The organism is Brachybacterium halotolerans, assembly GCF_016623465.1.
GTDB lineage: Bacteria > Actinomycetota > Actinomycetes > Actinomycetales > Dermabacteraceae > Brachybacterium > Brachybacterium halotolerans.
The window spans coordinates 1-91,649 of record NZ_JAEDAJ010000011.1; the positions used below are offsets into that span (position 1 = coordinate 1).

The window sequence follows — 91,649 nt, forward strand, 5'->3', positions numbered from 1 at the left end:
CCCCCCCCCGGGGGGGGGCGGCGCCCGCTTCCGTGCGCGCGGAGCGCGTCAGGACGTCAGGCGGTCTGCTCGCCGGACTGCTCCGACTGCTCCGACGGGGACGACGTGTCGGACGCGTCCGACGGGGACGACGGGTCCGACTCGTCGCTCTCCGCCCCGGTGCCGTCCGCACCGCTCGCAGCGGCCGGGACATCGCCAGCGAGGATCCGGTAGATCGAGCGCTTGGAATCGGTGAGGACCTCGGCGACCTGGCTCATGTGCTGGGACTCGCCCGAACGGGTGGCCTCGCGGACGGCGCCCGTGAGGTCCCGCAGCGAGCTGCGCAGATCTAGCGCACCCTGCGCGAAGGAGTCGTCCTCGCCCGCGAAGGGGTCCGACCAGGACGCCTGGTTCTCCTCAACATGGGTCTTGCCGGAGTCGGTGAGGGTGGCGAGCTTGCGCCCGCCCTCCTTCGACATCTCGACGAAGCCCTCGTCCTCGAGCTGGGAGAGCGTCGGGTAGATCGCGCCCGGGCTGACGGACCACGTCCCGCCCGTGCGCTCGTCGATGGTCTGCATGAGCTGGTAGCCGTGCATCGGCTCCTCGCTCAGCAGCAGCAGGACGGCCGTGCGCACGTCACCGCGGGGCCGACGTCCGCGTCCACGGCCACGACCGCGTCCGCCGCGCGGCCCGAAGCCGCGGCCCGAGCCGTCGGCATCCTCGAAGCCGGGGCCCCCGGGACCGCGTCCGCCGAACCCGGGGGCACCCGGTCCGCCGAAGCCGCGTCCGCCGGGACCGGCCGGACCGCCGAAGCCGCGTCCACCGCGTCCTCCGAAGCCGTGTCCGCCGAATCCGGGACCGCGGCCCTCGAACTCGGAGCCGTCGAAGCCGCGCGCGTCGAACTCGCGGCCGTCGGCGCCCGGATGGGCGTGACCTCGACCGTGCTGGTCGAAGCCGTGGTGCTCAGCGTGTCCGGGACGCTCCGGACGCTCGGGGTGCTCCGGGGGTCCGGGATGGCCCGGGTGATCGCCCGGGCCGCGGCCCGCCCGGGGACCGCCGCGCTGCTCGCGAGGGCCGAAGCCCATGCCGTCGGGGTACATGGCCCCTCCTTCCTCGGCGCGCCGGCGCTGGCCGCCGCGTCGCATGAGTGCCCGGCGCAGAGCGCGCGGGTCGAGTTCCTGATGCTCGTCGTGATGATCGTGATGGCGTCGCATGAGTGATCTCCTTACGGTCGTTCATGTCGTGACAGCATCACGATATATCGCTAACACGAGCGAGCGCAAGAGTGAGCTGCGCGACGCCGCGAACCGGTCCGCATCGCGCGAGCGCGTGATGCGCCCGGCTGCCCGCTCGGGTCATCCCGTGAGAAGTACGAAACCGTTGCCATCAGCGCTGATGGCAACGGTTTCGTACTTCTCACGAGACTGTGCCCGCTGCTCGGTGCTGGGAACCCGCCGGCTCCCTGGTCCCAGCAGTGTGGAGGACCGGCGCTGTGGATAACTTCCGGTGCGCGGCGCGCCCGCGGGCATCCTGTTCGCCATGCCCCCGCGCCGGTCATCCCTGCCGCAGAGCCTCGCCACCGCGTTCACGGTGGCCGAAGCCCGCGCTCTCGGCATCGGCGCGCAGCGACTCAGGGCCCCGGACGTGCGTCGGCTATCCCGCGGCGTCTACGCGCGCACGGGTGAGGACGTCACGGTCTCCGATCTCGCCCGTGCATTCTGCAGCGACGCGCCCGACGCCGTCATCTGCGGTCCGACCGCGGCGGAACTGCTCGGGATGCCCCTTCCGTTCCGCCACCTTGCTCGCGAGACGGGGCTGCTCGACCTCGCCGCGAGGACGCGACGCCGCCACGCACCCTACGTGCGATGGCACCAGCTCGGAGCGCTCGGTGCGCACGAGGTGATGGAGACGGGAGGCGTCCGACTGACGTCGCGGGTCCGCACGTTGGGAGACCTCTCGACCCTCCTCGATCGCGACGAGCTGACATCCGTCGCCGACCACCTCCTCCGCCATCCCAGGTTCCGCTTCGAAGGGCGCCGGCGCCCCTACGCGAGCCTCGACGAGCTTCAGGGATCCGTTGCGAGCCGTCCGGGGCGGCGCGGCAACGAAGCGCTGCGGGCGGCGTTGGACCAGGCGCGCGTGGGCAGCGACTCTCCGGCCGAGACCATGCTGCGCCTGCATCTGGAGCGCGCGGGCCTTCCGGAGCCGCAGCTCAACATCGCGATCGTCGAGGGCACGGTGGACCTGGGCGAGCCGGACCTCTCCTGGCCGGAGTTCCGTGTCTGCGCCGAGCACGAGGGGCCGTCGCACCTGACCCGTGAACAGCAGGAGCGTGACATCGCCCGGACCGAGGCCCGGCTCCGTCACGGCTGGATCGAAGTGCGCACTGTCGCCGCGGACCTCCGCCGTGCTGGCAACCGGGCGGTCAGCAGAGTGTCCGATGCCCTGCTCCGACACGGCTGGAGAGGCTGACGTCACCCGGCGGCTCGCTGCTGCGCACCTTCGATTCCATCCGCGCTGCATGCAGGTAGCGGGGCCTCCTGAGTGTCCCGGCGTACCGAGAAGACTCGTGAGAAGTACGAAACGGTTGCCCAGATCGATCTTGGCAACCGTTTCGTACTTCTCACGGGCCCTTGGGGCGTTTTGGGCCGAGGGGCCGGGGGGGGGTGCCACCGCCCCTTCACTACTCTTTATACTTTCTAACGGTGTCCCTCTTTCGATCTTGGCAACCGTTTCGTACTTCTCACGGCCGATGGGGCCGATTAGGCCGAAGGAGCGGGCGGAGGGTCACACCTCGTCGCCGGCGGTGATGGCCTCGGCCTCCTGCTCGCTGGTCAGGTGGTGCTGCTGACCGACGTGGGAGAGGTGGCGTCGGCCGATGACGAGCATCAGCATGCTCAGCGCCACGGTGATCGCGCCCAGGATGTACGGGGCGGCGGCGCCGACGGCCTCGGAGAGCGGGCCGGCGACGGCCGGGGCGATCGCGCCGCCCAGGAAGCGCACGCCCGAGTAGGCGGAGCTGGCCACGCCGCGCGGCAGGTCCGTGGCCTCCATGACGGTCTCGGTGAGTGCCGTGTTCATGACGCCCAGCAGCAGGCCGCCCACGATGATCAGCACGATGATGCCGATCATGGAGCCGTGCGCGAGGGCGAGGCCCAGCATGAGCACGGCCAGCAGGCCCTCGATGGTCAGCAGCGTGGGGATGAGGCCCAGCTTGCGGGTGAGGATCGGGGCGACGAACACCGAGGTGATCGCGAGGCATACGCCCCAGCCGAAGAAGACGCCGCCGATCTGCATGGCGCCGAACTCCTTGCCCTGGGCCGCGGCGGCGGCCTCGAGCGGGAACGGGGAGTAGGCGAGCATCACGAAGAACGTGAAGTTGTAGAAGATCGCGACGAGCGCGAGGGTGCGCAGGGCCGGGTTGCCCAGCGCCCGCAGGGAGGCGAGGGGCGAGACGTGGACCGGCTTGGCCTCCTTCTTCAGCAGGGCGGTGATGGCGATGAAGCCGATGGCCATGAGCGCCGCGGTGCCGAAGAACGGGGCGCGCCAGGAGACGCTGCCCAGGAGGCCGCCCAGCAGCGGGCCGAGCGCCATGCCGATGCCCAGCGCGGTCTCGTACAGGATGATCGCGCCGCCCGACGGGCCGGCGGTCGCGCCCACGATCGCCGCGAGCGCGGTGGAGATGAACAGGGCGTTGCCCAGTCCCCAGCCGGCGCGCAGGCCGATGATCTCGCTGACCGAGCCGGACGCGCCGGCGAGCGCCGCGAAGACGACCACGAGCGCGAGGCCGATCAGCAGGGTGGTGCGCACGCCGACCTTCGAGCTGAACCAGCTCGTGAAGAACATGGCGATCGCGGTGATGAACAGGTAGCTGGTGAACAGCAGCATCGCCTGCGTGGGGGAGGCGTCGAGCTGGGAGCTGATCGCGGGGAGGATCGGGTCCACCAGACCGATGCCCATGAAGGACACCGTCGCGGCGAAGGCGATCGCCCACACGGCCTTGGGCTGGTGGAAGGCGTCGCGCAGGGTCGGTGCGGCGTTCGATGCGGGGGTGGGCGCGGAGCCCGCGGTGTGCGGGTCCGTGGCGGAAGGGGCTGTCATGCGATCGGTGACCTTCTCATGATCGATGGGGCGGGTTCGGGGGAGCGGGGCGCGGGCGGCTCCGCCGGGTCGGGTGCGGGAGACGCCGCCGGGTCGGGGCGCGGCGCCGCCGACGGGTCAGGTGCCGGGAGGTGCGGAGTCTGCCGCGGGAGGCGAGGGGTCGGCCGCGGGAGGTGCGGAGTCGTGGGTCTCCACGATCCGCGCCAGGATCTCGGCGGCCTGCGCGAGGGTGCGCCGGTCGTCGTCCCCGAGCTCGTCGAGGATGGGGCCGACGCCGTGATTCATGCGGCCGCGCCAGTCGGCGAGCTTCTCGCGGCCGGCGGGGGTGATGTCGACGAGGACCGAGCGCGAGTCGGCGGGATCGGGGGTCCGGAAGACCAGGCCCTCCTCCTCGAGCCGCTTCGCCACGGTGGTCGCCGTGGGGCGGGTGACCCTCTCGCGCTCGGCGATCTCGCTGAGCCGCAGCGGTCCCCGCTGCTCGATCGTGCTCACCACCCGCCAGGAGACGGAGGAGACGCCGACGTCCGCGCGGCGCGCGGCGAGCCGCACGAAGCGGCTGCAGGCGAGCGTCAGGTCCTGGGGGAAATCATCGGTGGGCACGTTGCCCCAATGTAGTTAGGAATGCGAACTATCGCAACATGCTGTGGCGCACGGGACGATCGGTCGCGCCCGGTGGACGATCGGCCGCGCCCCGTGGATGGCCGGCCGTGCTCCGTGGACGATCGGTCGCGCTCCGCAGGGTGGCTGGGCGGGCGCCCGGCTCAGTCGCCCGTCGACCGGGTCTCCGCGTCCGCGTCGCGCGCCGAGGCGGTGCCGTGGTTCCAGTCGGGACGCCAGCTGCCCGGCCCCGTGTAGGGGTGGTCGCCGACCTCGGCCTGCATCTGCGCGAGCTGCGCGGCGAGATCCGCCCGGATCCCCGCGTAGGCGGGATCGCCGGCCACGTTGCGGAGCTCCCGGGGATCGGTGCGCAGGTCATAGAGCTCGTACTCGCGCTCGAAGATGCGATCCGAGGCGCCCGGTGCACCGAGGCCCGCGCCGTAGTAGTCGATGTACGCGAAGTCCTCGGTGCGGATCCCGTAGTGCGCCGGGGCATGGTGGGCGGGGTCGTCGTGCTCCCAGTAGCGGTAGTAGACGGCGCGCGGCCAGTCCTCGATCTCCTCGCCGCGCAGCAGCGGGCGGAAGCTGCGCCCCTGCTGGCCGGGCATCGCCTGCTCGGGATCGACCCCGGCGACATCGAGGAGGGTCGCGGCGATGTCGACGTTGCGCAGCATCGAGGTCACGCGCGAGCCCGCCGGGACCTCGGCGGGCCAGCGCACGAGCATGGGCATCTGCAGGGACTCGTCGTACATCAGGCGCTTGTCGAACAGGCCGTGGTCGCCCAGGAAGAAGCCCTGGTCCGAGGTGTAGACGACCAGGGTGTCCTCGGCGATGCCGAGCTGATCGAGGTGGTCGAGCACCCGGCCCACGCTGTCGTCGACCGCCTGGACGGTCTGCAGGTAGTCGCGCAGGTAGCGCTGGTAGTTCCAGCGGGCGCGGTCCTCGCGCCGGTCGTCGGCGCGCAGCTCGGCGGGCATGTCCTCCTTGACGTCGGTGCGGGTGAGGTCGTCGGCGATCGACATGCGCGCTCCCTGCACCGCCTGCGAGCGGGTCGAGAGGTCCTCGAGGAGCGTGTCGGGCTCGGGGATGCTGCCCACGGGGTGGAGCTCGGCATGCCGGGGGTGCGGGATCCACGGCCGGTGCGGTGCCTTGTGATGGAGCATCAGGCAGAAGGGGGCCAACGGGCGCTGTGCGCGCTCCTCGTCGATCCAGTCGAGGGCCATGTCCGTGAGCAGATCGGTCACGTAGCCCTCGTGCTGCTCCTCGCCGTCGGGCGTGAGCAGCCGCGGGTCCCAGTACTCGCCCTGGCCGGGGAGGATCCGCCAGGCGTCGAAGCCGCGCGGCAGGGCCGACGGCGAGTCGCCCAGGTGCCACTTGCCGAACAGCGCTGTCGCGTAGCCGGCGCTCTGCAGCGCCTCCGAGACCGTGGGCACGCGATGGTCGAACTCGGTGTAGAGCGTCGCGGCGCCGTTGATGTGGCTGTAGGTACCGGTGAGGATCGACGCGCGCGACGGCGTGCAGATCGAGTTCGTGCAGTACATGGCGTCCAGTCGCGCGCCCTCCCTCGCGAGACGGTCCATGTGCGGGGTGGAGTTCACGCGGCTGCCGTAGGCGGAGATCGCGTGCGCCGCGTGGTCGTCGGACATGACGAAGACGATGTTCGGGCGGGGTCGGGGAGACGGGGCGCCGTGTGCTGCGGGCGACGCATGGCTGGGGCTGGACATGGGGCTCCTCGTGGGTCGTCGATCGGCGACCGGAGTGCCTGCAGCCGCCGTGCTGCCATGCGGGCACGCTATCGCGATCCGCGGTGCGGCACAGCGGTCGATGCACCGCCCGACCCGCGATACATCCGAGGACCTATGGGCGAGCGTCCGAGACCCATGGGAGAGCTGAGTCGAGGCGAGCCGCTGACATGCGGACGCGTCGATGCGAAAACGCGGATGGACGCAGGGCATCTCGGACAGCTCTTGACTCATCCCATGTTTTCCTCAAGAGTGGTGCCGTTGCGAAGACATCCGATGTCTTGAGGCGCAGGCGTCGACGGCTCGGTGTCCGCAACGATCGAGAAGGTCGACGACGACCTTCGGGACCAGAGGTGGGACATGCCGATGATGGACAGGGCCGCACTCCTCTCACGCCGAGCGCTGCTCGCGGGCGCAGGCGTGGGGCTGCTCGGCGCCTCCGGTGCGCTGACGGCCTGCGGCGGGCCCACCGGGGACCCCAGCACGCGGCTGTACACCTGGATCTCGAGCGCGAGCGACCGCGAGCAGTGGGAGGCGTTCATCGGGGCCGCGAAGCAGGAGGATCCCGGATTCGCCCTCACCCTCGAGGGTCCCAGCTTCGAGGACTTCTGGACCAAGGCGAAGACGCGGATGACGGCGAAGGACGCGCCTGCGCTGCTGACCACGCAGGCGGCCAGGACGCAGGAGATCGGCCCCCTGCTCGCTCCGCTCGATGGTCTCGCGCAGGACGCGGGCGTCGACCTGGGCGCCTTCAACGAGGCGATGATGACCGCCATGACGGTCGACGGCACGATCCGCGCCGTCCCGTACGACGCCGAGCCGATGGTCCTCTACTTCAACCGCTCCCTGTTCGAGGCCGCGGGTCTCGAGCTGCCCGGTCTCGACTACACGACGGACCACTTCCTCGATGATGCGAAGGCGCTGACCTCCGGCGACGTCCACGGCCTCGCGATCTCCGCGGGCCTCGTGCACCTGGGCATGGCGATCGGCTTCGCCGACGGCGGAGCCCCCGTCGCCGACGGCGGTCTCACGCTCACCGACCCCGCGATCGTCGAGGGCATGCAGTTCGGATTCGACCTCGTCACCGAGCACGGCGTCGCGACGGCCCCGTCGGCCGTGGACTCCGAACCGGCCGCTCAGCAGGAGCTCATGGGCGGCACCGCCGCGATGTACGTCGACGGGCCGTGGATGTACCAGGTGTACGCCGACGCCCTCGGCGACGACCTCGGCGTCGGCGTCATCCCCTCGCGCAGCGGCGATGCACGCGGGCTGATCCAGGGGTCGGGCTTCGGGATCGCAGCCGAGGCAGACGACCCCGCCGCGGCGTTCCGGACGCTCGCGGCCATCACGACCCCGAACGTCATCGGCAGTGTGGCCCACGCGCGCGGCACGTTCCCTTCGCTCGCGCAGGAGCGGGACCGCTGGGCGGAGGGGAAGCCCGAGGACAGCGTCCGCGCCGTGACCGCGCTCGCGGACTCGGGGCAGCCGCTGGTCACCACGTCGAACTGGAACGAGATCGTCTCGGTCTTCGCCCAGTACGCGACCGACGGCTTCCGGGGGCGCCGGACGGCGCAGCAGATCCTCGGCGAGATCCAGGAGGCGACCGCACGATGACCGCAGCTCTCGACCACGCGCCCGCGTCGGCCCCCGCCGCGCCCGCGCGCCGCCCGCAGCGCACGGGCCGAGGCCGCCCGGCGCGCTGGCCCGCCGTCCTCTACCTCGGCCCAGGCATGCTCGGGTTCGCCGTCTTCATCGTCGTGCCCCTCGCGGCCTCGCTGGTCATCAGTGTGTTCGACTGGCCGCTGCTGGGGTCGCCCCGCTTCGTCGGGCTGGAGAACTACCGGTACATGCTCGCCGGGGACCCGGCGTTCTGGCGCAGCCTGCTGAACACCCTGATCTTCGCGGTGCTCTACACGGCCGTGAACCTCGCCGTCGCCCTGGGGCTCAGCTACTGGCTGATGAACCTCGGCGGACGCTGGGCGGCGTTCTTCCGGGTCCTGTTCTTCATCCCCGTGGTGACGCCGATGATCGGCAACGCGCTGGTCTTCCGTCTCCTGCTCGACGACGACGGCGTGGTCAACGCCCTGCTCGCACATCTCGGGATCACCGGTCCGCAGTGGCTGAACACCGCGGGATGGGCGATGATCTCGCTGGTGATGATGTCCCTGTGGCAGGGGATGGGCTACAACATCATCGTCCTCGGGGCGGGGATCTCCGGCATCAGCCCCACCGTCCTCGAAGCCTCTCGGATCGACGGCGCCGGTCCCGTGAACCGCTTCGTCCGAGTGGTCTTCCCGATGCTCTCGCCCACGATCTTCTTCTGCACGATCATGACCGTGATCGGCGCGTTCAAGGTCTTCGCCCAGCCCTACGCCCTCACCGAGGGCGGGCCGGGCAACGCGACCAACACGCTCGTGCTCCACCTCTACCGTAACGGCTTCTCGTTCGATCGCCTCGGCTACGCCTCCGCGCTCGCCTGGGCGCTCTTCGTGATCGTCATGCTCATCACCGCCGTCCAGTTCAGCCAGCAGAAGAGGTGGGTCTCCTATGACAGCTGACGTGACAGCCCGGCGCGCCGCCCCGGCCCCGCGCCGCAGGGGCATCCGCCCGGGCCGCCTGATCTCCCGCATCCTGATCTGCGTGGTGGGACTGGCCTTCGCCTTCCCATTCCTCTGGATGCTCGCGACGTCGCTGAAGCCGACCGACGAGGTCTTCGCGACCGGCACCAGCCCGCTGGGCTCCCGCTTGGAGTGGTCGAACTACCTGACCGCGTGGACGGCCATCCCCTTCGCGCGGATCCTCGTCAACAGCTTCCTCATCGCCCTCGTGGGGGCTGCGATCACGGTGACGGTCTCCGTGCTCAGCGCCTATGCGTTCACGCGCTTCGCCTTCCGTGGACGCGCGACCCTGTTCGGCGCGTTCCTGGCGACGATGGTGCTGCCGCAGGAGGTGCTGATCATCCCGCTGTACCTGATGATGCAGGAGCTGGGCCTGGTGAACTCCTACCCCGCGCTGATCCTCCCCTTCGCCTTCGGGGCCTTCGGCACCTTCCTGATCCGCCAGTTCCTGCTCAGCCTCCCCGCCGACTACGAGGAGGCCGCGACGATCGACGGGGCAGGACGGCTGCGCACCCTGGTCAGCATCATCGTCCCGCTGCTGCGCGCCCCGATCTCCGTGGTCTTCGTCTTCGCGTTCATCGAGTACTGGGCGAGCTTCCTGTGGCCGCTGATCATCGTCAACGACTCCTGGATGGCGACGGTGCCCATCGGCCTGCAGATGTTCTCCGGTGAGCGCGGCACCGACTGGGGGCCGCTGATGGCGGCCGTCACCCTGGTCGTCCTGCCCAGCCTGCTGATCGTCGTGCTGCTCCAGAAGCAGCTGCAGCAGGGGGTGAGCATGGGCGGCTTCGGAGGCCGCTGACTCTTCGCCGATCTTCCCGACCGACCCCGCACCACCTGCATCCGAGGAGACGATGAACCCATGGCCGCCGACACCGACAGCAGCATGAGCACAGCCCCCGAGACCTCCGCCGGCGACACCCCTTCGCGCGGGGACTCCGCCCCCGCGCACTCCGCCCCCGGGGCGTCCGGCTCCGACAACGCCCCCACCACGACCGCGGACGACACCCAGCGCTGGGCCGACCTCCCCACCCGCCACCCCGACTGGTACCGCGACGCCCCGCTGGGCATCTTCATCCACTGGGGCGCGTACGCCGTCCCTGCCTGGGCGGAGCCGATCGGCGAGCTCGGCACCTTCGACAACGACCACGAGTGGTTCTCCCACAACCCCTACGCCGAGTGGTACTTCAACACGATCCGGCTCGACGGCTCGCCCGCTCAGCAGCACCAGCAGCAGGTGTTCGGCGGGGCGCCCTACGACGACTTCCTGGACGCCTGGGACGCCTCGGCGTTCGACGCCCGCGCCTGGGCGGACCTGTTCCGCCGGGCGGGCGCCGACTACGTCGTGCCCACCACCAAGCACCACGACGGCATCACCCTGTGGGATGCCCCCGGCACAGGGGACCGCAACACGGTCGCCCGCGGACCCCGCCGCGACATCGTCGGCGAGCTCGCCGAGGCCACCACGGGCGCCGGCCTGCGCTTCGGCGTCTACTACTCCGGCGGCCTGGACTGGCACGTGCGGCCGACGGACCCCATCGGCCTCGAGGGCGCCGCCGAGCGCATGCCCCATCCCCGGGACGACGAGTACGGCACGTACTGCTCCGCCCACGTGCGCGACCTCATCGACCGCTACGCGCCCGACGTCTTCTGGAACGACATCGGCTGGCCCGAGGAGAACCACCACTTCGGCCCCGGCGGGCTCGGCGAGCTGCTCGAGCACTTCTACGCGCAGCGACCGGAGGGCCTGATCAACGACCGTTTCTCCGGCGCCCACCACGATTTCGTGACCACCGAGTATCAGGCCGGGGAGATCCCCGAGGGCGAGGCCTGGGAGAACTGCCGCGGCATCGGTCTGTCGTTCGGCTACAACCAGGTCGAGGGCACCGAGCAGTACCTCACCGTCGCCCAGGCGGTCCGCCACGTCGTCGACGCCGTCTCCAAGGGCGGGCGCGTGCTCCTCAACGTCGGCCCGAAGGCCGACGGCACCCTGCCCGAGCCCCAGGTCGCCGTCCTCGAGGGCCTCGGCGAGTTCATGGCCGAGCACAAGGCGCACCTGGCCGGCTCCACGGGCCTCGGCGAGCTCGAGATCCCCGGGACGACCTGGGCGCGCGCCGTGGAGAAGGACGGCACCGTGCATGTCTTCCTCAGCGGGCCCGCCGGGGAGATCGATGTCCCCGCGAGCGCGCTGCCCGCGGCCGACTGGACCGAGGGCGGCGTGCGCGTGCGCCTCGCGGGCGAGGACGCACCGCCCGTCGCGATCAGCGCGCCCTCCGCCTGACCCCGCCCTACCCACCGACCCGCCGACCGAACCGAGGACAACCACCGGTGAGCACCTTCGTCCCCTTCGACGTCCGCGACGTCCGCTTCCCCACGAGCCGCGACCTCGACGGCTCGGACGCGATGAACCCCGATCCCGACTACTCGGCCGCGTACCTCACGATCTGCACGGACACCGAGGATCCCGCCGATGCCGGGACGAGCCTCGTGTTCACCATCGGCCGTGGCAACGACGTGCAGAGCGCGGCGATCAGGGCCCTCGAGCCGCACGTGATCGGGAGGGACGTCGAGGAGGTGCTCGCCGACCTCGGCGGGATGCAGAAGGAGCTCGACGGCGACTCGCAGCTGCGGTGGCTCGGCCCGGAGACGGGCGTGATGGCGATGGCGATCGGCGCCGTGGTCAACGCGCTGTGGGACCTGCGCGCGCGCCGCGAGGGACGGCCGCTGTGGCTGACCCTCGCGATGCTCGACCCCGAGGAGATCCTCGACCTCGTCGACTTCCGGTATCTCACCGACGCCCTCACCCGCGAGGAGGCCCGGGAAATCCTGCAGCACGGGGCCGAGGGCCGCGAGGAGCGCATCGCCGCGGTGCGCGCGCACGGCGTCCCCGCCTACACGACGACCCCGGGCTGGCTCGGCTACAGCGACGAGAAGCTGCGCCGCCTGCTGCGGGAGGCGCGGGACGACGGCTTCGAGATGGTCAAGCTCAAGGTCGGGGCCGACGTCGATGACGACGTGCGCCGCCTCGCCCTCGCGCGCGCCGAGATGGGGGAGGGCTTCCCGATCGCGGTGGACGCGAACCAGCGCTGGGACGTCGCCGAGGCGATCGAGTGGCTGAACCGGCTCGCGCCTCACGACCCCTACTGGATCGAGGAGCCGACGTTCCCCGGGGACGTCCTCGCCCACGCCGCGATCCGCCGGGGCGTGGGCCCGCTCCAGGTCGCGACCGGCGAGCAGGGCGCGAACCGGATCGTGTTCAAGCAGCTGCTGCAGGCTGGCGCGATCGACGTACTCCAGCTCGACGCGACCCGCGTCGCGGGGATCGGTGAGAACGTCGCGAACCTGCTGCTCGCCGCGAAGTTCGGCGTGCCGGTCTGCCCCCATGCGGGCGGCGTGGGCCTGTGCGAGATGGTGCAGCACCTCGCGTTCTTCGATGCCGTCGCGATCGGGGGCGAGGACCCCCGGCGCCGCATCGAGTTCGTCGACCACCTGCACGAGCACTTCGAGGTGCCGGTGCGCGTCGAGCGCGGCGCCTACCGCGCGCCCGAGGAGCCCGGCGGCGGAGCGCGCATGCTCGAGGCTTCGGTCCGGGACCACGAGTTCCCCGGCGGCGTCGTGTGGTCGGGAGAGCCCGCATGAGCGCGGCCGGCCTGCGCCTCCCGCTGCCGCGTCTCGGCTTCGGCGCCGCCCAGCTCGGCAACCTCTACCGGGTCACCACCGACGAGGAGGCCGACGGCGCGGTCGCCGCCGCCTGGGAGCAGGGGATCCGGTACTTCGACACCGCCCCGCACTACGGGATCGGCACCAGCGAGCGCCGCCTCGGCGAGCGGCTCCGGGGCCTCCCGCGCGAGGAGTACCTGGTCTCCACGAAGGTGGGCCGCCTGCTCGACCCCGGCCCCGGCACGGGCGATGACCACGCGAACGCCTTCTGGGTCCCGGACGACCACGTGCGCCGCTGGGACTTCTCCGAGGCCGGCGTGCGCGCCTCCCACCAGGCGTCGCTCGAGCGCCTGGGCCTGGATCGCGTGGACATCCTGTACGCCCACGACCCGGAGGAGGGACCGACGGAGCAGGCCTTCGCGGAGGGCCTGCCGGCGCTGGCCCGCATGCGCGAGGAGGGCCTCGTGGACGCGGTCGGCGTCGGCTCGAAGGACGCCGCCGTGTGCACACGGGCCGTGCGCACCGGACTGGTCGACCTCGTCATGCTCTCGGGCCGGTTCACGCTCCTCGAGCAGGACGCCGCGCGCGAGCTGCTCGAGGCGTGCCGGGAGCACGACGTGCAGGTGGTCGCCGTGAGCGTCTTCAACTCCGGCCTGCTCTCCCAGCCCGTCGTCCCCGACGACGCCACCTACGAGTACGCCGCCGCACCGGCCGAGATCCTCGCGCATGCCCGCGCCCTCGCCGCGCTCGCCGAGGACCACGGCATCACCCTGCCCGATCTGGCCGTCCAGTACCCGCTGCGCCACCCGGCGATCGCCTCGGTGGTGCTGGGCATGCGGACCGCGGGGCAGGTGGTCTCGAACGTCGAGCGGATGCGGCAGCACGTGCCGGAGGCGGCGTGGGAGGCGGTCGCCGCGCTCGAGGCGGAATGGACGGAGCAGACCGCCGGGGCGCGTGATGCGTGATTCCGTCGTTCCTGCGGTCACCGATGACGTGGGCGCCCGCATGGCGGTCACCGATGCTCACCTGCACCTCTGGGACCTGCAGCGGAGCTCCTACGCCTGGCTCGCGGGGGCGCCCGAGGCGCTGCGCCGCACGGGCGAGTGGTCGATGGTGCGCGACGGGCTGGCAGCGCTCGGCGTCACCCGCGTGATCCTGGTCCAGGCCGACGACGCCCCCGAGGACACCGCCCACCTCCAGCGCACCGCCCGCGCGATCGAGGCGGAGGGCACGGGGATCTCGGCAGCGACCCCGCGCTTCACGGCCGACGTCGTCGGCTGGCTGCCGCTCGAGGACCCCGACGCGGCCGCAGACGCGCTCGCCGACCCCGCCGTCGCCGACCACCTGGTCGGCGTGCGGCACCTCGTCCACGACGAGCCGGATCGGGGATTCCTCGAGCGCCCCGCCGTCGGCCGCTCGCTCGAGCTCCTGGCCGCCGCCGGCCTCCCGCTCGACGTGCCCGACGCCTTCCCCCGTCACATGGAGCAGGTGGTCCGCCTCGCCGCGGCGCACCCCGAGCTCACCCTGGTGCTCGACCACCTCGGCAAGCCGCCGCTCGGCGACGGCGAGCAGATGGCGTTCTGGAGGGCGGCGCTCGAGCGGATCGCCGCCGCACCGCGCACCGTCGCGAAGCTCTCCGGCCTTGCGACCAGCGGGAACGGCGCATACGCCCCGGCCGTGGCCTCGGCGCTCGAGCTGTTCGGGCCCTCGCGGCTGATGGTCGGCTCCGACTGGCCGATCGCCCCGTCGGCCTTCACCCTCGACGGCTTCTGCCCGCTGCTCGCCCACGTGCGCGAGCAGCTCGCCGGAGACGACGAGGCGCTTCGTGAGGTGCTGCAGGGGACCGCGGAGCGGGTCTACACGCGGGCCGGGGCGACCGGGTAGCCGGTCACGCCCCCGTCGCCGGGTCCGTCCCCTCGGCCGCCGCGTCCTCGGGCATCCCCTGCCGGATCAGCCAGGACTCGACGCCCGCGACGTGGGAGGTCGCGTAGGCGCGGGCGAGGTCGGCCCGACCTGCGCGCAGCGCCTCGAGGATCCGCGAGTGCTCGGCGAGCGTCCGCTCGACGGCCTCGGAGTCCGTGAGCCCGCGCCACACGCGCGCCCGCGAGGTCGAGCTCGCGAGCGAATCGAGCAGCGTGCTCAGGTACGCGTTCGGGCAGCGGTGGTTGATGAGCCGGTGGAAGGCGATGTCGGAGGCCACCAGCGCCTCGATGCCCGAGTCCGCGTTCAGCTGGGCGAGCATCTCGTCGAGCCGGGCGAAGTCCTCGTCGGTCAGGTGCGGGGCGGCCTGCTCGACCGCGATGGGCTCCATGAGCCGCCGCAGCTCGAGGATCTCGAGGTGCGAGGAGTCCTGGTGCAGGTCCAGCACGAAGGAGAGGGACTCCAGCAGCTGCTCGGGCTCGAGCGCGGTGACGTACGTGCCGTCGCCCTGGCGGACGTCCAGCACGCGGATCACCGAGAGCGCCTTCACGGCCTCGCGCAGGGAGTTGCGGGAGACGCCGATCGTCTCGGCGAGCTCCTTCTCGGTGGGCAGGCGGTCGCCGGGCATGAGCTGCCCGTCGACCACCATCTGCTTGATGGCGGAGATCGCCTTGTCGCTGACTGCCGATGCCATGTCAGTCCACCGGCCGGGTGCGCAGTCCGCTCATGCCCCCGTCGACCGCGAGCGAGGTGCCCGTGGTCGAGGAGTTCAGCGGGCTCGCGAGGAAGACCACGGACTCGGCGACCTCCTGCGGGGTGACCATGCGGCCCGTCGGCTGACGGGCGTCGAGCGCCGCCCTCTCGGCCACGGGATCGGGGAAGTTCTGGACCATGCGATCCACGAACTCGGTCGCGACGGTCCCCGGGTTCACGCAGTTCACGCGGATGCCCTCGCGCACGTGGTCGGTGGCCATCGCGAACGTCATCGCCTGCACGGCGCCCTTGGTCGCGGAGTAGAGCACCCGCTCCTGGAGGCCCGCGGTCGCGGCGATCGAGGACATGTTGACGATCGCTGCGTGCGCGGAGCGGCGCAGATGGGGGAGCGCGGCAGCGGTCACGCGAGCCATCGCGGTGACGTTCACGCTGAGCACGCGCGCCCACTGCTCGTCGTCGTTCGCGGTCACGTCGCCCACGGCGCTCACGCCCGCGTTGTTCACGACCACGTCGATCCCGCCCAGGGACTCGGCGGCGGCGTCGACCGCGGTGCCCGTCGCCGCTCTGTCGCCCAGGTCGACCACGTGGACGGTCGCGCCCTCGGGCGCACCCGTCGGCGAGAGATCGAGGACGGCGACGCGCGCGCCGAGCCCCAGGAAGCGGGCCGACGTCGCCCGGCCGATTCCCGAGCAGCCACCGGTGACCAGGACCTTCAGGCCCTCATAGGGGTTCGCGGGGGTCATCGGCCGGTCTCCTTCTCGGTGGTGGTGGACGCTGCGTCGGACGCCGTGGCAGGCGCGGTGGGGGCGGGCGTGTCGCGGAAGGTCTGGCGCTGGCTGCCCAGGCCCTCGATGGCGAGCTCGACGACATCGCCGTCGCGCAGGTACGGCTGGCCGGGCAGTCCCATCGCGACGCCCGCGGGCGTCCCGGTGTTCACGAGGTCGCCGGGGTACAGGGTCATGAAGCGCGAGAGGTAGGCGAGGACCTCCCCGACGCCGAAGATCTGGTCGGCCGTGGTGCCGTCCTGGCGGACTTCGCCGTTCACGGAGAGGGTGAGGGAGAGGTCCTGGACGTCGGGGATCTCGTCGGCCGTGACGAGGTACGGGCCCATCGGGTTGAAGGTCTCGCAGTTCTTGCCCTTGTCCCAGGTGCCGCCGCGCTCGATCTGGAACTCGCGCTCGGAGACGTCGTTGCTGATCGTGTACCCGGCGACGGCGGCGAGCGCCTCCTCGGGCGAGGCCGCACTGCGCAGCGTGCGGCCGATGACGACGCCCAGCTCGACCTCCCAGTCGGTCTTCACGGAGTCGCGCGGGATCAGCACGTCGTCATGGGGGCCGACGACGGTGTCCGGCGCCTTCATGAACAGGATCGGCTCGGCGGGGATCTCGGCGTCCGTCTCCGCCGCATGGTCGCGGTAGTTCAGTCCGATGCACAGGATCTTGCCGGGCACGAGCGGAGCGCCGAAGCGTGCGTGACCGGCCGGGGCGGCGGAGGTGCCGGCCGTGCCGACGGTGTCGCTCGTGCCGGTCGCGCCGGCCAGGTCCGCGGCCCGGGACGACGCGTCGTCCTGGGTCGGCAGCGCGGCGGGCTCCAGCGCGGGCAGGGCGCCGTCCGCGATCGCGCGGCGGGTGCGCTCGATGCCGCCGTCCTCGAGGAATCCTCGCGTGATCGCGGTGGCTTCGCCCGTGAGAGGTGTCAGGTCATAGGACGTGCCGTCGTGCAGGACGGCCGGGCGCTCGGCGCCGGCAGGACCATGGGCAGAGAACTTCACGGCGGACTCCCCTTCGCGTGGGCGGTGATGTCCTCGCAGGCTACCCCAGACATCGGATGTTTGGAGCGGGAGGAGTCAGGGCGAGACGACCGTGGTGCGGTGCGTCCCGGACGCGTCCGCATCGTCTCCCAGACGGGGTCTCCCGGGCGGGTGTGCACTACGCGTAGCAGGAGGTGGGGGGGCGGGGGGGTGGGGCGCGGGGCCCCCCCCCCCCCCCCCCCCGGGGGCCGCGGGGCGGTCCCTCCCCCGCGCGGGGGGGGGGGCGCCCCCCCCCCCCCGGGCGCCCCCCCCCCCCCCCCCCCCCCGGGGGGGCCCCGGGGGCGGCCGGAGACCCCGAGGGCGTGAGGCGCGCGAGGTCCGGGTTCTGGGAGCAGACCCCGGGGTTGCGACGTCCCGCGCGAGCTCAGGCGCCGGGCGCTTCCTTCAAGACCCGGGCCTGGTCCTGGGCCTTGAGCGCGAGCTCGACGGAGGTGAAGACGTGCTCCTGGGTCATGGCGTTCTCGGTGCGGTGCAGGACGTCGAGGATGAGGTCGCCGAAGAAGGGGTAGCCGACCTGTCCGGTGGCCTCGATGCGGTGCTCGCCCTCGCCGTCGACCAGGAGGACCTGGCCGGGGCCGTTGTCGGTGGTGACGTCGACGTACTTGCGCAGCTCGATGTAGCCCTCGGTGCCGAGGATGAAGGTGCGGCCGTCGCCCCAGGTGCGCAGCCCGTCGGGGGTGAACCAGTCCACGCGCACGTAGCCGGAGGCGCCGGAGGACAGGGCGACGTGGGCGTCGCCGAAGTCGTCGAGCTCCAGGTGATCGGCGTGGTCGAAGTTGCCGATGGAGGAGGAGAGGATCTCGGCGTTCTCGGAGCCCGTGAAGGTGAGCATCTGCTCGAAGTTGTGGGAGCCGATGTCGGTGAGGATGCCGCCGTAGCGGGCGCGCTCGTAGAACCAGTCGGGGCGGGAGTCGGGGTCGCCGAGGCGGTGGGGACCCATGCCCAGGACCTGGATGACCCGGCCGATGGCACCGCGGTCGATGAGCTGTCCGGCCAGGACGGCGGCCTCGACGTGGATGCGCTCGGAGAAGTAGCAGGCGTACTTCCTGCCGCTGCGCTCGACGGCGGCGCGGGCGCGCTCGAGCTGGTCGAAGGTGGTCAGCGGGGTCTTGTCGGTGAAGTAGTCCTTGCCCGCGTCCATGACGCGGATGCCGAGATCGGCGCGGTCGGCGGGGACCGCGGCGGCGGCGACGAGGAGCACCTCGGGGTCCTCGAGGATCTGCTCCTCGGACTCGGCGAGCTGGACGCCCTCGAAGTGCTCGGCGAAGGCGGCGGCGCGTTCGGGCTGGGTGTCGTAGACCCATTTCAGGGTGCCGCCGGCGCCGATCAGGCCCTCGCACATGCCGGTGATGTGGCCGTGGTCCAGGTGCATCGCGGCGAACGTGAACTCGCCGGAGGAGACGACGGGCTGGGGCATGGGAGCGGGCGCGTAGTTCGCGCCTTCGGAGACGGCCATGATGCGTGGGTTCCTTTCGAGGAAGCGGACGGCTGTGGGTGTGTCAGGTGAGGACGACGGGCGAGGCGACCAGGGCGGGCAGCGAGGGTCCGCTGGTGCGCAGCGGCCGGTCAGGCCTGTGCGGCGTCGGGGAGGCCGACGGGCATGTACCCGTCCTGGGTGGCGACCGACCCGGTCTTCTCGTGGAAGTGCGGGGCGCGCTCCACGAGGGTGCCCGAGCGGTAGTACGGGTCCTCCGGGCTGATGGGCAGGTCGACGACGCGCCGCTCGATCGCGGACTCGTAGATCGCGGTCACGAGCTCGACGGCGTTGCGTCCGTCCTGCCCGGTCACGAGCGGCTCGCGGCCCTCGCGCACGGCGGCCACGACGTCGGCCAGCTGCGCGGGATGCCCGGTCCGGGGCAGCGGTGAGAGCGAGGCCGCGAACTCCTCGAGCTCGGCGACTGTCTCAGCATCGCCGCCCTGCTCGGGGAAGCCGTTGGGGCGGGCGACCTCGGCCGCGGGCTCCCAGGGCTGGGAGACGCGGGCGCGCGCACCCTGCAGCGAGATCTCCTGCTTCTGGCCGTGGTGGACCACGGAGCTGGTGAGCTCGGCGAGGCTCCGCTCGTACTGCAGGATCGCGATCGACAGATCCTCGACCTCGGCGTTGTCGTGCTGGGCGTTGGTCATCATCGCGCTCACGGCGAGCGGACGACCCAGCAGCCAGAGGGCGATGTCGATGTGGTGGATGGCGTGGTTCAGCGTCGGACCGCCGCCCTCGGAGGCCCACGTGCCGCGCCACCACAGGTCGTAGTAGGAGTGCCCGCGCCACCACTCAGAGGCGATCCGTGCGTGCGAGAGCGGGCCGATCTTCCCGGAGTCCAGCACCGCCTTCAGCCGTGCCATCTCGTCGCGGAAGCGGTTCTGCGCGATTGTGGAGAGGATCTTCCCACTCGCGTGCTGTGCGGCGAGCATCGCGTCGCACTCCTCGAGGGAGGTGGCCATGGGCTTCTCGACCACGGCGTGCACGCCGGCCTCGAGCACCTGGATCGCCAGCGGCGCATGGGCCGACGGGGGAGTGGTGACGGAGACCAGGCCCAGGTCCTCGGCCTCGAGCATCGCCGCGACGTCGTCGTAGACGCGGGCGTCCTCGAGCCCGAAGGCCTCGCGCTTGGCCGTCGGCCCCGCGAGGTCCAGATCCGCCAGGGCGACGATGCGCAGGTCGGGGAACTCCTCAGCGAGCTCGAGGTAGGCGTTGATGTGGGCGTCGGAGATGGCGCCGGTGCCGATGATGCCGACGGAGAACATGTCGGGGATGTGCCTTCCGGAGGTGGACGGACGTGCCTGCCAGTGTCCCGCGTCACGCCGTGCGACGCGGGAGGATGCCACGGGTTGCCTCGCGCGGGGCGGGCCCCTCAGCCCCTCACGTCGGTGAGCGGGACGGCCTGCGGGCGCTCGCAGCTGCTCGCGACCTCGACGCGGGAGCCGCTGCGCGAGGAGGCGAGCACGGCGTTCATGACCTCCAGGGCGTGCTGGCCGAGGACGCCGCTCGCCCGCAGGTCCGCGCCGCGCAGCGCCATGTCCTGCAGACCGATCCCGCGGGACGCGCCCACGTAGCCGGCGCTCACGGGCAGGGTCTCCCATCCCTCGCCGCCCAGGCGGTGCAGCTCGACGTCGCCGTCGAAGCGGTTGGGGTCGGGCACCGCGAGGCTTCCCGCGCTGCCGTGGATCTCGATCGGGTGGATCGAGGTGGCGACCGCGTCGAAGCTCATCACGAGCGTGGACAGGACTCCCGAGGAGTGCACGAGGATCCCGCTGACGTGCGTGTCCGTGGAGACCGGGATGACCTCTCCCGCGCGCGGGCCGGAGCCGATGGTGCGCTCGGCGCGGGTGCGGGAGGCCGCGCCGATCACCGCGTCGACCGGGCCCAGCAGCGTGACCAGCGCGTGGACGTAGTACGGACCCATGTCCAGCAGCGGCCCGCCGCCGGGCACGTAGTAGAAGTCCGGATCGGGGTGCCAGCGCTCGTGGCCGGGGGTGAGCATGGTGGCGGTCGCCGCGATCGGGGCGCCGATGAGGCCCTCGTCGATCGCCGCGCGCGCCGTCTGCGTGCCCGTGCCCAGCACGGTGTCGGGTGCGGAGCCGACGAGCACGCCGGCCGCGCGGGCCGCCTCGAGCACGGCGGCGCCGTCGGCCGTCTCGACGGCGAAGGGCTTCTCGGCGTACACGTTCTTCCCTGCGGCGATCGCCCGCTGGTCCACCTCGGCGTGGGACGCGGGGATCGTGAGGTTCAGGACCGTGTCCACGTCCGGGTCGGCGATGAGCTCGTCGACCGAGAGTGCGCGCACGCCCTCGTGCGCGGAGGCGACGGCCTCGGCCCGGGACGCGTCCAGGTCCGCGACCGCGACGAGCTCCACGTCCGGCAGGGAGGGGAAGGAGGCGAGGTACTGCGCGGAGATGTTCCCGCAGCCGATCATGCCGATCCGCAGGGGGCGGGGCGCGGCGCTCATCGGGCCTCCTCCGTGCGGTGCGCACGGCCAGCGGACGGGGCGGCGTACGGGTCCTCGGATCCGCGCGCGGCCCACAGAAGTCCGCGCTCGACGATCGTGCGCACACTGGGATCCTCGAGCACGTCGACGTGGTGGCCGGGGGTCGCGACGAAGATCCGGCCCTTCCCCCACTGGCGGGTCCAGATCGCGGGCGAGGTGATCGGGCGGTTCCACGGGTCCCACTCCCGCACCTTCTGGGTGGTGGTCGCGAGCACGTCGATGTAGTCGTCGGAGAGCACCCAGTACTGCTCGGTGACCAGGTCGAAGTCGTCCACGCCGCGGGTGATGGGGTGCTCGGCGGCCGCCGGGAGCATGTTCACGGTGTAGGGGACGTAGTTGTCGTCCTGCTCGCCGCGGCGCTCGTCGGGATGCTTGCCCGGGTGGCAGCCGAACTGGCCGCCGATGAGGGTGAGGTAGTCCGATTCGCTGCGGTAACTGTCGGCGATGCCGCCGTGCCATCCCGCGAGGCCCGTCCCGGCCTCGACCGCGGCCCGGAGCCCCTCGAACTGGGGGCGCTCGATCGTGGACATGGTCATGCACTGCACGATGAGGTCGACCCCGGCCATGTACTCGGCGTCCGCGTAGATCGCGGGACTCTCCTCGATGCGCACCTCGAAGCCGTGCTCGCGCAGGTGGGGGATGAACAGGTCGGTCGCCTCGACGGGCTGGTGCCCGTCCCAGCCGCCGCGGACGACGAGGGCGGTTCGGGTGGTGGTCATCGGGCGGTCTCCTCGGTGGTGGACGCGGCGGGCGCAGTGGACGGGGTGGATGCGGCGGACGGGGTGGGGCCGACGGCGGTCCAGCGGGAGCCGTCGGCGTGGCTGGCCTCGACGGCGGCCAGCACGCGCTGCACGCGCAGGGCCTCGTCGAAGGATGGTGAGGGGTCGGCACCCCCGCCGATCGCGCGCACCAGGTCGGCGACCTCGTGGGTGAAGGTGTGCTCGTAGCCCAGACCGTGCCCGGTGGGCCACCAGGCGGCGGCGTAGGGGTGCTCGGGCTCGGTGGTGAGCACGCGGGTGAAGCCCTGGCGTCCCGCCGGAGCGGTGGCGTCGTAGATCTCCAGCTCGTTCATGCGCTCGAAGTCGAAGGCGATCGCGCCTCGCGAGCCGTGGAGCTCGATGCGCATCGCGTTCTTGCGCCCCTGCGCCATGCGGGTGGCCTCGAAGGAGCCGAGCACGCCGCTCGCGAGGCGCACGGAGAACAGGGCGGTGTCGTCGACGGTGACCCGCCGACGCTCGCCGGCGGCGTCGCCCTTCCCGCCCAGGCCCTGCATCGCGCCCGCCGCGGGGCGGGTGGGGACCACGGTGGCGAGCGTCCCGGAGACTGCCTCGATCTCCGTGCCGGCGACCCATTGGACGAGGTCGACGACGTGGGCGCCGATGTCCCCGAGGGCGCCGGAGCCGGCCTTCTCCTTCTCCAGCCGCCAGGTCATGGGGGCGTCGGCGTCGGCCAGCCAGTCCTGCAGGTACTGGGCGCGGACCTGCCGGATCTCGCCCACGAAGCCCTCGGCGACGAGCTGTCGGGCATACGCCAGGGCAGGGGTGCGGCGGTAGGAGAACCCGCACAGCGAGCGGACTCCGCGGACGGAGGCGGCGCGGGCGGCGTCCGCCATCTCCTCGGCCTCCGCCACGGAGTTCGCGAGCGGCTTCTCGCACAGCACGTGCTTGCCGGCTGCGAGCGCGGCGAGCGCGATCTCCCGGTGGGTGTCGCCGGGGGTGCAGATGTCCACGAGGTCGATCTCGGGGTCCTCGACGAGATCCTGCCAGCGGGTCGTGGTGGCGGCGAAGCCGAAGCGCTCCGCGGACTCGGCGAGGGTTTCGGGGCGGCGGCCGGCGAGGGTGCGCAGCTCCGGGGTGAGCGGCAGGTCGAAGAACCGGTGCGCGGTGCGCCAGGCGTGGGAGTGGGCGGCGCCCATGAAGCCGTGGCCGATGAGGCCGACGCGCAGCGGGCGGGAGGACGGGGTGGTCACAGCGGGGGTCACGGCTCCTCGGTGAGCGGACGATGGCGGCGGGACGGGTCGGGGACGGGCAGGACGTCGACCGCTGGCGGGCCCCTCGAACCTATCCGGGCCGCCGCCGGTGGACAACCGGCATGGCCGCGCAGGTCAACGCGCAGAAGGACGGGGAGGGCCGCCGCTGCAACCCTCCCCGTCCGACGGGGTCGGGTGGGGTCAGAGGATGCCGCCGAGGAGGCCGCCGACGACGCCGAGGATCGACTCGAGAAGGCCGGTGACGAGGTCCATGGTGTGTCCTTTCGCGGGGACGGAGGGATTCCGTCGCGGACCCACAGCCTCGCGGGGAGCGGGGTCGAAGCTACCGCTCGGTCACCGGCCGTGACCCCTTCGTGACCGGACCGTCCGGCGCCCGGGCGGTGGTTGACCGCGCCGATCGGCTCCCGCGCGGCGCCTTCCGGCCGGGGACGGCTCACTTGCCGGCCCCGGCGGTCATGCCTCCCACGAGGTACCGGCGGCCCAGGGCGTACAGGACGATGATCGGGATCGAGGAGAGGACCACGGCGGCCATCACCACGGGCACGTTGGTCGCGTACTCGCCCTGGAAGGACCACAGCGCGAGCGGCAGCGTGCGCTTGTCGGGGCTCTGGGTGAGGATCAGCGGGAACAGGAACCCGTTCCACGACATCAGCGCCTGGTACACGCCCACGGTGACCAGCGCGGGGCGGGTCATCGGGAAGGCGAGGCGCCACATCTTCTGCCACTCGCTGCAGCCGTCGATGTCCATCGCCTCGAACAGCTCCCCGGGGACGTCGCGCATCGAGTTGGAGATGATCAGGATGCTCAGCGGCAGGCCGAACGCGATTCCTGGGAGCATCAGCGCGCCCAGCGAGTCGTACATGTGCAGGCGGATGATCAGCAGGTAGATGGGCACGATGGTCGCCTGCACGGGGATCGCGAGGCCCAGCAGGAACACGCTGCGCAGGGGGCGGGAGAAGCGGCCGGTGGCGCGGACGATCGAGTACGAGGCCATGAAGGCCATGAGCACGAGCGGGATCACCGTGCCGAGTGCGACGAGCACGCTGTTGGCCAGGTACATCCCGAAGTCGGCCTCGAGCACGGCGGTGAAGTTCTCGAACGCGAGCGCGGCCGAGGGCAGCACGGGGTTCGAGCCGAAGTACGTCGAGATCGACTTCAGGCTCGTGATCCCCACGAAGTAGATGGGCAGCAGCACGAGCAGCAGCCAGAGCCAGCCGAAGGCCCCTCCGATCCAGTTCCTGCGCATGGCTCAGGCTCCTTCCGTCTGGCTGGCCGAGGCGTCCTTGCCGCCCAGGCGCTGCACGCCGAGCGCGAGGCCCAGGCCCAGGACCACGAGGATCACGGCCAGCGCGCTCGCGACCCCCATCTCGTTGCCGCGGAATCCGGTGAGGTACATGTCCAGCGGGAGGATCCGCGTGGACGATCCGGGCCCGCCCTGGGTGAGCACGAAGATGATGTCGAAGTAGGTCAGGGCGCCGACCACCATCAGGGTCGAGCTCGTGATCAGCGTGTACTTGAGCTGCGGCAGGGTGATCGAGAAGAACTGGCGCACGCGGCCGGCGCCGTCGATCTGCGCCGCCTCGTACATCGTCTGCGGGATCTGCCGCACCGCGCCCTGGTAGATGAGCGTGTGGAAGGGGATGAACTGCCAGGCGATGATCACCAGCAGCACGATCCACACGAGGGTCGCATCGCCCAGCCAGTTCTGCTTGAGGAAGGGCATGTTGAGCCCGCTCGCGAGCCCGAAGTTCGGGTCCAGCAGGGACTTGAAGGTGATCGCGATGGCCGCTGAGGACAGCAGCAGCGGCAGGAAGTAGAGCACCGCGAGCACGTTGCGGTAGCGCTGGCGGCCGGCGAGGAACGTGCCCAGCAGGATGCTCAGCGGCGTCTGCAGCACCCAGGTCGCCATGATCATGAGCACCACCAGCGCGAGGCCGTGCCAGGTCGTGGAGCGGGTGAGCACCTCGCCCCAGCTGGTGAGCCCGGTGAACGTGATGGCGCCGATGCCGTTCCACGAGGTGAAGGACAGCACGAGCACGCCCACCAGCGGCAGCAGCGCGAAGATCGCGAAGAACCCCAGTGCGGGCAGGGCGAACAGCACGTGGGAGAGCTGCAGGCGCTCGCGCCCGGGTGCGCCGCGGGACGAGCGCTCGGCGCCCCGCGCGGGGCGGGGCTCCGCCGCGTCCCGGACGCGCTCGTCGGCATCGGCGCGCTCGCCGCTGTGGACGCTCTCGGCACGCTCGAGGCGCTCGCCGCTCTCCACGCGGTCGAGATGCTCGCCGCGGTCGAGGCGGGCCGACGGGCTGGTCATGCTCAGGCCCCCTTGCCGCTGTTCATGTTCTCGGCGAACTGCTCGGGCTCGAGCTTGCCCAGGAACAACTGCTCGGTGTTCACCAGCAGCGTCTCGGCGTCGGTGGGCTGCAGCGCCTGGTCCCAGGACTGGGTGAAGGCAGGGGCGTCCTGGAGGGACTGGTAGACCCACTGGAGGTAGTCGGCGTCATCGCTCGCCTTCAGCGCGTCCTCCTGACCGGTGACGACGGGGGCGGACCCGGAGTCCACGAAGGCCGCGGCCACGTCGTCGGTCATCATGCCCTCGAGGAAGAAGTCCTGGGCGACGGTCTTCTCGGCGTCGGAGGCGGCGGAGGAGAGCGACACGTAGTTGCAGGGGTTGCCCACGAGGTCGCCGAGCTCGCCCTTGCCGCCCTCGATGGTGGGGAAGGGGCCGTAGCCCAGGTGCCCGCCGGAGACGAAGTCGCCGCCGCTGGCCTTCATGCCGCCGAAGGTCCAGCCGCCGTGCAGCATGAGGGCGGCCTTGTCGGACCACAGCAGGGCCTGGTCCGTGTTGGAGTCGGCGGCCATGGACTCGAAGCCGTCGGCGAAGGCCTTGACCTTGAGCAGCTCCTTGACCTTGTCGCCCATCGCGACGACCGCGTCGTCGAGCCAGGCGTCCTTCTCCCCGGCGGCGATCCTCTCGAACACCTTCGGCCCGCCGATGCGGTCCAGCAGGTACTCGAGCCACATCATCGAGGTCCACCGCGACTGCCCGGCGAGGGAGATCGGGGCGACGCCGCCGGAGTGCGCCTTCTCGATGACGTCCAGGAGGTCGTCCCAGGTGGTGGGGGCCTTCGCGCCGATCTTCTCGAGGACGGTCTTGTTGTGGAACATGATGATCGGCTGGGTCGCGCCGATCGGGAGCGCATAGATCTTGTCGTCGACGGTCGCGGCGCCCCACACGGAGTCGATGAAGCGGTCCTTGAAGTCGGCGTTCTCCTCGAGCCACGAGGTGAGGTCGTCGACTTGCTTCTCCTCGGCGTAGGTGCGCAGGCCACCGCCGCCCCAGCCGTAGATGATCGTGGGCGCCTCGCCCGCGCCGATGGCGGTGCGGATCTTCTGCTTGTAGGCGTCGTTCTGGAAGAACGTGAGGTCGATGGTGCCCTTGTCGAGCTTGTTGAAGACGTCGACCGAGTCCTTGTAGATGCCTTCGTTCGGCTGTCCCGAAAGCTGCCAGAAAGTTGCGGAGTCACCGCCGCCCGAGGAGCCGGATCCCCCGGGGCCCGAGGTGCCGCAGGCGGCGAGGGCGAGGGCGGAGGCGCCGGCGGCGGCGCCGAGCGCGGTGCGGCGCGAGATGAGGGGTGTGTGCATGACCTGCTCCTGCTGTCGACGGTGACGAGAAGTGCGGTGGGAAGCGGGGCGCCGCGGGACCGATGGCCACCGTCGCGCGATAAGTGAGGCTAATTTACAAAGACCTGGCGCATCGGTCAAGGGTGGAATCCGGGTGTCCTGACCGATACCCCTGGCGGATGAAGACGCAGGTGATGGCTATGCCATCCTGCTGGGTGCGGGGTGAGCGGCGCACGTCGCCAGGGGGCGGCATCGCCCTGTGCTGTGCGCGGCGAGGGCTGTTGGCGGTCCGCTGCGGTGTGCTGCGGGGCGGGCGCTCCGGAGCGGGCTGGGGGCGTTGGGGCGTCCCCCGGACGATCGCCGCGGCGACGCCGCCGATCGTGGAGTGCGGTGCGTGGACGCGGGCTCGAAGCGGGTACGGTGTGCCCATCGCTGCGGGGTTGAAAGATTTCGAAAACATCGCCACGCGGCGCTCCGTCGACAGGGCTGAGGAGGGGATCGCGGGATGCGCGGTGTGCACGGGACGGAACCCGACGACGGCGAGCAGCGGGGCCGCGTCGTCCGCGAGGACCCAGCGGGCCGCGGCAGGACGGGCGCCCAGCGGAAGGTGACGCTCGCGGAGGTCGCGCGCGGCGCCGAGGTCTCGCTCGCCACGGCCTCGAAGGTCATGAACGCGCGCGCCGACGTGAGCACGGAGACCCGTGACCGCGTGGCGCGCATCGCCCACGAGCTGGGCTACACGCCGCGGATCCGCGCGGCCGGTCCCGGCCCGGTCGCGCTCATCCGCTTCCCGCGCCTGGACAGCCCCTACGTCATCGACATCCTCGCCGGAGCCGAGCACGCCGCCCGGCGCGCCGGGGCGCAGCTCCTCGTCGAGACCGGCGGGGGCGACATCGGCACGCACGAGCCGCTGACCCGAGAGCGGATGGAGGACGCCGCGCGCCGGGGGACCGCGGGGATCATCGCCGTCACCACTCCCGTCGGCCCCGAGCATGCGCGCTGGAGTCGCGAGCTCGACCTTCCGCTGATCGTCATCGACCCCATCTCGGTGCCGGACGCGGCCGTCGGCGCACCGGTGCCTGACCTGGTGACGATCGCGGCGACGAACTGGGAGGGAGCGGTCTCGGCCGTCCGGCACCTCGCCGCACTCGGGCACCGCCGGATCGCCACCCTGGCCGGCCCGGAGGAGTCGATCCCCGGCAGGCAGCGCCTGCAGGGATACCGCAGCGGGCTCGAGCAGCAGGGCATCGCCTTCGACCCCGCGCTCGTGCGGCACGGCCGCTTCGATGACGAGGACGGAGAGATCGGCGCCGCGCAGCTGCTGGACCTCGAGGACCCGCCCACGGCGATCTTCGCCGCCTCCGACGGCCTCGGCGTCGGCGTGCTGCGCGAGGCGCGCCGACGCGGTCTCGACGTGCCCGGCGACCTCAGCGTGCTCGGGTTCGACGACACCATCGTGTGCCGCTGGACCTGGCCGCGGCTCACCACGATCCGCCAGCCTCTGTTCGCCATGGGACAGGTCGCCGTCGAGCGCCTGCTCGCGCTCGCCGGGGATCCCGAGCTGTTCGCCCATCCCTTCCAGCTCGAGACGCGCCTCGTGGAGCGGGAGTCGACGGGGCCGGCGCCGACGCGCGCCGGCTGACCAGCAGGGGTGTCGGATCAGCAGGGATGTCGGATCAGCCGGGGCGTCGGATCAGGCCGCGCGGGCGATCCACTGGCCGGGAGCGGCGAAGACGGGTTCGAGCGCCCACCGTGCGGCACCGCGCAGAGCGAGATCGGCCGGGGCGTCCGAGCGCTCGATCGTGATGGGACCGGCCTCGGTCGCGAGCGCGTGCTCGGCGACGGTCTCGCTGATCACGGGCCCGATCTCCTCGCCGATCGGCGCGAGATGGCCGGAGAGGACCACGGTCGAGAGGTCCAGGACGTTCAGCGCGTTGGCGACGGCGGTGCCGATGGCGCGGCCGATCGTGCCGATCACCTCGCTCCGGCCGTCGGTCCGGCCGGTCCCGCTCGCGTGGGCGAGCGCGTCGACCAGCTCCTCCAGCGAGGACTCCGGACCGAGCCCGGCCCGCTCGCGCAGAGCATGCGCGGACACGTACGCCTCGAGGCAGCCGCGTCGCCCGCAGCGGCAGAGCGCCCCGCCCGGCTCGACGACCATGTGCCCGAACTCGCCGGCCCACCCGTGCTCGCCCTCCAGCACGCGCCCGCCCAGCACGACCGCCCCGCCCACGCCGGTGTGTCCGCGCAGGTAGACGAAGGACTGGCCGGGCCGCTGATCGAGCTCGGTGAGCACGGAGAGCCGGTTGTCGTTCTGCGCGAGCACGGTGAGGCCGGCGAGCTCGGGGCGCTCCCGCAGCCGGGCCACGAACGGGACGTCACTCCAGCCGAGCCCGGGCGCGGAGAGCACGGACCCGTCGGCCGGATCGATCCGACCAGGCAGGGCCGCGCACACCCCGACCACGGGCAGCGGGGCCGGGGCATCGGCGCTCGCCGTCCCGCGCACCGCGGAGACGAGCCTCCCGCAGGCTTCGATGACCCGGGAGGGAGGGGCGGCCACGGCATCCAGCGTCTCGTCGGCCGCGGCGAGCACCTCTCCGGTGAGGTCGGTGGCCAGGCAGGAGACGCCGACGGCGGTGACCTCGAGGCCGATCGCGAGCAGGGTGCCGCTCGCGGGGCGCAGCGGGACCATCGGCCGTCCGGTGCCGTGGATCAGAGGGGCGTCCTCGGCCACGAGCCCCGCGCCGATGAGCTCCTCGACGAGCTTGGAGACCGTGGGCTTGGTGAGCCCCGTGCGGGCGGCGAGACCGGCGCGCGAGAGCGGCTCGGGCGCTGAGGAGAGGGTGCGCAGGCAGAGGGAGAGGTTGTGCTCCCGCAGATGGGTGGACTGCACGGGGATGCTCCTCTCGTCGCGCGCCGCGCTGTGCTGTGCCGCGCTGCTCAGCGTCGCTCGTCTCCGCGGTGCTCTGCGTCGCTCGTCGCTGGGTGGCTGCCGTGGATCGTCGTCGGCCCGCTGAGCGTATCCGCTGGACGGGCAGGACCTCGTCCCGTCCGCCCACTTGTGCCCGTGGGCAACGGCCCGTAGATTAGTTGTTGCATCTTACTAAACAGAGGAGATCAACGATGACCGCTCCCACCCCCACCCGCGAGGACCGCTTCTCCTTCGGCCTGTGGACCACCGGCTGGACCGCGAAGGACCAGTTCGGCGACCCGACGCGTCCGCCGCTCGAGCTCACCGCGCACATCCGCCGCCTCGCCGAGATCGGCGCCTGGGGCTTCACCTTCCACGACAACGACGTGGTGCCCTTCGGCGCGAGTGCCGAGGAGCGCTCGCGGATCATCGCGCAGCTGAAGAAGGTCACGGAGGAGACGGGCCTGGTGATCGAGATGATCACGACCGACACCTTCGCCCACCCGGTCTTCAAGGACGGCGCCTTCACCAGCAACGACCGCTCGGTGCGCCGGTATGGCCTGCGCAAGGTCCTCACCAACGTCGATCTCGCCGCGGAGCTGGGCGCGAAGACCTTCGTCATGTGGGGCGGTCGCGAGGGCGCCGAGTACGACGGCTCGAAGGACCTGCTCGCCGCGCATCAGCGCTACGCCGAGGGCATCGACACCGTCGCCGGGTACATCAAGGACAAGGGGTACGACCTGCGCGTCGCCCTCGAGCCCAAGCCCAACGAGCCGCGCGGCAACATCTTCCTGCCCACCGTGGGCCACGCCCTCGCCTTCATCGAGCAGCTCGAGCACCGCGACATCATCGGCATCAACCCCGAGACCGGCCACGAGCAGATGGCGACGCTGAACTACACCCACGGCCTCGCCCAGGCGCTGTGGGCGGGCAAGCTCTTCCACATCGACCTCAACGGCCAGCACGGCCCGATGTACGACCAGGACCTCGTGTTCGGCCACGGCGACCTGATCAGCGCGTTCTTCACCGTGGACCTCCTCGAGAACGGGTTCCCCTCCAAGCCCGGAGCCTTCGACGGCGCCCGCCACTTCGATTACAAGCCCTCGCGCACCGAGCACGAGAAGGGCCAGTACGACGCGGCGGCCGCGAACATGGAGATGTATCTGATGCTCAAGGAGCGCGCGCTCGCCTTCCGCGCCGATCCGGAGGTCCAGGAGGCCCTGGCCTACTCGGGCATCGAGGACCTCGGCAGGCCCACCCTGGGCGCGGGAGAGTCCCTCGCGGACCTCCTCGCCGACCGCAGCGCCTTCGAGGACTTCGACGTCGACGCCGCGGGGGCGCGGAACTTCGGCTTCGTGCGCCTCCAGCAGCTGGCCATGCGGCACCTGCTGGGCTTCGCGGGGTGAGTGGGGCGGCTCGCGGTTCATGGGGTGTCACCGGACTTCTGCGGCCGGGCGAGCTCGGCTGACCCGGGCGGCCGCGGGGGGGGGGGGGGGGGGGGGGGGGGGGGCGGGGGGGGGGGGCGCCCCCCCCCCCCCCGGGGGGGGGCCGGGTGGAGGGGGGCGGCACGGGGTTCGTGGGGTGTCACCGGCCTAGGGCGGCCGGGCGAGCTCGGCTGACCCGGGCGGCCGATGTCGCTGGGTGAGGTCTCGACGCGTAGATGGGGTCGAGACCTCACCCAGCGACATCGAAGGGCGAACCCGAGGCGGTGCGGTCCCCCCGGCACCTGCTACGGCAGCACGACGTGCGCCTGCACCGGCAGGTGGTCGCTCGGGGACACCCCGCCGGGCCGGCGGGCGTCGATCGTCGCGTCGATCACGCGCACGCCCTCGCTGAGCAGGATCCAGTCGATGCGGAAGTCGGACTCCTCGACCTCGCCGAAGAACGGGAAGGTCGACAGCTGCGGGCTCAGGCGCTGCTCGGCCGCGACCCACGAGTCCTGCAGCCCGCCCCGCTCGACGAGGATCTCGTAGGCGGGGGAGTCGCCGGCGACGGAGTTGAAGTCACCCGTGGTGATCGTCGGCAGACCCCACAGCGCGAACTGGCGCAGACGGTCGGCGATCAGCTGCGCGCCCTTGGCCTTCGCCTGCGTGATGACGTGGTCCAGGTGCGTGTTGAGGTGCACGAGCTCGCGCCCGCTCTCGCGATCGCGCAGACGCGCCCAGGTGGCACCGCGCGGACCCGTGTTCCCCCAGGTCGTCGAGCCGATCACGCGCGGAGTGTCCGAGAGCCAGAACTGGTCCCAGGCCACCAGCTCGAAGCGCTCGGTGCTGAAGAGGATCGGGTTGATGAGGCCCTGGCTGCCGCCCTTGACACCCATCGTGCCGACGGCCCGGTACGCCGGACCGAGCCCTTCCTCGATCGGACCGAAGGTGTGCGTCTGCATCTCCTGCAGGCCCAGCAGGTCCGGCGTCACCGCGGTCATGAGGTCGCGGATCGCGGGGGCGCGGTGCGCCCAGTGGGCGGGCTCGTCGGGCGTGGTGGAGTCCGTCTGGAAGAGCGCGTTGAAGCTCATGACGTGCACGGGGCGGGAGGCGTCGTGCTGCGCGGCGGGGTCTTCGTGTCGCTCGGCGGGGGTGTCCCGATGGGGAGTCATCTGCGGGATCCTTCCTGGTGGCATAGAAGGCCTGGGTTCCGCGCCGACCCGGCGGCGGCTCAGTCCCCCTGGGGGAGTCGCGCGAGGATCGCCTCGGCCAACACCTCGACGACCTCGGGTGCGCGGTGCAGGTTGAAGGTCGGCTCGAACAGCTCGGCCTCGAGCAGCACGAGCCCGTGGTGCGCGGAGTCCACGGTATCGATCCGCGCGTACAGCGGCATCTGCTGGTCCGTCGCCCGGACCACCGCGGAGAGCACCCGCTCGGCGAAGGCGCGCTCCTCCTCCGTGGTCTCGACGACCACGGGGTTCTCCTCGTAGACGCCGCCGATGAGGCCGCCGCCGCGGGCGAGCAGGGCGCCCTTGGCGATCGCGTGGGTGAAGCGGCCGTCGATGAGGTAGAGCGCCTTTTCCGCGCCAGCCGAGAGCTCGGGCACCTCGGGCTGCAGCATGACAGTGCCCTCCTCGGCGAGGATCTCCAGGCCCAGCGCCTGCGCGGAGGGATCCCCGGCGCTGAACAGGCCGGTCAGGCGGGATCCGGCGCCGACGGCCGGCTTGAGGACGACATGCTCGGTGCCGCGCGCCACGAGCGCCGTGGCGAGCTCCGCCCCGTCCTCGAGATAGTCGGTGGGGACGACGGCGACGCCCTCCCGCTCGAGGTCGGCAAGGTAGCGCTTGTCCATGTTCCAGCGCACCAGGGCGGGGTCGTTCAGCACGCGCGAGGCCGTGCCCGCGCGCTCCAGCCAGGCGTCGAACGCGCGGGGCTGGGTCGCGTAGTCCCACGGGCTGCGCAGCACGAGCAGGTCCCATGCTCCCCAGTCCAGGTCCTCGTGCCAGTCGAGGCGTGCGGAGCGATGCCCGCGCGCCTCGAGCGCCGCCACCAGGGGCGCGGAATCGTTGTCGTAGTCGAGATCGCTGTAGAAGCTCGGGCTGGTGCCGATGATGCCGATGGAAGCCACGTGACCAGCGTAGGGGCGGCGCCGGGACCGTGCGGGCCCGTCCGCGACGGCGCGGGGCGGGTCGGGGCGCGCCGGACCGCCACACCTCGCCCCGTCGGTCAACGAAAGCGCGGTCCACCGCCCCGCCGGACCGTGAGAAGTACGAAACGGTTGCCAAGACCGCTCTTGGCAACCGTTTCGTACTTCTCGCCGCGCACGGGCTGGGCGTGGGGCGCCATGAGGGGGGGAGGGCGGCTATCGGTCGGTGCTCGTGGGGTGCGGCGCGCTCCGTGACCTCACGATCGCTCCCTCAGCGGCATCCACACGCACATCGGCCCGATCTCCCGGTTCGCCCACGCGTAGTAGGGGATCGCTCGCCAGGTGTGCGGGGTCGGATCGGAGGTCGCCCCCGACCAGGCGCGATACGGCCACGCGTCCGTCACCGCGGGCACGTTGTCCTCGCCGCTCACGGTGGGCGGCGGGGGATAGGCCCAGCCCGTCACGTCGAGCGCGACCACCCCGTCGAGGGCGTCGATCGGCTGCTCGCGCACGGGCGCGGAGGGGTCGACGAGCGCGTCGTCGACGGTGCGCTCGCCCTCCTGGTCCGCCTGCTCGAGCGCGTAGACGAGCGGGCCGCGCTCCAGGGCGACCGCGCCTCGCGAGGCGTCCACCCGGTGCGGCGCGGCGACGAAGCGGGCGCTCATCGGCAGCTCCAGCACCAGCTCCTCACCGGTGGCGAAGACGCGCCGCACGGTATGGGCACCGGGGGAGAGCGGCGTCGAGGCGTCCCGGTCATCGGCCCCCGACGGGTCCTCGAGCCGCGCCCCGTCGGCCCATGCCGGCACGCGCAGCGTCAGCTCGACCTCGCTGCTCGGCGCCGCGAGGACACGGATCCGCACCGTGCCGTCGTGCGGGTAGTCGGTCGCGACCTCGATCGCGAAGTCCTCACCGTCCACCTGTGTGCCGTACCGGCCGCTCGCATACAGGTGCAGCTGCAGCCCGGACTCGTCGGACGTCGCGACGTACTGGTCGAGGCTCGCCAGGGTGCGCATGACGTTCGGCGGGCAGCAGGCGCAGTCGAACCAGCCGCGCCGCCCGTGCGCGATCGAGCGGCCCTCGTCGGCGATCGCGCCCTCGCGCAGCTGCAGCGAGTTCACGTAGAAGAACTCGGTTCCCGCGAGGGAGACGCCGGGCAGGACGGCGTTGTGCAGCAGGCGGTCGATCGCATCGGCGAAGGACTCGTCGCCCGTGGCGAGCAGCAGCCGCCAGGCCCATTGGACCGCCGCGATGCCCGCGCAGGTCTCCGCGTACCCGCGGTCGGTGCCCAGCTCGAAGGGGTCGCCGAAGGCCTCCCAGTCCCAGCGCGATCCCATCCCGCCGGTCACGTAGGTCTTGGTGGCGAGCGTTGTCGCGAACAGGCGCTGCTCGTGGGCGAGGAGCTCGGCGTCGTCGTCCTCGATCGCGAGGTCCGTCGCCCCGGCGGCGAGATAGAGCGCGCGCACCGCGTGCCCCTCGACCGTCGTCGCCTCCCGCACCGGCACACGGTCCGAGAAGTAGCCCGGGCCCGGATCCTTCGAGGTCGTGGCGTGCCCGCGACGCTCGAGGAAGGTGCGCGCGAGGTCCAGGGCGTCGGCTCGGCCGGTCTCGCGATGCAGCTCGACCAGGGCCATCTCGATCTCGGGATGACCCGGGACGCCGACGTTCCCGCCGGGGCCGAACACCCGGATGAGGTGGTCCAGGATCCGCAGCGCCACCTGCAGCAGCGCGTCATCGCCGGCGCTCCGGGACTGGGCGACGGCGGCCTGCATGAGGTGGCCGTAGCAGTACAGCTCGTGGTTCCAGGCGAGGTTCGTATACCGCTCCTCGCGGGAGTGGCGCAGCTGGTGGACGCTGTTCAGGTACCCGTCCTCCTGCTGCGCCGCGGCGACGGTCGCGGTGACGTCCTCCATGAGGCGCCGCAGCTCGGCGTCGTCCTCGCGCCCCAGCTCGAAGGCCACGGCCTCGAGCCACTTAAAGACGTCCGAGTCCTGGAAGATCATGCCGCGGGCCTCGCCCTCGGCGGTCCCGGCGGCGATCCGGAAGTTCTGCAGCGTGCCGGAGGCCTCGAGCTGCTCGTGCCCCGCGCGCAGGGCGTCGCGCCGGTTGCGCTCCTGACGCAGGCCCCAGAACCCGCCATCGATGCGGGCGGCGCCCGGGGCGAGGGGGTGCAGACGGACGCGGGCCGACGGGGTGGGGCGCACGGGAGCGGCGAGGGCGGGACCAGCGGATGTGGGCGGCTGCGGCATGCGTGCTCTCCTTCGAGCGGGGCGGGAAAACGGTTGCCGTCCGTCACGGTACGAGGAACGTGCGCTCTCGTCACGGTGCGGTCGCAGAGCGGAGAGTGGGGCTGCGGCGCACCGAGGACTGTCGGCCGACGCCCACCCGGTGCCGCCCGCAGCACCCTCATCCTCGACACCCCGCCCAGCCCATGGTCTACGATGCGGGAAAGCGGTTACCCGCATCGCGCTCGCGATGCCTCGACGGTCGCCGCCCCGACGCACCCGACCCGGCACCGCCGCCGGACACCAGGAGACCTCCATGACAGAGCGACGCATCGGCATCATCGTCAACGGCGCGAGCGGACGCATGGGCTACCGCCAGCACCTCGTGCGCTCCCTGCTGGCGATCCGCGAGCAGGGCGGCGTCGAGCTCGCCGACGGCACCCGACTCGTGCCCGACCTCCTCCTCGTCGGCCGCAACGAGGAGAAGCTGCGCGCGATCGCCGAGCGCCACGGCCTGACCGAGTGGACCACCGACCTCGACGCCGCGCTCGCCGATGACCGCTTCGAGATCTACTTCGACGCCCTGGTCACGAACCTGCGGGTCGCGAACATCCGCACGGCGATCGCCGCCGGCAAGGCGATCTATACGGAGAAGCCCACGGCCGAATCCCTCGACGACGCCCTGGCTCTCGCCCGGGAGGCGAAGGCCGCGGGTGTGGTCAGCGGCGTCGTCCACGACAAGCTCTACCTGCCCGGCCTGCTCAAGCTGCGCCGCCTCATCGAGGCGGGCTTCTTCGGACGCATCCTCTCGGTGCGCGGCGAGTTCGGCTACTGGGTGTTCGAGGGCGACGGGCAGAGCCCGCAGCGTCCCTCCTGGAACTACCGCGCCGAGGACGGCGGCGGCATCGTCGCGGACATGTTCCCCCACTGGAACTACGTCATCGAGAACCTCTTCGGCCGCATCGAGGACGTGTATGCGCAGGTCGCGACGCACATCCCGGAGCGCTGGGACGAGAAGGGCGAGCGCTACGAGGCCACGGCCGACGACTCCGCCTACGGCGTCTTCCGCCTCGAGGGCGGGACGATCGTGCAGATGAACTCGAGCTGGGACGTGCGCGTGGACCGCGACGAGCTCGTGCAGTTCCAGGTCGACGGGACGCTCGGCAGCGCCGTCGTCGGCCTCTGGGGAGCGAAGATCCAGCCGCGCGCGGCGACCCCGCGCCCCACCTGGAACCCCGACGTGCCCGACGCGCACGACTACCGCGCCGACTGGCACGAGATCCCCGACAACGCCGGGCCCGACGGCTTCGACAACGGCTTCAAGGCGCAGTGGGAGGACTTCCTCGCCCACTGGGCCGAGGGTCGCGACTACCCCTACGACCTGCTCGCCGGCGCCCGCGGCGTGCGCCTGGCGGAGGCGGGCCTCGAGAGCTCCGCGCAGGGCCGGCGCATCGCCCTCGAGCCGCTCACGGAGGCGTGAGGACCATGGTGGAGAAGAACCCGGAGCAGACCGCGCAGCGCCTCGCCCTGCTCGGCGAGGACGGCCGGCTCATGACGGTGCCGCTGCCCCCGTCGGCTGCTTTCACCCGTCCCGCCTCCCCGCTGCGCTCGCGCGTGGTCTACGCGGCCTCGCACGTGGTCCCGCTCGCTCACGCCGACAACACCCCGGGTGCCCCTGCGGTGATCGACTGGGAGGCGACCCTCGGCTTCCGCCGCACGATCTGGTCCTGGGGCCTCGGCGTCGCCGACGCCATGGACACCGCGCAGCGGAACATGGGGCTGGACCCCGCGGCGACCCGGGAGCTCATCACCCGCAGCGCCGAAGCCGCCCGCGAGGCGCTCTCCGACCCCGCGATCGCCCCGCTGTTCGGTCGGGACGCCCAGGTCGGCGACCTCGTCGTCGCCGGGGTCTCGACCGACCACCGGGAGGAGGCGGAGCTCTCGCTCGACGAGATCGTGGACGCCTACCGCGAGCAGCTCGCGGCGACCGAGGAGTCCGGTGCCGGTGCCGTGCTGATGGCGAGCCGTCACCTGGCCCGCGCCGCGCGCTCGGCCGCCGATTTCGAGGAGGTCTACGCCCGCGTCCTCGAGCACGCCCGTCGTCCCGTGGTGCTGCACTGGCTCGGCACCGCTTTCGATCCGCAGCTCGAGGGGTACTTCGGATCGTCCGACACCGCCGAGGCCGCCGACACCCTGCTGCGCATCATCGCCGCCGACCCCACGCGGATCCGCGGCGTGAAGATGAGCCTGCTCGACGACGCCGCGGAGGTCGCCGTGCGCGACCGCCTGCCCGCGGGCGTCCTCATGCTCACCGGCGACGACTTCCACTTCTCCCACCTCATCGTGGGTGACCAGGACGAGGCCGGCTCGGAGGAGCGGAGCACCGCGGCCGACGGGGGCTTTTCCCACGCGCTGCTCGGCGCCTTCGCCGCGACCGCCCCGGCCGCGTCGGCCGCGATCCAGGCGCTGGACGCGGGCGATGGCGCCCGTGCCCGCGCGATCCTCGACGACGCCGAGCGTCTTGCCCGGCAGGTGTTCGCCGCCCCCACCTACCACTACAAGGCGGGCGTCGCGTTCCTGTCCTGGCTCAACGGGCACCAGCGCGCCTTCCAGATGGTCGGCGGACTGCACAGCGCGCGCAGCCTCCCGCACCTCTCGCGCATCGTCGAGCTCGCCGCGGCCACCGGGAACCTCGAGGACCCGGCCCTGGGCGCAGAGCGCTGGCACGCGATGCTCCGCCTGCACGGCTTCGACCCCCAGGAGGTCCTCGCATGAGCGTCCCTCGCCCCGCGCCCGCAGCGCGCCCCGCACCCGTCCCGCGTCTCTCCCTGAACCGCTGGAGCGTGCGCACCACCCCCATCGACGAGGTGCTCGCGGCATGCGTCGACGGCGGCGTCGGAGGGATCGGCCTGTGGCGCCAGGACGTCGAGACCACGGGGCTGACCGAGCTGCGGCGTCGGGTCGACGACGCCGGACTGCAGGTCACGAGCCTGTGCCGCGGCGGATTCTTCACGGCCGCCGACCCTGCCGACCGTCGCGCGGCGCTCGCGGACAACCGCCGCGCGATCGACGAGGCGGTGGGGCTCGGCACCGACGTGCTCGTGCTGGTCGTCGGCGGCCTGAGCCATGAGGACAAGGACCTCGCGGCCGCCCGGGAGCGGGTCGCGGAGAACATCGCACAGCTCGCCCCGCACGCCGAGCAGGCCGGGGTGCGCCTCGCGATCGAGCCCATGCACCCGATCTTCGCGGCCGACCGCGGCGTCGTCTCCACCACCGCCCAGGCCCTCGACATCGCAGAGCGTGTGGGCAGCGACGCCGTCGGCGCCATCGTGGACACCTACCACGTGTGGTGGGACCCGGACCTGGCCGCATCGATCGCCCGCGCGGGCGCGAGCGGACGCCTGCTGGGCTACCAGGTGTGCGACTGGATCCTGCCGCTGGCCGCCGAGACCCTGAACTCCCGCGGGTACATGGGCGACGGCTTCATCGACTTCCCCGCGATCACCCGCATGATCGCGGAGACCGGCTACAGCGGGCCGATCGAGGTCGAGATCTTCCACGAGGACGTCTGGGTGACGCCCGTCGCCGATGCCGTGCGCACCATCCGCGAGCGCTTCGAGCAGCTGGTCCTGCCCAGCGCCTGACGGGGGTGCGTGAGGCGACTGCCCGACGCGGGTGACCGGCCCGGGCCGGCTGATGCGAGTGCCTGACGCGGGAGTCCGACCCGGCTGACCGGCCGGGGTCAGGCACCGCCGACGGGGGTGCGCCCGCGTCCGGTGGTCAGCCTGCCGGGGCACACGTGCTGCAGCGCCTCGCCGATGTCGCCGAGCGTGGCGGAGTACTGGGCGGGCTTGACCTTCAGCTCCTTGTCGCGCCCGGAGACGCGGATCCGCACGCCGCCGCCGCGCACGTTGACCTCCTCGATGCTCTCGGCCGGGATCCAGATCGACCCCTTCTCCGCGCGCAGGGCCTGCAGGCCCTTCTGCTCGAGGCGGCGGGTGAGGCGCTCGGCCTGGCGGTCCTCGCGGCTGCCGCCCGCGAGCATCGCGAAGCCGTTGATGCGGCTGCGCACGATGAGCAGGCCCTGGGGGAGGACCCACAGGTCGCGCGGCATCATGCCCGTGCCGGAGCCGTTGGTGAGAGCGGCCAGCAGGGTGTCCTCGGGGATCGCCTCCGCGTCGGCCGGTGTCGGCGCCTCGTACGGGGTGTCGAGGTCGGCGCCGCGGCGCTCGAGCTCGGCGAGGACGCGGCGCGTGGCCTCGGGTCCGCCGTCGCCGATGAGCTGGGGGACGTCGACGACCCCGCTCCGGTCCGTGAAGGTCGCCTCGGATCGGAAGTCGACCTGCATGTGCAGGGCGCCGGCGGCGAGCATCCGGTCGCGGAGGATCGTGGAGCACACCATCTGCTGGATCTGCTCGGGTCGGATGGTCTCGGGGTCGAACGTGCGCTGCTGGGGCACGGCGAGCATGCGTGCGCCGACGGGCACCTGGATCTGCGTCTCGAGGATCGCCCGTGGAGTCGGGGCGGGGACGACGCCCGCCGCGACCAGGTCATGGGCGAGCTCGGACGCGGCCCGGTGATCGCTGGCCGCCTGCGTGTGCTGGAACATCCGGTCCCAGGACCAGAGCTCCCGACCGGGGTCGGAGAGCACGGTCCGCTCGATCGGGTCGATGTCCCGGGGCAGCAGGCTGAGGGCGGGTGCGTCCCCATGCTGCGCCGGGGGCGACGGGTGCGTGCGTGCGCGCTGGATCCGCTCGCGCAGCAGCGGGTGGCTGTCCTGCCAGCTCGGCTTCTGCTCGGCGATGACCTGGCGCGCGATGGGCTCGATCGTCGAGCGCTCCTCGACGAGCATCTGCTGCAGTCCCTCGACCAGCGGTGCGCGAGCCCCGGTGACGGCGAAGGACGGGCTGACGAAGTTCTTCCAGTAAGAGCCCCAGGCGAGTTCGGTCTCGACGAGGCGCTCGAAGGCGGAGGCCATGGCGTCGGACCCGGCCAGCCGCAGCGAGAAGCCGTCGGCCGCCCGCTCCATCTCCCTCGAGCTCAGCCGCGCCGCCCAGATGTACAGGCGCGCGTAACCGCGGAACAGCAGCCCCCACAGGCCCGAGGAGTTGCGCGCGATGGTGATCAGGGCATCCTGGGCACGCAGCAGGAAGGAACCCAGCGCATACCGGCCGCCCGCGTAGTGCCCCAGCTCGTGCGCGAGGATCGAGCGGAGCTGGCCCACGCTCATCGCACCCAGGACGGGCAGCCCGATCACCATGATCCGCTCGCCGCCGATCCGGGTCACCGCAGCGTTGGCCTCGGGGAGCACGTGGATCCTGTCGACGGTGGGGGTGCCGACGGCGGCGGCGAGCTCGTCGACCTGCGCCCACAGGGCAGGGGCCTGCGCGCGATCCAGGGAAGGGCCCTCGATGCTCGGCTTCGGGCGGGTCACCAGCTCCTTGATCGCATACCCGATGCCCCCGAGGAGGCCGAGCAGGACGATCACGGCGAAGATGATCGCGCGGCCGGAATGGAGCTCGACGATCGTGAGGACGAGAAGTGCCACCACGCTCACCACCAGCGCGATCACGAGGACCGGATAGAGGATCAGCATGAGCAGCGCGGGGAGTGCGCGGAGATAGGACATGGGTGCGGGGCCTCCTGAGGTGCGGAGTCAGGGTAGGCCCGCAGGGGCGGGCGCGGGACGCCTTTCCGGATTCCGTGCGTCGTGCACGCCCGCGCGGAGGCCATCCGCCGCGACCTAGCGCGACGTGGTCGCCGTGCTCTCCCGCAGCGCGATCTCCCCGGGCGCCGTCCAGGCGGCCTGCTCCGCCTCCGGGGCCTCGCCGGCCTCCCCGAGCACCCAGCCCACGGCGGTGTCGGCGATCTGCTCGAGGGGGAGGGCCAGGGTGCTCAGGGTGGGGCTCGCGTCGAGGCCGGCGGGGACCCCGCCGAACCCGGCGACGGCCACGTCCTGCGGGACCCGCAGTCCCTGGCGGCGCAGCTCGCCGATGGCCCCGAGCGCCATGACGTCGGCCGGGGCGAACACGCACAGCGGAGCCGCTGAGTCCCTGGCCGGACCCTTCTGCAGGTGCTCGGCGACGCGCCGGGCGAGCTCGTGCCCGCCCTGGCGGTCGAGGGTCGCCTCGACGCTCAGCTCCGCTTCGAGGCCCGCCTCCGCGAGGCCTGCGAGGAAGCCGCCGGTCCGGTGCGCGGCCGCGGGCACGGGGCCGTGCGCGCCGACGACGGCGAAGCGACGATGTCCCTCCACGACCAGCGCGGTCGCGAGCGCCCGGGCGCCGTCGGCGTCCCCGACGTCGATCGTCCGGCCCACGCCCGGTGACTGGCCGATCCCGACCACCAGTCCGCCGTTGCGGGCGAATCCCTCGAGCATCGCCGTCAGGGTCTCGTCGGAGCTGGCGCCGTACGAGGAGGAGCCGACGATCACCAGGGCGTCCACGCGCTGGGCGATCAGCGCCCGGATCGCGCGCGACTCGGTCTCCGCGTCGCGGTCGGTCTGGGTGAGCAGCACCTGCGTGCCCGAGGCGAAGACCCGCATCTGGATCTGCCGGGCGATCTCCCCGAAGTACGGGTCGGAGATGTCGTGGACGACGAGGCCGATGAGCCCGGAGCGGGAGCGGGCGAGCGCCTGGGCCTGCGCGTTCGTCACGTACCCGAGCTTCGCCGCCGAACGCTGCACGCGCTCGGCGACGTCCTTGCCGGGCACCCTGTCCGAGCCGGAGCGGCCCGGCGAGGCGGTGGCGAGCGAGACGCCGGCGTCTCGCGCGACGTCGGTGAGCCGGACGGCGGGCATGCGGTCTCCTGCGGGTCGGGTGCGGGGCCGCCGCGGGACGGCGGCCCAAGACGGGGGCGCCGCCGCACGGATGGTTGCTGGGAAGGATACGTGCGCGAGCTGCCGCGCAGGTCCTGAGCCCGCCGGGTCCCCGCGGCCCGTCGGTTCACCGACGCGTCGGGCAGCTCACCGGCCTGCCCGCGCGCTCACGCCCCCAGCAGCCCGTCCACGTACTCGTTCCGGAACACCCGCCGCGGGTCCAGTCGATCCCGCAGTGCCTGGAAGTCCGCGAGCCGCGGGTACTGGGCGCGCACGGCGTCCGCGTCGAGCGTGAACACCTTCCCCCAGTGGGGGCGCGGCGAGAACGGTGCGAGGGCGGCCTCGACCTCGGGCAGCACCGCACGGACCTCGTCGGGCCTGCTCTGCCAGGTGAAGTGGATGCATGCGCTCGCGCGCCCGTGGGCGGGGCTCAGCCAGAGGCCGTCGGCCGCGGTGGAGCGGATCTCCGAGACGATCAGCAGCGGGCGGATCCGCTCGACCGTCTCGCTCACGGCGGCGACGGCCTCGCCCACGTGCTCGCGCGGCACGAAGTACTCGGACTGGATCTCCGCGCCGCTGCTGGGCGTGAACTCCATCCGGAAGTGGGGGAGGACCTCGAACGCCGGGCCGGGCTCCCCGCTCTGGTCGGTGCAGAACGTGGGCGGCATGTCCGGGGCCGGGTGGACGGGCCCCGGGGCTCGCCGCGCGCCGTGCCAGGCATCCGGCATCGGGTCCGGGGTGCCGTCTGCCTCCTGCTTCACCCACACCTGCGCGGCCGTCCCGTCCCAGTGGTGGAACATGCTCACGCTGTACGCGCTCGCGAGCACGGCGCCCAGGCCCTCGTCGCTCATCTGCTCGGGCGGCAGGTCCAGGTAGACGGCCTGGCGCATCCGGAAGGCGGGCACCAGGTCGAGCTCGAGGCGGGTGACGATCCCCAGGGCGCCCAGGGCGAGCACCATCCCGTCGAACACCTCCGCGTCGGCCTCGCGGGAGAAGCCGACGAGGTCGCCGTCCGCGGTGACCAGCTCGATCGCCCGCACCGAGGAGGCGAGGGAGCGCTGGCGGTCACCGGAGCCGTGGGTGCCGGTCGCGCTCGCACCGCCCACCGAGATGTGCGGCAGGGAGCCCATGCTGGGCAGCGCGAGGCCCTGCTCCCAGAGGGCGAGCACGAGCTCCCCGTAGCGGACCCCTGCGCCGACGCGCACGGTGCGGTGCTCCGTGTCGATGTCGATGCCGCCGGGCATCGCCTCGAGCGTCACCAGATCCGCGTCGGACGCCGCGACCTGCGAGAACGAGTGCCGGGTGCCGAGCGCCCGCGTCCGGTCGGAGCGGCCGACGAGGGCGCGCAGCGCGTCGAGGGACGTCGGCCGGTGCAGCGGGCCCGGCCCGTAGTCGACCGTCCCCGACCAGCTGAGGCCCGGGCGGGAGCCATTCGCCGCTTCACCGGTGGATCCACGCATCCGGGAGCTCGCCCCCATGCCTCAGAACCCCTGCGCGAGGCGGTGGAAGACCTGGTTCACGCGCAGCTCCTGCGCGAAGGAGCGCACGGTGGTCGACTCGTCGATGACGGCGAGCTCGAGCCCGGAGATCTCCGCGAGGTCCTCCCAGATCTCGAGGTCGGTCGCCGTGGTCATCACCGTGTGGTGGGCGGCGCCGGCGGTCAGCCAGCACTCGGCCGACGTCGCGAGGCTCGGCGCGGGCTCCCACACCGCGCAGGCCACGGGCAGGTTCGGCAGGGGCTCGTCGGGCTCGACGATCTGCACCGTGTTGGCGACCAGGCGGAAGCGCTCGCGCATGTCGCTCATGGCGATCACGAGGCCGGGGCCGGGGTCGGCCGTGAAGGTCAGGCGCACCGGGTCCTCGCGGTCGCCGATGCCCAGCGGGTGGATCTCGAGGCGGGGCCGTGCGGTGGTCAGCGACGGGGAGACCTCGAGCATGTGGGCGCCGAGGATCTTCTGCTCGCCGGGCGTGAGCTCGTAGGCGTAGTCCTCCATGAGCGAGGCGCCGCCGGGGAGGCCGAAGCCCATGACGTTCGCGACGCGCACCAGGATCGCGGTCTTCCAGTCGCCCTCGGCGCCGAAGCCGAAGCCATCGGCCATGAGGCGCTGCACGGGCAGGCCGGGCAGCTGACGCAGCCCGCCGAGGTCCTCGAAGTTGGTGGTGAAGGCGCCGAAGCCGCCCTCCTCGAGGAAGGAGCGCAGTCCCAGCTCGAGCCGCGCGCCGTAGCGCAGGGACTCGCGGCGCCCGCCGCCCTGCTGCAGCTCGGGGACGACGTCGTACTCGGCGTCGTAGACCGCGACGAGCTCGTCGATCGCGGACTCCTCGATGCCGTCGACGACCTCGACGAGGTCGTTCACGCCCCACGTGTTCACCGAGACGCCCAGGCGCAGCTCGGCCTCGGTCTTGTCGCCCTCGGTGACGGCGACGTCGCGCATGTTGTCGCCGAAGCGGGCGAGGCGCAGCGAGTGCAGCTCCGCCCAGCCCGTCGCCGCGCGCGCCCAGCGGCCGATGCGCTGCTGGACGTCCGCATGCGAGGCGTGGCCGACGACGGTCTTGCGCTCGACGCCGAGCCGCGAGGCGATGTACCCGAACTCGCGGTCGCCGTGGGCGGCCTGGTTGAGGTTCATGAAGTCCATGTCGATGCTCGACCAGGGCAGCTTCTCGTTCGCCTGCGTGTGCAGATGCAGCAGCGGGGTCTGCAGGGCGTCGAGACCCAGGATCCACATCTTCGCGGGGGAGAAGGTGTGCATCCAGGCGATGACGCCCACGCACGCCGGGTCGGAGTTCGCTGCGAGAGCGGTCTCGCGGATCGCGTCGCGGCTGGTGAGCACGGGCTTCCAGACGATCTTCACGGGCACGTCGCTCGCGGCGTCGAGGGTCTCGGCGATGACGCGGGACTGCTCGGCGACCTGGTCGAGGGTCTCCGGGCCGTACAGGCCCTGGCTGCCGGTGAGGAACCAGATCTCGCGTGCTGCGAAGGGGTTGTCCACGGGGTCTCCTGTCAGCGGGATGTGCTCGAGCGCCCCGGCGTCACGGCGGCGTTCTCCGGAGAGTCAAGTGTGAACGTTGACATCGTGGGAGTCAATCACTCCTCGAGCAGCGGTACGGCCGGGTCCCGGCGCCGGGACGCGGCGCCGCCGGGTATCGGGCATGGGGGCGGGGATGAGCACACAGCACGGGAGGCCGACCCTTCCGGGTCGGCCCCCCTGCGTCTGCGCCGTCAGGGCGGCACCCTGACTCCTCGCCGAGGGCCGGGGTCGGTGGCGAGGAGGCTCAGCAGACGGTCACTCCGAGGTGGTGGGCGCAGAGCCCGAGCCCGTGCCTCCGCCGGGAGCGCCCTTCTCGGTCCTACCGCGCCCTGAGAAGGCGCCGCGCGTGCGGCTGAGCCGGTAGTCGATGCGATCGTCGACGTAGCTCTCGAATCTCTCGTTCTCCGGGAGCGTCGAGGTGAACTCGGAGGAGATGTGCTGGGTGACGCGCTCCAGGCGCTGCATCTGCTCGTGCTGGCGCAGCACCGCGTGGTCCAGGCCCAGGGCCTTGACGAGTGCGACGCACATCAGCAGCAGGATGATGCAGAACGGCAGTGCTGTGACCAGGGAGCCCGCCTGCAGCGACTCGAGGCCGCCGGAGAGCAGCAGGGCGATCGCCAGGAAGCCCTCGAGGACCGCCCAGACCACGCGGGACCAGATCGGCGGATTCGGGTGGCCGCCCGAGGCGAGCATGTCGACCACGAGCGATCCGGAGTCCGAGGAGGTGATGAAGAAGATCGCCACCAGGATGATGCCCAGCACGGACAGCAGGCCCGTGGCGGGGAAGCCGTCGAAGATGCGGAACATCGACTCCTCCGCGGTGATGTCGCCGAGGTCGCCGGCGCCGAACCACTGGCGGAAGAGGCCGTTGCCGCCCCAGACGGCGAACCAGATCATGCCCACCAGCGAGGGCACGAGCAGGACGCCGGCGATGAACTGGCGCACGGTGCGGCCGCGGGAGATGCGGGCGATGAACACGCCCACGAACGGCGACCAGGCGATCCACCAGCCCCAGTAGAACAGGGTGTTGCCGGCGAACCAGGTCTGCGCCTTCTCCGAGCGCTGGTAGGCGCCCACGTCGAGCGTCATGTTGAAGAAGTTCGCCAGGTAGATGCCGAGCGACTCCACGAAGTTCTGGAAGATGAAGACGGTGGGCCCGAACAGCAGCGCTGCGATCATCAGCAGGCCCGCCAGCGAGAGGTTCGCGTTCGAGAGCCACTTGATGCCCACGCCGACGCCGCTGACCACCGAGAGGGTGGCCAGGAACGTGATGCACACGATGAGCACGATCATGAACCAGTTCGTCGCCTGGCCGACCAGGCCGATGGCGATCAGGCCGGCGGTGATCTGCTGGACGCCCAGGCCCAGCGAGGTGGCGATGCCGAACACGGTGCCGACGATGGCGAGGACGTCGATGACGTCGCCGATCCATCCCTTGACGCGCTCGCCGAAGATCGGCTCGAGCGCCCAGCGGATGGAGACCGGGCGGCCCCGGCGGTGGATCGCGTAGGCGATCGCCAGCCCGATCACGGCGTAGGCCGCCCACGGGTGCAGGCCCCAGTGGATGAAGGTCTGGGCCATAGCGAGCCCCGAGAGTTCCGCCCCGTCGCCGGTCCAGCCGGGCTTGACGTTATTCGTCGTGAAGCCGAGCGGCTCAGCGACGCCGTAGAACACCAGGCCGATTCCCATGCCGGCCGCGAAGAGCATCGCGAACCAGGAGATCAGCCCGAACTCGGGACGGTCGTCGTCACGGCCCAGTCGGATCGCGCCGTACGGGGACAGTGCGAGAACGATCGCGAAGACCACGAAGACGCCGATCGAGACCATGTAGAACCAGCCGAGGTTCGCCACGACCCAGCCCTGTGCGCCCTGGAAGACGGTGCTCGAGGCACCGGGGAAGAACACGGTGAACAGCGCGGCGCCGAGGATGATCACGAGCGCGGGGATGAAGACCGCCGGGGCGACGGTCCCCCGTCCGATGCGCGCGCCCTGGCGGCGCAGCTTCTGGGTGATCTCGTCGTCGTTGTCCTCGTCGGCGATCTGCAGGGACCGGGGGAGGTGGACGGTGGTGGGGAGCTCCTCGGGCCACGCGACCGGGGTCGAGGAGTGGGGCGGGCTCGCACCCTGGGGGGTCTCCCCCTCGGGCGGAGCGGTGCTGCCTGGGGAACTCATGCGCGGATCCTTCCTTTAGGGGACGAGACTGCCGGCCGCGCGGGAGCGGAGTCGGTGTGGGCCGAGCCCCGAGGAGGAGGCGGGTCGCGGCAGGGAGGGCGTGCCCGCATCACCGGGCGCCCTCGCGCCGCGCCTGTCGCCGCGCACCGGCGAGGGGTGGTTCAACGGGCATCCATCCTCGATGGTTTCACAGTCGAGCGGACGCGTCACGGCTCATGCGGGGTGAGACATATGACGTCAGCCTGTGGCGACGTCCGCGCCTCGAGGCGCCCAGCGCGGAGTCGGGCGCGAGCTCCGGGGCGAACGGGGATCACGCGCGAGGGTCGTCTCCCTGCCCGTAGACGTTCTGATAGCGCTCGAACAGGGAGTCGACCAGGTTCTCCGGGATCTCCAGCTCCTGTCCCAGCTGGCGGGAGACGTGCACGGTGCGCGCGACCTCCTCGCACATGACTGCGGCCTTCACCGCGTCGCGGGCGTCGCGCCCGATGGTGAAGGGGCCGTGGTTCCGCATCAGCACGGCGCGGGAGCGCGATCCTCGAAGGGTCTCGACGATGCCGCGGCCTATCGAGTCATCGCCGATCACCGCGAGCGGGCCGACGGGGATCGGGCCCCCGAACTCGTCGGCCATCATCGTGAGCACGCAGGGGATCTCCTCGCCGCGCGCCGCCCAGGCGGTCGCGTAGGTCGAGTGGGTGTGCACGACCCCGCCCACGTGATCCATGTGGCGGTACACGTAGGCGTGCGCGGCGGTGTCGGAGGAGGGGGAGAGCGCCTCGTGGGTGCCGTCGGCGATCTTCTCCCCGTCGAGCGTGCACACGACCATGTTCTCGGGCGAGAGGTCGTCGTACGAGACGCCGGAGGGCTTGATGACGAACAGCTCTGGGGTCTCGGCGGGATCGGCCGACGGCGTGCTCGCGGGCGATGCGTCGGCCGATGGGCGAGGCACGCGCTCGGACACGTTCCCGGCGGTCCAGACGACGAGGCCGTTGCGCGGGAGTTCGGCGTGCAGTGCGGCGACGCGCTCGCGGGTCCGCGCGACGGCCTCCTGGACGGCCTCGGGGAGCTCGGTGAGGGCGAGGGTCATGGGACTCCTTCGAAGGTATCGCCGCCGCATCATGGCAACGTTCACATTACGGTTCTGACGGCAGCGCGTGCAAGGCCGTCGCCGGAATGCGTGCTCGCCGACTCACTGGTTCTGGGCGGGCCTGCGGACCGTTCCGTTCGCTGAAAGGTCCGCAGACCGGCCGGAAAGGGGAGAGTCGGGGCCGTGGGGCGGCTCGGCGCCAGGCCGCATACGGCGCCCCGTCGGCCTCAGTCGATCGACTCCCCGGCGAGGCGCTCCACGGGCAGCGCCGCGCGGTAGCCGCGCAGCCAGTCGGTGTAGCCCTGCGCGCCCTCGTCGGTCGGCTCGAGTGTCGTGACCTCCTGGGAGGCGAAGACCTCGTCGGCCAGGAAGCGCCGGAGCGCCTCGGTGGTCGCCCCGTCCGATGCGGTCTTCCCCTCCGCGAGCTGCGCCGTGTGCGCGGCGAGCAGCGCCATGCCCCAGGCGCCGCCCTCGCCGGCCGACGCGCCGAGGGCGACCGGTGTGCGCAGGGCGTCGGCGAGGACCTGCTGGGCCACGCCCTTCGTGCGGAAGATGCCGCCGTGGGCGTACATGACGTCGAGCCCCACCTTCTCCTCCTCGAGGAGCACCTCCATGCCCACGGCCAGCGCGCCGAAGGCGCCGTGCAGCTGGGCGCGCATGAGGTTCTCGAGCGTGAAGCTCGCCTGCTGGGTGCGCAAAAGCAGCGGCCGGCCGGAGTCGACGCCCGTCTGGTGCTCTCCCGAGAGGTAGTTGAAGGACAGCACGCCGCCCGCGTCCGCATCGCCCGCGGCGCCCGCTTCGAAGAGGCGTGCGTACAGGTCCTCGGTGTCCACGTCCTGCCCGAGGAGCTGCGCGAACTGCGCGAAGACGCCGAGCCACTGGTCGAGATCGCCCGTGCAGTTGTTCGTGTGGATCATCGCGACCGGATCACCCGAGGGCGTCGTGACCATGTCGATCTCCTCGCGGGGCGTCGCGAGCGGACGCTCGAGCACGACCATCGCGAACGCGCTGGTCCCGGCGCTCACGTTGCCCGTGCGCGGGGCGATCGCCTGCGTCGCGACCATCCCCGTGCCGGCGTCCCCCTCGGGCGGGGCGGTGAGGACGCCCGCCTCGAGGGCGCCCGACGGATCGAGCAGCCGCGCACCCTCCTCGGTGAGCGTCCCGGCGTCCTGCCCGGCCACGAGCACCTCCGGGAGCAGGTCGGCGAGGTCCCAGGGGACGTCGCCGACGGCGTCGAGCGCGGCGAAGCGCTCGAGGAGCTCCCGGTCGTAGTCCGGCGCGCCGCTCGCGGAGGAGATCGGGAACATCCCGCTGGCATCGCCCACGCCCAGCACGGAGCGCCCGGTGAGGCGGCGGTGGACGAGGCCGGAGAGCGTGGTGATCGCGGCGATCCTCCCCACGTGCTCCTCGCCGCCGAGCACGGCGTGCAGGAGATGGGAGACGGACCAGCGCAGCGGGATGTTCTGGCCGAAGGTCTCCGAGAGCAGGGACGCGGCGTCGGACGTATAGGTGTTGCGCCAGGTGCGGAACGGGGCGAGCAGCTCGCCGTCCGCGTCCAGGGCGATGTAGCCGTGCATCATCGCGGAGACGCCCAGGGACGCCAGGCGGGTGAGCGGCGAGTCGAAGCGCGTGCGCACGGCGTCGGCGAGGTCCGCGAAGCACGCGGCGAGACCCTCCCAGACCTCGTCCATCGGGTAGGTCCAGCTGTCGTCGGCGAGCGTGTTCTCCCAGGCGAAGGAGCCGGTCGCGAGCACGGCCCCCGCGTCGTCGACGAGGGCCGCCTTGATCCGGGTCGAGCCCAGCTCGATCCCCAGGTGCGCGCGCCCCCGGGAGATGAGGTCGGCGGCATCGGGGCGGGGAGCGGTCACATCGTCGTGGGTCATGGCCCTATTCGATCAGGCCCACCCGGGGTCGGCAACGTGCACATCGGACGCGACGGGAGGATCCGGCCTCCCCGGGGACGGCGGCACGGCCGCTCAGAGCGCCAGCAGGGCGCCCGCCGCGAGCCCCGCCGCGAGCACCACGCCCGCGATCCCGGCCGAGGCCCGCCAGGTCAGCGCCCGCCCCACCATGACCAGCGAGGGGAGGCTGACGGCGCTCAGGCAGATCAGCGCGACGCCCTCGGCCCACGGGTCGGCGCCGAGCGCCGCAAGGGCGAGGAGCACCGGGATCTCGCCGGCCGTCGGGATCACCATGAGCACGGCGATCAGGGCGAAGACCAGCACCGCCGCGACGGACCAGTCGATCGCCTCCAGCCGCCATCCGCCCAGGTGCAGCAGCACGCCGACCACGAACACGATCCCGAGGTACTCGGGGACGAGCCGCACCGCGAGGCGTCCCAGCTCGCGCAGGAACCGCAGGGGAGCGGAGGCGGAGGAGTGCGACGCGATCCCTCCTGCCGAGGCCGTCCCGGGCTCCGCCGTCCGAGGGACGACGGGAGTCGCGGCGACCGCGACCCGCTCACCGCCGACGCCTGCGGGGCCCGAGGGCGAACCGATCTGCGCCCCGCGCCCCGCGAGCCTCCCGGCGACGACCACCGCGACGGCCACGAGCGCGATGCCGACGACCACGCGCGTCGCAGCCCACTGCCACGGACCGATGATCGCGAGGAACACGATGACAGCGGGGTTCAGCACCGGGTTGGACAGCCAGAACGCCGTCGCCGCGCGGACCGGGACCCCCGCGCGCCGCAGGCCGACGACCACCGGGGCGGTGCAGCACGTGCACATCATCGCCGGAAGGCCCGCGAGGGCGGCGCGGGTGGCGCCCCGGTCGTCGGTCCATCCCGAGGCCGCGGCGGCGCCGGATCGCGCGTGCCCGCCGGAGATCAGCCGCGCGAGCCTCTCGGGACCAAGGAAGGCCTGGACCGCCGCGGAGATGACGAGCGCGACCAGCAGCGCCTTCCAGATCGCCAGCGTGTAGGTGACCAGGAAGTCCCAGCCGCCGCGCCACCACGTCGGCGCGTCGACCGCCGCGTCCGAGAGCACCGACCCGTCCCAGGTGCCGCTCTCTGCGAGCCCGATCGTCTTCAGCGTGTACGGGTACCACTTCGCCCACAGCAGCCCGAGCGCCGCGATCGCGAGCACCAGCAGGACCGGGCCGACGTAGCGACCGGCGGAACCGCGCGCGGGCGACGGCTCGCTGGGCGCGCCGGGAGAGGGCGGGGCAGGGGAGGCGGGATGCGTGGTCACGGGCACGAAGCCTAGTGCTGCACGGCGCTCACGTGGGTTCTCGTGCGAGCCGTTCGCGCGGCCGGGACCGTCGTGCCACGGGGCAAGGATCGGACGACGAGCCCCTCCGCGTCAGAGGGGCCGGAGGCTCGATTCCCGGACGACGAGCTCCGGCGCGAGCGCGGTGGGGGGTCCGTCGGGCCCGTCCGCTCCGTCCGTCCCGTCGACTCCGTCCGGACCGCCTGGCACGTCCGCTGCGCCTGCCCCGTCCTCGAGCCGCGAGAGCAGCCGGTGCATCGCTGCCCGGCCGAGCTGCGCGAAGGGCTGGGCGACGGAGGTGAGCGAGGGCGTGGTGTAGGTGGCGCCCTCGATGTCGTCGAAGCCGACCAGGGCGACGTCTCGGGGCACCTCGATGCCGCGCTCGCGCAGGGCGCGCAGGATCCCGATCGCCATCAGGTCGTTCGCGGCGAAGATGGCGTCCGGGAGCGCTCGCGCGGCAAGTTTGGTGCCGATCCGGTATCCCGAGCGCGCCGACCAGTCGCCGGGGTCGGTGCACTCGCCGTCGGCCCCGATCCGAATGAGCGTCTCCTCGGTGCCGCGGCGCCGGGCGCGCGCGTCGAACCAGTCGACGGGGCCCGGGACGTGCACGATCCGGCGCATGCCCTGGCCGGCCAGGTGCGTGATGACCGCGCGGGCGCCGCTCGCCTGGTCCACGCCGACGACCTCCACGCCCGTCGCATCCAAAGGTCCCGAGGACACTGAGAGCACGGGCGTGGTGCGGGCCGCGGCCTCGGCCACGGGCGTCATGCCGTCGTGCCCGGCGACCACGATGATCCCGTCGACCCCGGAGCCGACGAGGTCCGAGGCGACCTGCGCGTGCGGCTCGCCAGGGGCGACGGTCGCGAGAAGGGTCGAGTAGCCGGCCTCGCGCGCGGCCCGCTCGATCGCCGCGGTGGTCTCCGCGGGGCCGAACAGCGAGGAGCCGTCCGACAGCACGCCGACCAGGGCCGAGCGGGTGGTCTTCAGCGCCCGGGCCGCGCGGTTGCGCGCGTACCCGAGCTCCACGATCGCCTCGAGCACGCGGTCGCGGGTCTCCGGGCGCACGATCGACGGCTCGTTGAGCACCCGGGAGACCGTCTGGTACGAGACCCCGGCGCGCGCCGCGACATCGAGCATCGAGGGTCGGCGCGAGGTCGTCGGCATGGGAGCTCCGTGGATGTCGGCGGGAAAGAGGTGCGCGGGGCGTGCGTGGGCGGAGTGCGTGGGGCCTTTCGAAGGATACGGCGGCACGACCTCCGGCATCCCCGTCGCCCACGCCGATGTGAACGTTGCGATTCCGTGACCTCGTGGGCCGCGCAAATGGTTGCGCCCGCAGCGGATGTGAACGTTATCATCCATGGTGCTCCACGCCACAGCGCATGGATCCGATGCCGCCGGCACCGCTGCCGGCCCATCCGCCCGCCGCCCCATCCCAGGCACCCGCGCAGCATGCGCGAGTCCCGGACGCAGGCACCGTTTCGAAGAGGAGACACCATGACCAGCAGCCATCCCGTGCCCAGCAGGCGCACGTTCCTCGCCGGCGCCGGCTCGCTCGGCGCGATCGCCGCCCTCGCGGCATGCTCCGGCGGCGGCGCCGGATCCTCGGGCCCCGACACCGAGGCCGACCCCAAGGACCAGACCATCGGCGTGGCCATGCCCACCCAGACCTACGAGCGCTGGGTCCAGGACGGCGCGAACATCAAGAAGTCCCTCGAGAAGGAGGGCTACAAGGTCACCCTCCAGTACGCCGACGACGACATCCCCACCCAGTCCCAGCAGATCGACCAGATGGTCACCCAGGGCGTCGCCGCCCTGATCATCGCCTCGATCGACGGCTCGGCCCTGACCAGCCAGCTCGACGCCGCGAAGGCCGCCGGGATCCCCGTGATCTCCTACGACCGCCTCCTCACCAACAGCGAGAACGTCGACTTCTACGTCACCTTCGACAACTACAAGGTGGGCGTCACCCAGGCGAACTCCCTGCTCTTCGGTCTCGGTCTGCTCGACGAGAAGTTCAAGAAGGCCTCCGACGCCCCGAAGGGTCCGCTGAACATCGAGCTGTTCGCCGGCTCGCTCGACGACAACAACGCCCACCTGTTCTGGAAGGGCGCGATCGACACCCTGCAGCCGTACATGGACGACGGCGTGCTCGAGGTGCCCTCGAAGCAGACCGACATCGACCAGTGCGCCATCCAGCGCTGGGAGCAGGAGACCGCGCAGAAGCGCATGGAGAACCTGCTGACCACCCACTACAAGGGCGACAAGAAGCTCGACGGCGTCCTCGCCCCGGCCGACCCGCTCTCGCGCGGCATCATCAACGCCCTGCAGAACGACGGCCGCGGCGACACCATCAAGGACGGCCTGCCGATCATCACCGGCCAGGACGCCGAGATCGCCTCGATCAAGCTCATCGCCGACGGCGTGCAGTTCTCGACGATCTTCAAGGACACCCGCAAGCTCGCCGACCAGGCCGTGGTCGCCGCGAAGGCGTACCTCGAGGGCAAGGAGCCGGAGGCGAACGACACCAAGACCTACGACAACGGCTCGAAGGTCGTCCCCTCCTACCTGCTGCCCGTCGAGATGGTGCTCGAGTCCAACTACGAGAAGATCCTCGTCGACTCCGGCTACTACACGGAGGAGCAGGTCGAGAAGGGCCAGGCCTGAGCGTGCTCGGGACGAATCGGCGTGGGGGGGGGGGGGCGCCGAGCCGCCCCCCCCCCCCCCCCCCCCCCCCCCCCCCCCGCCCCCGCCCCCGCCCGTGCCCGCGCGGTCGACCCGGTCACCGCGCGCGCCCGCGGCGCAAGCACCTGCGCCCCAGCCCGAAGGAGGGCCCGATGAACGACAGCATCCTCGAGATGCGCTCCATCACCAAGCGCTTCCCCGGCGTCACCGCCCTGCAGGACGTCTCCCTGAGCGTCCGCGAGGGCGAGATCCACGGGATCTGCGGCGAGAACGGGGCAGGGAAGTCCACGCTCATGAAGGTGCTCTCGGGCGTCGAGCCCGCCGGCACCTACGACGGCGAGATCCACTTCCGCGGCCGCCCCATGAGCTTCCACTCGATCAGCGACTCCGAGGCCGAGGGGATCGTGATCATCCACCAGGAGCTCGCCCTGGTGCCGCACCTGACCATCGCCGAGAACATCTTCCTGGGCAACGAGCGCTCCCGCGGGGGCGTCATCAGCTGGGGCGAGACGAACGCGGAGGCGCTCAGGCTGCTGCGCCGCGTGGGCCTCGACGAGAACCCGGTGACGCCGGTCGGACAGCTCGGCGTCGGCAAGCAGCAGCTCGTCGAGATCGCCAAGGCGCTCTCGAAGAACGTGAGCCTGCTGATCCTCGACGAGCCCACCGCCGCGCTCAACGACGACGACTCCGAGCACCTGCTCGGCCTCATCCGCGGTCTGCGCGACGAGCAGGGCGTCACCTCGATCATCATCTCCCACAAGCTCGGGGAGATCGCCGAGATCGCCGACACCACCACCGTCATCCGCGACGGCTCGACCATCGAGACCATCGACATGCACGGCGGGGCAGCGGCGGGCCGCGCCCTCATCCCGCGCATCATCAAGGGGATGGTCGGGCGGGACATGGACAGCATGTTCCCCGAGCGCAGCGTCGAGATCGGCGAGGAGGTGCTGCGCATCGAGGACTGGCACGTCACCCACCCGACCCAGCCCGACCGCACCCTCGTCGACGGCGTCTCGCTCACCGCACGCGCCGGAGAGGTCGTCGGCATCGCCGGCCTCATGGGCGCCGGCCGCACCGAGCTCGCGATGAGCGTGTTCGGCCGCTCCTACGGGCGCGAGATCAGCGGGAAGGTGTTCATGCACGGGCGTCCCGCGAACGTGCGCGGTGTGGCCGACGCGATCGGCAGCGGCATCGCGTACGTCAGCGAGGACCGCAAGCGCTACGGGCTGAACCTCATCCAGGACGTGCGGCGCAACATCAGCGCCGCGGCGCTGGGCAAGGTCTCCCGCACGGGCTGGATCGACGGCAACCAGGAGATCTCCGTCGCCGAGCGCTACCGGAAGTCGCTGAACATCAAGACGCCGACGGTGCTCTCGCGCGTCGGCCAGCTCTCCGGCGGCAACCAGCAGAAGGTCGCGCTCAGCAAGTGGCTGTTCACCGAGCCCGACGTGCTGATCCTCGACGAGCCCACCCGCGGCGTCGACGTCGGCGCGAAGTACGAGATCTACACGCTGATCAACGAGCTCGCCGAGCAGGGGAAGGCGATCGTCGTGATCTCCTCCGAGCTGCCCGAGGTGATGGGGCTCGCCGATCGCATCTACACACTGTCCGCCGGCCGCATCACCGGAGAGGTGAGCGCCGCGGACGCCACGCAGGAGCACCTGATGGAGCTCATGACCATGGAGAGGGAGTGAGGGACCACCGATGGCCGGAACCTCCGATATCAAGGACCTGCTCACCAGGAACGTCCGCCAGAGCGGCATCTACATCGCGTTCGTGTTCATCGTGCTGCTGTTCACGGTGCTCACCCGCGGCGCGCTGCTGAGCCCGGGCAACCTCACGAACCTGATCCTGCAGTACTCCTACATCCTGATCCTCGCGATCGGGATGGTGCTCATCATCGTCGCCGGGCACATCGACCTCTCGGTCGGCTCGGTCGTCGCGTTCACCGGCTCGGTCGCCGCCGTGGTCGTCATCCAGCACGGACTCCCGTGGTGGCTGGGGATCCTCGCGGCCCTGGGCATCGGCATCCTGGTGGGGCTGTGGCAGGGATTCTGGGTCGCGATCGTTGGGATCCCGGCGTTCATCGTGACCCTCGCGGGCATGCTCATCTTCCGCGGCATGACCATGCAGACCCTGGGCAACGTGTCCCTCTCGCCGTTCCCCGAGGCGTACCAGAAGATCGCCGGCGGCTTCCTCAACGGCCTCTTCGGCGGTCCCGGGTACGACGTGTTCACGCTGGTCGTCGCGGCCGCCGTGGTGATCGTGTTCGCGCTCCAGCAGTGGCGGGCGCGCCTCGCGAAGCTGCGCTACGACCAGAGCGTCGAGGCGCTGTGGATCTTCGCGGTCAAGGTCGCGGTCGTCGCCGTCATCGTGATGGCCTTCGCCTGGCAGATCGCCAACGCCCGAGGCCTCCCCGTGGTGCTGATCCTGCTCGCCGCGCTGATCCTCATCTACTCGTTCGTCAGCCAGCAGACCGTCTTCGGCCGGCACGTCTACGCCATGGGCGGGAACCTGCAGGCCGCACGCCTCTCCGGTGTGAAGACGCGCCTGGTGAACATGATGCTGTTCGTGAACATGGGCCTGCTCTCCGCGATCGCCGGCATCGTCTACTCGGCCCGCTCGAACTCGGCGCAGCCGGGGGCGGGCAACATGTTCGAGCTCGACGCGATCGCGGCCGCGTTCATCGGCGGCGCCGCCGTCAGCGGCGGCGTGGGCAAGGTGCAGGGCGCGATCATCGGCGGCCTGATCATGGCGGTCATGTCCAACGGCATGCAGATCATGGGCATCGGCCAGTCCACCCAGTCGATCGTGCGCGGCGTGGTGCTGATCCTCGCGGTCGCCTTCGACGTCTACAACAAGAAGCGCGCCGGCGCCGAGGGGTGAGGCCGCCGGGGCGGCGGCCCGGCGGTCCGGCCGGGTGACCCGGTGCTCCAGTGGCCGGCACCCATCGCTGCCGCCGTCGGCCGCCCGTGGAGCGTGAGAAGTACGAAACCGTTGCCAAGAGTGCTCATGGCAACGGTTTCGTACTTCTCACGCCCATGCGGCCGCATGGTCGGCCTGCGCCGGGGGTCCTTTGGGTGATCGGGCCGGATCCGTGCTCGTCGAGGAGCTCCTGGGCGGGACGGCACATCACACCTCCTCGATGCCCTCAGCCGAGCACGTCGGAGCGACCCGCAGGGCAAAGATATGAGGATGGCGAACCACCGAAGCGCTGTGGTGGTTTGCCATCCTCATATGTTCGTGCCCGTGTGCCCGTGTGCCCACCGAGGAGCCTCAGCCCGCCGATCCGGATCCGCCCGCTACCCCTTCAGCCCGGTCCCCGCGACGCCCTCGACGATCTGGCGCTGGAAGACGAGGTAGAGCAGGACCAGGGGGAGGGCGGCGAGGATCGCGCCGGCCTGGATGTCGGCGAAGCGCTGACCGAAGCTGCCCTGCACCGTCGCGAGTCCGACGGGGATCGTCATCAGGTTCGGGTTGGTGAGGACGAACAGCGGCAGCAGCAGGTTGTTCCACACGCCCACGAAGGTGAGGATCGCGACCGCGGCGATCACGGGGCGCGAGAGCGGCATGATCACCGACCAGTAGATCTTCCAGAGTCCGGCGCCGTCGATGCGCGCGGCCTCCTCGAGCTCGCGGGGGATGCCGTCGAAGAACTGCTTGAAGATGAACACCGAGATCACCGCGGGGACCTGCGGGAAGATCACGGCCCAGTAGGTGTTCAGCAGGTTCGCGGCGCCCAGCATCTCGAAGATCGGCACGATGAGCACCTGGCTGGGGATCATGATGCCCAGCAGGATCATCAGCATCACGGTGGTGCGGCCGCGGAAGTGCATCCGGGAGAGCGCGAAGGCGGCCATCGAGGCGAACACGACGGTGAGGACGGTCGTGAGGATGCCGGTGATCGCGCTGGCCAGGTACCAGTTCCAGATGTCGCCCGCGCCGAAGAGCGTCGAGTACGAGTGCAGCGTCGGGTACCAGTGGGAGAGGATCTCGTTCGCGCCGAGCGCCGCGACGCCGTTCTCGGACAGCGAGGTCTTCAGCGCGAACAGGCTCGGGATCAGCCAGATCACCGCGAACACGACCAGCACGATCCAGGTGACGATCGTGAAGGTGCGCCCGCTGATGCCGGCGCCCGAGGACCGGGCCGGGGGAGCGGCGGCGGAGATCGCGCCGCCCACGCCGGATCGGCCTGCGCGCCCGGCGCCCGGGGTGGTCGCGGTGGTCGTGGTCATGGCTCAGGCCTCCTGGTCGCGACGTGCGGCCACGCGCTCGACGATCTCGCGGATCACGGCGATGGCGACGATGATGATGAACAGCAGCACCGAAGCGGCCGATGCGGCGCCGATGCGGTTGTCGGTGAAGGCGGTGCCGGTGATCAGGCCCAGGCTGACCTGGGTGGAGATGCCCGGACCGCCGTTGGTCATCAGATAGACCTGGTCGAAGATCTTCAGGCTCGCGATGATCTGCAGCAGGATGACGAGCGTCGTGGTGCGGCGCAGCAGCGGGATCGTCACGTGCCGGATCTGCTGCCAGGTGCTCGCGCCGTCGACGGCCGCGGCCTCGTAGAGCTCGCGCGGGATGTCCTGCAGCCCCGCGAGATAGAGGATGAAGTTGAACCCGATGGTCCACCACACCGTCGCGATCGCGATGCCCACCATCGCGCTCTTGGGATCGGCGAGGATCCCCGAGCCCGGTGTGAAGCCGAGCAGCGACTGCACGCTCGCGAAGAGGCCCGTGGCCGGCGTGAAGATGAAGACCCAGATCAGGGAGATCGTCGCCGAGGGCAGGATGAACGGCAGGAAGAACGCGAGACGGAAGAACCACTGGCCCCGCTGCAGGCGGTTGGTGAGCACCGCGAAGACGAACGCGAGGATCACCAGCGGCGGCACGGTGTAGATCGTGAACTGCAGGGTGTGCCAGAGAGAGGACCAGAAGTCCGCGCGCGAAAACATCTCGACGTAGTTGTCGAGGCCCGCGAAGCTTCCCAGGCCCCGGTGGACCAGCGAGGTGTTGAAGAAGCTCGCGACGAACATCCAGATCGTCGGCCCCAGCAGGAACGCCAGGTAGAAGATCCCGAACGGCGCGAGGAACAGCCAGGCTCCCGGCCCGGTGCCGCGGTCGGAGGGGCGTCCGCCGCGCCCGGACCGACGGGCCGGAGCGTCAGCGCTAGCGGCCGACGGGGCGTTCGGCGTCGTCGTTGCACTGGTCATGATGCGTGCGTCCCTTCGGCTCAGAGCGGACTGGGCGTGTCGAGGTAGGTCTGGAGCTGGCCGCGGATGGCGCTCAGCGCGCCCTCCGGAGTGGTCGACCCCTGCTGCAAGAGGGCGAGCTGCGCGCCGACCGTCGCCTCGAAGGTCGAGCCCGAGCCCCCGTACCAGGCGGCGTCGTCGTAGTAGGCGTTCTCCGCGGCGGAGGCGTAGTCCGACTGCGGCGTGAGCTTCTTGTACTCCGCGCTGTCGTAGGTGGGCAGGTAGGCGGGGACGTGCCCGCCCTCCGCCCAGGTCATCGACTCGGTGAGCATCGACTTGATGAATCCGAGCGCCTGCGTCAGCTGCTCGGGCGTGCGGTCCTTCTTCGGCAGGATGAAGGTGTGGGAGTCTGCCTGCGCTGCGGGCCGGTCGAAGAGTGTGGGGATCGGTGCCATGCCGAACTTCAGGCCCTCGATCGACTGGAAGGTGCTGATCTCCCACTCGCCCTGCAGGTAGATGCCGGCCTTGCCCGTCGCCATCTGCGTCTGGGATCCCGCGTAGTCGATGCCGCGGTTCAGCCAGCCCTTCTCGACCCACTTCTGCAGACGGGCCGTGATGTCCGTGTAGATGTCCTCGTCGACGGTGATCTTCGCGCCCCCGTCCGAGAGGAACGGGGTGGCGTCCTCGTACTGGTTGTACAGCGACCAGAACAGTCGCCACGGCGTCGCGGTCTCGCTCACGTTCGCAGAGGTCAGGGCCTCCGATCCGGTGACGCCCTTGATCTCCTCGAGGGCGGACTCGAAGGTCTCGACCCCCGAGAGGTCGGTGAGGGAGCCGTCGGACTCGAGCAGTCCGGCCTTGTCCATCACGTCATGGTTGAAGAACATGACGAAGGGGTGGGTGTCCAGCGGGATCGCGATGTTCTTGCCGTCGGTGACCTGCGCGCTCCAGGCCTTCTCGTTGAAGTCCGAGGTCTTCAGGCCCACCCTCGCGAGGTCGTCCTCGCTGATGGGGTCGAGGATGCCGCCGTCCCACAGGGGCTTCGCACGCGTGAGGTGGGCGACCGCGACGTCGGGCGGCTGGTTGCCGACGGTCGCGAGCGTGACCTTGGAGTAGTACGGATTGCCCCAGGCGAAGGTCGTGGCCTGGAGCGAGGAGGAGCCGCCGTGGGCCTTCGCGTAGACCTTCTCCATGTCCTGCATGCGGCCGCCGTCGCCGCCGCCGAACAGGTTCCAGAACACGAGGGTGCCGGGGGCGACCTCGCTGCCCACCAGGCCCGCGCCGAGGGGTCCGCCGCAGCCGGCCAGCGCGGCGGACGCGCCGAGCACGGCGGTCGAGCCGAGAAGGGTGCGGCGGCCGACGGGACGTCGGCCGGCAGAGCCGAGGGGCGTGCGCACACGCATGGGGCATCACTCCGTCGTGGATCGGGATCGCGGTGTGAACGTGACCCAGAGCATCTTTGCAACGTTGAGAATACACGCGGCGGTGCCGAGCGCAAAGGGGTGGCGGAGAGCTCGGCGGGCGCTGGGCGCGCAGGACGCAGGGGTGCCGTCGGGCGCACTCCGGACACACTCCGGGCGCGCTCAGCGGCGACGTGAGCCGCCCCCTCAGCCCTCCGGCGTGCTCCCGCGGACCACGAGCTCGTGCGGCGCGGTGATCGTGCGCGGAGCCCCCTCGTAGCCGTTGATCCGCTCGATGAGCATGTCGAGAGCGGCCTTGACCAGGAACTGCTTGTCCGGGCGGATGGTCGTGAGCGGCGGATGGGCGAAGAGCGCCTCGGGACTGTCGTCGTAGCCGACCACGGCGACGTCGCCCGGGACGGTGCGGCCGCGGTCGCGCAGGCCGGCGAGCGCGCCGAGGGCGATCTCGTCGTTGCCGCACACCAGGCCGTCGAGGTGCGGATGTGCGTCCAGCAGGCGGTGCGCGGCCTCGCGCCCGTCGGCCCGATGCCAGTCCGCGACCTCCTCGATCGGCGCCCGCGCGGGGTCGAGGTCGTGGCGCCACAGGGCCTGGCGGAAGCCCTCGATGCGCAGGCCCGAGGAGCTGTGGGGCGCGGGGTCCGTGGTCTCCATAGCGCCCACGAAGGCGAGCCGGCGCCGGCCGCGCTCGAGCAGGTGGGCGGTGGCGTCGGCGGTCGCCCGCGTGTTGTCGATCCGGACGTAGTCGGAGCCGGGCGGCAGGTGCGCGTCGGAGAGGTGCTCGCCGATGAACACGGTAGGCTGGTCCACGTGCTCCATCTGCGCGAGGTAGTCCTCGCCCACCTGCATGGGGTTGAAGATGACGCCGTCGCCCAGCCGCCGCCGGAAGCCGCGCAGCACCTCGATCTCCTCGTCGCGGCCCGCGGAGGTGGTGTGCAGGACGACGGTTCGGCCCCGGCCCTGTGCCTCGTCGATGAAGGTCTGCGCGAGGTTCGAGAAGTAGCTGAAGTTCAGCGAGGGGACAGCGAGGGTGACGATGCCGCTCGCACCGGTGCGCAGCTGCTGGGCGGCGAGCTGGGGCCGGTAGCCCGTCGCCGCGATCGCCTCCTGCACGCGGGTGCGGGTGGACTCCCGCACGTGCGGGTAGTCGTGGACGACGTTGGACACCGTCTTGATGGAGACGTCCGCGATCTCGGCGACGTCGCGCAGCGTGGGCGGTCGGCGCCGTGCGCGGCGGGTGGACGGTGGCATGCGGCTGATTGTGCCACCGCGGGGTGCCGCGAGAAGCCGCTTGCCTGCGGGGTCCGCAGGATCGGCGCGGCGGAGCGCCTCCTCCTGGCCTCCTCCTGGCCGCGGTCGCGGGGAACTTCTTGACGGCCGACGGGGGCCGTGGTGAGATCGTCTGCAACGTTGTACACGACGAAAGGCCCCGCCGCGATGACCCGCACCGTCACCCTCGCCCTGCACCCCGCCTTCCGGGTCGCGCCCGTGCGCCCGCGCACCTTCGGGGCCTTCGTCGAGCACCTGGGCCGCTGCGTCTACGGCGGCATCTTCGAGCCCGGCCACCCCGCGGCCGACGAGGCGGGCTTCCGCACCGACGTCCTCGACCTCACGCGCGAGCTGGGCGTCACCAGCGTCCGCTACCCGGGCGGCAACTTCGTCTCCGGGTACCGGTGGGAGGACGGCGTCGGCCCCGTCGAGGAGAGGCCCGCGCGCCATGACCTCGCGTGGCACTCGACGGAGCCGAACACCGTCGGCCTCGACGAGTTCATGGCCTGGGCGGAGCGCGCCGGCGTCGAGCCGATGTACGCGGTGAACCTGGGCACCCGCGGCGTCCCCGAGGCGCTCGACGTGCTGCAGTACGCGAACGCGCCGCAGGGCATCGCGCTCTCCGACGCGCGCGCGGCCCACGGCCACCCCGAGCCCTATGGGATCCGCATGTGGTGCCTGGGCAACGAGATGGACGGCCCCTGGCAGACCGGCCACAAGACCGCCGAGGAGTACGCGCGCACCGCCGCGGAGACCGCGCGCGCCATGCGCCAGGAGGATCCGGGGCTCGAGCTCGTCGTCTGCGGATCCTCGAGCTCGCAGATGCCGACCTTCGGCACCTGGGAGGCGACGGTCCTCGCCGAGACCTACGACCTCGTCGACATGGTCTCCGCCCATGCCTACTACGCCGAGAAGGACGGCGACCAGGCCTCGTTCCTCGCCTCGGCCGACGACATGGATCACTTCATCGACTCCGTCGTCGCCACCGCGGACCATGTCCGGGCCGAGCTCAAGGCCGAGAAGCGCATCATGGTCAGCTTCGACGAGTGGAACGTCTGGTACCAGCACCGCGCCGAGTCCCGCCCGCCCGAGGGCGACGACTGGCCCGTCGCGCCCGTGCTGCTCGAGGACACCTACAACGCGATGGACGCCGTGGTCGTGGGCAGCCTGCTGATCTCCCTGCTGCGCCACAGCGACCGCGTCGCCTCGGCCTCCCTCGCGCAGCTCGTCAACGTGATCGCCCCGATCATGACCGCGCCCGGCGGGGCGACCTGGCGCCAGACCACCTTCCATCCCTTCGCGCTCACCGCCCGCCACGCCGCCGGCGAGGTGCTCGACGTGCGCATCGAGGCCCCGACCTTCGCCAACGAGCGCTTCGGCACCTCGAGCGCGGCCGACGCCGTCGCCACCTGGGACGAGACCGCCGGGAACCTGACGCTGTTCGTCGTGAACCGCGATCCCGGGCGCGAGCTCGACCTCGCCGTGGACCTCGCGGACTTCGGCGGCCTCTCCCTCGTCGAGGCGCTCACCCTCCACCACGAGGACCCCTACGCCGCGAACACCCAGGACGCCCCGGACACGGTGACGCCGCAGTCCAACGACACCATCCGGGTCGAGGACGGGCACCTGGCCGGTGCGCTTCCCGCGATCTCGTGGAGCGTCGTCCGCCTGCACCGGAGCTGACCGCTCGAAGGAGAGCCCGATGACCCCTCCGCACGCCCCGCGCCTGACCCGAGACCTGCCCGCCGCGCTCGGCAGCCCCGCCACGGGCTCGACCGCGCGCACTGCCGACGGCCCGGCGCGGGTCGTCGTGGACCTCGACCTGCCGGGGCCGACGATCTCCCGCCACCTCTACGGCCACTTTGCCGAGCACCTGGGGCGCTGCATCTACGGCGGCTTCTTCGTCGGCGAGGACTCGGAGATCCCGCACGTGGGCGGGATCCGCGCGGACGTCGTCGAGGCGCTGCGCGCGCTGCGGATCCCCAACCTGCGCTGGCCCGGCGGCTGCTTCGCCGACGAATACCACTGGCGCGACGGCATCGGCCCCCGCGAGCAGCGCCCGCGCATGGTCAACTCCCACTGGGGCGACGTCGTCGAGGACAACTCCTTCGGGACCCACGAGTTCATGGACCTCGTCGAGATGCTCGGCGCCGAGGCGTACATCAGCGGGAACGTCGGCTCGGGCACGGTCGCCGAGATGAGCGAATGGGTCGAGTACCTGACCCGTGCCGACGACTCGCCGATGGCCGCGCTGCGCCGCAGCAACGGCAGGGACGAGCCCTGGCGGGTGCCGTTCTTCGGCATCGGCAACGAGTCCTGGGGATGCGGCGGGAACCTGCGCGCCGAGGACTACGTGGGGCTCGCCCGCCGGTACTCGACCTTCGTGCGCGACCACGGCGAGCACCGGATCACCCGCATCGCCGCCGGCGCGAACGTGGACGACTTCGCCTGGACCGAGGCGCTCATGCGCTCCGCGCCCGACGGCCGCGCGCCCTGGCAGGCCATCTCCCTGCACAACTACACGATGACCGGGCCCTGGGAGGCCAAGGGGTCGGCGACGGAGTTCTCCGAGCGCGAGTGGTACCTCGCCCTCTCCCGGGCGCTGCGCACGGAGGAGCTGGTCGCCCGGCACGCGCACATCATGGACCAGCACGATCCCGCGCAGCGCATCGCCCTCGTGCTCGATGAGTGGGGCACCTGGTGGGACGTCGAGCCCGGCACGGACCCCGGCTTCCTGCACCAGCAGAACACCGTGCGCGACGCCCTCGTCGCGGCCCTCCACTTCGACGGCTTCCACCGTCACGCCGACCGGCTGCGCATGGCGAACATCGCCCAGACCGTGAACGTCCTGCAGGCGATGGTGCTCACGGACCCCGCGACCGGCGCGCTCGTGCTCACCCCGAGCTACCACGTCTTCGCGATGAACGCGGACCACCAGGACGCGTCCGCGCTCGCCACCCACGTGGTCCTCCCGGAGGCGCCGGCCGAGGTCGACGGGCGCGCGCTGCCCCTGATGTCCGCCTCGGCCTCGGTGCGGACCGGGGAGCGCCACGAGCAGGCGGGCGACTCCGCGCTGATCTCCCTCACGAACCTCTCGGCGGACACGCCCCGCACCCTGCTCCTGGACCTGCGGGGCCGCCGCGTCGTCGGCCACCGGGCCGAGGTGCTGACGGGGGAGTCGACGGCGGCCCACAACACGCCGGAGCATCCGCGCGCCGTCGCACCGGCCGCGCTCACCACCGTCCGCGAGCACGAGAGGGGCCTGGAGCTCGAGCTCCCGCCGCACTCCTTCGCGACGGTCGCGCTGCAGCTCGCGGACTGAATCCCGGCACGGCACGCCCACGGCGCGGCACACCCACGGCGCGGCGCGCCCGCGGCACGCCCACGGCGCGGCGCGCCGTGCCACCTCGAACGGCGTGCCCCTCGGCCAGTGCGCTCGCCGAACGGGAGCGCGTGAAGGCCGGGCCGGAGTGCGCGAGCGTCGAGCCGGAGCCCGCCCCGGGGGTCCTCAACCAGATGGTTGACCGCGATGCCTGACGGGCGTACCGTCTTTCTCAACCCAGCGGTTGAAAAAGGGAGTGATGGACGACGACCAGCTGTCGAGGGCCTTCGCCGCCCTCGCCGACCCCACCCGGCGCGACCTGGTCTCCCGGCTCGCCCTCGGTGACGCCGCCGTCGGCGACCTCGCCGCCCCCTACGACATGTCACTGCAGGCCGTCAGCAAGCACATCGCGGTCCTCGAGAGAGCGGGTCTGGTGACCCGCAGCCGCGACGCGCAGCGCCGCCCCGTCCGCCTCGACGCCGAGGTCCTGGGCGAGCTGACCGGATGGATCGACCGGCACCGACGCGCGGCCGAAGCGCGCATGTCCCGCCTCGAGGACGTGCTGGCCGATCCCGAGACCGCCCCGCCCGCCACCCCGACGCATGCACCCTCCGAGGAGGGCCAGCCATGAGCACCGGCGCACCCCTGACCACCGCACGCATCAGCGCCGACCCCGACCTGCCCGTCGTGCGCATCGAGCGCGACTTCCACGCATCGCCCCAGCAGGTGCTGCGCGCCCACACCGACCCCGAGCTCTTCGCCCGCTGGATCGGCCCGCACGACCTCACCACCCGCATCACCCGCTGGGACGCCACCACCGGCGGCGCCTGGGCCTACGCGGCCTTCCGCACAGACGACCCCGAGGGGGAGTCGTACTCCTTCCACGGCAGCTTCCACGACGTGCTCCCCGACCGCATCGTCCAGACCTTCACCTACGACGCCTGGCCCGAGGCCGTGACCCTGGAGACCGTCCGCGTTGAGGACCTCGGCAACGGCCGCACCCGCCTGCACGGATGCTCGCTCTACGACTCCTTCGCCTCCCGCGAGCAGATGCTCGCGAGCGACATGGAGAGAGGCGTGCAGCAGGGGTACGAGGCCCTCGACGCGCTCCTGGCCGAGCGGGGCGAGCAGCGATGACCGCGCCCCTCCCGCAGCTCCCGCCCGCCGAGAAGTACCGGGCCATCTCCGACCGCTTCACCGCGACCGTGAGCGGCACGGCCGACTGGGACGCGCCCACGCCCGTGGTCGAGTGGAGGGCGCGCGACGTCGTCGACCACCTGGTGACCTGGCTGCCCGCGGTCATCGAGGACGGCTCCGACGTGCGCTTCGCGCCGGGGTCGTCGGCCGAGGAGGACCCGGTCGGTGCCTGGACGCACCTCGACGAGCAGATCCGCAGGATCCTCGCCGCCCCCGAGGTCTCCGCGCGCCCCCACGCGAATCGCCACACGGGGCAGGACCGTGCGGTCGGCGCCGTGATCGACGAGATCTTCACCGGGGACGTCTTCTTCCACACCTGGGACCTCGCGCGGTCGAGCGGCCAGGACGACCGCCTCGATCCCGACATGGTCCACGAGGCGCTCACCGGCATGAGCGCCATGGAGGAGTACCTGCGGCCGACGGGCCAGTTCGGGCAGCAGCAGCCCGTCCCGAAGGGCGCGAGCGAGCAGGAGCGGCTGTTCGCCTTCCTCGGCCGCGACCCGCGCTGGGCGTCGCCGGGCTCAGGGCACGGCCGGCTCGGCCTCGGGAGCTGACTGCGGCGTGGGGGTGCGCGACGACGGACGGCGCGAGATGCACAGCGTAACGCCGGCGGCCGCGAGTCCCGCGACCGCGCCCATCGCGAAGCACAGGCGGAAGGCGTCGAGCGTGGGGATCGCGGTGCCGCCCAGCGGCATCGTGACCGAGGTGAGCACGATCGCCATCACCGCCCCGGCGCTCGTGGTGCCCATCGAGCGCATGAGCGAGTTCAGGCCGACGCCCGCGCCGGCCTCCGCCTCGGGTGCGTTCTCCATGATCAGCGTGGGCATGGCCGCGTAGGCGATGCCCACGCCGGCGGAGGACACGCAGGACGCGAGCATGAGCTGCCACGGCGCACCGGTGAGGAAGAACGCGTGCACGTAGCCGGAGGCGAGCACGATCATGCCGATCGCGAGCGTGATGCGCCCGCCCAGGCGGTCCAGCATGCGGCTCGAGATCGGGGTGAAGGCGAGCATCATCAGGCCCGCCGGCGCCATCCAGAGTCCCGCCTGCAGCATCGTCTGGTGCAGGCCGTAGCCGGTCGCGTCCGGCGCCTGGAGCAGCTGGGGCATCACGATCGACTGCGCCATCATCCCGAATCCGGCGAGCACCGCCGCGATGTTCGTGAGCAGGATCGGCCGACGGGCGGTGGTGCGCAGGTCCACCAGCGGGCTGGGGCGACGCAGCTCGAAGCGGCCCCAGAGGAGCAGGACCAGCAGGCCTCCGAGGATGGTGCCGAGGGTCGCCGGGCTCGTCCATCCCCAGCTGCTGCCCTTGGACACGCCCACCAGCACTCCGACGACGCCGACCGCCATGCCGAGCGCGCCGAGCACGTCGAGGCGACCGGAGGCCGCGGCGGGCCGGTGGGGGAGCGCCGCTGCGGTCGCGAGCACCATGATGGCGGCGAGGCCGCTGGCCACCCAGAAGAGCGCGTGCCAGTCGTAGGACTGGGCGATCCAGGCCGAGATCGGAAGGCCCAGGGCGCCTCCGACGCCGAGCGTGGCGCTGATGCCGGCCACGGCCGCATTGCGCAGGTGCCTGGGCATCACCTCGCGGGCGAAGCTGATGGTGACGGGGATGTAGCCCATCGCCAGCCCCTGGAGCACGCGCCCCACGAGGACCGGGGCGAGGGAGTCGCCGAGCGCGCAGATCAGCGAGCCGATGAGCAGGAGGACGGCGGAGCCGAGGAGCACGGGCTTGCGGCCCTTGAGATCGGCGAGCCGTCCCGAGACGGGCATGGCGACGCCGCCGGCGAGCAGCGTCGCGGTGACGACCCACGCCGCGTTGGAGGCGGAGGTGTCGAGCATGGTGGGCAGCTCGGGCTGGATCGGGATCACGAGCGACTGCATGAGCGAGGCGCTGAGGCTCGAGAAGCCCGCCACGGCGAGGATCAGCGCCGGGCGACGGGTGGCGGCACGTGGTGTCGCGGCGTCGGGTGTCGAGGTCATCGGGGCCTTCCGGAGAGCGCAAGCAGAGCGATATGTAAGTTACACAAGCAACGCTATGTAGACTACACACTGCGCGCCGGGAAGCCCATCCCGGGTGACGAGAGGAACGAGATGACGGCGAACGAGAGCGGCGATCCGAGAGCGGACGTCGAGAGCGGCAGGCGTCTGGCCGGGCAGTACGCGAGGCTCGAGCGCTTCCGCCGCAGCCATCAGCAGAACATGCGGCTGGGGACCGCCGACCTGCGGATCCTCTGGCTGTTCACGGACGGGTCGCCGCGCACGCTCAAGGAGATCGCCCGCGAGCTCGGTCTCGAGCAGTCGACGGTCAACCGTCAGGTGAATGCGGCCGTGGCCGACGGGCTCCTCGAGAAGACGCGCCCCACGGCGGGCTCCGCCTTCCACGTCGTGAGCACGGAGGCCGGCAGGGGCGCCTTCGAGAAGGACGTCGCCATCTCCCTCCAGGGCTACGAGGCGGCCCTGCGCACCCTGGGGGAGGCCGACTCCTCGCAGCTCCTGGAGCTCCTCGAGCGATTCGTCGAGGCCTACGGATCTCTCGCCCCGGGGGACGACGCCTCCTGATCTGCTCCGGTGCAGCACCCGGAGTCCCAGCTGGTGGACATCACCTGCGAATTCCCCACGTGAGAACAGAACGCGCCTAGGCTCGGGGAATGTTCTCGAACCTCTCCGCCGGAGCACTCGGCCTGGACCTCGACCTGCCCACCGCCGTCGACCTCGCTGCGAAGCACGGCTTCGGCGGCGTCGACCCCGACCTCGGACACTTCCGCTCGCTGGGCAGCACCGCAGCCGTCCGCGAGTTCGCCGACTCCGTGCGCGAGCGCGGACTGGAATGGGGCATGACGGGGCTGCCCGTGCCGCTCGATGCGCCGGCCGAGGAGTTCCGCCGCGCCCTCGTCGATCTCCCGCAGAGCCTGGACCTGCTGACCGCCGCCGGCGTCACCCGCGTGGGCACCTGGATGCGGCCGATGCACGACGAGCTCGACCACCGCCGCAACTGGCGGCTGCACGCCGGGCGCCTCGCGCTGGTCGCCGACCTGCTGGCCGACGCCGGCCTGCGCATCGGCCTCGAGTACATCGGGCCCAAGACCTTCTGGTCCACCGAGCGCTTCCCCTTCATCCACTCGCTGCGCGAGGCCCGCGAGCTGATCGCCGATTCGGGTGCCGACAACGTGGGCCTCATCCTCGACAGCTACCACTGGTACACCGCCGGCGAGGACGTGTCGGACCTCGAGGGCCTCACCGACGCCGACATCGTCTCGGTCGACATCAACGACGCCCGCGACGACCGCGAGCGCGACGAGCAGCAGGACCTCGACCGACGCCTGCCCTTCGCGACCGGCGTCATCGACGTCCCCGGCTTCATGGGCGCCGTGCGCGCGGCCGACTACTCGGGCCCCGTGAAGATCGAGCCGTTCATGAAGGAGCTCGCCGAGCGCCCCGTCGACGAGGTGCTCGAGCAGATCTCGGGCCTCCTGGACCGCGCGATCGCGGGGGAGTGAGCCCCGAGCGCGAGCGGACGCGGGGCCCTTCCTCCCGTCGGCCTCAGCCGTCGGCGCGAAGGCCCGTGCCGTACTCGTTCCCAGGATCGGCGGTCGCGACGGCGAGGGTGGTGTCGGACTGTCCGTAGTAGGCGAACCAGCGGTCGTGGAACTTCACGAGTCCTTCGACGAAGGTGACGTTGGAGACCAGGCCGTGGGTGTCCTCGTAGGTCTGCGGGCGCAGCCAGGGCTCCTGGAGGCGGGCGAGGACCGTGGTCGGCTGGGCGGGGTCGATGACGATCTGTCCGCAGCGGTAGTCGACGCCGGTGGTGCCGTCCTCGTGGACGATGCGGGTGGCGCCGTTGGTCAGCATGAGCAGCAGTCCGGTGTCGGTGAGGACGGGGGAGGTGCCGATCTCCACGAGGGCTTCGTCGAAGGTGCCCGGGGTGGGGGAGTACATGGGTTCGGTGTCGGGTGTGCCGGGTGTCCAGTGGATGAGGTCGTCGCTGGTGGCCCAGTAGATCGCTCCCTCTCCGAAGTACATCCACCACTGGCCGTGGATCTGCTGGGGGACGATCACGCCGGCCTTCGACCAGTTCCGCTTGCCGTTGTCGCTGACCGCGGCGAAGGTGTTGAAGTCCTCGAAGAGTGGTCCGTGCTTGGTCCAGGTGCGCAGGTCCGGTGAGGTCGCCAGGCACAGCTGGGCGGTCTCGCGGTCCCAGCCCGTGTAGGTCAGGTAGTAGGTGCCCTCGATGCAGGCGATGCGGGGGTCCTCGCAGCCGTACCGCTCGTAGTCGTGCTCGGGGGACAGGATCGGGGCGTCCTCGCGCTCGAAGTGGTACCCGTCGTCGCTGAAGGCGATGCCGATGTGGGAGACGATGTCTTCGGCGTGGGCGCGGTAGAGGAGCACGACCCGGTCGTCGACGACGAGCGCTGCGGGGTTGTAGAGGTTCGCCGATTCCCAGGAGTCGCCCTTGGGTCGCAGGATCGGGTTGTGCTCGTAAGGGGTGAACGGCCCCAGGGGGAAGCGTGCATCGCCGAAGAGGCTGACGGTGGTCATGGTTGTCCTTCGCGGTTCGGGGGTGTGGTGAGGGGGCTGTGGTGTGCCTGCACCGGTCGTCATGGAGACCGGAGCGGTTCGTGAGGGTCTGCCGCCGGGTCGGATGCGCGCATCGAGCAGTGAGGGCATCACCCCTTGATGCCGGCTCCGATGTCGGATGCCGTGAAGTAGCGCTGGAACAGGCAGAACAGGATCACCACGGGGAAGGCGAGCGTGCAGGCACCGGCGAGGATCGCGCCGTTGGGGTTCGCGACCGTCCCGGCGACGTTGTTGATGTAGTTGGCGAGCGCCACGGCGAGCGGCTGCATCGAGGACTCCTTGGTGATGAGGAACGGCCAGAGGAACTCGTTCCACGGGCCGATGAAGGTGATCAGCACGACCGTCGCGATGGCAGGGCGGACCATGGGGATCGCGATGGACCACAGCACGCGCAGCTCGCTCGCGCCGTCGATGCGAGCGGCCTCGAAGATCGACTCCGGCAGGCTTCGGAAGAACTGGCGGAAGATGAACACCGCCGTGGTGTTGATGAGCGAGGGCAGGATCATCCCTGCATAGGTGTCGCCGAGCCCGTAATTCCCGGCGATCTGCACGTAGAGCGGGATCATCAGCAGCTGGAAGGGCACCATCTGGACGCCCAGCATGATCACGAACAGCGCGCCGCGGCCCCGCCAGCGGAGCCTGGCGAGGGCGTACCCGGCGGACAGTCCGAACACGAGGGTTCCCGCGAGGACGCCGGCGGTGAAGACGAGCGAGTTCACGAGTGCCCGCAGCAGCCCGAGGCGCTCATTGATGGTCGTGAAGTTCTCGAGCGTCCACCCGCCCCGGGGAGCCAGTGCCGACAGGCTCGTCGTCGGGTCCTCCTGGAACGCCCCGATCGCCATGAAGTAGAAGGGGAAGATGAAGACCAGCGCGATGACGGCGAGCACCGCGTACACGGCTCCCCGCGAGGCGCGCTTGCGGTGCGCGTGGTCCGGGGCGTTCCCGGCGGTCGACCGATCGACGGACATCTCAGTCCTCCTTCGTCAGGCGGGTCGATATCAGTGACAGCAGGCCGACGAGGATCACGAGGATCACGCCGATCGCCGAGGCGAGGTCCGGGTTCCCCTGCTGGATCCCCTTCTGGTAGATCAGCAGGACGGGCGAGGCCGAGGCCCCGTCGGGCCCACCGCCGTTGGTGAGCAGATAGGGCTCGGTGAACAGGTTCGAGCCGGTGATGATGGCGAGGATCAGCACGAGCAGGGTCGTGGAGCGGACCCCCGGGACGGTGATGTGCAGGAAGCGCTTCGCCGCCCCGGCGCCGTCGACCTGCGCGGACTCGTAGAGCTCCTTGGGGACGTTCTGCAGGGCGGCCAGGTACAGCAGGACGTAGAACCCGAGCTGCTTCCAGGTCACGAACAGGGCGATGGAGGGCATCGCCAAGTGGGAGTTCACGAGCCATGACGGATCAGGGGCCAGCGGACCGAGGATCGAGTTGACCAGCCCGTCCTGCGAGAACATCAGCATCCAGACGCCGATCAGGGACACGCTCGCCGTCACGTAGGGGACGTAGAAGGCGACCCGGAAGGCCGCTGTCCAGCGCGTCAGCGAGTTCAGCGCCGAGGCGAGCACCATCGAGAGGATCACCGTCAGCGGGACGTTGATGATCAGGAACACCGCGATGTTCGCGAAGGAGCCGAGAACGCGCGGATCGCTGAGCACGGCGCGGTAGTTCGCGAGCCCCACGAACGGGTGGTCGGCGTGGACGCCGGGGGCCGTGAACACGTAGTCGAAGAACGAGATGTAGACGGCATAGCCCAGCGGGTACGCCATCACCACCGCCAGGAAGACGATGTAGGGGAGGGACATGCCGAGCCCCAGCGGCTGTGTGCCGAGAAGGCGTCGCCACCACGGGTCGCGGGCGGAGGTGCGGGCGCGAGGCGCCGCGAGAGCGGAGGGAGTCGTCATCGTCATCACTCCTTGATCAGGGCGTCGATCTGGTGGGCGACGTCCGAGAGACCCTGCTCGACGGAGTCGGTCCCGAAGATCACCGCCCCGGAGTACGCGTCGCGGAACCGCTGCCAGATCTCGATCCCACCGGAGACGTACGGGACGTCGGCCACGCGGTCCGCCTGGTCGGCGAAGCTCGTGTAGTCGGGGTTCTTCGCGAAGTAGTCCGGGTACACGGAAGCGAGGTCCTGGCGCAGAGGCATCTGCCCCGTCAGCTCGAGCAGCTTCCCGTCCCACTCCTCGCCGGTCGCGAAGGCCAGGAAATCCCAGGCGGTGAGCCGGTTCCGGCTCGTCGAGCACAGCGAGACGTTCTTCGAGTCGGCGAAGGTGATGGTCTTCCCGGCGGGGATGCCCTCGGCCGTGGGGACGGGCATGAAGCCGTAGTCGATCGCATCCTTGTAGGTCGCGATCGCGTAGGGGCCCGCCAGCTGCATCGCGGTGGCGCCCGTGGTCATGGCGTCATCGGTCGACTGCTCGCGCGGGGCCAGCTCCTCGTCGTACATGGACCGCCACATGCGGGCGACGGCCAGGCCGTCGGGTGAGTCGAAGGTCGGCGAACCGTTCTCGATGAGCCGGGTCCCGCCGGTCTGGGCGAGGTAGAGCGGGTAGAAGTCGGACCAGGGCTGATAGAAGTCGCTCGTCGGCGACGGCCAGATCGCGGATCCTGCAGCCCCGGAGGAGACGATCTGACGGGAGGCGTCGAGGAGCTTGTCGAAGGTGTCCAGGTCCGGTGTCTCCGCGTCGAGGCCGGCATCGGCGAAGATCTTCCGGTTGTACATGAGCATGACGGGGTTGGACTTCCACGGCAGCTGGTAGTAGCCGCCCTTCCCCTCGTCCTCGGCATAGTTCCGGGCGCGCGTGCCGCCGCGCTCCTCGATGTGGCGGCGGCCGCCCTCGAAAGTCGTCAGGTCGACGAGACCGCCCGCACGCATCCAGTCCGGGAGAGCAGCGGGAGAGATGTTGAAGATGAGGTCAGGGGTGGTTCCCGCGACGATCGCCGCGGTGATCGCCTCCTCGGAGCTCGAACCGGCCGGGATCTCCTGCAACGTGACCGGTTCGTGCTCGTGCTCGGCGTTCCACGCCTCGCTCACCGCCTTGCCCCAGGCGAGCTCCTGCTCATTGGTGGAGACCCAGATGCTGATCGGACCGCGCGAGGTCGCGGCCTCCTGGGAGTCCACGGCGCTGCGTCCGCACGCCGCGAGGGCGAGCGGAAGAGCGAGCGCTGCGGTGCCGAGAGTGCGGCGGGTGAGGGTCCTCATCGATCTCCTCAGGGACAGTCGGCTCCATGGGCCGAGGGGTGGGCGCGCACGGCTCGGGTGCGCGCGGTGGGTCAGACGGTGGACGGGGGTGCGAGGCTTCCTCGGCGCACGACGCGATTGCCTTCGACTTCCACGCACTGCGGGGCCGCCCCGGTGAGGACGGCCAGAAGAGTGCGCGCCGCGGCCTCCCCACGGGCCTCTGCCCCGGTCGATACCGAGGTGAGTCCGGGGGAGAGGTGCGCAGAGAGCTCGGAGTCGTCGAACCCGGTGATCGAGAGGTCGTCGGGAACCCGCAGCCCGATGCTGCGGGCGTAGGAGAGGCCGGCGATCGCCATCACGTCGTTGGCGAAGACGATCGCCGTCGGGCGGTCGGGGAGCGTGATCGGCGCGGTTCCATCGGCCGTAGGGCACGGGGCCGCGGACCCGAGCAGCTGCTCGGCCGCCGACCGTCCCGAGGCTGCGGTGAAGTCGCCCTCGACGATCCGGGCCTCTTCCAGCCCGTGCCGACTCATCGCCGCCTCGAATGCACGGCGGCGAGTCGCCGCGTGGACGTAGCGCAGAGGGCCCGCGACATGGGCGATGCGCTCGTGGCCGGCGTGGACCAGAAGGTCGACGAGCTCATGGATGGCCGACGCGTCGTCGGTCCAGACCACGGGAAGATCCGAGCTCGTGTCCGTCCGGGGCTGCTCACCGGTGAGAACGACTGCGCTCAGTCCGAGGTCGCGCACGAGCTCGGGCCGGGTGTCGTCCTGTTCGACATCCAGCAGGATCACCCCGTCGACCCGTCCGGCTGCGAAGCGCTCGTAGACCGCGGCCTCGGCATCGGGGTCCCCGACGACGTGGAGCATGAGGCCCATTCCCGCCTCTGCCAGCACGGCCTCGCAGCCTGCGATGAAGCGGGAGAAGAAGGTGTCCGTGGCGATGACGTCGGGACGCCTGTTGAGCACCAGTCCGATGCTGCCGGTGCGGGAGGTCGCCAGGGCCCGGGCGCTCTGGCTGGGAGTCCAGCGCAGGTCCTCGGCCGCCGCGAAGATGCGTCGGCGCGTCTCTTCCGCGACCGGCCGGTTCCCCGAATACGCAAGGGAGACGGTCCCCTTGGACACACCCGCGACGCGCGCGACGTCACCGATGGTTGCTCGCGGCATCGGGCACCTCCTCGTGGAACGGCGGATTCGGCGATGGCGTCCTACGGCGGCGCGCATCGGAACGAACGGGCGCTATCAAACCGGTTTGCGCCCATGGTGTCAAGGTGCACGGCGCGATGCTGGCCGGCGTGCCCGAGGTCGTGCTCGATGCTCGCAGCGGTGGCTGCGGCTGTGGCCGGGGCTGTGTTCGTGCGGGTCTGCGGACCGTTCGTGGCGACGAATGGTCCGCAGACCCGCACGGATGACGTGGTGGGCGGGCGGCGGACGTGATGTGCGCGGTAGCGGGGCACGCCGCCCTCCGTCGCCGCCCGCGCGGCGAGACCATACCGAGACCTCCCGCCCCTTGTGATGCGCACCATGTGCAACGTTAGAATCGCCGCGACACCACCGGATGGAGGAGGACGACGACGTCCTGCCCGGTGGAGGCCCAGGGAGGTCACCATGACGCGACGGAGCGCACGGAACAGCGACGATCACTCGATGCGGGACGCGGGGCGGCTGCGGAGGGGCCCAGTGGACGGCGCCGGGATCTCCCGGGCGCCGCTCAGCCGGCGCAGCGCGCTCGGCCTCGCGGGCGCCTCCGCGATGGGCATCGGTCTCGCGGCCTGCGGCGGCAACACCGGAGGGCTGACCAAGGGCGGCGGCAGCGACGGCGGTGGCGGCGGGATCAGCCAGTGGTACCACCAGTACGGCGAGGACGGCACGCAGGACGCCGCGAAGAAGTACGCGGCGGCCTACGACAAGAACGACGTCACGGTGAACTGGGTGATGGGCGACTACGCCGCGAAGCTCTCCACGAGCCTGCTCTCGGGCAACGGCGTCGACGTGTTCGAGAACAACGCGATCGCCGTCGACCAGGCGAAGCAGGGGCGCTACGCCGACCTCTCCTCGATCATGGAGCCGGTCAAGGACCAGTTCAACCCGGCGTCGCTGAACACGGTGACGATCGACGGCAAGATCTGGGGCGTCCCGATGATCCTGGATCCCCAGCACTTCTACTACCGCAAGTCGATGTTCGAGAAGGCCGGCATCGAGGTCCCGAAGACCATGGACGACCTCGTGGATGCGGCCAAGGAGCTCACCGGGGGCAAGCAGAAGGGCCTGTTCCTGGGGAACAACTTCGATGCGACCTGCTGGACGATGATCTGGGCCGCAGGCGGCAGCCCGATGAACGAGGCGAGGGACGCCGTCGGCTACAACACGCCGGGCATGGTCGAGGGCCTCACGCAGATCCAGCAGATGAAGTCCGACAAGTCCCTGCTCACCGGGGCGCCCTCGGACTGGACCGACCCCGCGGCCTTCTCGACCGGGCTGTCGGCCATCACCTGGGGCGGATGCTGGGCGCTGCCGCAGCTCGAGGACGCGCTCGACGACGTCGGTGTCTTCCCCCATCCGGCCGTCGGCTCGGGCGGGAAGCAGGTCGCGATGGTCGGCTCGTGGAACGAGCAGGTCGCGGGCGCCTCGAAGAACATCGAGGCCGCCACCGCCTTCGTGAAGTGGCTGTGGATCGACCAGACGGACGACCAGACCGACTGGGCCCTGAGCTACGGGTTCCACATCCCGCCGATCACCTCGGTGGCCGACAAGGCCGAGGCCCTGAAGTCCGGCAACGGGCTCGAGATCGCGACCATGGCGAAGGAGATGGGCGTCTCCGGGCCGCCCGAGTGGACCGGTGCCGTGAACACGCCGTTCACCGACGCCATCAGCAACATCCTCAAGAAGGGGGCGGACCCGGAGGCGGAGCTGTCCGCGGCGGAGGAGGCCAGCAACAAGGCAGTCGCGAAGTGAGCACCGCGACCGCGGGCCGGTCCTCGCGCGCCGCGCAGGCGCGCTCGCGCGACAGCTCCCGCCCCACGCGCATCCGCGGGACCGGGATCGCGTTCTGGCTGTTCTTCACCCCGTTCGCCGTCGGCCTGCTGATCTTCACGATCATCCCGCTGCTGTGGGGCGGGGCGCTGAGCTTCTTCGAGGCGAAGGGCACCGTGCTGCCCACGCAGTTCGTGGGCCTGGGGAACTTCAAGGACTTCCTCACCGACACGGCGTTCCTGTACTCGCTGCGCACCTTCACGATCTTCGCGATCTTCATCGTGCCGGTGACCATGGCCACCTCCCTGTTCCTCGCGGTGCTGGTCAACGGCATCCCGCGCTTCCAGGCGTTCTACCGCTCCGTGTTCTTCCTGCCGACGGCCTGCAGCTACGTCGTCGCCTCGGTCGTGTGGCGGCTGGGGCTGTTCAACGGCCTGGACTCGGGCGTCGTGAACACGATGCTCTCGAGCATCGGGCTGGACCCGATCGCGGACTGGCTCTCGGCCTCCCCGTACTGGTGGGTCGTGCTGATCTCCGTGCGCCTGTGGATGCAGGTCGGGTTCTACATGCTGCTGTTCCTCGCGGGCCTGCAGGCGATCCCGTCCCAGCTCTACGAGGCGGCGGCGGTCGACGGCCTGAACCCCGGCGGCTGGCGCATGTTCCGCATGATCACGCTGCCCCAGCTGCGCACGACATCGACCGCGGTGCTGCTCCTGCTGCTCATCGCGGCGTTCCAGGCGTTCGACGAGTTCTACAACCTCACCGGCAACAACCCGGAGACCCGCCCGCCGCTCGTCTACCTCTACAACATCGCGCTCGGGCCCGAGCAGGACTTCGGGCACGGCAGCGCGGGCGCCCTCGTGCTCACCGCGATCATGGTCGTCGCCGGCCTCCTGCAGACCTGGATCATCGGCTTCGACAGCAACGACGACGCCCGTCGGCGCCGTCTGCCGTGGCGTCGACGCGGGCCCGTCGGTGCCGTCGGCGCCGGAGCCGGCGCGGGAGTGGGGGCGACGGTCACCGCGGATCTCGCGGGCACCGGCGCGCCCCCGGGCCCGTCGGCCGACGCCCCCTCAGACCCGTCGGCCGACGGGGGCCATCCCGCCGCCGCGGCGGCACCGGAGATCATCCGACCCGACGGAGGAGACCGCTCATGAGCACCCTGACGATGGCCGGGTACCGGCGCCGCCGCGGCGGACTGATCGTGCGCTACGTGATCGCATCGCTGCTCGCACTGGTGTTCCTGGTGCCGTTCTACGCGATGGTGAAGACGGCGCTGTCCACGAACGACGAGATCTACTCGACGACCTTCACGTTCTGGCCCTCGGACCCGCAGTGGGCCAGGATCCCGGAGGTGCTGAGCGATCCGCGGTTCCTGGACGCGCTGAAGAACTCGGCGATCATGGCCGTGGTCGCCACGAGCCTGTCGATCCTCATCGCCGCGCTCGCCGGCTACGCCCTCGCGCGCATCCCCAACCGGTTCGCCAGGCCCATGTTCATGATGGTCGTCATCGTGCTGCTGATCCCCGGCACCACGGCGTTCGTCCCGAACTTCATCATCGTGGCCTCGCTGGGGTGGATCGGCACGCTGCGCGGCCTGATCATCCCGGGCCTGTTCGGCGCGTTCAACGTGTTCCTCTTCCGCCAGTTCTACGTGAACTTCCCGAAGGAGGTCGAGGAGGCGGCGCACATCGACGGCGCCGGCTACTTCCGCACGTTCTTCCAGGTCATCTTCCCGAACACGCTGCCCTTCGCCTCGGCGCTGACCGTGCTGGGTCTCATCGGCTCGTGGAACGCCTTCCTGTGGCCGCTGGTGGTCGCCGGATCGGGGCAGAGCGCGAACACGGTCCAGATCTACCTGTCGTCCTTCCTCACCGCCCAGACCTTCGACTACGGGGGGCTGTTCATGGCGGCGACGCTCAGCCTAATCCCGGTGCTCGCGATCTTCTTCTTCCTCCAGCGCTATCTGGTGGCCGGCATCGCGGCGACGGGGCTCAAGGGATGAGCGCGCCCGCCTACGGGCATCCGCTCCCGGACCCGGACGTGGTGCGGACGGACGACGGCTGGATCGCGTTCGGCACGGGGCCGCGCACGGCGGACGGCCGTGCGGTCCCGGCCGCGGTCTCGCCCGATCTGCGCACCTGGGAGGCCATCGGCGAGGTGCTCGAGGCGCTTCCCGAGGAGGCCGGCGAGTCCTACTGGGCGCCCGAGGTCTGCGAGCGCGACGGCGCCTGGTGGATGTACTACTCGGTGGGCCACGGCGATCGCGGGCACCATCTGCGGGTAGCCCGCGCCGGGACCCCGCGCGGGCCCTTCCGTGACCAGGGCGTCGACCTCACCCCGGGGGAGCTCTTCGCGATCGACGCGTCCCCCTTCCGGGCGGCCGACGGGAGCTGGTGGCTGTTCTTCGCGCGGGACGTGCTGGACGCCGAGCGCGTGGGCACGCACCTCGCGGTCGCGCCGCTGCCCGAGCCGACGCGGATCGGGGAGATCGTCCCGGTGCTCGCCCCGGATGCCGACTGGCAGATCTTCGCGCGCGACCGTCCGATGCACGGCGGCGTCCACGACTGGCACACGCTCGAGGGAGCCCATGTGCTCGAGCGCGAGGGCGTGCTCTTCCTCAGCTACTCGGGCGGCTCCTACCAGGGGGCCGGGTACCGGACGGCCTGGGCGTGGGCCCGCCATCCCGCCGGACCGTGGCACCGGCCGGCCGACGGCGAGGACATCCTGCTGGCCACCGACGAGACCACGGGGCTCATCGGACCGGGGCACAACTCGTTCACCACCGGGCCGGACGGAGAGGACGTGATCGCCTTCCACGCCTGGGACTCCGAGCGCACGGGGCGGTACATGCACCTGCGGCGCCTCGAGGTCGATCCGAGGGGGCCCGGCCTGCGCGTCGCCCGGCCCGCCCCGCGTCACCCGACCGGCCTCAGTCGGCGTCGCCGGACGACGCGGCGTGCCGCGCCCTGAGCGCTCCCGCGAGGCCCATGGCCACGCCGATCAGCAGCCAGATCCCGAGCACCGACAGGTCCTGGACCGGGTTGACCCAGCCGCCGCCGATCACGCCCCGGAAGGCGTCGATCGCGTGGGTCATCGGCAGGTACGGGTGGAAGAACCGCAGGAAGGCGGGGATCGTCTGCACGGGGTAGGTGCCCCCGCCGGCGGCGATCTGCAGAGCGATGAGGATGAGCCCCACGAACTTGCCGATCGGCCCGAACACGGCGCCGAAGCCGTGGTTCAGCGCGACGAACACCAGGGAGGTGAACGCCGCCAGCAGGTACATCCACCCCAGCTGCATGACCTCGATGCCGACGGCCAGGTGGAGGACCGCCACGGCCATCGCCGACTCGACGATGCCCAGGACGAAGGCCGGCAGCAGGCCGCCCACCAGCAGCTTCACGGCCCCGACGCCGCGCCGCGCGGCGCGCGCGGAGAACGGCGGCATCATGAGGAACATCGACATGCCGCCGACCCACAGGCCGATGCACAGGAACAGCGGGGTGAGGCCCTCGCCGAAGCGGCCCACGTCGTTCGAGCGCTCGAAGTTCATGCCCACCGGGTCGCTCGCGACGTCGTCGAGGTTCTCGCGCTCGGCGTCGCTGTAGTTGGGCACCTGGTCCTGGGCGTCGACGAGCCCGCTGTGGAGCTGGTCCGCGCCGTCGACGAGCTGCACGGCGCCGTCGTCGAGCCGGTGCGCGCCGTCGGCGAGCTGCGCGGAGCCATCGGCCGCCTGCTGCGCGCCGTCGTCGAGCTGGACGGAGGAGGAGGCCAGCTGCTGCGCGCCGTCGTCGACGCGGGTGGCGCCGTCGTGCAGGTCCGACGCGCCCTGCGCCGCGGAGCCGGACGCATCGGCGAGCTGTGAGGAGCCGCTGGTGAGCGCCGAGCTGCCCGCGGCGAGCCGGTCGGCGCCCGAGCGGGCGCTGGAGACGCCGTCGGTATAGCGGCCGAGCCCCGAGTCGAGCGACTGCGCGCCGCTGTTCAGGGTGCCCGTGGACCCGGCGAGCTGGTCGGCGCCGTCGGCGACCTGCTGGGCGCCGTCGTTCAGGCGGTGCACGTCGGCCGCGCCGGACTGCAGCTGGTCGTAGGCGCCGGGGAGGGCCTGGGCCGCATCGCGCGCCTGGTCGGCGAGGGCGTCGATGCGCTTCTTCGCCTCCGTCGTGTCGGTGCCCTGGGCGGCGGTGCGGGCGTCGTCGATCGCATCGGCGACGTCCGCGATGTCCTGCGCCTGCTCCTTCGCGGGGGTGCGCAGGGCGTCCATGGCGTCGCCCGCCGTCGCGGCCCGGTCCTGGATGTCGTCCAGGCGCGTCGCGAGGTCGTCGGCGGCCGTGGTGACGTCGTCCCCGAGCGAGTCGAGGTTCGCCGCGGCATCCTTCGCCGCGGCGGTGGCGTCGGCGGCCGCGGCGGCATCGTCGGATGCAGCGCTCGCCGAGTCCCGCAGGCCCTTCGAGTCCGCCGACAGGGCGTCGAGCTGCTCGCAGATCTGCGCGTCGGCACTGGCGTTCGCATCCGAGCTGCCGTCCGAGGCGTCGCCGGACGCATCGGTCGAGGATCCGCCGGAGCCGTCGCCCGCGCCGCTGTCGGAGGAGGTGCATGCCTCGGCGATCGCGTCGAGGCGCTTCGTGTAGTCGTCCACGGAGGAGGAGACGTCGCTCGAGGAGGTCTTCGAGGTCTGCGCCGCGTCGGCGGCGTCGCTCGTCTCTCCCGGGAGGCCGGCCGCGCCCTGCACGCCGTCCAGGGCGCCGCGCACCGTGGTGAGGTCCGAGCTCGCGGCCGAGACGTCGTCGCCGAGGTCGGTCACGGCGGTGTCCGCTGTCTTCGCCTTCTCGGCGAGATCGTCCGCCTTCTTCCGGAGGGCGCCGACGTCGTGCGAGGGGTCGTCGAGCGCGTCGACGAGGTCATCGGCCGCTTCCGAGAGGTCGTCGATCGCCGAGGTCGCATTCTTGGAGGCCTGGTCGACGGAGTCGGAGTCGATGCCGAGGTCGTCGGCCTTCTTCTGCGCGTCGGTGACGGCCTTGTCGAGGGCGGCGGTGCCGTCGGCGACCTGGCGGGCCCCGTCGGCCAGGTCGGAGGCACCCCCGTCGAGCTTCGAGGTGCCGTCGGCGAGCTTCGAGGAGCCGTCGCGCAGGGTCGAGCTGCTGCCGTCGAGCGTGGTGAGGCCCTTGTCCAGGGTGTTCGCGCCGCTGCTCAGCGTCACGGTGCCGTCGTGCAGCTCGACCGCGCCGCTGCGCAGCTGGGTGAGGCCGACGGCGAGGGTGCCGCTGCCGTCGACGAGCTGGCCCGTGCCGTCGGCCAGCTGCGAGGTGCCGTCGACGAGCTGCCCGGTGCCGTCCGCGAGCTGCGAGGTGCCGTCCTCGAGGTCGTCGGCCCCGTCGGAGAGGTCGGAGATGCCGTCCTCGAGGTCGCCCGCGCCCTTCTTCAGGTCGCCCGAGCCGTCGACCGCGTCGCCCAACCCGTCGTGGATCGAGGAGAAGCCCACGTAGATCTGGTCGAGGTACTCGCTGGACAGGGCGCCCCGCAGCGAGTCGGTGAGGGCGGTGCCGATCGACTTCGTGAAGTTCCCGCTCACGTAGTTGATCGTGTCGTTCGTGCGGACGTCGATGAGCGTCTGCGCGGCCTTCTCGGGATCGTCCGAGAGCTTCGAGACGTTGGAGGAGAAGTCCTTCGGGATCACGACGGTCGCCCCGTAGGTGCCGTCGGCCAGGCCCTTCTGCGCCGTCTCGGCGTCGACCTCGACGAAGCGGTAGACGGTGGGCTTGTCCAGATCGGTGAGGGTGTCGGCGAACTCGTCGCCCGCGTCGAGGTGCTTCTTCTCGCCCGACGGGGTGGTCAGGTCGGAGCCGGTGTCCTCGTTCACCACGGCCGCGGTGATGCGGTCCAGGTGGTTGTTGGGGTCGGCGAAGGACCAGGTGAGATTGCCGGAGTAGATGATCGGCACGAGCGAGAGCCCGGTGATGAACAGGGCGGCGATGGGCTTCGCCCACTCATCGGGGAGCACGCTGCGCAGGGAGCGGAGGAGTCGCGCGGGGGCACTGGTCTGAGGCACGGGCACGACGATACTTCCGTGAACTCAATACGTCGATGTATCGAGTCGAGGTGTGGCGGAGTGAATAGAGGCGCGGCGCGCGGCCGTGTCCGGCCGAGGCAGGGGCTCAGGCGGCGGGGCCGGACCCGGCGCGGGCCTCGGCCTGCTCCTCGCCGATCTCCTCCGCGGGAGTCAGCGGGCGGTGCTCGCGCGGGATGGGGCGCAGGCCGCCGCGGGCGGCGGCGATCAGCAGGACGATCACGCCGAGCACGAAGAGGATGCCCATCGAGGCGAAGGCGAGCCGGTAGTCGTCCAGGCCCGGGCCGCCCGCGGGGGCGAGCAGGTCGAGCACGAGGCCCACGAGGAACACGGAGACGAGCCCCGCGCCGAAGCCGCCGATGTTCACGAACCCGACCGCGGTGCCCACCGACATCGGCTGCACGCCGGTGCGGGCGATGTCGAAGCCGAGGCCGCTGAGCGCGGCTCCGAGCGCGAGGGCGCAGGCGAGCGGCACCAGGGCCAGCACGGAGTGCTCGCCGGGCACGGCGAGGGTCACGGCCCACAGGGCGGCCATCAGCGTCACGCCCACCGCCAGCACGCGACCGCGGCGCAGGGGGAAGCGCCCCGAGAGCGTCCCGATCACGGGGCCGAGCGCCATGCCGATGAGGACCTGGATGGTCAGCAGCGTGGAGACCTGCCCCATCGGCAGATGATGCCCCGAGGACAGGAAGGGCACGCCCCACATGACCACGTACGTGTTCACCGCGAACAGGGTGATCCAGTGCGCGGCGAGACCCGCCCAGGCACCGGGCGAGGCGAGCACGTCCTTCAGCACCTGCAGGGGAGAGGAGGCGAGCACGGGGATCGCGCCGGTGGGGAGGCCGTCCCGGGGTTCGTCGCGCACCAGCAGCAGGCACCCCAGGCCCGCCACGAACACGAGCGCGGCGAGCAGCGAGAAGGCCGGGGACCAGCCCACATGGGCGAGGACCGCGAAGAAGGGGATCGCGGAGATCACCTGGCCGGACTGGCCGAGGACGCCCGTGAGCTGGGTGATCAGCGGGACGCGGCGGGCGGGGAACCAGGCGGCGGCCAGGCGGATCACGGAGATGAAGACGGCGGCGTCGCCCGCGCCGATGAGGACGCGGGCGGCGACGGCGAGGCCGAAGACGGTGCAGAACGCCATCCCGATCTGCCCGACGAGCATGAGCACGCTGCCGGCGACCAGCATCCGTCGCGCCCCGAAGCGATCCAGCAGCAGACCGGCGGGGAACTGCGCGGCCGCGTACGTGCCCAGCTGCACCATGCCGAACAGGGACAGGGCGGCCGAGCCGACAGAGAAGCGGTCGGCGGCCTGGACGCTCGCGACGCCGAAGCTCGTGCGGCCGGCGACGGTGACGATGTACGCGAACATCGCGATGCCCCACAGGAACAGGGCGCGTCGGCCGCGGCGGGCGGCCTGGACGCGGGGGTCGATCGCGGCGCGGCGGACGCGGGCGGCACGGGCGCGCTCGCGCGCCGTCCGCTCGGGAGCGCAGCACTCGAGCGAGGAGGCGGACTCGGGGGTGCGGGCGCCCGGGGACGTCCGCGCGCTCTGCGAGTCGGTGGCGGTGGACGGAGCCGGGCCGGACATGGAGGAGCACCTGTTCTGCATGGGGAGGCCGGCGTCCTTGCCGTGGGGGACTCCTTCAGGCTACGCCGGGCCTGCCGGGGCGCATCGCGCGATGAGACGGGGCCGACGACGGGCGGCCGCGGTGATTCGTCACAATCGCCCGGAGCTCGCCCACGACGCCGGGATTCTCACAACGGCCGCGATCCGCGCCGACGGTACCCTGAGGGATCAGACCCGGTCCGTGCGTCGTGCCGCACGTCCTGCCGCGGAGCCCCATCGGTCTCGCGCGGGGCTCCGGAGCACGACGGATCCGCGCGAGACGCCTCGCGCCGTCGGCCCGGGTCGCTCCGTCCACGCACCGCTTCCGAGAGGGTCCCCTCGAATGGGTGAGCTGTCCATGACCTTCGAGATCACCTCCCTGGTGGTCCTCATCGCCATCATCGTGGGCGACCTGATCCTCGTCTCGCGCCGTCCGCACGTGCCCTCCATGAAGGAGTGCCTGGCATGGGTGGGCTTCTACGTGGCGCTCGCGCTGGTCTTCGCGCTGATCCTGTACTTCGTGGGCGACACGCACCACGTCTCGGTCGAGTTCCTCACCGGCTGGCTCACGGAGTACTCGCTGAGCGTGGACAACCTCTTCGTGTTCATCCTGATCATGGGCAAGTTCGCGGTGCCCAAGAAGTACCAGCAGGAAGTGCTGATGGTGGGCATCATCATCGCGCTGATCGCCCGCGCGATCTTCATCCTGGTGGGCTCGGTCGCGATCTCCCACCTGTCCTGGATCTTCTACATCTTCGGCATCTTCCTGCTCTACACCGCGATCAAGCAGGTCAAGGGCGATGACGACGAGGACGACGGCGAGGACAGCGCGGTCCAGAAGTTCGTGGGCCGCTTCATCCACGTCCACGACGAGTACGACGGCAACAGGATCCGCACCGTCCTGGACGGCACGAAGGTCTTCACGCCGATGCTCATGGTGTTCGTGGTCATCGGGCTCACGGACGTCATGTTCGCGATCGACTCGATCCCCGCGATCTTCGGCATCACCCAGAACCCGTTCATCGTGTTCACCGCGAACCTGTTCGCGCTCATGGGTCTGCGCCAGCTGTACTTCCTGCTGGGCGGGCTGGTCGACCGCCTCGCGTACCTGCACTATGGGATCGCGGCGATCCTCGCGTTCATCGGCGTGAAGCTGCTGATCCACGCCATCCACGAGGCCCCGCTCGAGTTCATCCCCGGCTTCGAGGCCCTCGAGAAGCTGCCGGAGATCGGCACCGCGGCCTCGCTCATCGTGATCATCGGCGCCATGGCCATCGCGACCGTCGCCTCCCTGCTCTGGGGCCCCAAGAGCGAGCCCGAGGAGGTCGCCTCCGGCTCCGGGGACGACCAGCAACAGGGCTGACCGCGGGTTGCTCCCGAACCGGGGGCGGCTGCTCGCCTGGGCGTGATGGCGCGGTGGCTCCTCGCCCGTCCGCGGTCGCCCGGGGGAGGTATCCGGTACCTCCGTGCGCTACGCGTAGTCATGCGTCGGGTGACGTGCCATATATGCGGTCACCCGACCTCTGACTACGCGTAGTGCACGGGGCTGCGTGAGACCCCGCCCGCGGGCTCTCGCGTGAGCGCCCTCCGCGTCGTCTCAGGCCGGCAGGTCCACGACCCACGGCTCGCGCGGCAGCGTCGCGGGATCCCAGCGTTCGAGCACGTCCGGTGCGCTGCGGCATCCTTCCAGCCCGAGCGAGGCGCCGATCCGGCCCACCACGTCACCGACGTCCTCGCCGCGCTCGAGCCGATCGCGCAGGGTCACCGCGCCGTCGCGCTTTGCCAGGCGCGCGCCGCTCGGGGAGACGGCGAGCGGGACGTGCGCGTACTCCATCGGAGCGGTCGGATCCGGCGCGGCCGCCCGGGTCCGGTCGGCGCTGGTCGCTGGACCGGCGCTGGTCGCCGGATCGGTGCCGCTCGCCAGGTCGGCGCCGCCCAGCAGATGAGCCAGATACGCCTGACGAGGGGCGGAGCTCAGCAGGTCGTCGGCCCGCACCACCTGGTCCACGCCCTGCGCGGCGTCGTCGACGACGACCGCGAGGTTGTAGGCGACCACGCCGTCGCCGCGGCGCAGCACCAGGTCGTCGACCGTGCCGGTGACCTCGCCCGCGAACATGTCGTGGACCGCCCACTCGGCGACTCCCGCGCGCAGCCGCAGGGCCGGCTCGCGCCGCAGCTCGCGCATCCTCGCGCGTCCGCGCTCGCGCGCGCTCTCTTCCAGATCCCGGCATGTGCCCGGGTAGGCGCCGGGCGGGGCATGCGGGGCCGACGGCGCCTCGAGGATCTCCCGCCGCGTGCAGTAGCACTCGTAGACCAGCCCCGCATCGGCGAGTCGGCCGAGGGCGGCGTCGTAGGCCTCGGCGCGCCGGGACTGGTGCATGACGTGCCCGTCCCAGTCCAGGCCGATCGCCTCGAGGTCCTCGAGCTGGCGCTCCTCGGCGCCCTCGCGCACCCGGTCCAGGTCCTCGACGCGCAGCCGGAACGCGCGGCCGCTGCCGCGCGCGAGCACCCAGGCCAGGATCGCCGTGCGCAGGTTCCCCAGGTGCAGGTCGCCGCTCGGGGAGGGAGCGTAGCGGCCTGCGGGGGAGTCGACGTCGGGCATGGCCCCAGTCTGGCATCGCGGGCCGTCGACCGACGCGAGAGTGCCGACGGAAGGGGAACCATGAGCGCCGCACCGAAGCCCGCCCGGCCTGCGGGCGGCGAGACCGTGCTGATCCTGCGGATCGTCCTGTGGGTGTGCGCGGTCGTCGCCCTGATCGGGATCGTCCTCGCGGGCCTCGGAGAGGTCTGGAGCCTGGCGACGGCCGATGACCCGGAGGGTGCGAACATCGGCGCCGGCCTCGTGATCATCGCCGGGGGTCTTCTGGCCGTGCTGGGGCTGGCGGGCTGCGCCGTCGCGCTGGTGGGCCGGTCGGTGGTGCGGCGCCGGGCCCGGGCCGACCGGGCGCGCTGAACCGGAGACCGCTGCAGCGGCCGTCGAGGACCGCGACGCCGGCGACGGCGGAACCGCCGACGCCGACATCGCGGAGCACCGCGACAGCGCCGACCCTCACGCCGGCGTCGGCAGCGGGCTCAGGCCTGCGGCTCGAGCTGCGTGGGGATCGCCAGACGGTTCCACACGTTGATCGTGGCGATCGCGAAGAGGAGATCACCCAGCAGGGTCTCGTCGAACTGCGCGGCCGCCTCGTCCCAGACGTCGTCGGGGACGCCCTCCGCGCCCAGCTTCGTCACCGTGTCGGTGAGGCGCAGTGCGGCGCGCTCACGGTCGTCGAAGTGCGGTGAGTCGTGCCAGGCCGCCACGGCGAACAGCTTCGGGGTGGGGATGCCGGCCTTGATGCCGTCGCGCGAGTGCATGTCCGTGCAGAACGAGCAGCCGTTGAGGATCGAGGCGCGCAGCTTCACGATCTCGTACAGCTCGCGCGGGATCTGCCGGCTGCAGTAGGACTCGAGGCCCAGCACGGCCTTGTAGGCCTCGGGGTGCGTCTCGAACAGCTTCATCCTGGTCATCGGTCGTTCTCCGTTCTGGACTCCGGGTGTCCTGGCGGAACGTGGGTCCCGGGCGTCTCGTCATGATGACCGACGAGCGGCCGGAGATGTGAGGCGGACCCCAGGGCCCCGTCGGCGCTGCACTGCGAGCGAGCCTGCGCTGCAGCGCGAGCGCGCCCGCGGCGAGCGGCAGCACCCGGACGCGACGCGGCCCCCGGTGCGTAGTGCACCGGGGGCCGCGAGATCCGATGGTCATGGTCGCCGAGGCGACCCATCGGGTGGTGTCAGACGTCGATCAGGCGTCGCCGCGGTGGTTGCCGCGCTTCTCCGGATCCGCGGGGTTGTCCGCCGGGTCGATGGCGGGGTCGATCACGCGACCCTGCTCGACCTCGTCGTCGGCCGAGCCCTTGGCGGCTCCGCCCTTCGCGTCGGCGCTCTTCGCGCCGGCGGCCTTGGCATCGGAGCCCTTGGCCTCCGAGCCCTTGCCGTCGGTCTTCTTCGCCTCGGCCGAGTCGACCTTGACCTCCGACGGAGCGGTGTCCGAGGTGCGGTCGGAGGTGTTCGGGGTCGAGGCGGCGTGCGAGCCGCCCTTGAGCGAGGAGGCGACGTCCCCCGCCTCGGCGCCGGCGACGGCGTCCGAGACCTGGGTGGAGTCGGACTCGCTCGAGCCCGAGGCCGGGTAGTGGGCGCGGGCGAAGTCGGCCGGCGGGGCCCAGGGGTCCTCGACCGGACGGGTCTTCTTCCACACCAGGTAGCCGGCGGCTGCACCGGCGGCCGCGAGACCCAGGATCAGCAGCACCTTGCCGGCGCGGCCGCTCTTCTTCTTGGGCGCGGCCACGGCGGCCTTCTTGATGTCGCCCTGGCCCTTGTCGAACTCGCTGCGTGCGGCATCGACCGCGGCGGCGACGGCCGAGCTCACCACGGAGCCGGTCGCCTCGGCCGTGCGGCGGGCGCGCGGGAGGTAGTCGTCCTGCAGGTCGTTGCGGAGCTTCTCCGCCTGCGGGCCGATCTTCTCGCCGAAGGCGGAGATCTTCTCGCCCTGGGTGCGGAGGCTCTCCTCGACCTGCGGGCGGACCTGGTCGACGAACTGCGAGGCCCTGTCGCCCGCGTTCTCGGCGAGGGACTTCAGCTCCTCGACGGCCTTGCCGGCCTTGTCCTCCGCGGTGCTGCCGAGATCAGCGGCGGTCTTCTGCGCCTGGTCCTGGACCTTGGACGCGGTCTTGGCCGCGTCCTTCCGGCCCTTCTTCGCTGCCTTCTTGGCACGCTTCGTGCTCAGCGCCATGCGAGTCCCCTTTCGGTCATGTCCGCCGGGCTGTCCCGACGGGGGAGTGCGTGCGGACGAGGGTCGCGTCGCTCAAACGCGACGACACGTCTCGAGTGGTTCCACCCTACCGTGACCCCCGGCACGCGGATCCAGAGTGCTGACAGGTGGGGATGGGGATCCGCGGCCCAGCGGTAGTGTGATCGGCACGATCCCCTCGCATCCCCGCGACGACGCACCCCGAGCAGGTGATCCCCGATGCCCCGCAGGCCCTCCCTCCCACCGCTGCGCGGAGCGACGCCCCTGCAGGCGCTCGACCGCTTCTTCCGGCAGTACGGCATCTTCAGCGGGCGGGCGAGCAGGAGCGAGTACTGGTGGTGGGTGCTCGTGAACCTCCTGGTCACGGGCGCTCTGCAGATCGCCGGGAACATGCTGGTCACGGGGTGGAGGTGGGACTTCACGTTCGTGATCGTCGGCAGCCGATGGCCGATGGGGTCGAGCGGCGCCTCGGTGATCGGGGTCATCGCGACGGTCTGGGTACTGGGCACCCTCATCCCGAGCTTCGCGGTGGTCTGGCGGCGTCTGCACGACGCGGGGCACGGCGGCGGCTGGTTCTTCCTGATCCTCATCCCGATCGTCGGCTGGCTGCTGCTGGTCTGGCTGCTCGCCTCGAAGGAGAACCCCGACGGGGCGCGCTTCGACCGGCCGACGGCCGCCACCGGCCCGGATGCGCCGCTGGGCCTGCGCAGCGACGCCTGGTCGAGGTCCTGAACCGCGCCTCCGGCCGGGTTCCTGACCCGCGCCTTCGGCCAGACTCCTGATCCGCACCGCTGCCCGGAGTCCTGACCCGCGACCGGCGGATCCGTCGGCCGCGCCCACGTCTCCGTCGGCGGTGAGCAGGTGCCCTCTGGCTCGCGCACGCCGCGCCCACGCGCCTGTGCGAGACTGGCCGCATGTTCGCAACACTGCACACGAACCAGGGCGACATCCGCCTCGAGCTGTTCGAGAACGACGCCCCCAAGACCGTCGCCAACTTCGTCGGCCTCGCCGAGGGGACCCGCGAGTTCACCGACCCCGACTCCGGCGAGAAGGTCACCCGTCCGTTCTACGACGGCGTCATCTTCCACCGCGTCATCGACGGCTTCATGGTCCAGGGCGGCGACCCGCTCGGCACCGGCACCGGCGGCCCTGGCTACATGTTCGACGACGAGATCTCCGAGAAGAACTTCGACGAGCCCTACAAGCTCGCGATGGCCAACGCCGGCAAGCGCATGAACGCGATCACCGGTAAGCCCGCGGGCACCAACGGCTCGCAGTTCTTCATCACCGTCGCCCCCACCCAGTACCTGCACGGCAAGCACACCGTGTTCGGTGAGGTGGCCGACGACGAGTCGAAGAAGGTCGTCGACGCGATCGTCACCACCCAGACCGACATGCGCGACCGTCCCGTCGAGGACGTCGTCATCGAGTCCGTCGACATCGAGAAGTGATCCGGAGGCGGGGGGCCCCCCCCGCGCCCCCCCCCCCCCCGGGGCCCCCCCCCCCCCCCCCCCAGCGGGCCCCCCCCCCCCCGCCGGGAACCGTTTTCGTACTTCTCGTCGGTGCCGGGGCCGGTAGGCAGCCCGATCGGCTCGATCAGGGACCGATAGCCGGCCCGACCGGCCCG

75 protein-coding genes are annotated in these 91,649 nt (G+C 71.5%); 32 read left to right on the plus strand and 43 right to left on the minus strand.

All coding sequences use genetic code 11. The features are described from left to right. Window positions 1–56: 56 nt before the first annotated feature. Entirely contained in the window at window positions 57–614 is a 558-nt protein-coding gene (locus I8D64_RS17865) for a helix-turn-helix transcriptional regulator (protein ID WP_200503486.1), read from the minus strand. A 204-nt stretch (window positions 615–818) separates the two neighbouring features. Between I8D64_RS17865 and I8D64_RS17870 the strand changes: the two genes are divergently transcribed. Next, a complete protein-coding gene (locus tag I8D64_RS17870; RefSeq protein ID WP_200503487.1) occupies window positions 819–1,199 on the plus strand; it encodes a hypothetical protein in 381 nt (126 codons plus the stop codon). Between the two features lie 286 nt (window positions 1,200–1,485). Next, window positions 1,486–2,451: a hypothetical protein gene (locus I8D64_RS14370; protein WP_200503488.1), complete on the plus strand. Its 966-nt coding sequence runs from the start codon at window positions 1,486–1,488 to the stop codon at window positions 2,449–2,451. 315 nt (window positions 2,452–2,766) lie between these two features. Here the strand turns inward: I8D64_RS14370 and I8D64_RS14375 are convergent, their stop codons facing one another. The 3 genes from I8D64_RS14375 to I8D64_RS14385 all read right to left on the minus strand — a co-directional run bounded on the left by I8D64_RS14375 (window position 2,767) and on the right by I8D64_RS14385 (window position 6,401). Continuing rightward, on the minus strand, window positions 2,767–4,080 hold the full coding sequence (locus tag I8D64_RS14375) for an MFS transporter (protein WP_200503489.1): 1,314 nt from the start codon (window positions 4,078–4,080) through the stop codon (window positions 2,767–2,769). A gap of 117 nt (window positions 4,081–4,197) precedes the next feature. After that, window positions 4,198–4,680, minus strand: coding sequence for a MarR family transcriptional regulator (locus tag I8D64_RS14380; protein WP_200503490.1), 483 nt, complete (start codon window positions 4,678–4,680; stop codon window positions 4,198–4,200). 161 nt (window positions 4,681–4,841) lie between these two features. Beyond that, a complete protein-coding gene (locus I8D64_RS14385) occupies window positions 4,842–6,401 on the minus strand; it encodes a sulfatase family protein (protein ID WP_200503491.1) in 1,560 nt (519 codons plus the stop codon). 324 nt (window positions 6,402–6,725) lie between these two features. Between I8D64_RS14385 and I8D64_RS14390 the strand changes: the two genes are divergently transcribed. From I8D64_RS14390 to I8D64_RS14420, 7 genes are all read left to right on the plus strand, one after another. Next, window positions 6,726–8,033 carry an extracellular solute-binding protein gene (locus tag I8D64_RS14390; RefSeq protein WP_200503492.1) on the plus strand — a complete coding sequence of 436 codons (1,308 nt, stop codon included), beginning with the start codon at window positions 6,726–6,728 and terminating at the stop codon, window positions 8,031–8,033. Continuing rightward, window positions 8,030–8,977: a carbohydrate ABC transporter permease gene (locus I8D64_RS14395; protein ID WP_246483073.1), complete on the plus strand. Its 948-nt coding sequence runs from the start codon at window positions 8,030–8,032 to the stop codon at window positions 8,975–8,977. Before I8D64_RS14390 ends, I8D64_RS14395 begins: the two co-directional genes overlap by 4 nt. Beyond that, window positions 8,967–9,839 carry a carbohydrate ABC transporter permease gene (locus I8D64_RS14400; protein ID WP_200503493.1) on the plus strand — a complete coding sequence of 291 codons (873 nt, stop codon included), beginning with the start codon at window positions 8,967–8,969 and terminating at the stop codon, window positions 9,837–9,839. Before I8D64_RS14395 ends, I8D64_RS14400 begins: the two co-directional genes overlap by 11 nt. Before the next feature lie 84 nt (window positions 9,840–9,923). Further along, complete coding sequence (locus I8D64_RS14405; RefSeq protein WP_200503494.1) at window positions 9,924–11,318, plus strand: alpha-L-fucosidase; 1,395 nt, start codon at window positions 9,924–9,926, stop codon at window positions 11,316–11,318. A gap of 47 nt (window positions 11,319–11,365) precedes the next feature. Then, window positions 11,366–12,676 carry an enolase C-terminal domain-like protein gene (locus I8D64_RS14410; RefSeq protein ID WP_343068591.1) on the plus strand — a complete coding sequence of 437 codons (1,311 nt, stop codon included), beginning with the start codon at window positions 11,366–11,368 and terminating at the stop codon, window positions 12,674–12,676. Next, window positions 12,673–13,662 (plus strand): aldo/keto reductase, encoded by a 990-nt coding sequence (locus tag I8D64_RS14415; protein ID WP_200503495.1) that lies wholly within the window; start codon window positions 12,673–12,675, stop codon window positions 13,660–13,662. The genes I8D64_RS14410 and I8D64_RS14415 overlap by 4 nt, the downstream gene beginning before the upstream one ends. Beyond that, window positions 13,655–14,581 (plus strand): amidohydrolase family protein, encoded by a 927-nt coding sequence (locus I8D64_RS14420; RefSeq protein ID WP_200503496.1) that lies wholly within the window; start codon window positions 13,655–13,657, stop codon window positions 14,579–14,581. Before I8D64_RS14415 ends, I8D64_RS14420 begins: the two co-directional genes overlap by 8 nt. A gap of 4 nt (window positions 14,582–14,585) precedes the next feature. Here I8D64_RS14420 and I8D64_RS14425 read toward each other — a convergent pair whose 3' ends face one another. The 11 genes from I8D64_RS14425 to I8D64_RS14475 form a co-directional block, all read right to left on the minus strand. After that, window positions 14,586–15,311: a FadR/GntR family transcriptional regulator gene (locus I8D64_RS14425; RefSeq protein ID WP_200503497.1), complete on the minus strand. Its 726-nt coding sequence runs from the start codon at window positions 15,309–15,311 to the stop codon at window positions 14,586–14,588. 1 nt (window position 15,312) lies between these two features. Beyond that, window positions 15,313–16,074 carry an SDR family NAD(P)-dependent oxidoreductase gene (locus I8D64_RS14430; protein ID WP_200503498.1) on the minus strand — a complete coding sequence of 254 codons (762 nt, stop codon included), beginning with the start codon at window positions 16,072–16,074 and terminating at the stop codon, window positions 15,313–15,315. Then, window positions 16,071–17,102: a fumarylacetoacetate hydrolase family protein gene (locus I8D64_RS14435; protein ID WP_200503499.1), complete on the minus strand. Its 1,032-nt coding sequence runs from the start codon at window positions 17,100–17,102 to the stop codon at window positions 16,071–16,073. The genes I8D64_RS14430 and I8D64_RS14435 overlap by 4 nt, the downstream gene beginning before the upstream one ends. Window positions 17,103–17,505: 403 nt before the next feature. Next, window positions 17,506–18,597: a Gfo/Idh/MocA family protein gene (locus I8D64_RS14440; RefSeq protein ID WP_200503500.1), complete on the minus strand. Its 1,092-nt coding sequence runs from the start codon at window positions 18,595–18,597 to the stop codon at window positions 17,506–17,508. Window positions 18,598–18,707: 110 nt separating this feature from the next. Further along, window positions 18,708–19,883, minus strand: coding sequence for a Gfo/Idh/MocA family protein (locus I8D64_RS14445; protein ID WP_200503501.1), 1,176 nt, complete (start codon window positions 19,881–19,883; stop codon window positions 18,708–18,710). A gap of 107 nt (window positions 19,884–19,990) precedes the next feature. Next, on the minus strand, window positions 19,991–21,085 hold the full coding sequence (locus tag I8D64_RS14450; RefSeq protein ID WP_200503502.1) for a Gfo/Idh/MocA family protein: 1,095 nt from the start codon (window positions 21,083–21,085) through the stop codon (window positions 19,991–19,993). Further along, window positions 21,082–21,843 carry a ThuA domain-containing protein gene (locus tag I8D64_RS14455; RefSeq protein WP_200503503.1) on the minus strand — a complete coding sequence of 254 codons (762 nt, stop codon included), beginning with the start codon at window positions 21,841–21,843 and terminating at the stop codon, window positions 21,082–21,084. The genes I8D64_RS14450 and I8D64_RS14455 overlap by 4 nt, the downstream gene beginning before the upstream one ends. Beyond that, complete coding sequence (locus I8D64_RS14460) at window positions 21,840–23,105, minus strand: Gfo/Idh/MocA family protein (RefSeq protein WP_343068592.1); 1,266 nt, start codon at window positions 23,103–23,105, stop codon at window positions 21,840–21,842. The genes I8D64_RS14455 and I8D64_RS14460 overlap by 4 nt, the downstream gene beginning before the upstream one ends. Before the next feature lie 442 nt (window positions 23,106–23,547). Next, on the minus strand, window positions 23,548–24,360 hold the full coding sequence (locus tag I8D64_RS14465) for a carbohydrate ABC transporter permease (protein WP_200503504.1): 813 nt from the start codon (window positions 24,358–24,360) through the stop codon (window positions 23,548–23,550). Between the two features lie 3 nt (window positions 24,361–24,363). After that, the gene (locus tag I8D64_RS14470; protein WP_200503505.1) at window positions 24,364–25,425 is read right to left on the minus strand and encodes a carbohydrate ABC transporter permease; all 1,062 of its coding nucleotides are present in this window, start codon (window positions 25,423–25,425) and stop codon (window positions 24,364–24,366) included. A 2-nt stretch (window positions 25,426–25,427) separates the two neighbouring features. After that, on the minus strand, window positions 25,428–26,756 hold the full coding sequence (locus tag I8D64_RS14475; RefSeq protein ID WP_200503506.1) for an extracellular solute-binding protein: 1,329 nt from the start codon (window positions 26,754–26,756) through the stop codon (window positions 25,428–25,430). A gap of 484 nt (window positions 26,757–27,240) precedes the next feature. Between I8D64_RS14475 and I8D64_RS14480 the strand changes: the two genes are divergently transcribed. Further along, complete coding sequence (locus I8D64_RS14480) at window positions 27,241–28,377, plus strand: LacI family DNA-binding transcriptional regulator (RefSeq protein WP_200503507.1); 1,137 nt, start codon at window positions 27,241–27,243, stop codon at window positions 28,375–28,377. A 51-nt stretch (window positions 28,378–28,428) separates the two neighbouring features. Here I8D64_RS14480 and I8D64_RS14485 read toward each other — a convergent pair whose 3' ends face one another. Continuing rightward, entirely contained in the window at window positions 28,429–29,625 is a 1,197-nt protein-coding gene (locus I8D64_RS14485) for an ROK family protein (RefSeq protein ID WP_200503508.1), read from the minus strand. 230 nt (window positions 29,626–29,855) lie between these two features. Between I8D64_RS14485 and xylA the strand changes: the two genes are divergently transcribed. Next, window positions 29,856–31,049 (plus strand): xylose isomerase, encoded by a 1,194-nt coding sequence (gene xylA, locus I8D64_RS14490; RefSeq protein ID WP_200503509.1) that lies wholly within the window; start codon window positions 29,856–29,858, stop codon window positions 31,047–31,049. Window positions 31,050–31,372: 323 nt separating this feature from the next. On the opposite strand, the gene I8D64_RS14495 is transcribed toward xylA, so the two are convergent. The 3 genes from I8D64_RS14495 to I8D64_RS14505 all read right to left on the minus strand — a co-directional run bounded on the left by I8D64_RS14495 (window position 31,373) and on the right by I8D64_RS14505 (window position 35,459). Beyond that, on the minus strand, window positions 31,373–32,239 hold the full coding sequence (locus tag I8D64_RS14495; RefSeq protein WP_200503510.1) for an endonuclease/exonuclease/phosphatase family protein: 867 nt from the start codon (window positions 32,237–32,239) through the stop codon (window positions 31,373–31,375). Between the two features lie 59 nt (window positions 32,240–32,298). Continuing rightward, on the minus strand, window positions 32,299–33,195 hold the full coding sequence (locus I8D64_RS14500; RefSeq protein ID WP_200503511.1) for an ATP-grasp domain-containing protein: 897 nt from the start codon (window positions 33,193–33,195) through the stop codon (window positions 32,299–32,301). A 275-nt stretch (window positions 33,196–33,470) separates the two neighbouring features. Further along, window positions 33,471–35,459, minus strand: coding sequence for a glycoside hydrolase family 127 protein (locus I8D64_RS14505; RefSeq protein ID WP_200503512.1), 1,989 nt, complete (start codon window positions 35,457–35,459; stop codon window positions 33,471–33,473). Window positions 35,460–35,751: 292 nt separating this feature from the next. Between I8D64_RS14505 and I8D64_RS14510 the strand changes: the two genes are divergently transcribed. From I8D64_RS14510 to I8D64_RS14520, 3 genes are read left to right on the plus strand one after another with little or no spacing between them, the layout of a single operon-like run. Further along, window positions 35,752–36,915 (plus strand): Gfo/Idh/MocA family protein, encoded by a 1,164-nt coding sequence (locus I8D64_RS14510; protein WP_200503513.1) that lies wholly within the window; start codon window positions 35,752–35,754, stop codon window positions 36,913–36,915. Window positions 36,916–36,920: 5 nt separating this feature from the next. Next, entirely contained in the window at window positions 36,921–38,210 is a 1,290-nt protein-coding gene (locus I8D64_RS14515; protein WP_200503558.1) for a DUF993 family protein, read from the plus strand. After that, window positions 38,207–39,079, plus strand: a complete 873-nt coding sequence (locus I8D64_RS14520) for a sugar phosphate isomerase/epimerase family protein (protein ID WP_200503514.1) — start codon at window positions 38,207–38,209, stop codon at window positions 39,077–39,079. The genes I8D64_RS14515 and I8D64_RS14520 overlap by 4 nt, the downstream gene beginning before the upstream one ends. A gap of 98 nt (window positions 39,080–39,177) precedes the next feature. Here the strand turns inward: I8D64_RS14520 and I8D64_RS14525 are convergent, their stop codons facing one another. From I8D64_RS14525 to I8D64_RS14565, 9 genes are all read right to left on the minus strand, one after another. Further along, window positions 39,178–41,064, minus strand: a complete 1,887-nt coding sequence (locus tag I8D64_RS14525) for a M48 family metallopeptidase (protein ID WP_200503515.1) — start codon at window positions 41,062–41,064, stop codon at window positions 39,178–39,180. 114 nt (window positions 41,065–41,178) lie between these two features. Next, window positions 41,179–42,231, minus strand: a complete 1,053-nt coding sequence (locus I8D64_RS14530) for a LacI family DNA-binding transcriptional regulator (RefSeq protein ID WP_200503516.1) — start codon at window positions 42,229–42,231, stop codon at window positions 41,179–41,181. A 185-nt stretch (window positions 42,232–42,416) separates the two neighbouring features. Further along, on the minus strand, window positions 42,417–43,709 hold the full coding sequence (locus I8D64_RS14535) for a D-arabinono-1,4-lactone oxidase (RefSeq protein WP_200503517.1): 1,293 nt from the start codon (window positions 43,707–43,709) through the stop codon (window positions 42,417–42,419). Between the two features lie 21 nt (window positions 43,710–43,730). After that, a complete protein-coding gene (araA, locus tag I8D64_RS14540; protein WP_200503518.1) occupies window positions 43,731–45,239 on the minus strand; it encodes an L-arabinose isomerase in 1,509 nt (502 codons plus the stop codon). A 294-nt stretch (window positions 45,240–45,533) separates the two neighbouring features. Continuing rightward, entirely contained in the window at window positions 45,534–47,450 is a 1,917-nt protein-coding gene (locus I8D64_RS14545; protein WP_200503519.1) for a BCCT family transporter, read from the minus strand. A 310-nt stretch (window positions 47,451–47,760) separates the two neighbouring features. Continuing rightward, window positions 47,761–48,534, minus strand: a complete 774-nt coding sequence (locus I8D64_RS14550; RefSeq protein WP_200503520.1) for an L-ribulose-5-phosphate 4-epimerase — start codon at window positions 48,532–48,534, stop codon at window positions 47,761–47,763. Between the two features lie 227 nt (window positions 48,535–48,761). Then, a complete protein-coding gene (locus I8D64_RS14555; RefSeq protein WP_200503521.1) occupies window positions 48,762–50,417 on the minus strand; it encodes a xylulokinase in 1,656 nt (551 codons plus the stop codon). A 93-nt stretch (window positions 50,418–50,510) separates the two neighbouring features. Continuing rightward, entirely contained in the window at window positions 50,511–51,725 is a 1,215-nt protein-coding gene (locus I8D64_RS14560) for a permease (protein WP_200503522.1), read from the minus strand. Window positions 51,726–51,836: 111 nt separating this feature from the next. Beyond that, window positions 51,837–52,907, minus strand: coding sequence for a LacI family DNA-binding transcriptional regulator (locus I8D64_RS14565; protein WP_200503523.1), 1,071 nt, complete (start codon window positions 52,905–52,907; stop codon window positions 51,837–51,839). 330 nt (window positions 52,908–53,237) lie between these two features. On the opposite strand from I8D64_RS14565, the gene chvE reads away from it, so the two are divergent. The 3 genes from chvE to mmsB all read left to right on the plus strand — a co-directional run bounded on the left by chvE (window position 53,238) and on the right by mmsB (window position 57,314). Continuing rightward, window positions 53,238–54,407, plus strand: a complete 1,170-nt coding sequence (chvE, locus tag I8D64_RS14570; RefSeq protein ID WP_200503524.1) for a multiple monosaccharide ABC transporter substrate-binding protein — start codon at window positions 53,238–53,240, stop codon at window positions 54,405–54,407. 170 nt (window positions 54,408–54,577) lie between these two features. Continuing rightward, window positions 54,578–56,122 (plus strand): multiple monosaccharide ABC transporter ATP-binding protein, encoded by a 1,545-nt coding sequence (gene mmsA / locus I8D64_RS14575; protein WP_200503525.1) that lies wholly within the window; start codon window positions 54,578–54,580, stop codon window positions 56,120–56,122. A gap of 10 nt (window positions 56,123–56,132) precedes the next feature. Then, window positions 56,133–57,314, plus strand: coding sequence for a multiple monosaccharide ABC transporter permease (gene mmsB, locus I8D64_RS14580; RefSeq protein WP_200503526.1), 1,182 nt, complete (start codon window positions 56,133–56,135; stop codon window positions 57,312–57,314). Between the two features lie 416 nt (window positions 57,315–57,730). Here the strand turns inward: mmsB and I8D64_RS14585 are convergent, their stop codons facing one another. The 4 genes from I8D64_RS14585 to I8D64_RS14600 form a co-directional block, all read right to left on the minus strand. Then, window positions 57,731–58,663, minus strand: coding sequence for a carbohydrate ABC transporter permease (locus I8D64_RS14585; RefSeq protein WP_200503527.1), 933 nt, complete (start codon window positions 58,661–58,663; stop codon window positions 57,731–57,733). Between the two features lie 3 nt (window positions 58,664–58,666). Further along, window positions 58,667–59,641, minus strand: a complete 975-nt coding sequence (locus tag I8D64_RS14590; RefSeq protein WP_200503528.1) for a carbohydrate ABC transporter permease — start codon at window positions 59,639–59,641, stop codon at window positions 58,667–58,669. A 20-nt stretch (window positions 59,642–59,661) separates the two neighbouring features. Continuing rightward, the gene (locus I8D64_RS14595) at window positions 59,662–61,023 is read right to left on the minus strand and encodes an ABC transporter substrate-binding protein (protein WP_200503529.1); all 1,362 of its coding nucleotides are present in this window, start codon (window positions 61,021–61,023) and stop codon (window positions 59,662–59,664) included. 204 nt (window positions 61,024–61,227) lie between these two features. Then, window positions 61,228–62,289 (minus strand): LacI family DNA-binding transcriptional regulator, encoded by a 1,062-nt coding sequence (locus I8D64_RS14600; protein ID WP_200503530.1) that lies wholly within the window; start codon window positions 62,287–62,289, stop codon window positions 61,228–61,230. Between the two features lie 186 nt (window positions 62,290–62,475). On the opposite strand from I8D64_RS14600, the gene arfA reads away from it, so the two are divergent. The 5 genes from arfA (at window position 62,476) to I8D64_RS14625 (ending at window position 67,380) form a co-directional block, all read left to right on the plus strand. Continuing rightward, window positions 62,476–63,990, plus strand: a complete 1,515-nt coding sequence (arfA, locus tag I8D64_RS14605; RefSeq protein ID WP_200503531.1) for an arabinosylfuranosidase ArfA — start codon at window positions 62,476–62,478, stop codon at window positions 63,988–63,990. Window positions 63,991–64,009: 19 nt separating this feature from the next. After that, complete coding sequence (locus I8D64_RS14610) at window positions 64,010–65,629, plus strand: alpha-N-arabinofuranosidase (RefSeq protein ID WP_200503532.1); 1,620 nt, start codon at window positions 64,010–64,012, stop codon at window positions 65,627–65,629. Window positions 65,630–65,888: 259 nt separating this feature from the next. Continuing rightward, window positions 65,889–66,260 carry an ArsR/SmtB family transcription factor gene (locus I8D64_RS14615; RefSeq protein WP_200503533.1) on the plus strand — a complete coding sequence of 124 codons (372 nt, stop codon included), beginning with the start codon at window positions 65,889–65,891 and terminating at the stop codon, window positions 66,258–66,260. Then, window positions 66,257–66,766, plus strand: coding sequence for an SRPBCC domain-containing protein (locus I8D64_RS14620; RefSeq protein WP_200503534.1), 510 nt, complete (start codon window positions 66,257–66,259; stop codon window positions 66,764–66,766). Before I8D64_RS14615 ends, I8D64_RS14620 begins: the two co-directional genes overlap by 4 nt. Further along, window positions 66,763–67,380 (plus strand): TIGR03086 family metal-binding protein, encoded by a 618-nt coding sequence (locus I8D64_RS14625; protein ID WP_200503535.1) that lies wholly within the window; start codon window positions 66,763–66,765, stop codon window positions 67,378–67,380. Before I8D64_RS14620 ends, I8D64_RS14625 begins: the two co-directional genes overlap by 4 nt. Here I8D64_RS14625 and I8D64_RS14630 read toward each other — a convergent pair. Then, the gene (locus I8D64_RS14630; protein WP_200503536.1) at window positions 67,348–68,811 is read right to left on the minus strand and encodes an MFS transporter; all 1,464 of its coding nucleotides are present in this window, start codon (window positions 68,809–68,811) and stop codon (window positions 67,348–67,350) included. The genes I8D64_RS14625 and I8D64_RS14630 overlap by 33 nt on opposite strands. A gap of 111 nt (window positions 68,812–68,922) precedes the next feature. Between I8D64_RS14630 and I8D64_RS14635 the strand changes: the two genes are divergently transcribed. Both I8D64_RS14635 and I8D64_RS14640 read left to right on the plus strand, forming a co-directional pair. Continuing rightward, on the plus strand, window positions 68,923–69,390 hold the full coding sequence (locus tag I8D64_RS14635) for a MarR family winged helix-turn-helix transcriptional regulator (protein ID WP_200503537.1): 468 nt from the start codon (window positions 68,923–68,925) through the stop codon (window positions 69,388–69,390). Window positions 69,391–69,479: 89 nt separating this feature from the next. Continuing rightward, a complete protein-coding gene (locus tag I8D64_RS14640; RefSeq protein ID WP_200503538.1) occupies window positions 69,480–70,328 on the plus strand; it encodes a sugar phosphate isomerase/epimerase family protein in 849 nt (282 codons plus the stop codon). 43 nt (window positions 70,329–70,371) lie between these two features. Here I8D64_RS14640 and I8D64_RS14645 read toward each other — a convergent pair whose 3' ends face one another. The 5 genes from I8D64_RS14645 to I8D64_RS14665 all read right to left on the minus strand — a co-directional run bounded on the left by I8D64_RS14645 (window position 70,372) and on the right by I8D64_RS14665 (window position 75,757). After that, a complete protein-coding gene (locus tag I8D64_RS14645; protein ID WP_200503539.1) occupies window positions 70,372–71,367 on the minus strand; it encodes a glycoside hydrolase family 130 protein in 996 nt (331 codons plus the stop codon). A gap of 128 nt (window positions 71,368–71,495) precedes the next feature. Beyond that, on the minus strand, window positions 71,496–72,374 hold the full coding sequence (locus I8D64_RS14650; protein ID WP_200503540.1) for a carbohydrate ABC transporter permease: 879 nt from the start codon (window positions 72,372–72,374) through the stop codon (window positions 71,496–71,498). A 1-nt stretch (window position 72,375) separates the two neighbouring features. After that, complete coding sequence (locus tag I8D64_RS14655) at window positions 72,376–73,311, minus strand: carbohydrate ABC transporter permease (RefSeq protein WP_200503541.1); 936 nt, start codon at window positions 73,309–73,311, stop codon at window positions 72,376–72,378. Window positions 73,312–73,316: 5 nt separating this feature from the next. Next, a complete protein-coding gene (locus I8D64_RS14660) occupies window positions 73,317–74,612 on the minus strand; it encodes an extracellular solute-binding protein (RefSeq protein ID WP_200503542.1) in 1,296 nt (431 codons plus the stop codon). Window positions 74,613–74,683: 71 nt separating this feature from the next. Beyond that, window positions 74,684–75,757 carry a LacI family DNA-binding transcriptional regulator gene (locus I8D64_RS14665; protein ID WP_200503543.1) on the minus strand — a complete coding sequence of 358 codons (1,074 nt, stop codon included), beginning with the start codon at window positions 75,755–75,757 and terminating at the stop codon, window positions 74,684–74,686. Between the two features lie 513 nt (window positions 75,758–76,270). On the opposite strand from I8D64_RS14665, the gene I8D64_RS14670 reads away from it, so the two are divergent. Genes I8D64_RS14670 through I8D64_RS14685 form a run of 4 tightly spaced genes read left to right on the plus strand, consistent with a single transcriptional unit; the run spans window position 76,271 to window position 80,536 of the window. After that, a complete protein-coding gene (locus I8D64_RS14670) occupies window positions 76,271–77,545 on the plus strand; it encodes an extracellular solute-binding protein (RefSeq protein ID WP_200503544.1) in 1,275 nt (424 codons plus the stop codon). Next, window positions 77,542–78,720: a carbohydrate ABC transporter permease gene (locus I8D64_RS14675; RefSeq protein ID WP_214651293.1), complete on the plus strand. Its 1,179-nt coding sequence runs from the start codon at window positions 77,542–77,544 to the stop codon at window positions 78,718–78,720. Before I8D64_RS14670 ends, I8D64_RS14675 begins: the two co-directional genes overlap by 4 nt. Further along, entirely contained in the window at window positions 78,717–79,568 is an 852-nt protein-coding gene (locus I8D64_RS14680; RefSeq protein ID WP_246483074.1) for a carbohydrate ABC transporter permease, read from the plus strand. The genes I8D64_RS14675 and I8D64_RS14680 overlap by 4 nt, the downstream gene beginning before the upstream one ends. Continuing rightward, a complete protein-coding gene (locus I8D64_RS14685) occupies window positions 79,565–80,536 on the plus strand; it encodes a glycoside hydrolase family 43 protein (RefSeq protein ID WP_200503545.1) in 972 nt (323 codons plus the stop codon). The genes I8D64_RS14680 and I8D64_RS14685 overlap by 4 nt, the downstream gene beginning before the upstream one ends. Here the strand turns inward: I8D64_RS14685 and I8D64_RS17680 are convergent. Together I8D64_RS17680 and I8D64_RS14695 are read right to left on the minus strand one after the other, a co-directional pair. Next, complete coding sequence (locus tag I8D64_RS17680) at window positions 80,496–83,609, minus strand: YhgE/Pip family protein (RefSeq protein ID WP_200503546.1); 3,114 nt, start codon at window positions 83,607–83,609, stop codon at window positions 80,496–80,498. The two genes, I8D64_RS14685 and I8D64_RS17680, sit on opposite strands and share 41 nt — an antisense overlap. A gap of 106 nt (window positions 83,610–83,715) precedes the next feature. Further along, complete coding sequence (locus tag I8D64_RS14695; protein ID WP_200503547.1) at window positions 83,716–85,218, minus strand: MFS transporter; 1,503 nt, start codon at window positions 85,216–85,218, stop codon at window positions 83,716–83,718. A gap of 376 nt (window positions 85,219–85,594) precedes the next feature. Between I8D64_RS14695 and I8D64_RS14700 the strand changes: the two genes are divergently transcribed. Further along, window positions 85,595–86,599 (plus strand): TerC/Alx family metal homeostasis membrane protein, encoded by a 1,005-nt coding sequence (locus tag I8D64_RS14700; protein ID WP_246483075.1) that lies wholly within the window; start codon window positions 85,595–85,597, stop codon window positions 86,597–86,599. A 234-nt stretch (window positions 86,600–86,833) separates the two neighbouring features. Here the strand turns inward: I8D64_RS14700 and gluQRS are convergent, their stop codons facing one another. Further along, the gene (gene gluQRS / locus I8D64_RS14705; protein WP_200503549.1) at window positions 86,834–87,838 is read right to left on the minus strand and encodes a tRNA glutamyl-Q(34) synthetase GluQRS; all 1,005 of its coding nucleotides are present in this window, start codon (window positions 87,836–87,838) and stop codon (window positions 86,834–86,836) included. 60 nt (window positions 87,839–87,898) lie between these two features. Here gluQRS and I8D64_RS14710 point away from each other — a divergent pair, with 60 nt between their 5' ends. Continuing rightward, entirely contained in the window at window positions 87,899–88,189 is a 291-nt protein-coding gene (locus I8D64_RS14710; RefSeq protein ID WP_200503550.1) for a hypothetical protein, read from the plus strand. A 119-nt stretch (window positions 88,190–88,308) separates the two neighbouring features. Here I8D64_RS14710 and I8D64_RS14715 read toward each other — a convergent pair whose 3' ends face one another. After that, window positions 88,309–88,743 (minus strand): carboxymuconolactone decarboxylase family protein, encoded by a 435-nt coding sequence (locus I8D64_RS14715; protein ID WP_200503551.1) that lies wholly within the window; start codon window positions 88,741–88,743, stop codon window positions 88,309–88,311. 274 nt (window positions 88,744–89,017) lie between these two features. Next, window positions 89,018–90,004, minus strand: coding sequence for a hypothetical protein (locus I8D64_RS14720; RefSeq protein WP_200503552.1), 987 nt, complete (start codon window positions 90,002–90,004; stop codon window positions 89,018–89,020). A gap of 237 nt (window positions 90,005–90,241) precedes the next feature. On the opposite strand from I8D64_RS14720, the gene I8D64_RS14725 reads away from it, so the two are divergent. Together I8D64_RS14725 and I8D64_RS14730 are read left to right on the plus strand one after the other, a co-directional pair. Next, the gene (locus tag I8D64_RS14725) at window positions 90,242–90,754 is read left to right on the plus strand and encodes a DUF805 domain-containing protein (RefSeq protein WP_200503553.1); all 513 of its coding nucleotides are present in this window, start codon (window positions 90,242–90,244) and stop codon (window positions 90,752–90,754) included. A gap of 182 nt (window positions 90,755–90,936) precedes the next feature. Beyond that, entirely contained in the window at window positions 90,937–91,473 is a 537-nt protein-coding gene (locus I8D64_RS14730) for a peptidylprolyl isomerase (RefSeq protein ID WP_200503554.1), read from the plus strand. Window positions 91,474–91,649 lie beyond the last annotated feature (176 nt).

Bases quoted from the DNA above. Each gene is read 5' to 3' on its own strand.
- I8D64_RS14450 (WP_200503502.1), bottom strand. From the start codon at position 21,085: ATGAGCGCCGCGCCCCGCCCCCTGCGGATCGGCATGATCGGCTGCGGG.
- I8D64_RS14440 (WP_200503500.1), bottom strand. From the start codon at position 18,597: ATGGCCGTCTCCGAAGGCGCGAACTACGCGCCCGCTCCCATGCCCCAG.
- I8D64_RS14520 (WP_200503514.1), top strand. From the start codon at position 38,207: ATGAGCGTCCCTCGCCCCGCGCCCGCAGCGCGCCCCGCACCCGTCCCG.
- I8D64_RS14480 (WP_200503507.1), top strand. From the start codon at position 27,241: ATGCGCGGTGTGCACGGGACGGAACCCGACGACGGCGAGCAGCGGGGC.
- I8D64_RS14610 (WP_200503532.1), top strand. From the start codon at position 64,010: ATGACCCCTCCGCACGCCCCGCGCCTGACCCGAGACCTGCCCGCCGCG.
- I8D64_RS14565 (WP_200503523.1), bottom strand. From the start codon at position 52,907: ATGCCGACGACCTCGCGCCGACCCTCGATGCTCGATGTCGCGGCGCGC.
- arfA (WP_200503531.1), top strand. From the start codon at position 62,476: ATGACCCGCACCGTCACCCTCGCCCTGCACCCCGCCTTCCGGGTCGCG.
- I8D64_RS14660 (WP_200503542.1), bottom strand. From the start codon at position 74,612: ATGAGGACCCTCACCCGCCGCACTCTCGGCACCGCAGCGCTCGCTCTT.
- I8D64_RS14385 (WP_200503491.1), bottom strand. From the start codon at position 6,401: ATGTCCAGCCCCAGCCATGCGTCGCCCGCAGCACACGGCGCCCCGTCT.
- I8D64_RS14530 (WP_200503516.1), bottom strand. From the start codon at position 42,231: ATGCCCGCCGTCCGGCTCACCGACGTCGCGCGAGACGCCGGCGTCTCG.
- I8D64_RS14620 (WP_200503534.1), top strand. From the start codon at position 66,257: ATGAGCACCGGCGCACCCCTGACCACCGCACGCATCAGCGCCGACCCC.
- I8D64_RS14725 (WP_200503553.1), top strand. From the start codon at position 90,242: ATGCCCCGCAGGCCCTCCCTCCCACCGCTGCGCGGAGCGACGCCCCTG.
- I8D64_RS14595 (WP_200503529.1), bottom strand. From the start codon at position 61,023: ATGCGTGTGCGCACGCCCCTCGGCTCTGCCGGCCGACGTCCCGTCGGC.
- I8D64_RS14680 (WP_246483074.1), top strand. From the start codon at position 78,717: ATGAGCACCCTGACGATGGCCGGGTACCGGCGCCGCCGCGGCGGACTG.
- I8D64_RS14475 (WP_200503506.1), bottom strand. From the start codon at position 26,756: ATGCACACACCCCTCATCTCGCGCCGCACCGCGCTCGGCGCCGCCGCC.
- mmsB (WP_200503526.1), top strand. From the start codon at position 56,133: ATGGCCGGAACCTCCGATATCAAGGACCTGCTCACCAGGAACGTCCGC.
- I8D64_RS14395 (WP_246483073.1), top strand. From the start codon at position 8,030: ATGACCGCAGCTCTCGACCACGCGCCCGCGTCGGCCCCCGCCGCGCCC.
- I8D64_RS14685 (WP_200503545.1), top strand. From the start codon at position 79,565: ATGAGCGCGCCCGCCTACGGGCATCCGCTCCCGGACCCGGACGTGGTG.
- I8D64_RS14545 (WP_200503519.1), bottom strand. From the start codon at position 47,450: ATGAGTTCCCCAGGCAGCACCGCTCCGCCCGAGGGGGAGACCCCCCAG.
- I8D64_RS14650 (WP_200503540.1), bottom strand. From the start codon at position 72,374: ATGTCCGTCGATCGGTCGACCGCCGGGAACGCCCCGGACCACGCGCAC.
- I8D64_RS14615 (WP_200503533.1), top strand. From the start codon at position 65,889: ATGGACGACGACCAGCTGTCGAGGGCCTTCGCCGCCCTCGCCGACCCC.
- I8D64_RS14430 (WP_200503498.1), bottom strand. From the start codon at position 16,074: ATGACCCCCGCGAACCCCTATGAGGGCCTGAAGGTCCTGGTCACCGGT.
- I8D64_RS14715 (WP_200503551.1), bottom strand. From the start codon at position 88,743: ATGACCAGGATGAAGCTGTTCGAGACGCACCCCGAGGCCTACAAGGCC.
- I8D64_RS14525 (WP_200503515.1), bottom strand. From the start codon at position 41,064: ATGTCCTATCTCCGCGCACTCCCCGCGCTGCTCATGCTGATCCTCTAT.
- I8D64_RS14730 (WP_200503554.1), top strand. From the start codon at position 90,937: ATGTTCGCAACACTGCACACGAACCAGGGCGACATCCGCCTCGAGCTG.
- I8D64_RS14555 (WP_200503521.1), bottom strand. From the start codon at position 50,417: ATGACCCACGACGATGTGACCGCTCCCCGCCCCGATGCCGCCGACCTC.
- I8D64_RS14510 (WP_200503513.1), top strand. From the start codon at position 35,752: ATGACAGAGCGACGCATCGGCATCATCGTCAACGGCGCGAGCGGACGC.
- I8D64_RS14505 (WP_200503512.1), bottom strand. From the start codon at position 35,459: ATGCCGCAGCCGCCCACATCCGCTGGTCCCGCCCTCGCCGCTCCCGTG.
- I8D64_RS14635 (WP_200503537.1), top strand. From the start codon at position 68,923: ATGACGGCGAACGAGAGCGGCGATCCGAGAGCGGACGTCGAGAGCGGC.
- gluQRS (WP_200503549.1), bottom strand. From the start codon at position 87,838: ATGCCCGACGTCGACTCCCCCGCAGGCCGCTACGCTCCCTCCCCGAGC.
- I8D64_RS14455 (WP_200503503.1), bottom strand. From the start codon at position 21,843: ATGACCACCACCCGAACCGCCCTCGTCGTCCGCGGCGGCTGGGACGGG.
- I8D64_RS14415 (WP_200503495.1), top strand. From the start codon at position 12,673: ATGAGCGCGGCCGGCCTGCGCCTCCCGCTGCCGCGTCTCGGCTTCGGC.
- I8D64_RS14590 (WP_200503528.1), bottom strand. From the start codon at position 59,641: ATGACCAGTGCAACGACGACGCCGAACGCCCCGTCGGCCGCTAGCGCT.
- I8D64_RS14720 (WP_200503552.1), bottom strand. From the start codon at position 90,004: ATGGCGCTGAGCACGAAGCGTGCCAAGAAGGCAGCGAAGAAGGGCCGG.
- I8D64_RS14405 (WP_200503494.1), top strand. From the start codon at position 9,924: ATGAGCACAGCCCCCGAGACCTCCGCCGGCGACACCCCTTCGCGCGGG.
- I8D64_RS14700 (WP_246483075.1), top strand. From the start codon at position 85,595: ATGACCTTCGAGATCACCTCCCTGGTGGTCCTCATCGCCATCATCGTG.
- I8D64_RS14400 (WP_200503493.1), top strand. From the start codon at position 8,967: ATGACAGCTGACGTGACAGCCCGGCGCGCCGCCCCGGCCCCGCGCCGC.
- I8D64_RS14600 (WP_200503530.1), bottom strand. From the start codon at position 62,289: ATGCCACCGTCCACCCGCCGCGCACGGCGCCGACCGCCCACGCTGCGC.
- I8D64_RS14425 (WP_200503497.1), bottom strand. From the start codon at position 15,311: ATGGCATCGGCAGTCAGCGACAAGGCGATCTCCGCCATCAAGCAGATG.
- I8D64_RS14550 (WP_200503520.1), bottom strand. From the start codon at position 48,534: ATGACCCTCGCCCTCACCGAGCTCCCCGAGGCCGTCCAGGAGGCCGTC.
- I8D64_RS14655 (WP_200503541.1), bottom strand. From the start codon at position 73,311: ATGACGACTCCCTCCGCTCTCGCGGCGCCTCGCGCCCGCACCTCCGCC.
- I8D64_RS14515 (WP_200503558.1), top strand. From the start codon at position 36,921: ATGGTGGAGAAGAACCCGGAGCAGACCGCGCAGCGCCTCGCCCTGCTC.
- I8D64_RS14585 (WP_200503527.1), bottom strand. From the start codon at position 58,663: ATGACCACGACCACCGCGACCACCCCGGGCGCCGGGCGCGCAGGCCGA.
- I8D64_RS14375 (WP_200503489.1), bottom strand. From the start codon at position 4,080: ATGACAGCCCCTTCCGCCACGGACCCGCACACCGCGGGCTCCGCGCCC.
- mmsA (WP_200503525.1), top strand. From the start codon at position 54,578: ATGAACGACAGCATCCTCGAGATGCGCTCCATCACCAAGCGCTTCCCC.
- I8D64_RS14640 (WP_200503538.1), top strand. From the start codon at position 69,480: ATGTTCTCGAACCTCTCCGCCGGAGCACTCGGCCTGGACCTCGACCTG.
- I8D64_RS14625 (WP_200503535.1), top strand. From the start codon at position 66,763: ATGACCGCGCCCCTCCCGCAGCTCCCGCCCGCCGAGAAGTACCGGGCC.
- I8D64_RS14420 (WP_200503496.1), top strand. From the start codon at position 13,655: ATGCGTGATTCCGTCGTTCCTGCGGTCACCGATGACGTGGGCGCCCGC.
- I8D64_RS14695 (WP_200503547.1), bottom strand. From the start codon at position 85,218: ATGTCCGGCCCGGCTCCGTCCACCGCCACCGACTCGCAGAGCGCGCGG.
- I8D64_RS14445 (WP_200503501.1), bottom strand. From the start codon at position 19,883: ATGTTCTCCGTCGGCATCATCGGCACCGGCGCCATCTCCGACGCCCAC.
- I8D64_RS14665 (WP_200503543.1), bottom strand. From the start codon at position 75,757: ATGCCGCGAGCAACCATCGGTGACGTCGCGCGCGTCGCGGGTGTGTCC.
- I8D64_RS14630 (WP_200503536.1), bottom strand. From the start codon at position 68,811: ATGACCTCGACACCCGACGCCGCGACACCACGTGCCGCCACCCGTCGC.
- I8D64_RS14710 (WP_200503550.1), top strand. From the start codon at position 87,899: ATGAGCGCCGCACCGAAGCCCGCCCGGCCTGCGGGCGGCGAGACCGTG.
- I8D64_RS14465 (WP_200503504.1), bottom strand. From the start codon at position 24,360: ATGCGCAGGAACTGGATCGGAGGGGCCTTCGGCTGGCTCTGGCTGCTG.
- xylA (WP_200503509.1), top strand. From the start codon at position 29,856: ATGACCGCTCCCACCCCCACCCGCGAGGACCGCTTCTCCTTCGGCCTG.
- I8D64_RS14470 (WP_200503505.1), bottom strand. From the start codon at position 25,425: ATGACCAGCCCGTCGGCCCGCCTCGACCGCGGCGAGCATCTCGACCGC.
- I8D64_RS14645 (WP_200503539.1), bottom strand. From the start codon at position 71,367: ATGACCACCGTCAGCCTCTTCGGCGATGCACGCTTCCCCCTGGGGCCG.
- I8D64_RS14535 (WP_200503517.1), bottom strand. From the start codon at position 43,709: ATGCGTGGATCCACCGGTGAAGCGGCGAATGGCTCCCGCCCGGGCCTC.
- I8D64_RS14495 (WP_200503510.1), bottom strand. From the start codon at position 32,239: ATGACTCCCCATCGGGACACCCCCGCCGAGCGACACGAAGACCCCGCC.
- chvE (WP_200503524.1), top strand. From the start codon at position 53,238: ATGACCAGCAGCCATCCCGTGCCCAGCAGGCGCACGTTCCTCGCCGGC.